We start from the raw sequence: 111,833 nt of genomic DNA, 5'->3' as shown, positions 1-111,833 counted from the left end.
ATGTGGATCACCAACTCGCCCATCGCCGACGTCTGCGTGGTCTGGGCCAAGGACGAGGAGGACGTCATCCGCGGCTTCCTGGTGGAGCGGGGCATGAAGGGGCTCTCCACCCCCAAGATCGAGGGCAAGTTCTCCCTGCGCACCTCCATCACGGGCGAGATCGTCCTCGACGACGTCTTCGTCCCGGAGGAGAACCTGCTGCCCAAAGTGACCGGGCTCAAGGGCCCCTTCGGCTGCCTCAACCGCGCCCGCTACGGCATCGCCTGGGGGGTCATGGGGGCGGCCGAGTTCTGCTGGCACGCGGCGCGCAACTACACCCTGGAGCGCATCCAGTTCGGGCGTCCGCTGGCCGCCAACCAGCTGGTGCAGAAGAAGCTTGCCGACATGCAGACCGAGATCACCCTGGGGCTTGCGGCCTGCCTGCGCCTCGGCCGGCTGTTCGACCAGGGCAAGGCCGCGCCGGAGGCGATCTCGCTGCTCAAGCGCAACAACTGCGGCAAGGCCCTGGAGATCGCGCGCACGGCCCGCGACATGCACGGGGGCAACGGCATCGTGGACGAGTTCCACGTCATCCGCCACGTCATGAACCTGGAGACCGTCAACACCTACGAGGGCACCCACGACATCCACGCCCTCATCCTCGGGCGCGCGCAGACGGGGATCCAGGCCTTCACCTGCTGAGGAGGCACGCCCATGGGCGGCAACGGCACGGGCACCCGGGAGCGGTTCGCCGGGCTCATCATGCAGGTCACCGACGCCATCGCCGGCCGGCCGGTGGAGCCGGCGCTGGCGGACTTTCTCGATGCGCGCTTCCCGGCCGGCGGGGCCACCTTCGAGGCCATCCGCGCCGCCTGCCACCAGGCCATCGAGGAGGGCTGGATGTGCAGCCGCGAGGCGGGCGGGATCCGCTTCGGCCGCGTCATCCCGGCGGGGGAGGACACCGCGGGGTTCAGCGTCGACGTGGTGCGCATGGAGGAGGTGGTGGGCCCCCACCACCGCCACCCGCGGGGCGAGATCGACATGATCATGCCCATCGACCCGGAGGCCCGCTTCGACGGCCGCGGCGCCGGCTGGCTCGTCTACGGGCCCGACAGCGCCCACCGGCCCACGGTCACCGGCGGTGCGGCCCTGATCCTCTACCTCCTGCCGGGGGGCGAGATCGAGTTCACGCGCTGAGGGATCCGCTCAGGGGAGGTGGACCCCGGCGGCGCCGAGCGCCGCATCCATGAGCGGGGCCCAGCCGCGGTTGGCCTGAGGGCTTGCGGGGCTCGGGTGGGGCGCGGCGGCGATCGCGGTCCCGAGCCCCCGCAGCGCCTCCCGGGCGCGGGCCTCGGCGAAGCGCCCGACGCCGAGGACGAGGCGCGGCGCGAGGGCGTGCACCGCCTCGCGCAGGGCGCGGTCGCAGGCGGCGAAGAGGGCGCGGCGCTCGTCGGCGCGCAGCCGGTCGGGGGTGCGGTTGGCCCCTGCGGCCTCGAAGAAGGCCAGCGGGCAGTAGTTGAGCACGAAGAAGCGGGCGAAGAAGCGGTCGGGGGTGCCGAAGCGGGCGCGGGCCCAGCCCCACAGCCGCCGCCCGCTGACCTCGCTGCGGCGGCAGGCGAAGCCGAGCACGGGACGCCTCGGGTGCGGACGCGGCGGGGCCCCCACCGGGGCCTCGATGCCCATCCAGTCGCGCACCGCCGCCACCTCGCCGAAGGGAATGCCGGTCTGCACCATCCCCCAGGGGCCCGGGTTCATGCCCACCAGCACCACCTCCTTGGGCCCGCCGCCGTAGCGGCGCAGGTAGGCCTCGTGGGGCGCCCAGGCGTAGGCGAGGGGGTTGTAGACGTGGGTCACGGGCGGGCCGAAGCGCAGGGCGTCCACCTCGCCGGCGAGGCGGCGGGCGGCGGCCACGAGGCGGTCCGCGGCGCCGCTCATACCCCCAGGTGGCGGCGGTGCAGCTCGGGGTCGGCGAGCAGCGCCTCCGAGCGTCCCTCCCAGACCACGCGGCCCTTCTCCAGGATCACGTTCCAGTCCGCCAGCTCCGCCAGCGCCTTGAGGTCCTTGTCCACGATCACGGCGGCGACGCCGGCGGCCTTGATGCGGGCGATGATGCCCCAGATCTCGCGCCGCATCAGGGGGGCGAGCCCCTCCGTGGCCTCGTCCAGGAGGATGAGGTCGGGATTGGTGAGGAGGGCGCGGGCGATGGTGAGCATCTGCTGCTCGCCGCCGGAGAGCTGGTGGCCCATGTTGGACAGCCGCTCGCGCAGGCGCGGGAAGAGCTCGAGCACGCCCTCGTAGTGCCAGTCGGTGCGGCCGTCGCGGCCGGGGCGGGCTGCCATGAGGAGATTCTCCCGCACCGAGAGGTTGGGGAAGATGCCGCGATCCTCCGGCACGTAGGCGATGCCGGCGCGGGCGACGCGGTGGGCCGGCCAGCCGGTGACGTCGGTGCCGCGGACGCGGACGCGGCCGCGCCGCGGCGGGGTCAGGCCCATGATGGAGCGCAGGGTGGTGGTCTTGCCCATGCCGTTGCGCCCCATGAGCGCCACCGCCTGCCCGGGCAGCACGCGCAGGGAGACGCCGTGCAGGATGTGGCTTGGGCCGTAGTAGGTGTGCAGCCCCTCGGCCTCGAGCAGCGGCATCGTGCTCACGCCACCTCCTCCCCGAGATAGGCTTCCTGGACCTCGCGGCTTGCGCGGATCTCCTCGGGGGTGCCGGTCTTGAGCACCTCGCCGTTGACCATCACGGTGATCCGCTCGGCGATGGAGAAGACCGCGTCCATGTCGTGCTCGACCAGGATCAGGGTGTGGTCGGCGGCGAGGCGCTCGAGCAGCGCCACGACCTGGCGCGACTCCTCGGGGCCCATGCCGGCGAGGGGCTCGTCGAGGAGGAGCAGCTCCGGTTCGGTGGCCAGCATCATGCCGATCTCGAGCTGGCGCTGCTCGCCGTAGCTCATGCGGGCGGCCACCGTGTCGGCGCGGTGCTCGAGCCCGCACAGGGCCAGCGCGCGGCGGGCCCGCTCGGCGACGGCGCGGTAGCGGTGGGCGGGGCGGAAGAAGCGCATGGCGCTCGGCAGGCGCGACTGCGCCGCCAGCCAGCAGTTCTCCCAGCAGGTGAAGGAGGGAAAGATGTTGGTCTTCTGGTAGCTGCGCCCGATCCCCAGGCGCGAGATCCGATACGCCGGCAGTCCGGTGATGTCGCGGCCGCGGAACCAGACGCGGCCGCCGCTCGGCGCCAGATCGCCGGAGAGGAGGTTGATGAGGGTGGACTTGCCGGCGCCGTTGGGTCCGATGACGGCGTGGACGCGGCCCGCCTCGAACGCCAGGGTCACGTTGTGCACCGCCACCAGGGCACCGAAGCTGCGGGCCAGGGACTCGGTGCGCAGGATGGGTTCAGCCATCGGCCGCCCTCCGCCGCGGCAGGCGCAGCCCGGCGAGCCCCTGCGGCAGGAACAGCACGACGGCGATGATGATGCCGCCGAGGGGCAGGCGCCAGTGCTCGCTGAGATCCGGCAGGTAGCTCTCCAGGAGCACCAGGGTCGCGGCCCCGAGCAGGGCGCCGTACAGGCGGCCCATACCGCCGAGGAGCACCATCATCAGGAGCAGGCCCGACTGGTGCCAGTTGAGATAGGCCGGGTTGACGAACTCGGTGTGGATCGCCTCCAGGAGGCCGGCGAGGCCCGCAAGGGTGCCGGCGAGGACGAAGGCCGCCAGCTTGTAGCGGGCGGTGGCGTAGCCCATGGCGCGCATGCGGTGCTCGTTCTCGCGGATGCCCTCGAGGACGCGGCCGAAGGGCGCCTGCAGCACCGTGTGCAGCAGGGCGTAGCCCGCGGCCACGATGCCCAGCACGAACCAGTAGAGGACGGCCTCGTCGGCGAGGTCGAAGAGGGGGCGCCCGCCCAGGGTCACCTCGGGGCGGGCGAAGATGAAGATCCCGTCGTCGCCGCCGAAGCGGGGCGATTCGAAGAGGAAGTAGTAGACCATCTGCGCGAAGGCGAGGGTCAGGAAGATGAAGTACACGCCGGAGGTGCGGATGCTGATCCAGCCGATCACCAGCGCCGCCGCCGCGGCCAGCCCCAGGGAGGCCGCCAGGGCCTGCCAGAGGGTGACCGGATCGCCGTCGCGGGCGAGCACGGCGAAGCCGTAGGCGCCGAGGCCGAAGAAGGCGGCGTGGCCGAGGCTCACCAGGCCGGTGAAGCCCACCAGCAGGTCCAGGCTCATGGCGAAGAGCCCGAGGATGAGGATCTTGGTGCCGAGCTGCAGGTAGTAGCGCTCGCCGGTGAGGGGGAGCAGCGCGGCCAGGGCCAGGACCACGAGCAGCCCGACGAGGACGCGGCGGGGCATCCGGTACATCATGGCCGCGCCCCGAACAGCCCCTGCGGCCGCCAGATCAGCACCACCGCCATGAGGGCGTAGATGACCACGCTCGCCGCCTCGGGGATCAGCACCTTGCCGAAGGTGTCGGCGATGCCGATGAGCATCGCGCCCACGAAGGCGCCCTTGATGGAGCCGATGCCGCCGATGACCACCACCACGAAGGAGATGATCAGCACCTGATCCCCGATGCCGGGATAGACCGAGCTCACCGGCGCCGCGATCATGCCGGCGAAGGCGGCGAGGGCCACGCCGAGGCCGAAGACGAGGGTGAAGAGGCGGTTGATGTCGATGCCGAGGGCCTGCGCCATCTCGCGGTTGCTGGCGCCGGCGCGGATGATCATGCCCAGGCGGGTGCGCTGGATCATGAGGTAGAGCGCGAGGGCGACGGCGGCGCAGGCGGCCGAGATGAACAGCCGGTAGACCGGGTAGGCCTGGGTCTCGGTCAGCGGGATCGAGCCCGCGAGCGGGGGCGGGATCGGCACGGCGTGGACGTCGTTGCCCCAGAGGATGCTGCGCAGCTCGTCGAAGACGAGGATCAGCCCGAAGGTGAGGAGCACCTGGTAGAGATGGTCGCGCCGGTAGAGGGGGGTGATGGCGAGCCGCTCCACGACGATGCCCACGAGGACCACCACCGGGATGCCCGCGGCGACGGCGAGGGCGAGGCTGCCGGTCTCGCGGGCGAGCCAGTAGGCCAGGTACGCCCCCAGCATGTAGAAGGCGCCGTGGGCGAGGTTGATGATGCCCATGATCCCGAACACCAGGGTCAGGCCGCTGGCGACGAGAAAGAGCAGAAAGCCGTACTGGATCCCGTTGAGAAGCTGGATCAGGTAGAAGCTCGGCTCCATCCCCCTGTCTCGGTGTCGGTCTCGGCACGGCGCCCGAAACGGCCCGCCCCGGCCGGGGCCGGGGCGGGCGGGGCCGGGGTCAGGTCATGCGACAGCCCTTCGCCGGGTCCTCCAGGCGGGGCGCGACGATGCGCAGGACGCGGTTCTCGCCGTTCTGCACCTCGCGCAGATAGATGTCCTGGATCGGGTTGTGGGCCTTGGAGAAGGTGAAGGGCCCGCGCGGGCTGTCGATGGTGGTCGACTCCATGGCGCGGATGAGCTCGGCGCGCGCCCCGGTGTCGCCCCCCACGGCGGCCATCCCCTGCACCAGCAGCGAGCCCGCGTCGTAGCCCTGGACCGCGTAGACGTCGGCGTCGCGCCCCGTGGCCTCGCGGAAGGCGCGCTTGAAGCGCCGGTTGGCGGGGTTGTCGAGGGTGTCGGCGTAGTGCAGGGTGGTGCGCACCCCCTCGGCCGCCGCCCCCTGCGCCTTCAGCACCCCCTCGGTGAGGAAGCCGGCGCCGTAGAGGGCGATGGCGTCCTTGAGGCCCGCCGCGGCGTAGTCCTTGACGTACTTCACCGCCCCGCCGCCGGCGTAGAAGGTGAAGACGGCATCGGGCCGGATGGCCGCAAGCTCCGTCAGGTAGGCCTGGAACTCCACCTCGGGGAACGGCGTCGGGATCTCCTTGACGATCTTGCCGCCCCGGGCGACGAAGGCCTCCTTGAAGGCGGCCGCGGCCTGCTTGCCGAAGCCGTAGTTCCAGTACATGAGCACCACCTCGCGGTGGCCGTCCTCGTAGACCGCCTTGCCGCAGGGGAAGCTGGTCTGGTAGGCGGAGAAGGAGGTGCGGAAGATGTTGGGGGCGCAGAGGCTGCCCGTGAGCTGGTCGGCGCCGGCGTTGGCGATCACGGTGATGGGGCCGTCGCCGCCCACGATCTTGGCCATGGCCATGCCCACCAGCGAGTGCACCGCGCCCACGATGAAGTCCACCTTCTCCTTGTGCACGAGGCGGTTGGTCAGCTCCGGGGCGAGCGGCGGCTTGGCCTGGCTGTCGATGTCGACGAACTCCACCTCGCGCCCCCCGAGGCGGCCGTCGTTCTGGCGGATGCGCAGCATGAGGGCGTCGCGGATGTTCTCGCCCAGCTTGGCGTAGACGCCGGTGTAGGGGAGCAGGATGCCCACCTTGACCTTGGCCGGGCGGGCGATGATGTAGCGGGTGGGGACGAACGTCGCGGCGGCGGTGGCGCCGCCGAGGACCGCCGCGTTCCTGAGGAACCTGCGTCGCGAGACACCGGGGTGTGCGGGCTTCTTCATCCTCCGTCTCCTCTGGGATCGGTGGTGGCCGGGTTGTTCTTGGGAGACCCCGCCGGCGCGGTCCGGGCCGCCCGCGCCGCGGGCGGATGCGGGGCCGGCGGGCCTCCGCCGCCCGGCCCCAACATCCTAGTGCCGGCAGGCCGCGGCGTACAGGGCGTGCGCGGTGCCCGCGCCCTGCCTCGCCGTGGTGCCCAGTGTGCGCGCATTTCTTCCTCCGCCTAGCGCCAGAAGCCCTCGGGGTCGAGCCGGCGCAGCGCCGCCAGCTCCGCCTCGGTGGGGGGCGGGGTCGGCCGCGCCTCCGGGTGCAGCCGCAGGTCCCAGCCGGTGGCATCGCGGACCTCGTCGGGGGTGGTGCCCGGGTGCCAGGAGGCCAGGTGCAGCTCCCGCTCCGGACCCCAGGGGCGGAGGATGGCCTTGTCGGTGATGACGGCGGCGGTGCCGCCCCGGCGCAGGCCGGCGCGGCGGCGCGATGCGCCGCCGTCGAGGTGGCCGACGGAGGTGACGTAGTCGACCCGCTCGACGAGGCGGCGCCGCTCGTGGTTGATGATCACGAGCAGGCGGTGGGCCATGGCGGCGATGTCGGCGGCGCCGCCCGATCCCGGCAGCTTCACCTTCGGCCGGCGGGGATCGCCGATGTAGGAGGTGTTGACGTTGCCGAAGCGGTCCACCTCGGCCCCGCCGATGAAGCCCACGTCCACGCGCCCGCCCTGCAGCAGCCCCAGGAGCTGCACCGTCCCCGTGGCCCAGGCCGCCCCCTCCTGGTTGGGCGGATCGCCCATGGTGTAGAGCATCCCCGACGCCGGCGTGTGGCGCACCAGCCCGCACTCGAACAGCCCCACGGCGTCCGGGGCGTGGGTGGCGCGGGCGACGCCGAAGGCCATGATGGGCAGGCGCATGCCCACGAAGACCACCTCGCGGTCGGCGATCTCGCGTGCCGCCGCGATGATCATGAGCTCCTGGGTGGAGTAGGCCATCGCTCAGTCCCCGGCGTAGTTGACGGGGGGCGAGAGGACGCGGCGGCGGATGCGCAGCGCCTCCAGCCGCGGCCCCAGCTTCGCCCGGTAGGCGGCGTGGTCCGGCACCGACAGCACCCACTCCTCCAGCCAGGCCTCGAAGCCCTCGCGGGTGCGCGAGCGGGCGTGGTAGTCCTGGAAGAAGGCGGTGTCGCGGCGCCAGACCCCGGTCATGGGCGAGGGGTGGACCGCCGCCGGCTCGTGCACCACCGCGGTGACCACGAAGCCGGGGAAGAGCACGCGGTTGGGGTCGGCGCCGATCACCTCCGGCTCCACGATCTCCTCGGCGAGCAGGATCACCTTGCGCGCCGCCAGCGCCGCCTCCTGCACCACCCCCTGGTTGCCCCAGTGGTGGGCGTTGCCGTAGGGGTCGGCGCGCTGGACCGGGATCACCGCCACGTCGGGGCACAGCGGCGGCACCAGCACCACCGGGTCGGGCTCGTCGGCGAGCGGGTTCTCGATCACCCGCAGCTCGGGGTTGCTGCGCAGGATGTCCGAGCCGAGGAGCGAGCGCACCGGGGCGAAGGGCATGCCGTAGGCCCCGGCCATGAGCGCCATGCCCAGCGAGAAGTTGGAGTGGTCGCGCACCTCGATCCGGTGCGGGATCCCCTCCTCGAAGGCGCGCCGGTAGTTGTGCCCGAGACCGCCCGAGACGTTGCCCACCCAGGCGCCGGTGACGCGTCGCACGCAGCCCGCACCGACGAGGATGTCGGTGGAGGCGTCGGAGATGGGGGCGATCACCTCCAGGTCGCGCCGTCCCTGGCGGATGAGCTCGTAGGTGGCGGCGAAGGGGATGTGCGGCTCGAGGCAGGCGCCGAGGACGATGCGGTCGCCGTCGCGGACGTGGGCGGCGAGGGCCTCGCGCAGGCTCGCGAGCTTGGGCTCCACGGGGCGGCCTCCCGCCTCAGGACTGCGGCTGCGGGCGCGCGCGCAGCTTGAAGCGCTGGATCTTGCCGGTGGCGGTCTTCGGCAGCTCGTCGACGAAGTGGATCCAGCGCGGGTACTTGTACGGGGCGAGCCCCTTCTTGCAGTGCTCGAGGAGCTCGGCGCGCAGCGCATCGCCCGCCTGCGCCGGATCCTTCAGCACGATCCAGGCCTCGGGCTTGACCAGGTTCTGCTCGTCGGGCCGCCCCACCACGGCCGCCTCGAGCACCGCCGGGTGCTCGATGAGGCGGGCCTCGATCTCGAACGGCGAGCACCAGATCCCGCCCACCTTCATCATGTCGTCGCTGCGGCCGCAGTAGTGGAAATAGCCCTCCTCGTCGCGGACGTAGGTGTCGCCGGTGTTGAGCCAGCCGCCCTCGAGCATGGTCTGGGCGGTCTTCTCGGGGTTGTTCCAGTAGGCGCGGGCGGTGGAGTCGCCGCGGATCAGGAGCCGCCCGGACTCGCCGGGCGGGACCTCGTTGCCGGCCTCGTCGACGATGCGCGCCTCGTAGCCCGGCACGAGCCGCCCGCTGGTGCCAAGGCGGACGTCGTCGATGCGGTTGGAGATGAAGATGTGCAGCGCCTCGGTGGAGCCGATCCCGTCCAGGATGGTGAGCCCCGTGCGCTCCTTCCAGCGCTGGAAGATCTCCGGCGGCAGCGCCTCCCCCGCCGAGACGCAGACCCGCACCGAGGACAGATCCGGCGCGAGCTCGTCGAGGGCGGCGAGCTGCGCCGCGTAGAGGGTCGGCACGCCGTAGTAGATGGTGGGGCGGAAGCGCTGGATCATCTCGAAGGTGCTCTGCGGCGTGGGGCGGCCGTCGTAGAGGACCGCGGTGGCCCCGACCCAGAGCGGGAAGGTCATGGCGTTGCCCAGCCCGTAGGCGAAGAAGAGCTTGGCGGCGGAGAAGCACACGTCCTCCTCACGCACCCCCAGGGTCTCGACGCCGTAGTACTGGCTCGTCACCACCATGTCGCGGTGGCGGTGGATCGCCCCCTTGGGGTTGCCCGTCGAGCCCGAGGAGTAGAGCCAGAAGCAGTCGTCGGTGGCGCTCGCGGGCACCGCCTCGAGCTCGGCGCCGGCCTCGGCCATGCGTGCGCGCAGGCTGTCGCCCTCGCCGGTGACCGGCAGCCGCACCGCCGGCGCCGGATCGGCCGCCGCCAGCGCCGGCTCCACCTCGGCGGCGAACTCGGGGGAATAGACCACGGCGGCGCAGCCCGAGTCCTCGATCATGAAGCGGTAGTCCTTGGCCCGCAGCAGCGTGTTGACGGGCACGGGGACGATGCCGGCCTTGATGGCGCCCCAGAAGAGGTAGAAGAACTCGGGGCAGTCCTTGACCATCATCAGGACCCGCTCGCCGCGGCCGATGCCGAGGGCGCGCAGGGCGTTGCCGGCGCGGTTGGCCTGCTCGGCGAGCTCGCGGTAGGTGACGGCCTCGCCGTGGTTGGTCCGGATCGCCACCTTGTCGGCCCGGCCCTCGGCGAGGTGGCGGTCGATGAAGGGCACGGCGACGTTAAAGACGGGCGCGAAGCGCAGCACGGTGCGGCCGTGCTCGCGCTCGACGGCGACGGTGTGGTCCCGCATGGCGGCTCCTCCTCCCCCCGGGGGCTCGCCGCCGTCCTGGCGGCGTCTGCCGCCCCTCGTTGACGTTTACGTAAGCGGCACCTCCGATGTTAGGGGGCCGGCGGGGCGGGCGCAACCCCTGCACCCGCCCCGCGCCCCGCCGGGGGCTTCGCCGCTCAGTCGAAGCGCACGTACTCGAAGTCGACGGGCCTGTCGTTGATGCCGCGGGCCGGCGGGGCGATCCAGTGCGCCATCTTGCCGGGCTCGCGCACCGCCTCGGGCATGAGGGAGGCGACGTAGGCGCGGTCCGCCTCGGTGGGCAGCCACTCGTGGTGGTGCTGGTCCCACTCCGCCTGGGTCAGCAGCCGCCCGTCCGGGGAGGCCTGGATCTCGGAGAAGGTGCCGATGCGCCGGTGGAAGGCGCGGTGCGGAAGCCGCAGCTCGAAGTCGATCCCGTGCTCGCGGATGATGCGGTTCCAGCGCTCCACGCCCTTGGCGCAGTCGGCGATGTACTGGTCGCGCAGCATCTCGTTGAGGGCGGTCAGCGCCGGGCGGCGGACCTTGCGCAGGCTGTCGCCGGCCACCTCCCAGATCTCGTACTCGGCGTCCTTGAGCTGATGGTCGTCCTCGAGCTTGGCCTCCTGGAAGCGCCCCTTGAGGCCGGCGGTGAAGTAATTGGCCGCATTGGTGGAGAGCTCCTGGCCGAAGAGGTCGAGGGAGACGCTGAAGTGGAAGTTGAGGTACTTCTGGATCGTGGGCAGGTCGATGACCCCGTGGCCGCGCACCTCGGCCGGATCGTCGATGCGATGCTCGCGCATCACCTCGCAGGTGCGCTGGATGATGCGGCCGACGCCGGTGATGCCCACGAACATGTGGTGGGCCTCCTCGGTGAGCATGAAGCGGCAGGTCCGCGACAGGGGGTCGAAGCCGGACTCGGCCAGCGAGGCGAGCTGGAACTTGCCGTCGCGGTCGGTGAAGAAGGTGAACATGAAGAAGGAGAGCCAGTCGGGCGTGGGCTCGTTGAAGGCCTGCAGGATGCGCGGCTTGTCGGGGTCGCCCGAGTGCCGCTCGAGCATGGCCTCGGCCTCCTCGCGCCCGTCGCGCCCGAAGTAGGCGTCCAGCAGGTAGACCATGGCCCAGAGGTGGCGCCCCTCCTCGACGTTGACCTGGAAGAGGTTGCGCAGGTCGTAGAGGGAGGGGCAGGTCTTGCCCAGGTGGCGCTGCTGCTCCACCGAGGCCGGCTCGGTGTCGCCCTGGGTCACGATGAGCCGGCGCAGCACCGAGCGGTACTCGCCCGGCACCTCCTGCCAGGCCGGCTCGCCCTTGTGCTCGCCGAAGGGGATCCGCCGGTCGGGCTCCGGCGGCGCCAGGAAGATGCCCCAGCGGTACTCCGGCATGCGCACGTAGTCGAAATGGGCCCAGCCGCCGGGGTCGACGCTGACCGCGGTGCGCAGGTAGACCTGCAGCCGCTCGCTGTCCACCGGGCCCATCTCGCGCCACCAGTCCAGGAACTTGGGCTGCCACGACTCCAGCGCCTTGAGCAGGCGCTTGTTCTCGCTGAGGTTGACGTTGTTGGGGATGCGGGCGTTGAGATCGACGGAGATGGCGCTCATGGTTCAGACCCTCGTGCGGTCGTAGTTGGGCTTGCGGCCGGTGCCGTAGAGGCGCAGGGCGCCCTCGGGACCGGCGGCGTTGGGACGCTGGAAGATCCAGTTCTGCCAGGCGGAGAGACGGCCGAAGATCTTGGTCTCCAGGGTCTCCGGGCCGGCGAAGCGCAGGTTGGCCTCCATGCCGGTGAGGGCGTCGGGGGAGAAGCTCGCCCGTTCCTCCACCGCGAGGCGGACCTCGTCCTCCCAGTCGATGTCGTCGGGGGCGAAGGTGACGAGGCCGGCCTCCAGCGCCGCAGCGGCGTCCAGCGGCTCGCCGATGCGCGAGCGCAGGGCCTCGACCCGCGCGGGATCGCCGAGGAAGCGGGTCTCGAGGCGGCTCAGGCCGTTGCCCATGGGCAGGGGACCGAAGTTCATCTCGCCGAGGACGACGGTGGGGGCCGGGGCCTCCACGTCCTCGAAGGTGCCGTCGAGCATGTAGCTGCGGTCGGCGGCCAGGGCCAGCTCGAGGAGGGTCCCGGCGAAGCAGCTGCCGGGCTCGATGAAGGCGAAGAGGCTGCGCGAGGTGACGTCGAGCCGCTTCAGCGTGCGCTTGAGGTAGAGGACGATCTCGCGCACCAGCCAGTGCCCGTGGTGGGCGAGGAGGACGGCGTCGGTCTCCAGCACCCGCGCCGCGTCCCCCTCGGTGCGCAGCACCCAGGTGCCGATCCGGTCCTCGTTGAGGCGCATGTGCAGGATGGCGTCGTCGAGCTCGCGCGCAAGCGCCAGGGGCCAGTAGCCGGCCCCCGCGGCGAGGATGCCCTCGGGGTCCTGCGGCTGCGGCCCCTGCGGGCCGCGCACGGTCCAGTAGGCGACGCGGTGGGCGCGGTCGATGCGCACCGAGACGTGGGGATAGTGCACGGCGTCGGTCTCGAACCGCCGCTCGAGGGGCGCAAGCTCCACCCCGCGGCCGTCGGCGGGGCGGTCGGAGCGGGCGGCGAAGGCCGCGGCGCGCTCGCGCGCCACCTCCATCAGGCGCGACTTCGGCGCCAGCTCGTCCACCAGGCCCCACTCCACCGCGCGCCGGCCCTTGATGCCCTCGGCGATGGTGCAGAAGACGTCGGCGAGGTCGCGGCGCACCTTGCGCTTGTCCACCAGCCGGGTGAGGCCGCCGGTGCCTGGCAGCACCGCCAGCAGCGGCACCTCCGGCAGGGAGACCGCGGTGCTGCCGTCGTCGGCCATGAGGATGTAGTCGGTGGCCAGCGCCAGCTCGTAGCCGCCGCCGGCGGCGACGCCGTTGACCACGGTCAGGTAGGTCTGGCCCGAGTGGGCGGTGGCGTCCTCGATCCCGAGGCGGGTCTCGTTGGTGAACTTGCAGAAGTTGACCTTGTGCTCGTGGCTGGACTGGCCGAGCATGCGGATGTTGGCGCCGGCGCAGAAGCACTCGCCCTTGCCCGAGGCGATGATCACGGCGCCCACCTCCGGGTGCTCGAAGCGCAGCCGCTGCACCGCGTCGTAGAGCTCGATGTCCACCCCGAGGTCGTAGGAATTGAGCTTGAGCTCGTAGCCGGGGCGCAGGCCGCCGTCCTCCTGGACGTCCATGGAGAGCAGGGCGATGCGCCCGTCGATCTCGAGCCGCCAGTGGCGGTAGCGGTCGGGGTGGGTCTGGAAGTCGACCCGGGGCGCCTGTGCGCCGGTGTCGAAGGCCTGTTCGCTCTGCGCCATGGCTGGGTCTCCCCTGCGGCCCGGCCGCGCGCGGCCGGGGTTGGTCACGATGCCGTGCCGTGAATGTAACGTTTACGTAAACGTCAGTTTTTGATCCAGGGCAAAAAACCTCGCGATTCGCTCGGGCGGATTGGTCACGTTGACGTCAACGTCGCTACAATCGCCGCCGGCGCGGGATGCGGGAGGAGGCATGGCCGAGGGGCTGCGCAGGGTCGATCACGGCGACTGGCTCGAGCTGCGCCTGGCGCGGCCGGCGCGGCGCAACGCGCTCGACCGCGCCACCATCGAGGCGCTGGCCGAGGCGGTGGAGGCGGCGGCGCGCCGGCCCGGGCTGCGGGCGCTGGTGCTGCGGGGCGACGGCGGCAGGTTCTGCGCCGGACAGGACCTCAACGAGCGCTACCGGCGTCCCGGTGAGCCGGCGCCGGACCTCGGCGCGGCGCTGCGCGGGGGCCTCAACCGGGTGGTGGCGGGGCTCGCGGCGCTGCCGGCGGTGGCGGTGGCGGTGGTGGAGGGCGTCGCCGCGGGGGCGGGGGCCGGTCTGGCGCTCGCCTGCGACCTCGCGCTGATGGCGGAGGAGGCGCGGCTGAGCCTGCCCTTCGCGCGGCTCGGGCTGGTCCCGGACACGGGCCTGACCTGGTATCTGCCGCGGCGGGCCGGGCGGGCGCGGGCGATGGGGCTCGCCCTGCTCGGGGGCGAGATCGGCGGCGCCGAGGCGGCGGCGTGGGGCCTCGTCTGGCAGGCGGTGCCGCAGGCGGGCCTCGACGAGGCGCTGGAGGCGCTGCTCGGGCGGCTGCGTGCGGTGCCGGCGGGGACGGTGCAGGCGGTCAAGCGGGCCCTGCGCGCGGCCGAGACGCAGGGCCTCGGGGCGCAGCTTCGCCTCGAGGCGGCGCTGCAGGCGGAGGCCGGGCGCAGCGCCTTCTACCGCGAGGCGGTGGCGGCCTTCATCGAGCGCCGGCGGGAGGAGAGGCGATGACGGCGATCGCGCGCGAGGCGACGGTGGCGGTGGTGGGGGCCGGGACCATGGGGCGGGGCATCGCCCAGGTGGCGGCGATGGCCGGGCACCCGGTGCGGCTGCACGACAACCGGCCGGGGGCGGCGGAGGCGGCCTGCGCCGAGATCGCGCAGGCGCTCGCCCGCCTCGTGGGGACGAGGCGGATGGAGGCGCAGGCGCGCGATGCGGTGCTGGCGCGGCTCGCCCCCGCCGAGTCGCTGGAGGACCTCGGGCATGCGGCCCTCGTGGTGGAGGCCATCGTCGAGGACCTGGAGGCCAAGCGCAGCCTCTTCGCCGAGCTGGAGCTGCTCCTCGACGACGAGGCCATCTTCGCCACCAACACCTCCTCCATCTCCGTCACCGCCATCGCCGCGGGGCTGCGCCGTCCCGGGCGCGTGGTGGGGATGCACTTCTTCAATCCGGCGCCGCTCATGCGCCTGGTGGAGGTGGTGGCGGGGCTGGAGACGGATCCGGCGGTGGTGGCGGCGGTGGAGGCCACGGCGCGGGCCTGGGGCAAGCACCCGGTGCGGGCGCGCTCGACGCCGGGGTTCATCGTCAACCGCGTGGCGCGGCCCTTCTACGGCGAGGCCCTGCTGCTGCTGGAGGAGGGTGCGGCGGATGCGGCGACGCTGGATGCGGTCTATCGCGACTGCGGCGGCTTCCGCATGGGGCCGCTGGAGCTGACCGACCTCATCGGCCAGGACGTCAACGCCGCGGTGACGCGGTCGGTGTTCGAGGCCTTCCACCACGACCCCCGCTACCGCCCCTCGTGGCTGCAGCGGGAGCTGGTGGCGGCGGGACGGCTCGGCCGAAAGAGCGGGCGCGGGTTCTACGACTACGCCGAGGGGGCGCAGCGGCCGGCGCCGGCCGCGCTGCCGCCCGGGCCGCCGCCGCGCAGGGTGCGCATCGAGGGGTGCCTGGGCTATGCGGAGGGGCTGCGCGGGCGCATCCGCGCCGCCGGGCTCGCGCTGGAGGAGGCGGAGGGGCCGGAGGGGCGGATCGTCCTCGACGGCGCGGTGATCCGGCCGAGCGACGGGCGGACCGCCACCGAGCGGGCGGCGGCCTCGGGCGAGCCGCTGCTGCTCGTGGACCTCGCCCTGGACTATGCGGAAACGAAGCGGCTGGTGTTCGCGGCCGCGGGGCAGGCCGGTCCCGGGGCGCTGGCGGCGGCGGCGGGGCTTGCCGCGGCGCTGGGCTGCGAGGCGACGGCGGTGGAGGACAGCCCGGGTCTGGTCCTCCTGCGCACGGTGGCGATGCTCGCCAACGAGGCCGCCGACGCGGTCCGCCTGGGGGTGTGCTCGGAGGCGGGGGTGGACGAGGCGATGCGGCTCGGCGTCAACTACCCGCTGGGGCCCCTGGCCTGGGCGCGTCGCATCGGCCTCGCCGCCGTGGTCTCGGTCCTCGACGGGCTCGCGGCGTGGTATCGCGATCCGCGCTACCGCTGCTCGCCCTGGCTGCGGCGCGCCGCCCTGACGGCGCACCCGGATTCCTGACGACGGGAGGGGAGAGGTGATGAGCGAGGCGTATGTGTGCGATGCGGTGCGGACCCCCATCGGCCGCTACGGCGGGGCGCTGGCGTCGGTGCGCACCGACGACCTCGCGGCGATCCCGATCCGCGAGCTGATCCGCCGCCATCCGGAGCTGGATCTCGCCGCGATCGAGGACGTGATCCTCGGCTGCGCCAACCAGGCGGGCGAGGACAACCGCAACGTCGGCCGCATGGCGGCGCTGCTCGCGGGGCTGCCGCCGGAGGTGCCGGGGCTGACGGTCAACCGCCTCTGCGGCTCCGGCATGGAGGCGGTGGCGGTGGCGGCGCGGGCCATCCGCGCCGGCGAGGCCGACCTCATGATCGCGGGCGGTGTCGAGAGCATGTCGCGGGCGCCGTTCGTGATCCCCAAGGCCGATGCGCCCTTCTCCCGGCGGGCCGAGATCCACGACACCACTATCGGCTGGCGCTTCGTCAACCCGGAGATGGAGCGCCTCTACGGCACCGACTCGATGCCGGAGACGGCGGAGAACGTGGCCGAGCTCTACGGCATCTCCCGGGCCGACCAGGACGCCTTCGCCCTGCGCAGCCAGCAGCGCTGCGCCCGCGCCCGCGAGGCCGGCGTCTTCGCCGAGGAGATCGTGCCGGTGGAGATCCCCCAGCGCCGGGGCGAGCCGCGGGTGGTGGCGGAGGACGAGCACCCGCGCCCCGACACCACGATGGAGAAGCTCGCGCGCCTGCCGGCGCCCTTCCGCGACGGGGGCACCGTCACCGCCGGCAACGCCTCCGGCGTCAACGACGGCGCCTGCGCGCTGCTCGTCGCCTCGGCGGCGGCGGCGCGGGCCCACGGGCTCGAGCCCATCGCCCGCGTGGTGGCCACCGCCGTGGCGGGGGTGGAGCCGCGGATCATGGGCATCGGGCCGGCGCCGGCCACGCGCAAGGTGCTGGAGAAGACGGGCCTGACCCTGGCGGAGATGGACGTCATCGAGCTCAACGAGGCCTTCGCCGCGCAGGCCCTCGCCGTGCTGCGGCTGCTGGGCCTGCCCGACGACGCCGAGCACGTCAATCCCAACGGCGGCGCCATCGCCCTCGGCCACCCCCTGGGCATGAGCGGGGCGCGGCTGGTGACCACGGCCGCCTACGAGCTGCGCCGCCGCGGCGGGCGCTACGCCCTCTGCACCATGTGCATCGGGGTGGGGCAGGGCATCGCCATGATCCTCGAGCGGGCTTGAACTATCTCGGCCACCTCTACCTGGTCCGCGACGCCGCCGACGAGGTCCTCGTGGGCACGCTCATGGGCGACTTCGTCAAGGGGCGGCTGCGGGGCGAGCGGCCGCCGGCGCTGGAGCGCGCCATCGCCCTGCACCGCCGGGTCGACGCCTTCACCGACGGCGACGAGGCCGCGCGGCGCAGCCGCCGGCGCGTGCCCGCGCCGGCGGGGCCCTACCGCGGCGTGCTCGTGGACGTCTTCTACGACCACTTCCTCGCCCGCGACTGGGAGGAGCTGACCGGCTGCGGGCTCGCCTCCTTCACGGCGCGGGTGTGCCGGGCGCTGGCGGCGGCGGAGCTGCCCGCGCCCATGGCGGCCTGGGCGCGGCGCCTGTGCGGCGAGGACTGGATCGGCGGCTACGCCCGCGTCGAGGGCATCGAGGCGGTGCTCGTCCGGCTCGCGCGGCGGGTGCGGCGCCCGCAGCGCCTGGCCGCGGGCATCGGCGCCCTGCGCGCCGACTACGCCGGCTTCGAGGCCGACTTTCGCGCCTTCCTGCCCCGGGTGGAGGCGATGACGCGGGCGTGGCTCGCGGCGCGGGGCGGGGCCTGACCGCGGCGCCGGGGGGCCTGGGGCGAGGGCCGGGCGGATAATGGCTGGCGGTGGAACGATCACGCGGAGGAGGTGCGAGATGATCGAGCTCAGCGACCCCGGGCTGCTTCGGGATCGGTGCTACATCGACGGGGCGTGGGTCGGCGCGGAGGCGACGATGCCCGTGAGCGATCCCGCGACCGGCGGGGTGATCGCGCAGGTGCCGCGCCTCGGCGCGGCGCAGACGCGGCAGGCGGTGGAGGCCGCGGCGCGGGCCTTCGAGGACTGGCGGAAGCGGACGGCCAAGGAACGGGCGGCGCTGCTCAAGCGCTGGCACGCCCTGATCCTGGCGCACCAGGAGGATCTCGCGCGGATCATGACCGCCGAGCAGGGCAAGCCGCTGGCGGAGGCGCGGGGCGAGGTCGCCTACGGGGCCTCGTTCGTGGAGTGGTTCGCCGAGGAGGCCAAGCGCGTCTACGGCGACGTCATCCCCGAGCACCTGCCGGGCCACCGCATCGTGGTCACCAAGGAGCCCGTGGGCGTGGTGGCGGCGATCACGCCGTGGAACTTCCCCAACGCCATGATCACGCGCAAGGTGGCGCCCGCGCTCGCCGCCGGCTGCACGGTGGTGGTCAAGCCGGCGAGCGCGACCCCGCTCTCGGCCCTCGCCCTGGCCGAGCTCGCCCACCGCGCGGGGATCCCGGCGGGGGTGCTCAACGTGGTGACGGGGCCGGCGGGGGAGATCGGCGGGGAGCTCACCGCCAACCCGACGGTGCGCAAGCTCTCCTTCACCGGCTCGACCGAGGTGGGCAAGCGGCTCATGGCGCAGTGCGCCGCCACCGTGAAGAAGATCAGCCTCGAGCTCGGCGGCAACGCCCCCTTCATCGTCTTCGACGATGCCGACCTGGAGGCGGCGGTGGAGGGAGCGCTCGCCTCCAAGTACCGCAACACCGGCCAGACCTGCGTCTGCGCCAACCGCATTCTGGTCCAGGACGGGGTCTACGAGGCCTTCGCCGAGCGGCTCGCCGAGCGCGTGCGGGCGATGCGCGTGGGCCCCGGGACCGAGGAGGGGGTGCAGCAGGGGCCGCTCATCAACGCCGACGCCCTCGCCAAGGTGGAGGCCCACGTCGCCGACGCCCTCGCCAAGGGCGCGCGGGTGCTCACCGGCGGGCGTCGCCATGCCCTCGGCGGCAACTTCTACGAGCCGACGGTGCTGGTGGACGTCACCCCGGAGATGCGGGTGGCGCGCGAGGAGACCTTCGGGCCGGTGGCGCCGCTGTTCCGCTTCCGCACCGAGGAGGAGGCGGTGCGCCTGGCCAACGACACCCCCTACGGGCTGGCCGCCTACTTCTACGCCCGTGACGTGGGGCGGGTCTGGCGCGTGGCGCGCGGGCTCGAGTACGGCATGGTGGGCATCAACGCCGGCATCCTCTCCAACGAGGTGGCCCCCTTCGGCGGCGTCAAGGAGTCGGGCATCGGCCGCGAGGGCTCCAAGTACGGCATCGAGGAGTTCGTCGAGATCAAGTACCTCTGCATGGGGGGGATCGATGGCTGAGGGCCCGCTCGCGGGGGTGCGCATCCTCGACCTCAGCCGCGTCCTCGCCGGCCCCTGGGCGACGCAGCTCCTGGCCGACCTCGGCGCCGAGGTGATCAAGGTGGAGCGGCCCGGGGGCGGCGACGAGACCCGCGGCTGGGGCCCGCCCTGGGCGGGCGACCCCGCCGCGGGTGCGCCCTCGGCCTACTTTCTCTGCGCCAACCGGGGCAAGCGCTCGGTGGCGGTGGATCTCGCCCGTCCGGAGGGGGCGGCGCTGGTGGCGCGGCTGGCCGAGCGCTGCGACGCGCTGGTGGAGAACTTCAAGGTCGGAGGGCTCGCGCGCTACGGCCTCGACTACGCCAGCCTCTCCGCCCGCAACCCGCGCCTCGTCTACTGCTCCATCACCGGCTTCGGGCAGGACGGGCCCTATGCCGCGCGCCCCGGCTACGACCTCCTCATCCAGGCCATGGGGGGGCTGATGAGCATCACCGGCGAGCCCGGCGGCGAGCCGCAGAAGGTGGGGGTGGCGCTCACCGACGTCCTCACGGGCCTCTACGCCGCGGTGGCGGTGCTCGCCGCCCTGCGCGAGCGCGACCGCACCGGCCGCGGCCGCCACATCGACCTCGCCCTCATGGACGTGGAGGTGGCCTGCCTCGCCAACCAGGCGCTCAACTACCTGGTCTCGGGCGAGCCGCCGCGCCGGCTCGGCAACGCCCATCCCAACATCGTGCCCTACCAGGCCTTCGAGGCCGCCGACGGCTGGTTCGTGGTGGCGGTGGGCAACGACGCGCAGTTCCGCCGCTTCTGCGACGTGCTGGGGCTTGCGGGGCTCGCCGACGAGCCGCGCTTCGCCACCAACGCCGCCCGCGTGCGCCACCGCGAGGCGCTGATCCCGCTGCTGGCCGCACGGCTGCGCGAGCGCCCGCGGGCCCATTGGGTGCAGGCGCTGGAGGCGGCGGCGGTGCCCGCCGGCCCCATCAACGACGTCGCCGACGTCTTCGCCGATCCCCAGGTCCGCCACCGCGGACTGGCGCGCCGGCTGACCCACCCGCGCTGGGGGGCGCTGCCCCAGGTGGCCTCGCCCATCCGTATGGACGGCGCGGCGCGGATGGCCGAGGCGGCACCGCCCGCCCTCGGCGAGCACACCGAGGACGTCCTGCGGGAGCTGGCCGGGGTCGAGGCGGGGGAGATCGCGCGGCTGCGCGAGGCCGGGATCATCGGCTGAGGCGCCGCGGCGGGGTGCGCGGGCACGGGACCTGCAGCGCCGGGACGCCGGTCGGGCCCAGGCTCACGACGAGGCCGGCACGCCGTCCGGCGCGGGCGCCGGGAGCAGGGCGCGCAGCGCCTCCGGCAGGGGCACGGACCGGCCCGCCCGGTGGTCGACCCAGACCACGCGGGCCTGGCCCTCGGCGCACAGGACCTCCGGCGCGTCGGTGCGGTGCAGCGCGTACCAGGTCTCGAAGCTGGAGCGCCCGGGCGGGCCGGCGTAGACCGCGACCTCGATCTCGCCGGGGTAGACCAGGGCGCGGTGGTAGGTGCAGCTCGCGTTGACGATGACGGCGCCGACGCCGTCTTGGACCAGCCCGAGCCCGGTGCGCTCCAGCCACTCCACGCGGGCCTGCTCGAAGTAGCGGAAATAGGCCGCGTTGTTGACGTGGCCGAGAGCGTCCATGTCGCCCCAGCGGATCGGCATCCGGGTGCGGTGGACCAGCCTGCGATGGGTCATGGGTGCCTCCGGTGGTCCTGGCGACGCTGCGCAGTATACCCGGGAGGTGGCGCCCCGGGGTTGCAAACATGGATGCGACGCATGATCGTTCGCATCATGTCCATCTGCATGTGCAAGGGCGTCACCGAGCGGGCGTTGCGGGAGGCGGCGGGCGAGGGCACCGCCGCCCTGCGGTGGCTGATCCGCACCACCGGGATGGGCAGCGACTGCGGCTGCTGCATGGAGGCGATGCGCGAGACCGTCGCGGCGGTGCACGCCGGGCGGTACGCGGCGTCGCAGGGCGGCGGCGAGGAGGCGGACTGAGGCGGGTCCGCCCTGCATCTGCGACGGCAGGTCGTTCTCCAGCCCCACCTTGTCGATGAGCTCGAGCTGGGTCTCGAGCCGGTCGATGTCATCCTCCTCCGCGGCGAGGATGTCGGCGAGGATCTCGCGCGAGACGTAGTCGCGCACGGATTCGCAGCAGGCGACGCCCTCCGGCACCGCGGGCCGGTGGTCGAGCTCGAGGGCGAGGTCGCAGGCCGGGATCTCGCGCACGTCCCTGCCCGCGCGCAGCTTCTCCAGGCGCTGCAGCTGACAGGGAGCAAAAACCGTGGACCGGAGGCGGCGAGCGGCAAGGTCGGGGCGGCCGATCCGGTCCCGATCGGGGTGCGGGCGGGCGTTCGCGCCCCCGCCTATACTCGCGGTGCCGCTGCGGCAGCGGCACGGACCCTGGAGGAGGAAGCCCATGATGCGCCGCACGGTCTTCGCGCTCGTGCTCCTCGCGGCGGGTGTCGCCCGCGGCGAGAACCCGACCCCCTATCCCGGCACGCGGGTCATCGACACCGGGCGTCCCTTCGCCGCCTACGTCGAGGCGTTGCAGCGGGCGGTCCGGGCCCACGGCCTCGGCGTGGTCGCCGTCGCCTGCGCCGACTGCGGGGCCCGCGCCATCGGTGAGACCCTGCCCGGCAACCGGGTGATCATGGTCTTCGCGCCGCGCTATGCCGTGCGCATGCTGCGCGCCAGCGTCGCCGCCGGCATCGAGGCGCCGCTGCGCCTCTACGTCACCGAGCGCCCGGACGGGACCGCGCGCCTCACCTACCGCCTCCCGAGCGCGGTGTTCGCCCCCTACGAGGTGGCGGAGCTGGATCGGATGGCGGCGGAGCTGGATGCCGTCCTCGCGGGCATCGTCGCCGACGCCGGGCGGTAGCCGTGCCGGTCAGCGTCTTCGACCTCTTCACCATCGGCATCGGTCCCTCCAGCTCCCACACCGTGGGGCCGATGCGGGCGGCGCGGCGCTTCGCCCGGCGGCTCCGGGACGAGGGGCTGATGGCGCGCACCGCGCAGGTGCGGGTGGAGCTCTACGGCTCGCTCGGGGCCACCGGCAAGGGCCACGGCACGGACAAGGCGGTGGTGCTGGGGCTCATGGGCGAGGAGCCGGAGAGGGTGGATCCGGAGGCGGGGGCGGAGGCGGCGCGGCAGGCCCTTGCCGCCGGGCGGCTGCGCCTGCTCGGCCGGCACGAGATCCCGTTCGTGGAAGGCGAGTCCCTCGTCTTCCACCGCCGCCGGCGCCTGCCCTTCCACCCCAACGGGATGCGCTTCGAGGCCAGGGACGCCGCCGGGGCGCGCCTCGCCGAGGCGGTCCTCTACTCGGTGGGCGGCGGCTTCGTGGTGGCGGAGGGGGAGCAGGGCGGGCCGGCGCAGGAGACCCGCCTGCCCTATCCCTTCACCAGCGCCGAGACGCTGCTCGGGCACTGCGCGCGGGAGGGGCTGGCGGTGTCGGACGTCATGTGGGCCAACGAACGGGTGTGGCGGACGGATGCCGAGATCCGTGCCGGTCTCCTGAGGATCTGGGAGGTGATGCAGGCCTGCGTGCGCCGCGGCTGCGAGCGTGACGGGGTCCTCCCGGGCGGGATGAAGGTGCGCCGGCGCGCGCCCGAGCTCCACCGCAAGCTCGTGGGGGCCGCGGAGGGGGCGCTGCGCGACCCCCTCAACGTGCTCGACTGGGTGGACCTCTACGCCCTCGCCGTGAGCGAGGAGAACGCCGCCGGCGGGCGCGTGGTGACCGCGCCCACCAACGGTGCCGCCGGGATCGTGCCGGCGGTGCTCCACTACGCCACCCGCTTCGGTCCCGACCGCGGCGAGGAGGGGGTGATCCGCTTCCTCCTCACCGCGGGGGCGATCGGCCTGCTCTACAAGCTCAACGCCTCCATCTCGGGGGCCGACGTGGGCTGCCAGGGCGAGGTGGGGGTGGCCTGCTCCATGGCCGCGGGCGCCCTCGCCGAGTACCTGGGCGGGACCCCGCAGCAGGTGGAGAACGCGGCGGAGATCGGCATGGAGCACAATCTGGGACTGACCTGCGACCCCGTGGGGGGGCTCGTCCAGGTCCCCTGCATCGAGCGCAACGCCATGGGGGCGGTCAAGGCCATCAACGCCGCGCGCCTCGCCCTGCGCGGCGACGGCCGCCACCACGTCTCCCTCGACCGCGTGATCCGCACCATGCGCGAGACCGGGGCCGACATGAGCGCCAAGTACAAGGAGACCGCCCGCGGCGGCCTCGCGGTCAACGTCATCGAGTGCTGAGCCCGGCGGCGCCGGCCCGCTCCGGGAAGCCGGAGAGCCCGAAGAGCGGGCGCAGGTGGATCCCCACCCAGACCCCGGGCAGGGCGGCGGCGATCCAGACCCACCCGTGGAGACTGAAGGAGGCGAGGCCCGAGAACAGGGCCCCGATGTTGCAGCCGAAGGCGATGCGGGCGCCGTAGCCCATGAGGACACCGCCCACCAGCGCCCCCAGCAGCGGCCGTGCCTTCGGCCAGCGCCCCTCCGGGAAGCGGCCCGCCAGCATCGCGCCCAGGGTCGCCCCGAGGATGATGCCGAGGTCCATGAGGGAGGTATCGTCGGCGAGGATGCTCCGACCCAGGGCGGCCTCGGTGTAGCCGCCGCGCCAGAAGGCGTGGGCGGTGAGGTCGAGGCCGAGGGCGGTGGCGATCTTGCCCGCCCACAGGGTGAGCCCCCAGGCGATGGTCCAGGCGTGGCCCGAGACCAGCAGCGTGGCGAGGTTGAGCAGGGCAAGGGCCGCCGCCCCGGCGGCGAGCGGCCAGGGGCCGCGCAGCCAGTGGGCCTGCAGCGGCTGCGGGCGGCGGCCGGCGTCGATGCGGACCAGCAGCCGATCGAGGAGCCCCAGCACACCGAGCTGCAGCGCCACCGCGGCGGGCCAGCCCAGGGTGCGGCCGAGGTCCACGGTGCCGAGGCTCGGCACGCCCCACCAGAAGGGGGCGTGGAAGGTGGCGAGGAGCGATCCGGCCAGGAAGCCGGCGAGGGTCAGCGCCATCTTGCGATTGCCGCTCCCCGCGGTGTAGAGGGTCCCCGAGGCGCAGCCGTCGCCGATCTGCATCCCGATCCCGAAGAGGAAGGCGCCCGCCGGCACCGACAGGCTGAGGGGGGCCAGCGCGCCGTAGAGCGGGTGACCGAAGGCCTGCCCCATGGCGAGGAAGGGGGCGAAGAGCACGGTGGCGAGGGCGATGAGGAGGATGTGGGCGCGCACGCCCTGCGTGCGCCGCTCCGTGAACAATGCCCGGTAAGCCCCGGAAAAGCTGAACGAGGCGTGGTGCAGGGCGAGGCCAAGGGCGAGGGCGATGGCGTAGAGGGCGGCGAGACGGGGGCCGTGACGCCAGAGCACGTGCAGCCCCAGCGCGGTGAGGGCGGCCGCGGCGGCGAAGGGCAGGGCGGAGCGGATCCGCCCTGTCGTCACGGAGGCTTTCCGGGTCACGGGCGCCATTGTAGCGGCGGGGGCGGCGTCAGTCCCCGCCGGGCGCGGCCGGCGGCGGCAGCGGGATCTGCCGGCGCAGGACGTCGAAGGGGGCGCGGCGGGTCTCGTCCAGGGCGAGGGCGATGAGCGTCTGCGGCTCGCCGTCGGGCATCTGCGGCAGAAGCGACTCGAAGAAGCGCCGGTAGAAGTGATCCGGGTCCACCGTGAGCCAGACCTGCAGGGCCGCGACGCCTGCCGGGCGCGGGGCGTCGTAGAGCGCGGCGAAGGCCTCGCCCGCGGGGATGCGCGTGTCGTAGACCTCGGCGGAGAGGTCCGGCGTGACCTCGCGGCCGATCACCGCCTCCTGCAGCGTCTCGCCGAGGGCGCGCCCCGCGGCGTCCACGAGGACGGCGCGGAGGAAGACCTTCGGCGTGACGTAGGTGGGGAAATGGTGGCCGGTGCCGGTGTTGCGCACGGTGATGGTCGCCCGTACGCGCCTGGCGGAGGCCTCTTGGAAATCGACGTCGACGGTCACCGCGCGGGCGACGGTGTCCGGGTCGTGGATCCCGCGCCAGAGATGCTCGCGCTCCGGCATGTGGCATCCCTGGCACTGAACGCCCTTGGCGGCCCAGTCACTCGTGCGCCATTCCTCCACCGTGTTCTCAAGAGGCTTGCCCTCGAGGGCGTAGCCGTCTGGGCCGAACTGGTGGCAGACGCTGCAGAAGGCGGACTGCTCGAAGGCGGGCGTGGCGACGAAGCCGCCGTGCGGGCCCGAGCTGCCCACGGGGCCGCGGGCGTCGGGGTCGCGCCGCGGGGGCGGGCCGTAGCGCACGTGGGCGCGCACGTGGCAGGCGGCGCAGACGAGACCCTGGCGCTGCAGGCGCTCGGCGGCGGGGCCGGCGGCGGGGTCCTGTTCCGCGAGCGGCGCGTGGCAGCGACGGCACGCCGCGGCCGCCTCTGGCGCGAAGGTGAGGAGCTGGCCCAGCACCCCGGGCCCCATGGCGCGGGCGTGCCGGCTTCCCTTCCACGCCTCCCACTGGGCGCGGTGGCAGGCGGCGCAGGCCTCGGGGTCGAGGCGGGCCTCGAGGGGGCTGTATCCGGGCGGCGGCTCGCCCTGCGGCGGCAGGGGATCGGCCCAGTGCCGGGCGAGGAAGGCGTCCAGGCCCGCGGCCTGGGCGGAGGCGCCGGCGAGGAGGAGCAACAGGACGGCGACGATCCGGTTCATGGCGGGCTCCCTGGGGTGTCGGCATGCATGCGCCCGACCCTCGTGCGGGCGAGTGGGGTGGCGGGGTCGGGCGAGGCCTGGGCTGCTGCCGGGGTCGGGGTGTGGGTCACGGCCGTGGGGTGGCGTCGGCGGCGCAGCGGAAGCCGATGAGGACGTGCTTGAGGCCGGCGGGGCGGCAGTGGCGGGCCGCCCCCCGCGTGACCCCGGGGAAGTCGTCCCAGGAGCCCCCCTTGACGATCCAGGCACCGTCGCGGTCCGGGCAGGGCGTCGCCGTCCATTCGAAGACCTGTCCGGCCATGTCCAGCACGCCCCAGGGGCTCGCCCCGGCGGGGCGGCTGCCCACCGGCTCGGTCTCGAAGGGGCCGGCGTCGCGGCTGTTGAGACGGACGGGGTCGAAGCGGTTCCCCCAGGGCCAGTAGCGGCCGTCGGTGCCCCGTGCGGCCTTCTCCCACTCGGCCTCGGTGGGCAGGCGCGCGCCGCGCCAGCGGCAGTAGGCGACCGCATCGGCGTGGGTGACGAGGACCACGGGGTGATCCGCCCGCCCGGGCGGAGGGCGGCCGTCACGCCAGACGAAACGGAGGGCGGTCGCATAGGGGTGGACGAGCCCGTAGCCTTGCCACTCGGCGGCCCGCACCGTCGGGACAGGGTGGCCGGTCGCGGCGACGAAGCGGGCGTAGTCGGCCTGGGTGACCGGGGTGCGGTCGATCCGGAAGGCGGCGAGGTGGACGCGGCGGCGGGTCTCGTTTTCGAACCAGGCGTAGTCGCGGGCGGCGGTGCTGCCGCGGGCGAGGTCGAGGGCATAGGCCAGGGCGCGCTCCTCCTGCGTGCTGCCCATCCAGAAGGCTCCCGCGGGGATCGTGACCATGGTCGCGAAGGCCGCCGCGGGACCCGTCGACCGTGCGAGGGTCCAGAGCCGTCCCAGCACGGCGGCGCACCGGGCCCGATGAGGGCCGGGCGGGCGCGTGGGCAGGGGGTGGGCCGGTGCCGCCGCGGCGCGGCGGCACCGGCACCCGTTCGGGCTCAGTAGCCGGCGGCGCACGGATTGCCCATGCGCTTCTTCATCCCGCAGGGATTGCCCCAGCCCTTGTTGGCGGCGCAGGGGTTCTTGGTCGCACACGGGTTGCCGGCGGCACAGGGATTGCCGCCCATGCCCTTCTTCATGGCGCAGGGGTTGCCCATGGCGCAGGGATTGCTGCCCATGCCCTTCTTCATGGCGCACGGGTTGCCTGCGGCGCAGGGGTTGCCGCCTGCCATCGCGGTCCGGATGAACTGCTTCTGCACCACGTCGGTGGTGTAGTAGGTCAGGGCCGCGAGCTCCTTGGAGTGCCACGGAAGCGGCTTGCCCTGCATGGGCACCACCAGGCAGATCTGGACCATCTCGTCGGCGTCGATGGTGGCCTTACCGGCCTGGGATGCGGCCATGGCGACGCGATGCGGGAACGGCTTGGTGAAGGTGGCCTTGTTGAAGAGCGCGCCGTTGGCATGGCAGCTGTTGCAGGACGTCCCGTTGGTGCTCAGGGAGGTGTCCTTCCACAGCCGGGCCCCGAGGCGCACCAGTTCGGCACGTGAGGCGCGGTCGAAGAGGTGCGTCCCGGCCGGGCGCGTGATCATGCGCGCGAGGCGCGGGTCACCCTTCGCCTTGGCCGCGCAGGGATTGCCCGCGGCACAGGGGTTGCCCATGGGCTTCTTCATGGCGCAGGGGTTGCCCATGGCGCACGGGTTGGCGCCCATGTCCTTCTTCATGGCGCAGGGGTTTCCCATGGCGCAGGGGTTGCCCATGCCCTTCTTCATGGCGCACGGGTTGCCCATGGCGCAGGGGTTTGCCGCCATCAGGGTCGCGGTCGCCGCGGCCGCCCGCGGCGGGGCGAGCCCGGCCAGGAGCAGCAGCGCGGCGACGGCGACGGCGGCGTGGAGAAACGAACGGCTTCGCGACATGATCTCGACTCCTTCCTCGTGGCTGGGTCCGGCCGGTGCCTTCCGGCCTTGTCAGGGCCACCCAAGTATGGCCGATCCGCGGACGGGCGGGGCCCGCACGTCCAATGGGAAAGACCGGGCCGCGCCGCCGAACCTTTCCGCATCCGCGGTGGGGAAGGTTCGGCGGCGTCTGCGGGTCCCGTATGGGCATGGAGAGGACGAGCGCGAGGCGGAACGCGGTGGCGCTGGCGGCGATGCTCGCCGCCACCGGCTGCAGCGGGCTGGTGCAGCGGGCGGGCGGCAGCCTGGCGGAAGGGGTCGCGGAGGCGGCCATGCGCCACGACGACCCGGAGCTGGTGGCGGCCGCGCTCCCCGGCTATCTGATCCTCGCCGATGCCGCGGTGCAGGCCGCGCCGAGGGACGGGGACGCCCTCGTGCGGGCGGCCCGCCTCTATGCGGCCTACGCCGGGGCGCTGGTACGGGATCCCGCCCGCCGCCGACGCCTGAGCGAGCGGGCCCTCGGCTATGCCCGGCGGGCGGCGTGCCTGCGCTCCGGCACGGGCTGCACCCTGCGCGGCGAGGGCTTGCGGGCGGTCCTCGCGGGGGCCACCGCGGAGGATGTCGAGCCCCTCTATGCCCTCGCCACCGCGTGGCTGGTCTGGATCGAGGCGCGCCGGGAGGACTGGGGCGCCCGCGCCGAGCTGGCCGAGGCGGAGCTGGTGCTTCGGCGGGTGGCGGCGCTGGCGCCGGATCACGACGACGGCGGGGTCCAGCTCCAGCTCGGCGTGCTCTCGGCCCTGGTGCCGCCCGCCCTCGGCGGGGACCCTGAGGCGGCGCGCCGGCACTTCGAGCGGGCGCTGCGTCTGAGCGGCGGGAAGCGGCTCATGGTGAAGGTCCTGATGGCCGAGCACCTGGCGCGGGCCGTGGGCGATCGGCGCCTCCACGACCGTCTGTTGCGCGAGGTGCTCGCGGCGGATCCCGAGGCCGGCCGTCACACCCTCGAGAACGTGCTGGCGAGGCGCCGTGCGCGGGCGCTCCTGGAGGAGGCGGACCGCGTCTTCGGGGACGGAGGCTGAGGACCCCGGAAGGGGACGAGAGGAGCGGGAGATGGGCACGAGACGGTGGAGGGAGGAAGGATGGCGGCGCCTGCGGGCCCTGGCGGCCGGGATGCTCCTGGGGCTTGCGGCGACCCCGGCGGCGGCCCTGGAGCTCAAGCTCGCGACGCTGGCCCCCGAGGGCTCATCCTGGATGGCCCGGCTCCGGCAGGCGGACGCGGAGATCCGCGAGGCCACCGGCGGCCGCGTGGGGCTGCGCCTCTTCGGTGGCGGGGTGATGGGGGACGACGTCAGCGTCCTGCGCAAGATGCGCATCGGTCAGCTCCACGGCGGCATCTTCACCGCGGGCTCGCTCGCCGCCCTCTCGCCGGAGCTGGAGCTCTACAGCCTGCCGTTCCTGTTCCGCTCCCACGCGGAGGTGGCGCGGGTGCGGGCCCGCTTCGACGGCGAGCTCCTGGGGGGCCTTGCCGCCCACGGGCTCGAGGGCATCGGCATCGCCGGCGGGGGCTTCGCCTACGTGATGTCGCGCGAGCCGGTGCGCGCGGTGGCCGACCTGGAGGGCCGCAAGGTCTGGATGCCGGCCGGTGATCCTCTCGCCGGGGCGGTGATGAAGGCGGTGCTTGCGGCCACCTCCGGCATCACGGTGGTCCCGCTGCCCCTCGGCGACGTCTACGCGGCGTTGCAGACGGGGCTGGTGGACACGGTGGCGACCTCGGCCATCGGCGCCATCGTGCTGCGATGGAACGCCGCGGTGCGCTATCTCACGGACGTGCCGCTGCTCTACGTCTATGCCGTCCTCGTGGTGGACCGCAAGGCCCTGGCGCGGATCGCCGCCGCGGACCGCGGGCGGGTGGTGGAGGCGCTGCGGCGCGCCTTCGCCGACATCGACCGCGGCAACGTCGAGGAAGAGGCGCGTGCCCGCGAGGCCCTGCGTGCGCAGGGGGTGAGCTTCGTCACGCCGGAACCGGAGGAGCTCCGCCGCTGGCGGGAGCTGGGGCGGACGGCGCGGGCGCTGCTGATCCGCACCGGGGGCGTCGACCCGGCACGGGTGGCCCACCTCGAGCAGGCGCTCGCCGAGCTGCGGGGGGAGGGGCGGTGAGCACCCGCGCGCCCTGCGCGCCGTGGTGGCCCGGCGCCCGCGAGGCCGGCGAGTCGCGCCTGCTCAGGGCGCTGGCGTGGGCGGAGGATGCCGTGCTGGTGCTCACCCTGGGGCTGCTCGTGGGTCTGGGGGCGGCGGCGATGGCGCTGCGCAACCTGGGTCTCGATGGCCTCGCCTGGGCCGAACCCGCCGCCCGCCAGGTGGTGCTGTGGCTGGTGTTCCTGGGCGCGGTGGTGGCCGCGCGGGAGGACCGGCACATCGCCATCGAGGTCCTCGCGCGCGCCTTGCCCGCGCGCTGGGAGGATGCCGGCGCCGGGTTTGCGCGCCTGTTCGCCGCCGCCGCCAGCGCGGCGGTGGCCTGGCACGCGGCGCGCCTGGGCTGGATGGAACGGGGCGCCGGGGGCGGGGGGGCGGTGCCGCTGGCGCTCCAGGACGGGGTGATGGTCGCGGCCTTCGCCCTCATCGCCTTCCACTACCTGCTGCACGCGCTGGGGCGGCTGCGCTGCCTGGTGCGGGGGCGGTCGCGATGAGCTGGGCGCTGCTGCCGGCGGTGCTCGTGGGGGCGCCGCTCTTCGCCCTCGTCGCGGTGGCCTCGATGGCGGGCTTCGCCGCCGAGGGCGTGGATCCGGCGGCGCTGGTGGTGGAGGTGCTGCGCCTGGGGCAGACGCCGGTGCTGGCGGCGGTGCCGATGTTCACCCTCGCCGGCTACGTCCTCAGCGAGGCCCGCACCGCCGACCGGCTGGTGGCGCTGAGCTGCGCCACCCTCGGCTGGATGCCGGGCGGTCTGGCGCTGGTCTCCCTGGTCGCCTGCGCCCTCTTCACCGCCTTCACGGGGGCCTCGGGGGTGACCATCATCGCCCTCGGGGCGCTGCTCTACCCGGCGCTGCGCAAGGCCGGCTACGGCGAGCGCTTCAGCCTCGGCCTCGTCACCAGCGCCGGCAGCCTCGGGCTGCTCTTCGCCCCCTCGCTGCCGCTCATCCTCTACGGGGTGGTGGTGCAGCAGATGGAGGGGGTGAGCGGGGTCACCATCGAGCGGCTCTTCCTCGCCGGCCTCGTCCCGGGGCTGCTGATGGTGGCGGCCATGAGCGCATGGGCGATCTGGGTCCAGCGCGGGCGGCGCGGCGGCTGCGCCCCCTTCTCGCGGCAGGAGCTCGCGCGGGCGCTGTGGGCCGCGCGCTGGGAGCTGCCGATCCCGCCGCTCGTCCTCGGGGGCATCTACGGCGGCTGGCTCGCGGTGTCGGAGGTGGCGGTGGCGGTGCTCCTCTACGTCATCCTGGTGGAGGTGGTGATCCTGCGCGAGGTCGGCCCGCGGCGCCTGCTCTGGGCGGTGCGCGAGTCCGCGGTGCTGGTGGGGGCGGTGTTCGTCATCGTCGGCACCGCGCTCGCCTTCACCAACCTCCTCGTGGAATGGGACCTGCCGGCGCGGCTGACGGCGGCGGTGCAGGCCCACCTGGCGTCGCGCTGGCAGTTCCTGCTCGCCCTCAACGTCTTCCTCCTGCTCCTCGGGGCGGTCCTGGACGTGTTCTCGGCGCTGGTGATCGTCGTGCCCCTGCTCGTGCCCCTGGCGCGGGCCTACGGGGTCGATCCCCTGCACCTGGGCGTCATCTTCCTCGCCAACATGCAGATCGGCTACTTCACGCCCCCGGTGGGGATGAACCTCTTCATCGCCAGCCACCGACTGGGCCGGCCGGTGCTCGCCCTGTACCGGGCCGCGGTGCCGTTCATGCTGCTCCTGATGGCGGTGGTGCTGGTGATCACCTTCGTGCCCTCGCTGAGCCTGGGGCTCGCCGGCGCGGGCTGAGGGCCGGTGGAGGCGGGGGGCGGGGGCGGGGCATAATGGCCCCATGGCGTCGTCGCAGCCGGTGCTGGTGGTGGCGATCTCCTCGCGGGCCCTCTTCGACCTGGAGGAGAGCCACCAGGTCTTCGTCGAGCAGGGCGTCGAGGCCTATGCCCGCTATCAGATCGCGCGCGAGGACGAGCCGCTGGCGCCCGGCGTGGCCTTCCCGCTGGTGCGCAAGCTCCTGGCCCTCAACGAGGGCGGGCGGCGCCGGGTGGAGGTCATCCTGCTGTCGCGCAACAGCGCCGACACCGGGCTGCGGGTGTTCAACTCGATCCGCCACCACGGGCTGGACATCAGCCGCGCGGCCTTCACCGGCGGACGCTCCCCGTACCGCTACGTGGCCCCGTTCGGGGCCCAGCTCTTCCTCTCCGCCGATGCCGACGACGTGCGTCGCGCCCTCGAGGCCGGCCTCGCCGCGGCGGTGATCCTGCCGGCGCGCAGCGGGGCCGCGGGGGACGGGGAGCTGCGCATCGCCTTCGACGGCGACGCCGTGCTCTTCTCCGACGAGGCCGAGCGGGTCTATCAGCGGGAGGGCCTGGAGGCCTTCCAGCGCACCGAGGCGGAATCGGCGCACGAGCCGCTCGCGGGCGGGCCGTTCAAGCCCTTCCTCGCGGCCCTGCACGCGATTCAGCGCGAGTTCCCCGCGGGTCGCTGCCCGGTCCGCACCGCGCTCGTGACCGCGCGCGCGGCGCCGGCGCACGAGCGGGTCATCCGCACCCTGCGCGCGTGGGAGATCCGCATCGACGAGGCCTTCTTCCTCGGCGGGCTGCCCAAGGGGGCGTTCCTGCGCGCCTTCGGCGCCGACATCTTCTTCGACGATCAGCGGCGCCACTGCGAGGACGCGGCCGCCCACGTGCCCGCCGGGCACGTGTCCCACGGCGTCGTGAACGAGCCCCTGCGCGAGGCGGGCGAGGGCTGATGGAGGCGGTGGACGCCATCGCCCTGGGGATGGGGGCGGCCTGGGCCTCGGGGATCAATCTCTACGCCGCGGTCTTCATGCTGGGGCTGCTGCAGCGCATGGGGCACATCGTCCTGCCGCCGGACCTGGCCTTCGTCGCCGACCCGCTGGTGATGGGGGCGGCGGGCCTCCTGTATCTCGCCGAGTTCTTCGCCGACAAGACCCCCGGCGTGGACACGGGATGGGACGCGCTGCACGCGTTCGTGCGCATCCCGGGCGGGGCGATCCTCGCCGCCGGCGCCCTCGGCGAGCTCAGCCCCGCAGCGGAGCTCGCGGGCTATCTGCTGGGTGGCGGGCTGGCCGCCGGCAGCTACACCCTCAAGGCCGGCGGGCGGGTGCTCATCAACACCTCCCCCGAGCCCTTCACCAACTGGGCCGCCTCGATCGCCGAGGACGTGGCCGTGATCGCGGGGCTCTGGACCGCGCTGCGCCACCCGTGGCTGTTCCTCGGGCTGCTGGTGCTCTTCCTCGTCGTCCTCGCCTGGCTGCTGCCGCGGCTCTGGCGCGGCATCCGGGCGCTGGCGGCGCGCATCGGGCGCCGGGGCGGCGGAGGCGGACGGCGGGCCGAGGAGGGATAGCCGACGCGCGTCCCGCTCAGGCCGGTCCCTGCCGTCCGGCCTCGATCTCGCGCCGGACCTGATCCATGTCGAGCTCCCGGATCTTGCGCAGAAGCTCCTCGAGCGCCTGCGCCGGGAGCAGCCCCGGCTGGGCGAAGACGATGATCTGCTCGCGAAAGGCCATCACCGTGGGGATGGAGCGGATCTGGAAGGCGGCGGCGAGCTCCTGCTCCTCCTCGGTGTTGACCTTGGCGAAGACCACGTCCGGATGCCGCTCCGAGACCTCCTCGTAGATGGGCGCGAAGCTCTTGCAGGGCCCGCACCACGGGGCCCAGAAGTCCACCAGCACGATGGGGTGGCGGTCGATGGTGTCCTTGAAGTTGTCCTTGGTGAGGGTGACGGTGGCCATGGCAGCGCTCCCGAGGATTGGTATATGATGAAATGCTAACAGAGAAGGCGGGCGAAGGCGAATGCCCGGGGCGGCCCCCCGCCGTCCCGGGCCGGTCTCAGGCCAAGGCCGAGAGGATGCGCTCGCGCACCTCGTCGAGGCCGCCGACGCCGGAGACGGCCACGTACCTCGGCGCCCGCGGGTCGCCGCTTTCGGCCCACGCCCTGTAGAAGTGGACCAGCGGCTCGGTCTGCTCGTGGTAGACCTTGAGGCGGGCCCGCACCGTCTCCTCCTTGTCGTCGTCGCGCTGCACCAACGGCTCGCCGGTGACGTCGTCCCTGCCTTCCACCTTGGGGGGGTTGAAGACCACGTGGTAGGTGCGGCCCGAGCCCGGGTGCACGCGCCGCCCGCTCATGCGCCGCACGATCTCCTCGTCGTCCACCTGGATCTCCACCACGTAGTCGATGTCGATCCCCTGGTCGCGCAGGGCCTCGGCCTGGGGGATGGTGCGGGGGAAGCCGTCGAGGAGGAAGCCGTTGCCGCAGTCGGGCTGCGCCAGCCGCTCCCGCACCAGCGCCAGGATCAGATCGTCCGGCACCAGCTGTCCCGCCTCCATGAGGGCCTTGGCCTTGCGGCCGAGCTCGGTGCCCGCCTTGACCGCGGCGCGCAGCATGTCGCCGGTGGAGATCTGCGGGATGCCGAAGCGCTCGCAGATGGCCTGGGCCTGGGTGCCTTTGCCCGCGCCGGGCGGGCCCAAGAGGATGATGCGCACGAGCTCTCCCTCCCTTGCTTGCCTTACGCGTGGATCCGAAGGGACCGGATCATGCCACGGCCCGCGCCGGGTGCGGAAATCGGCGGCGTTGATGGGGACCGAGATCGGGTTGATGGCGCGCGCGGGGGGTCAGCCCCGGCGGCGGCGCAGGGCGTGGGCGACGCGGGAGGCGGGCGCGCGCTCGAGCGCCGCGGCGATCCACCAGGCGGTGTCCACCACGGCGTCGAGATCGACGCCGGTCTCGATGCCGAGGCCGTGGAGCAGGTAGAGCACGTCCTCGGTGGCGACGTTGCCGGCCGCCCCCGGGGCGTAGGGACAGCCGCCGAGGCCGCCCACGGCGCTGTCGACCACCGAGACGCCGAGCTCGAGCACGGCGTAGATGTTGGCCAGGGCCTGGCCGTAGGTGTCGTGGAAGTGGACCGCGAGCTGCCCGACCGGGACTTCCCGGGCCACCGCCTTCACCAGGGCGCGGGCGCGGCCGGGGGTGCCGACGCCGATGGTGTCGCCGAGGGAGATCTCGTAGCAGCCCATGGCGTGGAGGGCCGCCGCCACGCGCACCACCGCCTCCGGCGCCACCGCGCCCTCGTAGGGGCAGCCGAGGACGCAGGAGACGTAACCGCGCACGGCGAGCCCCGCGGCGCGGGCGCGGGCCACCACCGGGGCGAAGCGGGCCAGGCTCTCGTCGACGGTGCAGTTGATGTTGCGGCGAGAGAAGGTCTCGGACGCGGCGGCGAAGACGGCGATCTCGCGCGCGCCCGCCGCCAGGGCCCGCTCGAGGCCCTTCTCGTTGGGCACCAGCACCGGGTAGCGCACCCCGGGGCGGGGAGGCAGGGCGGCGAGCACGGCCTCGGTGTCGGCCATCTGCGGCACCCACCGGGGGGAGACGAAGCTGCCGGCCTCCACCGCGGCGAGGCCGGCGTCGGCGAGCCGCCGCACGAGCTCGGCGCGGATCTGCACCGGGACGGTGCGGGGTTCATTTTGGAGGCCGTCGCGGGGGCCGACCTCGACGATGCGCACACGCGCCGGCAGGCTCACGCTGCGGCCTCCTCCGGCTCGATCACCACCAGCACCGTCCCCTCGCTCACCTGCTCGCCCTCGGCGCAGCGCACGGCGCTGACGCGCCCGGCCGCCGGCGCGGTGAGGGTGTGCTCCATCTTCATGGCCTCCAGCACCAGGAGGCGGGCGCCCTGCGCCACCGTGTCCCCCTCGCGCACGGCGACGGCGACGATGCGCCCCGGCATGGGCGCGGTGACGGTGCCGGTGACGCCGGCCCCGCCCTCGGCCCCGGCGGCGAGCCTCGGCAGCCGCAGCCGGTGCTGCCCGCCGTGCCAGCAGACCACGATCTCGCCCTCGGCCTCCAGCACGGTGGCGGTGAAGCGCACCCCGTCGAGGACGGCGGTGAGCTCGCCGTCGGCGCCGAGCTCGCCGCGCGCGGCGAGGCTGCGCCCGTCGAGCTCGATGACGTGGCCCTCGGGGCGGAAGTGGACCGTCACCGCGCGCTCCTCCTCCCCGTCCAGGAAGCGCAGCGCGTGGCGGCTCTCGGCGTTGAGCCGCCAGCCCGTGGTCAGGTGCCAGGGCGACCAGGGGTCGCCGGAGCGGGCGGCCCGTTCCGCCGCCTCGGCGGCGCGGCGGGCGAGGAGGTAGAGCGCGGCGAGGGCGAGCGCGGTGTCCGGGGCGCGCGCCTGCTCGGCGATCAGGGCGTGGCGGTGGCGCTCCACGAAGCCGGTGTCCACGGCGCCCTCGGCGAAGGCGGGATGGGCGGCGATGGCGCGCAGCATCTCGAGGTTGGTGGCGGGTCCGACCACGTGGCACCGGGCGAGGGCCTGGCGCAGGCGGCGCACGGCGGCGGGGCGGTCGCGGTCGGCGACGATGAGCTTGGCGATCATGGGGTCGTAGTGGACCGTGACCTCGTCGCCTGCGCGCACGCCAGTGTCCACCCGCACGTGCGGGTTCTCCTCCGGCAGCCGCAGCAGGCGCAGCCGCCCGGTGGAGGGCAGGAAGCCGCGCGCCGGGTCCTCGGCGTAGAGGCGCACCTCGATGGCGTGGCCGCTGCGCTCCACCTGGTTCTGGCCGAAGGGCAGGGCCTCGCCGGCGGCGATGCGCAGCTGCCACTCCACGAGGTCGAGGCCGGTGATCATCTCCGTCACCGGGTGCTCCACCTGCAGGCGCGTGTTCATCTCCATGAAGAAGAACTCGCCGCGCTCGGGGTCGTAGAGGAACTCCACGGTGCCGGCACCGACGTAGCCCACCGCGCGCGCCGCCTGCACCGCCGCCTCGCCCAGACGCACGCGCAGCGCCTCCGGCAGCCCCGGCGCCGGCGCCTCCTCGACGATCTTCTGGTGGCGGCGCTGAATCGAGCAGTCGCGCTCGAAGAGATGCAGCACCCGCCCGTGGGCGTCGGCGAGGATCTGCACCTCCACGTGCCGCGGCCGCTCGAGGTAGCGCTCGAGGAGCACGGTCTCGTCGCCGAAGGCGCCGCGGGCCTCGCGCCTCGCCGCGGCGAGGGCCTCGGCGAAGGTCGCCAGGTCGCGCACCACGCGCATGCCCTTGCCGCCGCCGCCGGCGGAGGGCTTGATGAGCAGCGGCGGGCCGATCCGCTCGGCGGCCGCGCGCAGGCCCGCCTCGTCCTGCGCCTCGCCGTGGTAGCCGGGCAGCAGCGGCACGCCGGCCTGCTCCATGAGGGCCTTGGCCGCGCGCTTCGAGCCCATGGCGCGGATCGCCTCCGCCGGCGGGCCGACGAAGACGATGCCGGCGGCGGCGCAGGCCTCGGCGAAGTCCGGGTTCTCGGCGAGGAAGCCGTAGCCCGGGTGGATGGCGTCGGCCCCGGCGGCGCGCGCCGCCGCGATCACGGCGTCCACGGCCAGGTAGCTCTCCGCCGGCGCCGGCGGCCCGATGCGCCGGGCCTCGTCGGCCATGGCCACGTGCAGGGCGTCGGCGTCGGCGTCGGAATAGACGGCGACGGTGCGCAGGCCGAGGCGGCGCGCGGTGCGGATGATGCGGCAGGCGATCTCGCCGCGGTTGGCGATGAGGAGGCGCTCGAACATGTCAGCCGTCCGGCCGCCGGCGCCAGGCGGGCTCGCGCTTCTCGAGGAAGGCGCCGATGCCTTCGCGCCCCTCGGCGGAGGCGCGCACGCGCGCGATCCACTCCGCCGTGCGCCGCATCAGGGCCTCGTCCACGGGGCGGTGGGCGACGGCGTCCACCAGCGCCTTGGCCTCCGCCAGCGCCTCCGGGCCGTTGCCGGCGAGCTGGCGCGCGAGCTCGAGGCCGCGCGCGCGCAGGCCCTCGGCCGGCACCACCTCGTGCACCAGCCCCAGGCGGCGGGCCTCCTCGGCGTCGAAGCGCTCGGCGGTGAGGATGTAGCGCCGCGCCGCCCGCATCCCCATGGCCTGCACCACGTAGGGGCTGATCACCGCAGGCAGGATGCCGAGACGGACCTCGGTGAGGGCGAAGCGGGCCTCGGGGGCGGCGAGGGCGATGTCGCAGCAGGCCACGAGCCCGACGCCGCCGCCGAAGGTGGCGCCGTGGACGAGGGCGATGGTGGGCCGGGGCAGGCGGTAGAGGGTCTCGAGCATGCGCGCCAGCCCCATCGCGTCCTCGACGTTCTCGGCCTCGGAGTAGCCGGCCATGCGCCGCATCCAGTTGAGGTCGGCGCCGGCGGAGAAGCTGCGCCCCTCGGCGGCGAGCAGGACCACGCGCACCCGCGGGTTCTCGGCGAGCCCGCGGAAGATGCCGGCGAGCCGCGCGATGAGCTCGTCGTCGAAGGCGTTGTGGAGCTCGGGGCGGTTGAGGGTGACGGTGGCGAAGCCCTCGTCGTCGATCTCGGTGCGTACCGGTTCGCTGCTCATGGTCACATCCGGAAGATGCCGTAGTCGGTCTCGGGGATCGGGGCGTTGAGGGCCGCCGACAGCCCCAGCCCCAGCACCATGCGGGTCTCGGCGGGGTCGATGATGCCGTCGTCCCACAGCCGCGCGGTGGCGTAGTAGGGGTGGCCCTGGGTCTCGTACTGGGCCCGGATGGGGGCCTTGAAGGCCTCCTCCTCCTCGGGGTCCCAGCGCTCGCCCCGCGCCTCCATGGCGTCGCGGCGGATCTGGGCGAGCACGTTGGCGGCCTGCTCGCCGCCCATCACCGAGATGCGAGCGTTGGGCCACGTCCAGAGGAAGCGCGGGTCGTAGGCGCGCCCGCACATGGCGTAGTTGCCGGCGCCGAAGCTGCCGCCGATGATCACGGTCAGGCGCGGCACGCGGGCGCAGGCCACCGCGGTCACCATCTTGGCCCCGTCCTTGGCGATGCCCCCGGCCTCGTACTTGCTGCCCACCATGAAGCCGGTGACGTTCTGCAGGAAGACCAGCGGGATGCCGCGCTGGGCGCAGAGCTGGACGAAGTGCGCCCCCTTCAGGGCCGACTCGGAGAAGAGGATGCCGTTGTTGGCGACGATGCCCACCGGGTAGCCCCAGATGCGGGCGAAGCCGCACACCAGCGTGGTGCCGTAGAGGGCCTTGAACTCGTCGAACTCGGAGCCGTCGACGATGCGGGCGATGACCTCGCGCACCTCGAAGGGCTTGCGCACGTCCTCGGGGATGAGGCCGTAGAGCTCCTCGGGGTCGTAGACGGGGGCGCGCGGCGGGGCCACATCCACCGGGACCTGCTTGCGGTGGTTGAGGTTGGCCACCACGCGGCGGGCGATCTCGAGGGCGTGGGCGTCGTCGAGGGCGTAGTGGTCGGTCACGCCCGAGGTGCGGCAGTGCACGTCGGCGCCGCCGAGGTCCTCGGCGCTCACCACCTCGCCCGTGGCCGCCTTCACCAGCGGCGGGCCGCCGAGGAAGATGGTGCCCTGGCGGCGCACGATGATGCTCTCGTCCGACATCGCCGGGATGTAGGCGCCGCCGGCGGTGCAGGAGCCGTGCACCACCGCGATCTGGGGGATGCCGCGCGCGGACAGGTTGGCCTGGTTGTAGAAGATGCGGCCGAAGTGCTCGCGGTCCGGGAAGACCTCGTCCTGGCGCGGCAGGTTGGCCCCGCCCGACTCCACCAGGTAGATGCAGGGCAGGTGATTGGCGGCCGCGATCTCCTGGGCGCGCACGTGCTTCTTGACCGTGATGGGGTAGTAGCTGCCGCCCTTCACCGTGGGGTCGTTGCACACGATCATGCACTCGCGCCCGGCGACCCGGCCGATGCCGGTGATGATGCCGCCGGCGGGGACGTCCTCGCCGTCGTAGAGGCGGTAGCCCGCAAGCTGCGACAGCTCCAGGAAGGGCGCGCCCACGTCCAGCAGCCGCTGGATGCGCTCGCGGGGCAGGAGCTTGCCCCGCTCCACGTGGCGGCGCCGGGCGCGCTCGCCGCCGCCGAGGGCGGCCTGGGCCACCTTCGCCCGCAGGTCGGCGACCAGCGCCTCGTTGCGGGCGTAGTTGCGCCGGTACGCCTCGGAGCGCCGGTCGATCTCGCTTCGCAGGATGCTCATGGCGCGCCGCTCCGCTGCATCGGCATGCTCGCGATCCCTACCATCCGCCGGTCTCCAGCCAGCGCTCCACCTGCCACAGCCGGTCGTTGCCCCAGAAGGGCTCGCCGTCGACGAAGAAGAACGGCGAGCCGCACACGCCGCGCGCCATGGCCTCGGCGGTGGCGGCCTTGACGCGCTCCTTGATCTCGGGGCGGGCCACGGCGGCGAGGAGCTCGTCCCGCTCGATCCCCAGGGGGGCGGCGAGCTCGGCCACCACCGCGGGGTCGGCGCCGTCGCGGTCCTCCACGAAGACGGCGCGGAAGACCGCCCGGGCGAGGGCCCGGGCCTTCGCCTCGTCGCGCTCGGCGAGCCAGTAGAAGGCCCGCGCCGGCGCCAGGCCGGCCTTGGGAAACGCGCTGGGGAGGCGGAAGGGGGCGCCGATGAGGCGGGCCGAGCGCGCGAAGTCGTGCCGCGCATAGTCGCCGAGCAGCGGGATCTCCACCAGGGGCGCGAGCCCCTGCCGCTGGAAGATCGGCCCCAGGAGGAAGGGCCGCCACACCGTCGCGCGGCCGTGGCGGGCGGCGATCTCGTCGATCTGCAGGCTCGCGAGATACCCGTAGGGGGAGTAGAAGTCGAACCAGAACTCCACCGGCGCGGCCATGGCTCAGCCCCTTGCGATCTCGCGCGCGATGATCATGCGCTGGATCTCGCTCGTGCCCTCGTAGATCTGGGCGATGCGCACGTCGCGGTAGATGCGCTCCACGGGGAAGTCGCGCGTGTAGCCGTAGCCGCCGTGGATCTGGATCGCGTCGGAGCAGACCCGCTCGGCCATCTCCGAGGCGAAGAGCTTGGCCATGCAGGCCTCCTTGAGGCAGGGCTCGCCGGCATCGCGCAGGGCCGCCGCGTGCAGCACCAGGCCGCGGGCGGCCTCGATCTGCGTGGCCATGTCGGCGAGCTTGAAGGCCACCGCCTGGTGCTCGAGGATGGGCCGGCCGAAGGTCTCGCGCTCGCGCGCATAGGCGAGCGCCGCCTCCCACGCCGCGCGCGCCATCCCCACCGACTGCGCGGCGATGCCGATGCGCCCGCCCTCGAGGTTGGAGAGCGCGATGCGGTAGCCCTCGCCCTCGGCCCCCAGCAGGTGCTCGGGCCCCAGGCGCAGGTCCTCGAACACGATCTGGGCGGTGTCCGATGCGTGCTGGCCGAGCTTCTCCTCGATCCGCGCCACCCGGTAGCCGGGGCTGTCGGTGGGGACGAGGAAGGCGCTGATGCCGCGGCGGCCGGCCTCGGGGTCGGTGACCGCGAAGACCAGGGCGAGGTCGGCGTTCTTCCCGGAGGTGATGAACTGCTTGACCCCGTTGAGGACCCAGCCGTCGCCGTCGCGCACCGCACGGGTGCGGATGGCGGCGGCGTCCGATCCGGCGTGGGGCTCGGTGAGGCAGAAGGTGCCGAGCATCTCGCCGCGCGCCAGGGGCCTGAGCCAGCGCGCCTTCTGCGCCTCGGTGCCGTAGCGCAGCAGCGGCATGCACACGAGGGAGTTGGTGACGCTGAGGATGGTGGAGCAGGCCCCGTCGGCGGCGGCGATCTCCTCGAGGATGAGGGCGAGGCTGACGTGGTCGGCGCCGACGCCGCCCCAGGCCTCGGGCACGAGGACGCCGAAGAAGCCCAGCTCGGCGGCCTGGGCGAGCTCCTCACGGGGGAAGCGGCCGGTGCGGTCGCGCTCGGCCGCCCCCGGGGCGAGCACGCCCTGGGCGAACTCCCGCGCCGCCTCGCGGATGAGCCGCTGCTCCTCGGTCAGCAGCATGGCGACGCCCTCCTGTGCCGGCGGCCCCGCGCCGCGGCGCGGGCCGAGGGGCCGCTCACAGCCGCTCCACCGCGATCGCGGTGGCCTCGCCGCCGCCGATGCAGAGGGAGGCCACACCGCGGCGCAGGTCGTACTTCTCCAGGGCGTTGAGGAGCGTGACGAGGATGCGCGCCCCGGAGGCACCGATGGGGTGGCCGAGGGCGCAGGCGCCGCCGTGGACGTTGACCTTCTCGTGGGGGATCTCCAGCTCCTTCATCGCCGCCATGGTGACCACCGCGAAGGCCTCGTTGACCTCGAAGAGATCCACGGCGCCGACGCCCCAGCCGAGGCGCTCGAGGAGCTTGCGCATGGCGCCCACCGGGGCGGTGGTGAACCACGCCGGCTCCTGGGCGTGGGTGGCGTGACCGTGGATCACCGCCAGCGGCCGCAGCCCCCGCCGCTCGGCCTCCGAGCGGCGCATGAGCACCAGCGCGGCGGCGCCGTCGGAGATGGAGCTGGCGTTGGCGGCGGTGACGGTGCCGTCCTTGCGGAAGGCCGGCCGCAGCTGCGGGATCTTGTCCGGGCGCGCGGTGCGCGGACCCTCGTCGGTGGCCACCTCCACCTCGCCCTTGCGCGTGGCCACCTTCACGGGGACGATCTCGCGCGCGAAGGTGCCGTCCTCGGTGGCCTTGCGGGCGCGCTCGAGGGAGGCGAGGGCGAAGGCGTCCTGCTGCTCGCGGGTGAAGGCGTAGCGGGCGGCGCAGTCCTCGGCGAAGGTGCCCATGAGGCGGCCCTTGTCGTAGGCGTCCTCGAGGCCGTCGTAGAACATGTGGTCGAGGACCTGGTGATGCCCCATGCGGTAGCCCTGCCGCGCCTTGGGCAGGAGATAGGGGGCGTTGCTCATGCTCTCCATGCCGCCCGCCACCATCACCGCGGCGCTGCCGGCAAGCAGCAGGTCGTGGGCGAGCATGGTCGCCTTCATCCCCGAGCCGCACATCTTGTTGACCGTGGTGCAGCCGGCGGACAGGGGCAGCCCGGCGCCGAGGGCGGCCTGGCGGGCGGGGGCCTGGCCCTGGCCGGCGGGCAGGACGCAGCCCATGATCACCTCCTCGACGTCCCCGGGGGCGACGCCGGCGCGCTCCACCGCGGCGCGGATCGCGGCGGCGCCGAGCTCGGGGGCGGCGAGCGGCGAGAGCTCGCCCTGGAAGGCGCCCATGGGGGTGCGGACGGCGGAGACGATGACGACGGGATCGTTGTGCATGGCGTTCACCTCACGGTGTGGATGCGGGGTCTCGCTGCGGCCGCAGCGCGGAGAGGTCGTAGCGCACGAGGCGGGTGCGGGCCCGGATCGGCTCCGGGAAGGGGCAGGCCCTGCGGGTGGCGGTGTCGAGATGCACGCCGGTGAGCTCGGCCACCGCCGCGATCTCGTCGCGCTCGGCGTGGCGCATCTCGTGCACGAAGCGGATCACCCGCTCGCGCAGCTCCAGCACCCCCGAGCGCACCACCACGGTGTCGCCGGCGAGGAGCTCTCGGCGGTAGGTGATGTTCTGCTGCACCGCGGCCATCCCGCGCCCGTGGGCGCGCAGGTACGAGGGCGTGATGCCGATGAGGGTGAACAGGTTCCACGTGGCCTCGTCGAACTTGCCCACGTACCACATGACGTTCATGTGCCCGACGTGGTCGCAGTGCCACGGGTAGACGGTGCCGCGGTAGGTCTCGGTGAGGTCGGCCACGGCGCGCGCCTCAGCGGGTTTCCTCGAAGAGCTCCCGGCCGATGAGCATGCGCCGGATCTCGCTGGTGCCGGCGCCGATCTCGTAGAGCTTGGCGTCGCGCAGCAGCCGCCCGGTGGGGTATTCGTTGATGTAGCCGTTGCCGCCGAGGCACTGGATCGCCTGCAGGGCCATCCAGGTGGCGCGCTCGGAGGCGTAGAGGATGGCCCCCGCGGCGTCCTTGCGCGTGGTCTCGCCGCGGTCGCAGGCCTTGGCGACGGCGTAGACGTAGGCCTTGCAGGCGTTGAGGGTGGTGTACATGTCGGCGAGCTTGCCCTGCATCAGCTCGAAGGTGCCGATGGGCTGGCCGAACTGCTCGCGCTCGTGCACGTAGGGCACCACCACGTCCATGCACGCCTGCATGATCCCGAGCGGCCCGCCCGAGAGGACGACGCGCTCGTAGTCGAGCCCGCTCATGAGCACGCGCACGCCGCCGTTGACCTCGCCGAGCACGTTCTCCTCGGGGACCTCGCAGTCCTCGAAGACCAGCTCGCCGGTGTTGGAGCCGCGCATGCCCAGCTTGTCCAGCTTCTGCGCCACCGAGAAGCCGGGGAAGGTGCGCTCGACGATGAAGGCGGTGATGCCGCGGGGGCCCGCCGCCGGGTCGGTCTTGGCGTAGACCACGATGACGTCGGCCTCGGGACCGTTGGTGATCCACATCTTGGTGCCGTTGAGGACGTAGCGGTCGCCGCGCTTCTCGGCGCGCAGGCGCATGGAGACCACGTCCGAGCCGGCGTTGGGCTCGCTCATGGCGAGCGCCCCCACGTGCTCGCCGCTGATGAGCCTGGGCAGGTAGCGGCGCTTCTGCGCCTCGGTGCCGTTGCGCCGGATCTGGTTGACGCAGAGGTTGGAGTGGGCGCCGTAGGACAGCCCCACCGAGGCCGAGGCGCGGCTGATCTCCTCCATCGCCACCACGTGCTCCAGGTAGCCCATGCCGGCGCCGCCGTACTCCTCCTCGACGGTGATGCCGAGCAGGCCCATGTCGCCGAGCTTGCGCCAGAGGTCGGCGGGGAAGTCGTTGTCGCGGTCGATGTCGGCCGCGCGCGGGGCGATCTCGCGGCTCGCGAAGTCGTGGACGGACTCGCGCAGCAGGTCCGCGGTCTCGCCCAGATCGAAGTTGAGGGACGGGAAGGTCTGGCTGCCCACGGCGTGCCTCCTCGATGCCTGCCCGGCGCGCGCCGAACGGTGCGTGACGATCATGGGCGGGCGCGGCCTGGGAGGGTACAGACGGGCCCCGGTGCCGGGGCCCGCACGCGTCGCACCCGGCCCCGATGCGCCGCGCCTGCCGCCTCTGCCGCGGCCCCGCGCCGCCTCCCGAAGGATCGGCCGCGGATGATACGGACGTTGACGTAAACGTCAACAGCGGGCTGCGCGGGCTCAGGCCTCCGCGGCGGCCTCGGCCGCCGGCGCCGCCGGCGCCTCGTCCTCCGCCACGCCCATCTCCGCGAGGCGCTGGCGGCACTGCTTCTCGATCGCGTCGAGCTCCGAGAGGACCACCTCGATGTCCTGGCGCTGCTGCAGCAGGATCGCCCGCCGCTCGCGGATCTTGCGCAGGAAGTAGCGCATCTGCGCCAGCTCCCCCGAGGGCGCCGAGTCGTAGAGGTCGAACAGCTCCCGCGTCTCCTGCAGGGTGAAGCCGAGGCGCTTGCCGCGCAGGATCAGCTTCAGCCGCACCCGGTCCCGCTTGCTGTAGACGCGGTTGCGCCCGCGCCGCTCCGGCTTGAGCAGGCCCTGGTCCTCGTAGAAGCGGATGGCGCGGGTGGTGACGTCGAACTCGCGCGCAAGCTCCGTGATGGTGTAGGTGGTCTTGGTCGCCTTCCTGACGTGCTTGGCCATGGCCCCTTGCGCCGCGCTAGACTTGCGCGCTCAAGATACCCCAATGTTGACGCGAACGTAAAGGGAAAGGCGGGCGGCCCGGGGCGCCCCGCGGAGGAGGGTGCGATGCTGCTGGATGCGCGACGATCGCTGCTGCTGGTGGTGGACGTGCAGGAGCGGCTGCTGCCGGCGATCCACGAGGGGGCGGCGGTGGAGGCGGCCTGCCGCTGGCTGGTGGGGCTCGCGGGCGAGCTCGCGGTGCCGGTGCTGGCCTCGGAGCAGTACCCGAAGGGGCTGGGGCGGACCGTGGCCTCGCTGCGGGCGTCGATCCCCGCCGAGGCCTTCATGGAGAAGGTGCACTTCTCCTGCGCCGCGGCCCCGCAGTGCGCCCCCCGGATCGAGGCCAGCGGCCGCGACCAGGTGGTCATCGCCGGCATCGAGGCCCATGTCTGCGTCCTCCAGACCGCCCTCGGGCTGCTGGGGCAGGGGCGCGAGGTCTACGTGGTGGCCGACGCCGTCGGCTCGCGCGCGGTGCAGAACCGCGACCTGGGGCTTGCGCGCATGCGCCAGGAGGGGGTCCGGGTGGTGAGCCGCGAGATGGTGGCCTTCGAATGGCTCCGGGAGGCCGGCACCGAGCGCTTCCGCCGCATCAGCCGGGAGTACCTGCGATGAGCGCGGAGGGGGATGCGGGGTTCGAGCCGCGCGGGGCGCTCACCCTGCGCACCATCGCCATGCCCGCCGACACCAACCCCAACGGCGACATCTTCGGCGGCTGGCTGATGGCGCAGATGGACCTCGCAGGCGGCAGCGCCGCGGTCAAGCGGGCCCGCGGCCGGGTGGTCACCGTCGCCGTGGACGCCATGAGCTTCCACCTCCCGGTCTACGTCGGCGACGAGGTGAGCTGCTACGCCGAGGTGGTGCGGGTCGGCAACACCTCCATCCGCATCCACGTGGAGACCTGGGTCTGCCGCGGCGTCGGCACCCGACACTTCAAGGTCACGGAGGGCACCTTCGTCTACGTCGCCGTCGACGAGCAGGGGCGGCCGCGGCCGGTACCGCCGGAGGCGCCCGAGGAGGCCTAGGGGCGCGGGCGCCTCCGGCGCTTAAACCCATGCTAATCTTGTGGCTGTACCCTTGGACACCGGACGCAGGCCACGGAGGGAAGATCCATGCGGACCGGTCCCGTCCTCGCCATGGCGCTGGCGGCAATCGCCGGTGCGGTGTGGGCAGGCTCCTGGGCGCCGCCGGGCTCGCCCGGTGACGGCGACTACACCCGAGCCAGCAACCGCGACAGCATCGTCAACACCCGCCACAACCTCACCTTCTCCTACATCGGCTCCGGCATCCAGTGGATGATGACGGGGTACAAGAACTTCTACGGCGAGGTCTGCGTCTACTGCCACACCCCCCACGGCGCCTCGAGCCGGCAGACCGCGCCGCTGTGGAACCGCACCCTCAACGACCCCGGGGCGTACACCGTCTACACCTCGCAGACGCTGATCTCCACCGACAACCCCGGCCCCGGCCCCAACTCGCTGCTCTGCCTGTCGTGCCACGACGGCACCATCGCCATCGATTCCATCATCAACATGCCGGGTCCGGGCGGCTACAGCGCGGCCCAGGAGGCCACCGTCAACGACGCCTTCCTCTCCACCTGGGACAACGGGCCCTCCTACATCCAGGCGGGCTTCATCTTCTGCGGCAACACCCCCTGCTTCCACGCCGAGCTCGGCAGCGAGGGCAACCCCGGCGAGGAGCCGGAGAAGTGCAAGGAGTGCCACTACGGCGGCAACGCCTTCGGGCTCCCGGACTTCACCGCCTTCGTCATCGGCACCAGCCTCGGCAACGACCATCCGGTGGGGGTGCGCTACCCGGACCCCGGGGTGTACGACTTCGCGCCCGGCATGGTGGCGCAGGGCGGGCTGCGCTTCTTCGACAAGGACGGCGACGGGCGCGCCGATCCCGACGAGATCCGCCTCTACGACAACGGCTCGGGGCCGCGTGTGGAGTGCGCGAGCTGCCATGATCCCCACGGCGTGGACGGCGGCGGCGGGGCCCTGATCCCGTCCTTCCTGCGGGTGCCGAGCGACGGCTCGCAGATCTGCCTCACCTGCCACACCAAGTGACGCCGTGACGCCGGCGCGCGTGCGCCGGCAGGATGCCGGTGCGGACCGCGGTTCGCCGCGGGCACGGATCCGTCGCCCGGGGCGGGCTTGCCTCCTCCTCCGCGAATCAGGAAAATGCGAATCGTTCGCATGCACGTTAGGGGGGCGCCATGGGCGCGAGGTTCCGCCGGGGACTGGCCGTGCTCCTGCTGGCATGGGGCGCCGCGATGGCGGCGGCGGGGCCGGGGCGGCTGCTGCACATGCTGGACTATCTCGCCGCCGACTATCCGGAGATGGTGCGCGACGGCAGGGTCCTGGACGAGGCCGAGTACGCCGAGCAGGTGGAGTTCGCCACCGAGGTGGTGCGGGGCATCGGGCGGCTTCCGCCCGATCCGCGGAGGGAGGCCCTGGCGGCGCAGGCGCAGGCGCTGCAGGCGGCGGTGCTGGCCAAGGCGCCGGGGGCGCGGGTGCAGGGGCTCGCCCGCAGCCTGCGCGAGGCGCTCGCGGAGGCCTACGGGGTGGTGACGGTGCCGCGCGCCGCACCGGATCCGGCGGCGGCCGCCCGGGTCTTCGGTGCGCGCTGTGTCGCCTGCCACGGTCCGGAGGGGCGGGGCGACGGCGTGCTGGCGGCCGGCCTCGAGCCCCGGCCCACCGACTTCACGGACCGCGACCGGGCCGCCGGGCGCTCGGTGGAGGGGCTCTACAACACCATCACCTTCGGCGTGCCGGGCACCGGGATGCCCGGCTTCTCCGAGCTCGACGAGGCGACCCGGTGGGCGCTGGCCTTCTGGGTGGCGGCGCGCTCGGCGACGCCGGCGGAGCTGGCGCGGGGACAGGCGCTCTGGGCCGCGGACGAGGCGCGCTGGCGCGGCGTCTTCGCCGACCTCGGGGCGCTGGTGCGGGCGGTGCCGGCGGCGGTCCGCGAGGCCCACGGGGCGGACGCGGAGGCGGTGCTGGCGTGGCTGCGGACGCAGCCGGCGCAGGTCGCGGGTGCCGCCGATCCCCTGGCGGTCACGCGCGCGTGGCTCGACCGGGCGTGGGCGCGGCTGCGCGAGGGGGATCGCGAGGGGGCCTATGAGGCCGCGCTCGCCGCCTATCTCGAGGGCTTCGAGCTGGTGGAGCCGCGGCTGCAGGGCCACGGCGCCGAGCGCCGCGCGGTGGAGGAGGCCATGACCGCGCTGCGCGAGGGGCTGCGCCGGGGCGCCGCGGAGGACGAGGTGGAGGCGGCCATGAGGCGGGTGCGCGAGGCCCTCGACGCCGCGGAGGCGGTCCTCGCCGGGGGCGAGGCGCTGGGGCCCGGCACCGCCTTCGTGGCGAGCCTGGTGATCCTCCTGCGCGAGGGGCTGGAGGCGATCCTGATCGTGGCCGTCATCGCCGCGACCCTGGTCCAGGCGGGGCGGCGGGATGCCATGCGCTGGGTCCATCTGGGCTGGATCGGGGCGCTCGCCGCCGGGGGGGCGACCTGGTGGCTGTCGACGAACGTGCTGCGCATCAGCGGCGCAAGCCGCGAGGTGACCGAGGGCGTCACGGCGTTGCTGGCGGTGGCGGTGCTGCTCTACGTGGGCTTCTGGCTGCACAGCCGCACCCATGCGGACCGCTGGCAGCGCTTCCTCAAGGAGCGGGTGCACGACGCCCTCCGCGGGGGCGCCCTCTGGGCCCTGGCGGGCAGCGTCTTCCTCGCCGTCTACCGCGAGGTGTTCGAGACCATCCTCTTCTATCAGGCGCTCTGGAGCCAGGGGGCGTCGGAGGCCGCCTGGGCCCTGTGGGCGGGCCTCGGGGCGGCGGCGGCCGCGCTGGTGGTGATCGCGGCGCTCATCCTGCGCTTCAGCGTGCGGCTGCCGCTGCGGGTCTTCTTCAACGTCAACGCCGCGATCCTGTTCGTGCTCGCCCTCGTCTTCACCGGGCACGGGGTGGCGGCGCTGCAGGAGGCGGGGTGGCTGCCGGTGGACCTGCTGCCGCTGCCGCGGATCGAGCTGCTGGGCCTCTATCCCACGCTGGAGACGCTCGCGGCGCAGGGGCTGGTGCTGGCGCTGGGGGCGGGGCTGCTGTGGCACGAGGCGCGCCGGGGCGCCTCGGCCTGAGACGGCCGCCTCAGGCGGGCACCACCTTGCCGGGATTCATGATCCCGTGCGGGTCGAGGGCCCGCTTGATGGCGGCCATGGCGGGCAGGAGATCGCCGTGCTCGGCGCGCAGGGCCTCGAGCTTGCCGTGGCCGATGCCGTGCTCGCCGGTGCAGGTGCCCTCCATGGCCAGGGCGCGGGCGACGAGGCGCTCGTTGACGGCCTTGACCTGCGCCAGTTCGGCGGGGTCGTCGGGATCCACGATGAAGGCGAGATGGAAGTTGCCGTCGCCCACGTGCCCCAGCAGCCCCACCGGCATAGGCAGCCCTTCGAGGTCGCGCCGGGTCTCCTCGATGCACTCGGCGAGCCGCGAGATGGGGACGCAGACGTCGGTGGCCCAGCCGGTGCCCCCGGGACGCAGGGCCTTGAGCGCGTAGTAGGCGTCGTGCCGGGCGCGCCAGAGGCGGTTGCGCTCCTCGCTGCGGGTGGCCCAGCGGAAGGCGCCGGCGCCGAGCTCGGCGGCGATCTCGCCCACCCGCCGCGCCTGCTCCTCCACCTCCACGGGGCTGCCGTGGAACTCGAAGAACAGCGTCGGCGCCACGGCGTGGTCGAGCCGGGCGTAGCGGTTGACCGCCTCCATGCTGGTCTCGTCCATGAGCTCGATGCGGGCCACGGGGATCCCGCTCTGGATGGTCAGGATCACGGTGTCCACCGCCGCGCGCACCGACGGGTAGGGGCAGACCGCGGCGGAGACGGCCTCCGGGATGCCGTGCAGGCGCAGGGTGAGCTCGGTGATGACACCGAGGGTGCCCTCGGAGCCCACCATCAGCCGCGTCAGGTCGTAGCCGGCGGCGGACTTGCGGGCCCGGGTGCCGGTGCGCACCACCGACCCGTCGGGGAGGACCACCGTGAGGGCGAGCACGTTCTCGCGCATGGTGCCGTAGCGCACCGCGTTGGTGCCGGAGGCGGCGGTGGCCGCCATCCCGCCGAGGGTGGCGTCGGCGCCCGGGTCCACCGGGAAGAAGAGCCCGGTGTCGCGCAGGTGCTCGTTGAGGCGCCGGCGTGTGACCCCGGCCTCGACCACGGCGTCGAGGTCCTCGGCGTGCACCGCGAGGATGCGGTCGAGGCCCGCGAGATCGAGGCAGATCCCCCCGTGGAGCGCGGCCACGTGGCCCTCCAGCGAGGTGCCCGCCCCGAAGGGGATGAGCGGCACGCGGTGCTCGGCGCAGGCGGCCACCACCGCCGCCACCTCCTCGGTGGAGCGGGCGAAGACCACGGCGTCGGGCGGTGCCGGCGGGTGCCAGGATTCGTCGCGGCCGTGCTGCTCGCGCACGGCGGCGGCGGTGCTGAGGCGGCGGCCGAAGCGGTCGCGCAACCGCTCGATCACCCGGTCCACGGCGCGCACGGGGGCTCTCCTCCGGGGCTCCTCCGCAGCGCAGTGTAGCAGCGCCGCCGCGGGGCGGCCTGCCCGCGGCGGCCCGGTCCGCGCTACCATGGGCGGACACGGGTCCAGCGCGGGAGGAGGCCGAGATGGGTCACGAGAACGAAGCCGCCGCCGCGGAGCCGATCCTGCTCCGCGAGGTGCGTGACGGGGTCGCCACCCTGACCCTCAACCGGCCGCGGGCGCGCAACGCGCTCTCGACCGCCCTCATGGCGGCGCTGCAGGAGGCGGTGGACGCCTGCGCCGCCGACGAGGCGGTGCGGGTGGTGGTCATCGCCGCCAACGGACCCGCCTTCTGCGCCGGGCACGACCTGCGCGAGATGCGGGCGCGGCCCGAGCGGGCCTTCTACGAGGCCCTCTTCGCCCAGTGCAGCCGCCTGATGACGAGCCTCGTGCGCCTGCCCAAGCCGGTGATCGCCCGCGTCCACGGCATCGCCACCGCGGCGGGCTGCCAGCTGGTGGCGAGCTGCGACCTCGCGGTGGCCTCCACCGAGGCCCGCTTCGCCACCCCGGGGGTGCACATCGGACTCTTCTGCTCGACGCCGATGGTGGCGCTGTCGCGCAACGTCGGGCGCAAGCAGGCCATGGAGATGCTGCTCACGGGCGAGATGGTGGATGCGGAACGGGCGCGGCAGATGGGCCTGGTCAACCGGGTCGTGGCGCCCGAGCGCCTGGACGAGGCGGTGGCGGAGCTTGCGGCGACGCTCTGCGCCAAGTCCCCGCTGACCCTGCGCATCGGCAAGGAGGCCTTCTACCGCCAGCTGGAGATGCCCCTGGAGGAGGCCTATGCCTACGCCGGGCGCGTGATGACCGAGAACATGCTGGCCCGCGACGCCGCTGAGGGGATCGACGCCTTCCTCGAGAAGCGTCGTCCGGTCTGGCAGGGACGCTGAGGGAACGCGTTGCAGGAGAGCCAGGACGCGGAGGCGTGCGGCTGGGAGGCCGAGCGCCTCCGGCTGCTCTACGACACGCTGGCGCTCACGCCGGCGGTGACGGTGGCCGTGGCGGCGGTCACGGCGGCCATGCTGTGGCCGGTGGCCGGGCCGCGGATGCTGGTCTGGCTGGCGGCGGTGGCCGCGGTGGGCGCGGCGCGGACGCTGGTGCGGGCGCGCTGGATCGGGCGCGGACGTCCCGCGGACGGGCGCTGGCACCGGACCTTCGTCGCCGGGGCGGCGGCCTCCGGCGTGGTCTGGGGCTCGGCCTCGCTCCTCATCGACACCGGCTCGCCCCACTGGCCGGTCCTCGGGCTCGTCGTCGTGGGGATGGCCGCGGGCGGGGTGCCGGTGCTCGCCCCCTCGGGGGCGGCGACCCTCGCCTACGTCGCGCCCGTGCTCGCCCCGATGCTCCTGCGGCTCGCCCTGGAGCGCGGCGCCGTCGGCTTCGGTCTCGCCCTCCTGGGTCTGGTCTACCTCGGCGTCCTGCTGGAGGCGGGGCGGCGCATCCGGGGGCATCTGCGCGAGAACGTGCGCCTTCGGCTCGAGGTGGAGCGGCGCGAGCAGGCCCTGCGGGCGCGCCACGAGGAGCTCGAGGCGGTGCTCGCCCACAGCCGGCACGCCCTCGCCCTGCTCGATGCGGACGGTGCGGTGATGCGGTGGAACGGGGCCGGCGAGGCCCTCGGCGGGCGGCGGGCGCCGCTGTGGGAGGCGCTGCCGTGGGCGGCGGCGGACCGCGAGACGGTGGCCGAGCTCGTGGCCTGGGCCGCGGCGGGCGTGCGCGGCGAGCGCGAGGTGGCGCTCGACGGCGAGGCGGGGCGGCGCGTCCTCAGCCTCGCGGTGACGCCCGTTCGGGACGGGCACGGGGCGGTGGCCCTGATGGTGGCCGAGGGCGAGGACGTGACCTCGGTGCGGCGGGCCGCGGACGAGGCCGCCGCGCTCAACCGGCTCCTCGCTGAGGCGCTCTCGGACCACCCCATGGAGGCCTATCTCCGCAACGCCCTCGAGGCCCTGTGTCAGGTGCCGTGGCTGGCGCTGATGCGCAAGGGGGCGGTCTTCCTCGCCGAGGACGGCGGCCGGCTGAGGATGGCGGCGGACTGGGGTCTCGAGCCCGCGCTGCAGGCCCTCTGCGCCGAGGTTCCGTTCGGGTGCTGCCTGTGCGGGCGCGCCGCGGCGGAGCGCAGGCCCGTCTACGCTGCCTGCGTCGACGCGCGCCACGAGCGGCGCCACGACGCCATGGAGCCGCACGGGCACTACGTGGTGCCCATCCTCGCCCGCGGCGGGACCGCGGGTGTGCTCCTGCTCTACCTCCCGGAGGGGCACCGGCGCGACGCCGCCGACGAGGGCTTCCTGCGCCGGGTGGCGGGGGCGCTCGCCCTCGGTATCGAGCGGCGGCGCACGGTGGAGGCGCTCGCCGCCTCGCGCCAGCGCCTCGCCCTGCACGTGGAGCAGACGCCCCTCGGCGCCATCGAGTGGGACACGGCGCTTCGCGTGCGCAGCTGGAATCCCGCCGCGGAGCGCATCTTCGGCTACACGGCGGAGGAGGCGGTGGGACGCAGCGCCTTCGAGCTCATCGTGCCCGAGCGGGTCCGGCCCGAGGTGGAGCGCATCCGGCGCGAGCTGGTGGAGGGGCGGGGCGGGGCGCGCTCGCGCAACGTCAACGCCACCCGCGACGGGCGCGAGATCCTCTGCGACTGGTTCAACACCCCGCTCGTGGCCGAGGACGGCACCGTCCTCGGCATCGCCTCCCTGGTCATGGACGTCACCGAGCAGGTGCGCATGGAGCGCGCGCTGCGCGAGAGCGAGCGCCGCTTCCGCAACCTGGTGGAGCGCTCGCTGGCCGGGGTCTACATCGTGCGGGCGGGCCGCTTCGCCTACGTCAATCCCCGCCTCGCCGAGATCTTCGGCTACACGCCGGAGGAGATCGTCGGGCGCGAGGTGGGCGAGCTGGTGGCCCCGGCCGACCGGGAGCTCGTGCGCGGGCGCGTGCGCGAGCGCCTGGAAGGGCGCGGCGACGTGGCCCACTACGGCTTCCGCGGCCTGCGCAAGGACGGCACCGAGATCCGGGTCGAGGTGCTCGGGTCGGCGGCCGAGATCGACGGCGAGCGCGTGCTGGTGGGGACGCTGCTGGACGTCACCGAGCAGCACCGCTACGAGGAACGCATCCGCCGTCTGGCCAACTACGATCCGCTCACGGAGCTGCCCAACCGGCGGATGCTGCGCGAGCGCTTCGTGGAGATGCTGGAGCAGGGGCGGCGGCTCGGGGTGCGGCTGGCCGTGCTCTATCTCGATCTCGACCGCTTCAAGGACGTCAACGACACCCTCGGCCACGAGGTGGGCGACCGGCTCCTCGCCCAGGCCGGGGAGCGGCTGCGCGGGGTGGTGCGCAACGGCGACCTGCTCGCGCGGCTCGGCGGCGACGAGTTCGCCGCCGTGCTGTGGAACGGCACCGAGGAGACGGCGCGTTCGGTGGCCGAGCGCGTGCAGGCGGTGCTGGAGGCCCCCTTCCGGCTCGGCGGGCGGGAGGTGCGGGTGGGGGCGAGCATCGGCATCGCGCGCTTCCCCGAGGACGGCGACGACGTGGACGTCCTGCTGCGGCGGGCCGACATCGCCATGTACCGCGCCAAGCGGGGCCGTCTCGGTCACGCCTTCTACCACCAGGGCGAGGAGGAGGCGGTGGCGCGCCGCCTCACCCTCGAGGAGGCGCTGCGGCGGGCGTTCGCCGCCGACGAGCTCGAGCTCCACTACCAGCCGCGGGTGGAGATGCCCGCGGGACGGATCCGGAGCCTCGAGGCGCTGGTGCGCTGGCGCCACCCCGAAAGGGGGCTGGTGCCGCCGGGGGAGTTCATCACCGCGGCCGAGGAGGGCGGCCTGATCGGGGAGCTGGACCGCTGGGTGCGCGAGGCCGCCTGCCGCCAGCTCGCGCGCTGGCAGGGGGAGGGCATCGCGGTGCCGGTGGCGGTCAACGTCTCGGCGGTGGAGCTTCGCAACGAGGGCCTCGCGGAAAGCATCGGCGAGGCCCTGCGCCGCCACGGGGTCGCTGGGCGGCTGCTGGAGGTGGAGATTACGGAGAGCGCGGCGATGGAGGATCCGGAGCGCAGCGTCACCGTGCTCGGGGCGATCAAGGCGGAGGGCGTGGCGGTGTCCATCGACGACTTCGGCACCGGTTACTCCTCGCTGAGCTACCTCAAGCGCCTTCCCGCCGATCACCTCAAGATCGACCGCTCCTTCGTCGCGGGGCTCGGCGGCGGCGGCGCCGACGAGGACATCGTCCGCGCGATCATCGCCGTGGCCGGCAGCCTGGGCCTCGAGGTCATCGCCGAGGGGGTCGAGACCGAGGCCCAGGAGCGTTTCCTGCTCGAGGCCGGCTGCCGTCTCGCCCAGGGCTACCGCTACGGCCGGCCGGTGCCCGCGGCCGAGATGGCGCGGCTGCTGCGCGCGGCGCGCGGCGCTGGCGGGGAAGGCTAGCGCGGTGCGACGGCCGTGGGCGCGCGGATCCCGCACCCCAGCGACGACTACGCGCGGCAGCCGCCGGATCAGACCCTTGCCGAGCTCGGGAGCGACCGCGCGCACGGCCTCGGGGAGGCGGAGGCCGCGGCAAGGCTTGCGCGCTTCGGCCACAACGAGATCGCCGAGCGCGAGGAGCCGGTCTGGCACCGGGTCCTGCGCCGGTTCTGGGGCCCGATCCCGTGGATGATCGAGGCCGCCGCCGTCCTCTCGGCGCTGGCGCGCAAGTGGGAGGACCTCGCCATCATCGGGGTCCTCCTCGGCGTCAACGCCGGCCTCGACTTCCTGCAGGAGCACCGGGCCCTCGACGCCCTGCGGGCGTTGCGCCGGGGCATGGCCCGCAGCGTGCTCGCCCTGCGCGCGGGGCGCTGGCGGCGGCTGCCGGCGCGGGAGCTGGTGCCGGGCGACATCGTGCGGCTGCGCATCGGCGACATCGTGCCCGCGGACTGCCAGCTCGTGGAGGGCGAGTATCTGCTGCTGGACCAGTCGATGCTCACCGGCGAGTCGCTGCCGGTCTCCAAGAAGGCGGGCGAGGTGGTCTACGCCCACACCGTGGTGAAGCAGGGCGAGATGCTCGCGGTGGTGGTGAACACCGGCGCCGCGACACGCTTCCAGTCGGTGGTCTCGCTGGTGGCCGAGGCGGGGCTGCACGAGCGCAGCCACTTCCAGCGCATGGTGATCCAGATCGGCAACTTCCTGATCCTGCTGACCCTCGCGCTGGTGTCGGTGGTGGTGCTGGTCGCGCTCTTCCGGCACGAGCCGCCCTTGGAGATCCTGCGCTTCGCGCTGGTCCTGACCGTCGCCTCCATCCCGGTGGCCCTGCCGGCGGTCCTCTCGGTGACCATGGCCGTGGGGGCGATGAACCTCGCCCGCCGCCGCGCCATCGTCTCGCGCCTGGTGGCCATCGAGGAGCTCGCCGGCGTCGACGTCTTCTGCTGCGACAAGACGGGGACCCTGACGCGCAACGAGATGCGGGTGGTGGAGCCGGTGGCCCTGGACGGCCACGACGAGCGCGAGGTCTTCCTGCTGGCGGCGCTGGCCTCGCGGCAGGAGAACCAGGACCCCATCGAGCTCGCCATCTTCCACCACATCGACGAGCACCTGCCGGATCTCGACTGGCGGGCCTGGCGGCAGCGCCGCTTCACCCCCTTCGATCCCGTGCGCAAGCGCACCGAGGCGGTGGCGGAGGGGGCGGGCGGGCGCCTCGTCGCCGTGAAGGGGGCGCCGCAGGTCCTCATGGAGCTGGCCCGGCTCGACGAGGAGCAGGCGCGGACGCTGGGGGAGCTGGTGGAGCAGCTCGCCGCCCGCGGCTACCGCACCCTGGCCGTGGGGCGGGCGGCGCAGGAGGGCGCCCCCTCGAGCTGGTGGGCCTGATCCCGCTCTTCGACCCGCCGCGGGAGGACTCGCGCGAGGTGATCGACACCATGCGCGAGCAGGGCGTGCGCATCAAGATGATCACGGGCGACAACGCCGCCATCGCCCGCGAGGTGGGGCGTCTGCTGGGGCTGCCGCCGCGGGTGGTGCGCGCCCGCCAGCTCACCGGCTCGGGCAGCCAGGAGATCCTCGCCCTCGTCGAGGCCCTCGCCGCCGCCCTCTACGCCCGGCTGCGCGGCGAGGTGGGCCGCGCCGAGGCGCGCCGCTTCGCCGCCGAGGTCATGGAGGAGGTGCGCGGGCTCTACGACACCACGCTCCTGGACCGCGAGTTCATCCACACCCACGAGTCGGCCATCATCGAGATGATCGAGGAGGTGGACGTCTTCGCGGAGGTGGTGCCCGAGGACAAGTACCGCATCGTCGACGCGCTGCAGAAGGGGGGGCACATCGTCGGCATGACCGGCGACGGCGTCAACGACGCCCCGGCGCTGCGCAAGGCCGACTGCGGCATCGCCGTCGCCGGGGCCACGGACGCGGCGCGCGCCGCCGCCGACATCGTGCTTACCCAGCCGGGTCTCGGCGTCATCGCCGAGGCCGTGCGCGAGGCCCGCACCACCTTCGGGCGGATGCGCAGCTACGCCACCTTCCGCATCGCCGAGACCATCCGCATCGTCTTCTTCGTCGCCCTCGCCATCCTCGCCTTCGACTTCTACCCCATCACGGCGCCCATGATCGTGCTCCTGGCGCTGCTCAACGACATCCCGATCCTCGCCATCGCCTACGACCGCACCCGCATGGATCCCGTGCCGGCGCGCTGGGAGACGGCGCGGCTGCTGACCGTGGCCACGGTGCTGGGGCTCACCGGGGTGGCGAGTTCGTTCCTGCTCTTCCATCTGCTGCAGGATCGGGGCCTTGCGCAGGAGACGATCCGCACCGTGCTCTTCCTGAAGCTCGTGATCTCGGGCCACATGACCCTCTACGTCACGCGCGCCGAGGGGTGGTTCTGGTCGCGCCCCTGGCCGGCACCGGTGCTGTTCTGGGCCACCCTGGGGACGGAGCTCGCAGGCACGGTGATCGCGGCCGAGGGCTGGCTCGTCGCCCCCATCGGCTGGGAGGCCGCCCTTTGGGTGTGGGCCTATGCGCTGGCCTGGTTCCTGGTCAACGACGCGGTGAAGGTGGGGGTGGTGCGGCTGCTGCGCCGCCACGCCGCCTAGGCGAGGATTCTCGCGAGGTCGGTCACGGGCCGGCGCCGGGTGCGGATGGCGTGCGCCATCCGATGCCGCCGTGGGGTCGATGCCCATGGGCGTGAAGCGGCCACCTGGGCAGGCGGGCGGCGCGCTCTCGGCGCTCGGCCTGGCCGTCGGTCCGTGGCGTGCAGAGGCGGGTGTCGATGGGGCGAGGCCCGAGCCTTCGGCACAGGCGGCGGAAGCGGCGCGCGCGGTCGCAGGAGCCGTCGTCGGTCTGCGGGTGCCGAGCCCGCGGTCGTGGCGCAGGGCCCGGATCAGGAAGCGACAAGAACTGTGTGCCGCCTTATCGGGCGCGATGGGGGCGAAGCCGATGCGCGTACCGTCGTCGAGGGCGACGTGGACATGCGCCCAACGAGCGCCCGGGGGTTGTGGCGGCATGCGGCGGTGACGCGATGGCCCGGACGGCGGAGGCGCCCGGGCTTCTTGATGTCGAGGTGCGGGAGTAGGCCGGGGGGCGCAGACCGAACGCCTCGGGGGCGGTGTGGAGGAGCGATGGCTGAGGCGACGGAGGCCTGCGCGGGCGAGGACGCGTGCCTCGGTGATCCGGGAGAGGCCGAGTTCTGGGCGTGCCGAGAACCGAGGCGCTGGCGGCGAAGGGCGATGGCGCGGCGGATGAGGGCCGGATCGGTGGGGTGGGGGCAGCGCCGGGGGCGCAAGCTGCGGTGGACAAGTCCTGCGGGGCCTTCCTCGCGGAAGCCTCGCAGCCTCTTGCAGGGGGTTCGTGGGCCGACCCCGCAGGCTCCAGCGGTCACACGCCCGGGCCGACCCTCGTCGACGATGCGCTGTACCTAGATGGCTGGCTCGGCCGTGGGGGGGGGCGGCGTGCGTTCCTGTGGCCATTCATCCGGGGCTCTCCCTGGCCGACAGGCTGGTCTCACCCATCCGCTTCGGGCCGGAGGCCCGGATGAACGACCTGCGGACAGACCAGACCTAGGCGGGGTCGTCCCGGGCCGCGTCCGGGGAGGAGGTGCCGTCGAGGCCGTGCTGGGCCGCCCAGACCGCCGCCTCGGTGCGGCTTCGCAGGCCCAGCTTGCGCAGGATGCCCTTGACGTAGACCTTGACCGTGGCGTCGGAGATGCCCAGGCGCAGGGCGATGGTCTTGTTGCTGAGGCCGCGCGCGAGCAGGCGCAGGACCTCGCGCTCGCGGGCGGTGAGCCGGGCGGCCTCCGGCGCCGCGGGCTCCGGACCGCGGCGCAGCTGCCCCACCAGGATGCGGGTGACCTCGTCGCTCACCGCCATGTGGCCCTCGATCACGCGGTGCAGGTGCTCGAGGATCTCCTCGGGCTCGGCGTCCTTGAGGAGGTAGCCGTCGGCGCCGGCGCGCATGGCCTCGACGATGTCGCCCTCGTGGTCCGAGACGGTGAGGACGACGATGCGCGCACGCACCCCCTCGGCGCGCAGGGTGCGCAAGGTGGTGAGGCCGTCCATGCCCTTCATGTTGAGGTCGAGGAGGATGACGTCCGGGGCGAGGCTCCGGGCGAGGCGCACGCCCTCCTCGCCGCTGGAGGCCTCGCCCGCGAGCTCGAGCGCGGACGACATGGCGATGAGCTCCGCCGCCCCCTTGCGGAAGAGGGGGTGGTCGTCCACCACCAGGACGCGATGGCGCGGCGCGCTCATGCCGTGGCCTGCGTCGCCTGGGCTGCGCGGGGCACGAAGCGCAGCTCCACCAGGGTGCCGCCCTCGGCGCTGGCGCGGGCAAGGCGCAGCCGCCCGCCCAGCTCCCCGGCCCGCTCGCGCATGATGGCGAGACCGTGGTGGTCGCCCTCGGGGGCCTCGTCCGGCAGGCCGCTCCCGTCGTCCTCCACCCGCACCACCACCTGCGCGCCGGCGTGGTCGAGGGAGATGCGCGCGCGGCGCGCCCCGCTGTGGCGGGCCACGTTGGCGATGGCCTCGCGGACGATGTGGAGCACGTGCACCTCCTCGTGGGCGTCGAGGGCGCCGGCCGGGAGGCGGTACTCCAGGGCCATGTCGATGCCGCTCAGCCGCGCCTGTTCGGCCACCGCCGTCGCCAGCGCCCCCTCGAGACCTCGCCCGTCGATGCGCAGGCGGAAGGTGTTGAGCAGCGAGCGCAGCTCGCTGTAGGCGTCGTTGAGGCCGGCGCGGATCTCCCCCACCAGCGCCGCCGCCGCGGGCTCCTGGTGGCGCGCGAGCTCGGTCTCCAGGCGGCGCGTCTTGATCTTGAGGTAGCTCAGGGACTGGGCGAGGGAGTCGTGCAGCTCGCGGGCGATGACGCTGCGTTCCTCGAGCAGGGCAAGCCGCCGCTCGGCGTCGTGGCGCGCCTGCATGCGCATGGCGATGCCCACGTGGTCGGCCACCGCCTCGGCGAGCTTGCGGGCCCAGGCCTCGGGGGAGGCGGCCTGCGCGAACTCCAGCAGCAGCACGCCGAAGCGCGTGTTCTGGTCGGCGATGGGCACGGAGAGGACGCGGTGGGGGACACCGGCGTCGTCGCGCAGCTCCAGCACGCGCACCCCGGCCTCGGCCCGGCAGTCGGCGCAGGAGCGGCACAGGCAGACGCGGCGGAGGCTCCCCGAGGGGTGGCTCTCGGCCAGCGCCCCGGGACGTGCGCCGAGGCAAATCAAACCGCCGCTCGCGCCCGTCGCCGCCGCCAGGTCGTCCAGCAGCGCGGGGAAGGTGCGCTGGGGTTCGGCGGTCTCGTTGAGCCGGCGCACCGTGCGGTAGAGGAGCTCCAGCGAGGCGGTGCGATGGCGCAGCTCGCGCGTCTTCTCCTCCACCCGCGCCTCGAGATCGCGGTAGAGGGCGCGCAGATCCTCCGAGAGGGCGTTGAGGGTGCGGCCGATGAGGGCGAACTCGTCGTTGCCGCGGGTCTCCGCGCGCAGGGCGAGATTGCCGCGTTGCAGCCCCTCGGCGCAGGAGAGCAGGCGGTGCAGCGGCGCCAGGAGCCGGCGGTACGAGAGGTAGAGGACCAGCAGCACGATGGCGAAGGTCAGGCCGAGGGGGATGGCCTCGAGCAGCCACAGCATGCGCACCCGTCGCTGGGCCTCGATCTCGAGGGCCTTGACCATGCCGTCGATCTGGTCCACGAAATCCGGCAGCAGGGCGAGGTAGCGTCCGGCGAGCTGGACCCCGTCCGGCGGCGGCGGCGTGAGGCCGGTCGCGGCGGGCGGCTCGAGCTGGCGGTCGAGGTCCGCGAGCAGGGGCCGGATCTCGGTCCGCCAGCGCCGCGCCACGGTCTCGTAGCGGGCGTGGCTGCCGGTGGCGGCGGCCCCGTGGATGGCCTCGCGCAGGGCCGGATGGGTTAGGCGCCGCTCGAACCCGGCCACGAGCTCCGCGAGCGGGGGACCGGCGGGGGCTGCGGGGGTCGCCGAGACGAGGGCGAGGAGGTGGGTGGCGATGCGGTAGGACTGCATCCGCAGCTGGCCCGCCACGTTGACCGCCTGCGCCTCGCCGTCGGCGCGGGCGGCGATGTAGAGGGCGCTCGTCATCCCCGCCCAGGCCAGGAGCACGATGGCGGAGAGGACGAAGCCCAGACGCATGATCACCGAGCGTCTGAGGAGCTCCCGGAGCATGACCACCCCTCCCCGGGGCGAGGAACTGCGCCCCGCCCCGGGGATCATAGCGCAACCGCCGGCCGGACGGCGGGTTCAGCCGCTTCCCGCAGGGATCGCCTGCAGGAGCGCGGCATCGAAGGCCACCCAGCGCGCCGTCAGGCGCGCAAGCGCCGCATAGGCCGAGTCCGCCCCGCGGTCCTCCACGCGTTCCCGGAAGGCCTCCGTCCAGCGCCCGAGGTGGTCGCGCAGGAACTTGACCTCGGCCTCCCGCGTCACCGCCCAGTGCTCGTCCTCGCCGCAGGCCGCCGCCTCCGCCTCCTTGCGCGCCAGCACGTGCATGAACTCGAGCTCGGTGGCGACGTGGTCGGGCCGGTCGGGATGGGCTTCGGAGGGCTCGAGCCCGAAGGCGCGGTAGAAGCCCGCGATGTCGGCGAGCTGCGCCGAGAGCAGGAGGTCGTGCTGCGGCGTCGGCCGCGTGTACTCGCCCTCGTAGGGCGGCGCGGCCATGCGGCCCTGGGGCTCGAAGAGGTGGTCGTAGAGGTCGCGCAGGGCCTCGGGGGCGGTGGCGCGCAGCCGCTCGCCCAGCTCGCGCAGCGGCTCGGTGAGGCCCACCGCGTCGTCGAGGGCGGCCGCCACCTCCGCCCACTGCGCCAGGTAGGGGCCGCGCAGGTGGGCCGCGTGCCCGCCGTCGGGGGGGACGAAACCGCAGGCGAGCAGCTCGTAGATGCGCGCCCGCACCAGCGCCGCGCCGGCGGCGGTCTCCATCGGCTCCATCGCGGCCACCTCAGCGCACCTCCACCGGGATCCACTGCAGGGAGACGGACTTGCGTCCGTTGACGTCCTCCTCGTGGCCGTTCCAGACGGCGACGTTGAGGACCGTGCGCGCGCCGGGGGCGAAGGCCGCGTCGGAGCCATCGGTGCGCTCGAGGTCGCGCACGAAGACCACGCTCCACCGCCCGTCGCGCCAGCGCCCGCCAGCATCGACGTCCTGCTGGGCCTGGCGGGTGAGGGTGCCCCAGCCCTCGGCGACGAACTCGAGGGCCACGGCGTCCGGCCGGGGCTTGCCCGGGTAGCGCGCCTTGAGGATCTCGTCCACCGGCGAGATCCAGAACCCCGCCGTGTGCGGCTGGCGGGCGGCGAGGCGGTCGGCGCCGTCGCGGTCGGCCTGCCAGTCGGCCCGCCACTGCCAGATGTTCACCGGCGCCCCCTTGTTGCCCATGAGGGGCGAGGTCTTGGTGGGATCGCGCGCATCGAGGGGAAAGAGCAGGGCGACGGCGTCGCGGAAGGTCTCGACGGCGTTCTCGGTGTCCGCGGTGGCGTCGTCCCAGCTCAGGCGGAAGGCGATGCGGCGTCCGTTGTGCAGGCCCTGGATGCGGATGCGGCTGACCGAGCCGCCGCCGTTGGGGATGGCGATGGTCTGGGGGACGAGGGCCACCACCGTCTCGGGGGCGTTGCGCCAGACGGCGGCGTCGGGGTCGGTGGTGAGGTCGCGGGCGGTGCGCCCCACCACCACCGCGCCGTCGGGGCCCTGGGCCGCCGCGGGGGCGGCGACCGCGAGGGCGGCGATGCCGGTCAGGAGCAGCTTGCGGCACATGGGGTGATCCTCCTTGCGCGCCATCAGGTGATGTCGAGGCGGTAGACGTCGAGCTTGCGGTCGTAGGGCTCGCGCAGGGCGAGGGGCTCGGTGATGGGCGCCTTGGCCACCACCTCGCCGTCGGCGTTGTAGCCGTAGGCCACGCCCTCGCGGACCTTGAACCGGGTCATGATCTGGGGCGAGCTCCCGAACATGACCAGCAGCCCCTGCAGCACCGGATCGCGCCGCACCTCCTCACGGTAGACGCGCACCGCCTCGGTCACGCGCGGGCCGAACATCTGGACGAGGAACGGCGTCGGCACGTGGATCGGCGGGATGTAGTAGACGTTGGGCTGGGTGCCGAACTGCGGGAAGAGCGGCAGGGCCAGCTTCTTGATGTGGACGATGTAGTCGATGGGGTTGTCCTCGCGGGCCTGGTCGGGCGGGCTGATCCAGCCCTGGAGGCGGATCTTGCCGATGCACTGCTCGATGCACTGGGTCTGGATGCCCTGCTCCACCTTCGGGTAGCAGCCGATGCACTTCTCGGACCGCCCCGTGGTGGCGTTGAACATCGCCTTCTTGTACGGGCAGCCGCGCACGCACTGGCGGTAGCCCTCGCAGCGGGACTGGTCGATGAGGACGATGCCGTCCTCGGGCCGCTTGTAGATGGCCTGGCGGGGGCAGTTGGCGAGGCAGCCGGGATAGGTGCAGTGGTTGCAGATGCGCGGGACGTAGAAGAACCACATGGGGTGGGGCAGGGCGTCGATGTGCATGCCGCCGTCGACGCGATCGCCCCAGATGTCGTCCTCGCCGGTGTTGGGGTAGGCCCAGTCCTCGAGCTCCGGAAGGAAGCCGGCGACGGTCTTCCGCTCCTCCTTGGCCTTCTCGAAGATGGTCTTGCCCCGGTAGACGCCGCCCTCCCAGGTGCCGCCGCCGAGGTGCTCGAGCAGGCGCACGTCCCAGGCGAGCGGGAAGCCGCCGTAGGGCTTGCTCTCGACGTTGTTCCAGAACATGTACTCCTGCCCGCGGCCCGACGTCCAGGTCATCTTGCAGGCGATGGTGCACGTCTGGCAGGCGATGCACTTGTTGGTGTCGAAGACGGCGGCGAACTGCCGCTTGGGCGGCGCGGGCTCGTAGGGGTAGTCCATCTCGCGCCCGAGCTGCCAGTTGTAGACCTTCGGCATGGCTCTCTCCCCGTCAGACGGTGTGGATGAACTGGCCCTTGAGGTAGCGGAGGATCGTGGGCGTCTCGTAGCCCGGACGCAGCCCGAGCCGGGCCACGCGCCAGAGCTTCTGCCCGTTGATGCCGCCGTCCTCGGCCTTCGTGATCTTGACGAAGGACTCGCGCGGCGCCCCGTTGGCGCAGTGCACGTCGGGGGCGAAGCCCTTGCCGATCACCTGACCCATGAGGTTCTTGCGCACGAGGCTGTCGGTGAGCAGGGTCGGGCGCAGCCAGGACCGCGTCCCGCTCTGGTGGCCGCCGCTGCGGTACATGGCCTGGTAGCGGGTCTCGCTGTTCTTGGCGAGGCCGTCGTCGCGGCTGGTCTGGCCGCGCACCGTCCCGTAGCTCGCCTGGGTGAAGTGGAACCAGGTGCGCAGCACCCCCGGCGGCGTGCCCGGGTAGTAGCGGGCGCGCAGCAGGCAGCGGGCGACCTTGTAGTCCTCGGGCCGCTGGCTCCAGCCGGTGAAGGGCTGGTCCTCGGGGTCGGCGTCGATCCAGACGTAGTCGCCGTCCTCGATCCCGAGCCGCTTGGCGTCCTCCGGGTTGATGTCCACGTAGGCCTCGCCCACCCACGGCTTGCGCTTGTCCCTGCGGTAGACGTCGCCGAAGGGGCCCCAGAGCGCCGCCGTGAGGTCGAGGTCGGCGAACATGGTGTGGACGCTGTGGCGGAACTTGGGGGTGATCCAGACGAAGCGGAACTGCTCGCGCTTGAGCGGGTGCTCGGTCTTGAGCAGCTCCTCCGGCGTGTAGACGACGTTGCGCACCTGGCGCGTCTCGCGCGAGAGGTCGTAGCGCGAGAAGCCGTAGTCGGTGGGCTGCTTCGGCCGGATCAGCGGATGGGGCGCCGCGACGATGACGTTGGGCTCGTACCAGGTGGAGTCGACGGCCTCGCGGTAGACCGGGAGGTTCTCGCCGTAGTCCTTGAACTCCGGCTCGTCGCGGTAGAACTCGAGCCGCCCCGTGCGGTTGTACCAGGGCTTCGACTCCTTGCTCTGCTCGTAGCCGATGTTCTTCGGGTAGCTGCGCCCCATCATCATCGCCGGGATGCCCTTCTCGGCGAGCTCGAGGAGCTTGTCGACGTCGTAGCCCTTCATCATGTTGGAGTGCGAGAGCACCCGCTGGATGTAGGGCTTGGCCCGGTCCTTGTCGTTGATGAAGGCCCAGTAGTCGATGAAGCGCCTGTCGCCGGTGAGCTCGGCGAGCTTGGCCGCGACCCCCTTGTAGGTCTCGGCGTCGGCGCGGGTGTCGTGGATGCGCTTGATCTTGGTGATGGGCATCACCTGCATGAAGGGGTTGGTGCAGGACTGGGTCATGTCGTGCTGGTGGTACTCGCCCCAGGAGTCGACGGCGAGGACGACGTCGGCGTACTCGCAGGAGGCGGTCCACCACCACTCGTTGACCACCAGCACGTCGATCATGCGCTTGTGGGCGCCGGGGTGGCGATGCGCCGGGTGGCGCAGCAGGTTCATCACCACCTCATAGTGGCCCTTGGCGTTGCCGAGGATCGAGTTCGACCCCGAGAACCAGAAGGCCTTGGTGGGCGTCGGCATGTGGGTCCGGCCGTTGAAGTAGTGGCCGTGGACCTTGAGCGGCTTGTCGCCGTGGGAATAGAAGTGCGCCGACTGGAAGGTGAGATAGGGCTTGACCTTCGCCGGCGCCTTCGGGTCGAGGGTGATGTCGAAGGGGTTCTCGGCGAGGTACTGCGGCATGCCGTTGAAGTAGGCGGCGCGGTAGTTGCCCGCGTAGCTGCCGACGTTGCCGCCGATGAAGCCGACGTTGCGGGTCAGGGCCGCCACCAGGAAGATGGCGCGGTCCTTGAGGTCGGCGTTGAACATCTGGTTCGGGCCCATGCCGGTGATGAACAGGGTCTTCTCCGGGTGGGCCGCGAACTGCCGCGCCAGGCTGTAGAGGGCCGACTTGGGGGCGCCGGTGACCTTGGACGTGTTGGTGGGGTTCCAGGTGTCGTCCAGGTGCTGGCGTACGAGGTCGAACACCGGGCGCACCTTCACCTTCTCGCCCCCGACCTCCACCTCGAACTCGCCCTCGAGCGCGGGGTCGATGCCGGTCTTGAGGAAGTGCTCGCCGATGTCGTCGCGGGAGACCGCGGCGGGGCGGCCCTTGCGCAGGTCCCAGACCACGAAGTCGCCCCACTCCTCGCGCATCTTGCGCGTGACCACCGGCTCGCCCACGTTGACGTGGAAGGGCTTGGGCAGGTCCTTGGGGTCGTCCACCACGCGGGTGAGCTTGAGCTCCTTGAGCCGGTAGCCGGGGATCACCTCGTGGGCCCGCAGCAGATCGCCGGTGTCCATGCGCACCAGCAGCGGCAGGTCGGTGTGGCCCTTGACGAACTCCTCGTCGTAGAGCTTTTCCTCGATGATGATCTGCGCCACGCCGAGGGCGAGGGCGGGGTCGGTGGCGGGGCGGATGAGGACGATCTCGTCCGCCTTGGAGCAGGTGGAGCTGTACTCGGTGCTGATGACGATGACCTTCTTGCCCTTGGCGCGGTTCTCCGTCAGCCAGTGCGCCTCCGGCATCTTGGTGGAGATCCAGTTCATCCCCCAGAGGACGATGCAGTCGGCGTACTCCACCGTGGCGAGGTCGAAGTCCACCGTCTGCTGGCCGGTGACCATGGGGTGGCCCGGCGGCAGGTCGGTGTGCCAGGAGTAGTTGTCGAGGCCGACGCCGCCCTTGGCCTTGTCGGGGCCGACGTTGCGGATGTGGGCGTCGAGCAGCGCCATGGAGTTGGCGGTGCGGTACTGGCCGAAGAGCTTGATGGAGCCGAGCACGGGCATGCCGCCGCGGAACTTCATGGCGCGGGTGCCGGCGCTCCCCATGCGCGCGATCATGGCCTCGTCGTAGTCCTGCCGCTTGAGCAGCGCCGCGCCCTGCTCGCCGGAATAGGTCTTGGCGGTCTCGTAGAGGGCCTTGGCCACGATCTCGTAGGCCTCGTCCCAGGAGACGCGCACGTAGCCGTCCTCGCCCCGGCGGAAGAGCTCGGCCGGCGGCAGGCCGTCCTCGTCGCGCGGGAAGCCGCGGCGCACCCACTCGAGGAAGCCCTTGCGCACCATCGGCGCCTTGACCCGGCGGTCGCCGTAGAAGCGGCGCGGCAGGAGGATGCCCTTGTTGCAGAGGCGCGGATCCCAGCGCTGGCTGGCGACGGTGCCGTAGACGTCGGTGGCCTTGTGGTAGTTCTGGGTCGGCCCCATGCGCACCACGACGCCGTTCTTGACGTAGGCGTTGAGGTAGCAGTTGTGGGTGCAGTTCGGGGTGCAGACGAGGACGTAGGAATCGTCCGGCTTGTAGATGTCGCGGTAGAGGCTCTCCCAGTCGCGGCTGGGATAGTGCTTGAGGGGGTTGTCGATCCCCACCGCCGGCTGCAGCGCCCGCAGGGCGAGGGCGGGGCGGCTGACGAGGCCTGCGGCGAGGCCGCCGGCGGTGGCCTTGAGGAAGCGACGGCGCGTCAGTTCGGCCATGATCTCCTCCTTCGCGTGCGTTGCCGGGTGCGGGTCCGCCGGCGCGCAGGCACCGGGCCGGGACCATGGCGCCGATTTCACGGAGGGTGGGGGAGGGGGTGCAATCCGACCGACGGGCGGGCGCACCGGTGCGCAGGGGGTAACCCGGGCGGGTTACCCCCGATGGGTCAGGGCTGCCCTTCGGCCAGGCGGCGGGCGCGTTCGCGGAGCACGAACTTCTGGATCTTGCCGGTGGAGGTCTTGGGCAGGGGGCCGAAGACCACCGTGCGCGGCACCTTGAAGCGGGCAAGGTGCTGGCGGCAGAAGGCGATGATCTCCTCCGCGCTGGCCTCGGCGCCCTCCTTCAGGGTGACGAAGGCGCAGGGTGTCTCCCCCCACTTGGGGTCGGGTTTGGCCACCACCGCCGCCTCGAGCACCGCCGGATGGCGGTAGAGCACCCCCTCCACCTCGATGGTGGAGATGTTCTCGCCGCCGGAGATGATGATGTCCTTGGACCGGTCCTTGAGCTCGATGTAGCCGTCCGGGTGCCAGACCGCGAGATCGCCGGTGTGGAACCAGCCGCCGCGGAAGGCCTCCTCGGTGGCCTTGGGGTTCTTGAGATAGCCCTTCATGACGATGTGGCCGCGCATGAAGACCTCGCCCAGGGTGGCGCCGTCGCGCGGCACCGGCCGCAGGGTCTCGGGGTCGGCCACCATCAGCCCCTCGAGGACGTGGTAACGCACGCCCTGGCGGGCCTTGATGCGGGCCTGCTCCTCCATGGGCAGCGCATCCCACTCCGCCTTCCAGTCGCAGACCACGGCCGGGCCGTAGACCTCGGTCAGGCCGTAGACGTGGGTGACGCGGAAGCCGAGCCGCTCCATCGCCTCCAGCACCGCGGCGGGCGGCGCGGAGGCCGCGGTCATGACCTCGACGCGATGGCCGAAGGGGCGCCGCTCCGCCTCCGAGGCGTGGATCACCATGCCGAGGACGACCGGGGCGCCGCAGAAGTGGGTCACGCCCTCCTCGGCGATGGCGCGGTAGATGGCGCCCGCCTCCACCTTGCGCAGGCAGACGCTGGTGCCCGCGAGCAGGGCCAGGGTCCACGGGAAGCACCAGCCGTTGCAGTGGAACATGGGCAGGGTCCAGAGGTAGACCGGGTGCGCGGTCATGTTCCAGGCGAGGACGTTGCCGATGGCGTTCAGATAGGCGCCGCGGTGGTGGTAGACGACGCCCTTGGGATTGCCGGTGGTGCCCGAGGTGTAGTTGAGGGCGATGGCGTCCCACTCGTCGGCGGGGGGATGCCACGCATGCCCCGGGTCGCCCTCGGCGAGGAAGTCCTCGTACTCCACGGCGCCCAGGCGCTCGCCGCCGGGGCCCTCGGGGTCGTCGATGTCGATGACCAGGATGTCGCGTCCGAGCCGCGCCAGGGCGTCGCGGATCACGGGCGCGAACTCGGTGTCGGTGATCAGCGCCCTCGCCTCTCCGTGCTCGAGGATGAAGGCGATGGTGGCGGCGTCCAGGCGGACGTTGAGGGCGTTGAGCACGGCGCCGGCCATGGGGACGCCGAAGTGGGCCTCGTACATGGCGGGCACGTTGGGGGCCATGATCGCCACCGTGTCGCCGCGGCCGATGCCGCGCCGCGCCAGGGCCGAGGCCAGTCTGCGGCAGCGGGCGTAGGTCTCGGCCCAGGTGCGGCGGATGCGCCCGTGGACGATGGCGGTGCGCTCGGGGTGCACCGAGGCGGCGCGCTCGATGAAGCTCAGGGGCGTGAGCGGTGCGTGGTTGGCGGCGTTGCGGTCGAGGCCGATGTCATAGGGGCTGCGGGTGCTCACGGCGCTTGCTCCTCCTTCCTCCTGCCGCGCGGACGCGAAGTCGCCAGGGCGATGCCGGCGGCCACGCCTAGCATTCCCAAGAGGTGGTAGCGGTGCAAGCGCTCGTGCAGGAAGAGCACGGCGAGGACGGTGCCGAAGACCGGCATGAGGTGCATGAAGAGCCCGCCGCGGGCGGCGCCGACGGCGCGGATGCCGTGGTTCCAGCACACGAAGGCGAGCACCGAGGCGAACAGGGCGACGTAGCCCACCACCGCGGCGCTCGCCCGGGTCAGGGGGAAGGCGCGGCCGCCCAGGTGCTCGGCGAGGTAGAGCGGGGCGAGCACGGCCACGCCGAGGGCGACGATGGCGAGGAGGAAGGCCAGGGGGTCGAGCCCCGGCGGCAGGCGCCGCAGCAGCAGCGAGTAGGCGGCCCAGCAGAAGGCGGCGAGCAGGATCCAGGCGTCGCCGGCGTGGACGTCGAGGCGCGCGAGCGCCGCCGGGTCGCCGCGCGCCATGATCCAGGCCACGCCGGCGAGGGAGACGAGGGCCCCGGCGAGCGGGCGCGGCCCGGGCCGCTCGATGCCGCTCAGCCAGGCGAGGGGGACGATCAGGACGGGCACGGTGGCGTTGATGAGCAGCGCGTTGACCGTGGTCGTGCTCTGCAGGCCCAGGTAGACGAATGTGTTGAAGCCCGCGACGCCGAGGAGGGCGAGGGCGGCGATGCGGCCGCGCGCCGCGCGCAGCGCGGGCCACGCCCGCCGCAGCCGCGGCAGCGCCAGCGGCGCCAGGATCGCCAGCGCCGCCGCCCAGCGCCAGAAGGCGAGCCCCACCGGCGGCAGCTCGGCGTGGAAGGCGCGGCCGAGGACGAAGTTGCCGGACCAGAAGAGGGCCGCCAGCGCCAGCAGCAGGTACGGCACCGGGCAGGTTCAGGCGGCGGCCTTGGCCAGGGCCTGGTCGATGTCCCAGAGGATGTCGTCGAGGCTCTCGAGCCCCACCGAGATGCGCACCATGTCCGGCGTCACCCCGGCCTTGCGCTGCTCCTCCTCGGTGAGCTGGCGGTGGGTGGTGGAGGCGGGGTGGATCACCAGCGTCCTGGCGTCGCCCACGTTGGCGAGATGGCTCAGGAACTGCACCGACTCGATGAACCGCACGCAGGCCTCGGCGCCGCCGCGGACGCCGAAGGTGAAGACCGCCCCCGCCCCCCGGGGGAGGTACTTCCGGGCCAGGGCGTGGTAGGGGTCGTCGGGCAGGCCCGGGTAGCGCACCCACGCCACGGCGGGGTGGGCGGCCAGGTGCTCGGCCACCCGCTGGGCGTTGGCGCAGTGGCGCTCCATGCGCAGGGGCAGGGTCTCCAGCCCCTGCAGGAAGAGCCAGGCGTTGAAGGGGCTCATGGCGGGGCCCAGGGTGCGCAGGGTCTCGACCCGACACTTCATGATGTAGCCGAAGTCGCCGAAGGTCTCGTAGAAGCGCACGCCGTGGTAGCCGGGGGACGGCTCCACCATCTCCGGGAAGTTGCCGTTGTCCCAGGGGAAGCGCCCGGAGTCGACGACGATGCCGCCGATGGAGGTGCCGTGGCCGCCGATGAACTTGGTGGCGGAGTGGACGACGATGTCGGCGCCCCACTCGATGGGCCGGCAGAGGTAGGGGGTGGCGAAGGTGTTGTCGACCACGAGGGGGAGCCCCGCCTCGTGGGCGATCGCGGCCACCGCCTCGATGTCCAGCACGTTGCTGTTCGGGTTGCCGAGGGTCTCGGCGTAGAGGACCTTGGTGTGGGGCGTGATGGCGCGGCGGAAGTTCTCGGGGTCGTCGGGATCGACGAAGGTGGTCTCGATGCCCATGCGGCGGAAGCTGTAGCCGAACTGCGAGTGGGTCCCGCCGTAGAGGGTGCGGGCGGCGACGATGTGGTCGCCCTCCCGGAGCAGCGTCAGCAGCGCCACCATCTGCGCCGACATCCCCGAGGCCACCGCGAGCGCCCCGCGCCCCCCCTCCAGCGCCGCCATCCGCTCCTCCAGGACGGCGTTGGTGGGGTTCATGATGCGGGTGTAGATGTTGCCGAAGGTCTGCAGGTTGAAGAGGCTCGCGGCGTGGTCGGTGCTGTCGAAGACGTAGGAGGTGGTCTGGTAGATGGGCACCGCGCGCGCCCCCGTGACCGGGTCCGGGAGCTGCCCGGCGTGCAGGCAGAGGGTCTCGAAGCCGAACTTGCGATCCGCCATGGCAGGGCTTCTCCGGTCAGTAGGGGAGGTGGCGGGGGCGGCGGGCGGAGATGACGCCGGTGTCGATGCCGACGAAGTTGAGCCCGCCGAACAAGCGCGCGTGCTCGATCTTCATGCAGCGGTCCATGACCACCGCGAGCCCGGCCTCGCGGGCGCGGCGGGCGGCCTCCTCGTGGACGACGCCGAGCTGCATCCAGAGCACCTTGGCGCCGATGGCGATCGCCTCCTCGGCGATCGCCGGCACCTCCTCGGGGCGGCGGAAGACGTCCACCACCTCCACCGGCTCCGGGATCGCGCGCAGGCTGGGATAGCAGCGCTCGCCCAGCACCTCGTTGTAGGCGGGGTTGACGGGGATGATGCGGTAGCCGTGATCCTTCAGGTACTTGGCGGCGAAGTAGCTCGGCCGGTACCACTTCGCCGACAGCCCCACCACCGCCACCGTCCGGTGCTCGGCGAGGATCCGCCGCAGGGTCTCGATGTCGTTGCCGTCGCCGCTCATCTCGCGCCCCCGTCGGGTTGGCGGCGCTAGGGTAGCAGGGTGGGGCGGCGGCCGGGAACCGGGGCGGTGTACCCCCCCGGTGACCGCCCTCAGGCGGTGGCGCCGAAGGCCGGGTCCTCGGCGCCGGGGGGCGGCTTGAGGCCGGCGAGGCGGCAGCCCTGGTTGACGGGTCCGCCGGGGAAGAGCTCGTAGAGGTAGCGCAGGCCGCCCTCGAGGTGGAAGTGCTCGTCGAGGGCGTCGTGGAGCTCGCGCAGGTGCACCGTCGGGTTGCGTGCGTAGTAGGCCTGCAGCGCCTGGATCACGGCCCAGTGGTCCTCGCCGAGGGTGAGCCCTTCCCGCGCCGCCGTCGCCAGGGCCTCCTCCGGGCTCCAGCCGACGGGGGCGTGGGGAAAGCCCGCCGGGGGCGCTTCCGCCGGGTTGAGCAGGTGGGTGATGGACTCGTGCTCGCGCATGGCACCTCCTCCCTGTGGAACCCGACCCTGCCGGTCGGATGTTCTCTGTCCCAAGCCTAGCCCGGCATGGCGGAGTGGCAAGCTGCGCGCAATCCGGCCTGCCGCCCGCGCGGGCCCGGCTCAGCCGCCCCGCCGGGCCCGCTCGCGCGCGCGCAGCTCGGTGCGCCGGACCTTGCCGGTGGTGGTCATGGGGAGGGCCTCGATGTACTCGATCTCGCGCGGGTACTCGTAGGCGGCCAGCCGCTCCCGCACGCTCGCCTGGATGTCGCGGGTCAGGGCCTCGCTGGGTTCGTGCCCGGGGGCGAGGACGATGAAGGCCTTGACGATCTCGCCGCGCAGGGGGTCGGGGACGCCGATCACCGCCGCCTGGGCCACCGCGGGGTGGCGGATCAGGCAGTCCTCGATCTCGCCGGGTCCGATGCGGTAGCCGGCGCTGGTGATGACGTCGTCCTTGCGCCCCACGAACCAGAGGTAGCCGTCCTCGTCGCGCCGCCCCACGTCGCCGGTGAGGAACCAGGGGCCGAGGAACTTGGCCCGGGTCGCCTCCTCGTTGTTCCAGTAGCCGAGGAACATCACCGGGTCGCCCTCGCGCCGGGCCGCGATCTCGCCCTCGACCCCCGGCGGGCAGGGCCGCCCCTCCTCGTCCACCACGTCCACCTCGTGGCCGGGATAGGGCCGGCCCATGGAGCCGGGGCGGACGGGGAGGATCTCCGAGCAGTTCCCCACCAGGTAGTTGAACTCGGTCTGGCCCCACATCTCGTTGACGGGCACGCCGAGCCGCTCCGCCGACCAGCGCAGGATCTCCGCGCCCACCTGCTCGCCCGCGGACATGATGGTGCGCAGGGCGAGCCGCGGCGGGCTCGGCACCTGCATCAGCATCTTCATGGCCGTGGGGGGGATGAAGGCGCTGCGCACCCCGTGGCGGGCCATGAGATGGAAGGCCCGGTCGGGGTCGAAGCGGCCCTCGCCCTCGTAGCCCAGCACCGGCTGGCCGTAGCAGAGGGCCGGAAGCAGGGCGTCCATGAGGCCGCCGGTCCAGGCCCAGTCCGCGGGCGTCCAGAACAGGCCCCCGTGGACGCCGTAGAAGTTGTGCGAGAGCTCGAAGCCCGGCAGGTTGCCGATGAGGGCCCGATGGGCGCAGAGGGCCCCCTTGGGCGGGCCCGTGGTGCCGGAGGTGTAGATGAGATAGGCGGGGTCGTCGGCCGCGGTCTCGTGGTCGGGGCGGCGGTCGGCGCCGCGGCGCAGCCGCTCCCAGAGGCTGCCGGTCTCGCCGGGCCCGCAGACGAGGACGTGCTCGAGCTGCGGCAGCGCCTCGCGCAGCCCCTCGATGCGCGCCGCCCGCGCCTCGTCGGCGATGGCGATGCGGGCGCCGCTGTCGGCGAGCCGGTAGGCCAGGGCCTCCGGCCCGAAGAGGATGGACAGGGGCAGGGCGACGGCGCCCAGCTTGTAGACGGCGAGATGGGCGATGGCGGTCTCGGGGCGCTGCGGCAGCAGGATGGCGACGCGGTCGCCGGGGCCGACGCCGAGGGCCGCGAGGGCGTTGGCGAGGCGGTTGGAGAGCTCGCGCAGGGCGCCGAAGGTGTAGGCGCGGTGCGCGCCGCGGGCGTCCTCGTGCAGGATCGCCACCTCGCGGGCGCGGTCGCGGTGGCGGTCGCAGCAGGCGTCGGCGATGTTGAAGCGGGCGGGCACCCGCCAGCGGAAGGTCCGGCGCAGCCGCTCGAAGTCCCGCTCGCGGCCGTCGAAGAGCGGACCGTCCACGCCTCAGCCCCCCCGCGGCCGCTTGGGCGGCATCACCACCGCCTCGCCGTCGAGGACGAGGGTGCCGTCCTGGTTGTAGCAGCGGGTGGCGAGGCGGCAGCGGTTGCGGGCCACGTCCACCTCAAGCACCTCCACCTCGGCGCGCACGGTGTCGCCGATGCGCACCGGGGCCTTGAAGCGCAGGTCCTGGCTGACGTAGATGGAGCCGGGCCCCGGCAGCTGCATCGCCAGCACCGCCGAGATCAGCCCGGCGGTGAGGATGCCGTGGGCGATGCGGCCCTTGAACACGGTCTGCGAGGCCTGCACCTCGTTGACGTGGGCGGGGTTGAGGTCGCCGGTGATGCCGGCGAAGAGGTAGACGTCGCTCTCGGAGATGGTCTTCTCGAAGGCGGCCTTCTGGCCCACCTCCAGCTCCTCCACCGTGCGTCCGATGATCATGCGGCTGTTCCTCCTTTCGTCCTGCGTGGGTCGGTCCGGCGGTCCCGGTGTCGGATCATGATACGGCCCCCGGGGCGGGGGGGCGGGTGCGCCGCGCGGTCCGCGTTTTGCACAGCAGCATGGCGCCACGCCGTCCGGCACGGCTGCGCCGCGCTCTTTGCGCCGTACATCCGAAGTCGATTGCAAGTCCTTGTTTTCACGTTCCTATTGGATCGGTCATCTTGTGACCAGCCTGACCGGTGCTACGGCGCGATGGGCGCTTGGCGGCCACGGCCCGGATTCGTCCACAGAGTTTTCCACAGCTTCTGTGGATGACGCCGGGCATTTCACGGGGCCGCGGCATCCGCCTCCGGGTGCCTGCCGAGCCGGGCGGAGAGCTCCCGCCCGGCGGCGATCACGCGGCCGCTCCATTCCGGGCGCAGCCGCTCCACCGGCGCCGAGACCGAGAGGGCGGCGACCACGACCCCGAGGCTGTCGCGCACGGGCACGGCGATGCAGCCGACGCCGGCCTCGGCCTCCTCGCGATCGGTGGCGTAGCCGCGGCGGCGCACCTCGGCCAGCTCCAGGGCGAGCTGCACCGGGTCGGTGATGGTGCGCGGGGTGAAGGGGCGAAGACCCGTCCGCTCCACATAGCCCGCCACCGCCGCCTCGTCCTCCTCCGCGAGGAAGACCTTGCCCACGGCGGTGACGTGCAGCGGCGCCCGCGTGCCGATCACCTGCTCGACCCGCACCGCGCGCCGCGAGGTGACCCGCTCGATGTAGATCACCTCGTCGCCCTCGCGCACCGTGAGGTTGACGGTCTCGCCCAGCTCGTCGCGCAGCGCCTCCATCACCGGGCGGGCCTCGCGGCGCAGGTCGAGGCGGGCGTGGACGCGGCTCGCCAACTGCAGCAGCTTCACGCCGAGGGCGTAGTGGCCGCGGCCGTCGCGCTGGACGAGGCCGAAGGCGGCAAGACAGGCGAGGATGCGCGAGGCGGTGGAGGGGGGGAGGCCGGTCTCGGCCGCGAGCACCTTGAGGGCGGTGGGCTCGGCGTGGCGGGCGAGGGCATCCAGGAGGGCGTTGGTGCGCTCGAGGACCTGGATGGAACAGCCAAGTTTCATAATACGGAACTCGCGTTGTATTGTGAAACGCCGCGCCCGGCGCTATGGTTGTCACCGAGGGGCAGGCCCCGCCCGCGCGGGCGGCGACGCACCTATTATGGTCGAGGCGGGCGCGACGGGAGGGTTCGCGGTGGACGGCGGAGCGGACCGGACGGCAAGGCGGCGGGCGCGGGCGGTGGCCGAGACGCTTGCGCGCAGGCTCGGCGGCGGGTGCGTGCTCACGGATCCCGAGGCGCTGCGTCCCTACGAGTGCGACGGCCTGTCCGCCTACCGCGCCCTGCCCGCGGCGGTGGTCCTGCCGCGCAGCCGCGAGGAGGTGCGGGAGGTGGTGCGCGCCTGCGCCGAGGCCGGGGTGCCGCTGGTGCCGCGCGGGGCCGGCACCAGCCTATCCGGCGGCGCGGTGCCGCACCCGGAGGGGATCGTCCTCAGCCTCGCCCGCATGAACCGCGTCCTCGAGGTGGACGTGCGAAACCGCGTCGCCCGCGTCGAGCCGGGGGTGCGCAACCTCGCCGTCACCGAGGCCGCGGCCCCCTACGGGCTCTACTACGCCCCGGACCCGTCCTCGCAGGTCACCTGCACCATCGGCGGCAACGTGGCCGAGAACGCCGGCGGGGTCCACTGCCTCAAGTACGGCCTCACCGTCCACAACGTGGTGGGGGTCGAGATGGTGACGGTGGAGGGCGAGTTCGTGCGCCTCGGCGGGGTCGCGCCCGATGCGCCGGGCTACGACCTGCTGGCGCTGCTCATCGGCTCGGAGGGGATGCTGGGGGTGGTGACCGAGGCCACGGTGCGGCTGCTGCCGCGGCCGGTGTGCGCGCGGGTGCTGCTGGCCGCCTTCGACGACATCCCCACCGCGGGGGAGGCGGTCAGCCGCATCATCGCCGCGGGGATCATCCCGGGCGGCCTGGAGATGATGGACGGGCCCGCCATCCGCGCCGCCGAGGACTTCGTCCACGCCGGCTACCCGGTGGACGCCGCGGCGATCCTGCTCTGCGAGCTGGACGGTACGCCGGAGGAGGTGGAGGAGGACATCGGCCGGGTGCGCGCGATCCTCGAGGACTGCGGCGCGCGCGAGGTGCGCCTTGCGCGCGACGAGCGCGAGCGGGCGCTCTTCTGGTCCGGGCGCAAGAACGCCTTCCCGGCGGTGGGCAGGATCTCGCCCGACTACTACTGCATGGACGGCACGATCCCGCGGCGCGCCCTCGCCCGGGTGCTGGAGGGCATCGCCCGCCTTTCGGAGGCGTACGGGCTGGCGGTGGTCAACGTCTTCCACGCCGGCGACGGCAACCTCCATCCGCTGATCCTCTACGACGCCAACCGCCCGGGCGAGCTCGAGCGCACCGAGGAGCTGGGGCTGCGCATCCTCGAGCTCTGCGTCGAGGCGGGCGGCACCATCACGGGCGAGCACGGGGTGGGGCTGGAGAAGCTGCCGGCCATGTGCGTGCAGTTCACGCGCGAGGAGATCGCGCAGTTCCACGCCGTCAAGGAGGCCTTCGACCCCGGGCGCATCCTCAATCCGGACAAGGCCATCCCGACCCTGGCGCGCTGCGCCGAGCTCGGCGGCATGCACGTGCGCGGCGGGCGACTGCCGTTCCCCGATCTGGAGCGGTTCTGATGGCGGCGGACCGCAGCGCCGAGATCGCCGAGCGGGTGCGCGAGGCCGCCGCCCGGGGCACGCCCCTGATCCCGCAGGGGGGCGGCACCAAGGCCTTCCTCGGCGAGGCGGTGGCGGGCGAGCCGCTCCCGCTCGCGGGCCACGAGGGCATCGTCGGCTACGAGCCCACCGAGCTCGTGATCACGGCGCGCGCGGGCACGCCGCTCGCCGAGGTGGAGGCGGCGCTGGCGGCGCAGGGGCAGATGCTGGGCTTCGAGCCGCCCCGGCTGGGGGCGGCGTCGACCCTCGGCGGGGTGGTGGCGGCGGGGCTGTCGGGGCCGCGCCGCCCGTGGGCGGGGGCGCTGCGGGACTTCGTCCTCGGGGTGCGCCTGGTCAACGGCCGCGGCGAGGTGCTGCGCTTCGGCGGCCAGGTGATGAAGAACGTCGCCGGCTACGACCTCTCGCGGCTGATGGCGGGGGCGCAGGGGACCCTCGGGGTGCTGTTGGAGGTCTCGTTGCGGGTGGTGCCGCGCCCGGTGCGGGAGCAGACCCGGGTCCTCGCGCTCGACGCCGCGGGTGCCCTGGAGCGGCTCGCCGGGCTTGCGCGGCGCCCGCTGCCGCTGGCCGGGGCCTGCCATGTGGCGGGGCGGCTCCATCTGCGCCTGGCCGGGGCCGCCGCGGGGGTCGAGGCCGCCGCCGCCGAGGTGGGCGGGGAGGTCATGGGGGAGGCGGAGGCGGCGGCCTTCTGGGACGGCGTCCGCGACCTCGCCCATCCCTTCTTCCGCGACGGCGAGGGCGCGCTCTGGCGGATCGCGCTGCCGCCCGCGGCGCCGCCTTTGCCGCTTGCGGGCGAGTGGCTCCTGGACTGGGGCGGCGGGCAGCGCTTCCTGCGCAGCGCCGAGCCCGCGGGGCGGATCCGCGAGGTGGCGGCGGCGGCCGGTGGGCACGCCACCCGCCTCTCGGGGCCGGCGGCCGGGGTGACCGTCTTCCATCCCCTGCCGGAGCCGATCCTGCGCCTGCACCGCCGGCTCAAGGCGGCGCTGGACCCGCACGGGATCCTCAATCCCGGCCGGCTCTATCCGGGGCTCTGAGGATGCAGACGCGGCTTGCCGAACGCTTCCGCGGCACGGCCCTGGGCGAGGAGGCCGACGCCATCCTGCGCGCCTGCGTCCACTGCGGCTTCTGTCTCGCCACCTGTCCCACCTACCAGCTCCTCGGCGACGAGGACGACAGCCCCCGCGGGCGCATCTACCTGCTCAAGCAGCTCTTCGAGGGCGAGGCGGTGGGCGAGCGCACCCGCCTGCATCTGGACCGCTGCCTGCTCTGCCGAAGCTGCGAGACCACCTGCCCCTCGGGGGTGCGCTATCACCGCCTGCTCGATCTCGGGCGCGAGGTGCTCGAGCGCGAGCGGCCGCGTCCGCTCCGCCAGCGCGCGCTGCGGGCGCTGCTGCGGGCGGTGCTGCCCCACCGCACCCGCTTCGCCGCCGCCCTGGCGCTGGGGCGGGCGCTGCGGCCGCTGCTCCCCGGGGTGCTGCGGGAGAAGGTGCCGCCCGCCGCGGCGGCGGCGCCGTGGCCGCGGGTGCAGGCCGCGCGGCGCGTGCTGCTGCTCGAGGGCTGCGTGCAGCCGGTGCTGCGCCCGGCCGTCGACGCCGCCCTCGCCCGGGTCCTGGCCGACCTCGGGGTGGAGGTGGTGCGGGCGGCGCAGGCGGGCTGCTGCGGCGCCATCAGCCACCACCTCGGCGCGGCCGAGGCGGCCCGCGACCTGGCCCGGCGCAACATCGACGCCTGGTGGCCCCACCTGGAGGCGGGTGCGGAGGCGGTGGTGGCGAGCGCCAGCGGCTGCGGCCTCATGCTGCGCGAGTACGGCGAGCTGCTGGGCGCCGATCCGGCCTACGCCGAGCGCGCCCGGCGGCTGGCCGAGCGCGTGCGCGACCCGGCCGAGCTGGTGGCCGCCCTGGACTGGCGCCGGCTCGGCCGGCCGGGCGCCGGGCGGCGCGTCGCCTTCCACGTCCCCTGCACGCTGCGGCACGGCCTGCGCGCCGCGGAGCAGGCCGAGGCCCTGCTGCGGGGCCTCGGCTTCGAGCTGCTCCCGGTGGCCGATGCCCATCTCTGCTGCGGCTCGGCCGGCACCTATTCGCTGCTCGAGCCGACGCTGGCGGGGGCGCTGCGGGCGCGGCGCCTGGCCGCCCTCACCGCCGGCGGGCCGCAGGAGATCCTCACCGCCAACATCGGCTGCCTGGCGCACCTGGCGGCGGCGTCCCCGGTGTCGGTGCGGCACTGGCTGGAGGCGGTGGCGGAGGGGCTGGAGGGCGCGGGCGCGGCCCGCGCGTGACACACACCACGAGAACCGGAGGAGGCAGCGATGAACAGCGAGCGGATCGTCGAGGGCGTCGAGATCCGGGGCGAGATCCGCCCCGCGTGGCGCGAGATCCTCACCCCCGACGCGGTGGCCTTCGTCGCCGGGCTGCACCGCGACTTCAACGGCCGTCGCCACGAGCTGCTGGCGCGGCGCGTGCGCGTGCAGGCGGAGATCGAGGCCGGGCGGCTGCCCGACTTCCTCGAGGAGACCCGCGCCGTGCGCGAGTCGGCGTGGCGGGTGGCGCCGGCGCCGGCGGACCTCGAGGACCGGCGCGTGGAGATCACGGGGCCGGTGGAGCGGCGGATGATGATCAACGCCCTCAACTCGGGGGCCAAGGTCTTCATGGCCGACTTCGAGGATGCGCTCTCGCCCACCTGGGCCAACGTCATGGACGGGCAGGTGAACCTGCGCGACGCGGTGCGCCGCACCATCCGCCTCGAGACGGCGCAGAAGGTCTACGAGCTCAAGGACGAGACCGCCACCCTGGTGGTGCGCCCGCGCGGCTGGCACCTGCCCGAGAAGCACGTCCTCGTCGACGGCGAGCCCGTCAGCGCCTCGCTCTTCGACTTCGGTCTCTACTTCTTCCACAACGCCCGCGAGCTCGTGGCGCGGGGCAGCGGCCCCTACTTCTACCTGCCCAAGCTGGAGAACCACCTCGAGGCGCGGCTCTGGAACGACGTCTTCGACGCCGCCCAGGACCGCCTCGGCCTTCCCCGCGGCACGATCCGCGCCACGGTCCTCATCGAGACCATCCTCGCCGCCTTCGAGATGGAGGAGATCCTCTACGAGCTGCGCCACCACGCGGCCGGTCTCAATGCCGGGCGCTGGGACTACATCTTCAGCATGATCAAGAAGTTCCGCACGCGCCCCGACTTCGTCCTGCCGGACCGCGCGCAGGTGACCATGACCGTGCCCTTCATGCGCGCCTACACCGAGCTGCTGGTGCGCACCTGCCACCGGCGCGGCGCCCACGCCATCGGCGGCATGGCCGCCTTCATCCCCAGCCGCAAGGACCCCAAGGTCAACGAGGTGGCGATCCCCAAGGTGCGCGAGGACAAGGAGCGCGAGTCCGCCGACGGCTTCGACGGCACCTGGGTGGCGCACCCGGACCTGGTGCCGGTGGCGAAGGAGGTCTTCGACCGCGTCCTGGGCGAGCGGCCGCACCAGAAGGACCGACTGCGCGAGGACGTGCAGGTCTCGGCCCGCGACCTGCTCGACGACCACGTCCCGGGCGGCACCATCACCGAGGGCGGGATCCGCAACAACATCTCCGTCGCCCTGCAGTACATCGCCAACTGGCTCGACGGCCTCGGCGCCGTGGCCATCTTCAACCTCATGGAGGATGCGGCCACCGCCGAGATCGCCCGCGCCCAGCTCTGGCAGTGGATCCGCAACGGCGCCCGCACCGACGACGGCCGGGAGATCACCGCGGCCCTCTACGAGCGGCTGCGCGACGAGGAGCTGGCCCGGCTCGCCGGGTCCGACCTCCCCCTGGAGGAGGCGCGCGCGCTCCTCGACGGCCTCGTCCTCTCCGAGGGCTTCGAGGATTTCCTGACCCTGCCCGCCTACGAGCGGCTCCTGGCACGCGGGGGCTGAGGGCCCGGCGGGGCCCTTGCGCCGCGCCCCGCGCGCGGCTATGATCCCCTCCGCTGACCGATCGGTCGGTCAGCGGAGGGGGCGAGCATGCAGGACGGCGACACCCGCGCGGCGGGGGCGCAGGCGGTGCTGGACGCGGCCGAGGCGCTCTTCGCCGAGCGCGGCTTCGACGGGATCTCCATGGCGGCCATCGCGCGGCGCGCGGGGGTCAGCAAGGCCACGGTCTTCCACCACTTCGGCACCAAGGAGGCGCTCTACCTCGCGGTGGTGCGGCGGGCCTGCCGGCGCACCAGCGAGCTCATCCGCAGCCTCGACGAGGGCGGCGAGCCCCTGGAGACGGGGCTCGGGCGGCTCGCGCAGACGCATCTCGCCAGCCTCCTGGAGCAGGGGGCGGTGGCGCGGCTCATCCTGCGCGAGCTCCTCACCGGGCGGCAGGAGCGGGCGCGGACCCTCGCCGAGGAGGTCTTCGGCGACGATCACGCCCGCATCGTCGCCTACCTGGAGCGGGCGCAGGCGCGGGGCGAGCTGGCCGCGGACGTGGAGCCGGGGCTGCTGGTGACGGTGCTCTTCGGCGCCGAGGTGCTCTTCTTCCTGGCCCGGGACGTGCTGCGCCACCTGCCGGCGACGCGGGCCCTGGCCGAGGATCCGGCGCGCTTCGCGGCCGGGCTCGCGCGGCTGTTGCTGCGGGGCGCGGCGCCGCGGGAGGCGGGGCGGTGAGGCGGCTCGTGGCGCTCGCCCTCGCGGCGCTGGCCGCGGGCTGCAGCGGAGAGGCGGCGGAGGAGGCGGCGCCGGCGGAGGTGCGGCGCACGCCGGTGACGGTGGCGAGCCCGGTGCGGCGCGATCTCGAGGTGGTGGAGCGCAGCGTGGGGACGCTGGAGCCCAAGCACGCCCCCTGGGTCGCGGCGGAGGTGGCCGGACGCATCGCCGAGGCGGCGGCGGAGGAGGGCGATGCGGTGGCCGCGGGCGCGGTGCTCGCACGCATCGACGAGACGGACCTGCGCCTGGCCCTGGATGCGGCGGTGGCCGACGAGGCCCGCATCGCCGCCCTCATCCGCGCCCAGGAGAAGCAGGTGGCGCGGCTGCGCTCGCTGCTGCCCCAGGGGCATGTGAACCAGTCCCTGGTGGACGAGGCCGAGGCCCAGCTCGACGCCCTGCGCGAGCAGCTCACGGCGGCGCGGGCGCGCGTCGCCGAGCGCCGCCACGCCCTCGCCAAGGCCGCGATCCGCGCCCCCGTGGCCGGGCGCATCGAGGCCCGCCGGGTCTCCGCGGGCGACTTCGTCCAGGTGGGCCAGCCGCTCTTCCGCATCGTCGACGAGGGCCGCCTGCGCGCGGTGGCGCCGCTGCCCGAGGCGCTGGCGCCGAGTCTGCGGCCGGGGCTGGAGGTGCGCCTGGCAAGCCCCACGGCGCCGGGGCGGACGGTGCGCGCGCGCATCGACGAGATCCGTCCCATGGTCAGCCGCAGCGCACGGGCCCTCTACGTCATCGCCGAGCTGGACAACCCCGGCGGCTGGCGCGCGGGGGCGAGCGTCGACATGACGGTGGTGCTGGCGCGGCGCGCGGGCGCGGTCACGGTGCCGGCGCCGGCGGTGGTGCGCCGGCCGGCGGGCGAGGTGGTCTACGTCCTCGCCGACGGTGGCCGGGTCGCGGCGCGGCCGGTGGAGACGGGGCTGCACGGCGACGGCTGGATCGAGATCCGCTCCGGGCTTGCCGGTGACGAGCGGGTGGTGGTGGACGGCGCCGGCTTCCTCACCGACGGGGCCGCGGTGGCGGTGCGCGGGGAGCCCGGGGCATGACCCTGCCCGAGATCGCCATCCGCCGCCACGTCCTCGCCTGGATGCTCTCGGGCGTGCTGGTGCTGTTCGGGCTCGTGAGCTTCCAGCGCCTCGGCGTCGACCGCTTCCCCAGCGTCGAGTTCCCCATGATCTCGGTCACCACGGTGATGACCGGCGCCTCGCCCGAGGTGGTGGACTCGAGCCTGACCAGCGTGGTGGAGGAGGCGGTCAACACCGTGCCCGGGATCGAGCACATCATCTCCAGCTCCTCGCCCGGGGTCTCGCTGGTCCTGGTCCGCTTCAACCTGTTCAAGGACATCGACGTCGCCTTCAACGAGGTCCAGGCCAAGATCAACCAGATCGTCGCCGACCTGCCGGACGAGGCCGAGGTGCCGGTGGTGGCCAAGGTGGAGGTGGGCGCGGCGCCGGTGATGTGGATCGTCCTCCAGGGCGACCGCACCCTGCAGCAGCTCAACCAGTACGCCCGCAACGTCGTCAAGAAGCGCCTCGAGACCGTGGACGGGGTGGGCGAGGTGCGCATCGGCGGTGAGCGCGAGCGCACCATCCGGGTCGAGCTGGACCCTGCCCGCATGGCCGCCCTCGGGGTCACCGTGCCCGAGGTGGTGGCGGCGCTGCGGCGCGAGCACGTCCGCCTGCCCGGCGGCTTCGTGGAGGGCGCGGGCCGCGAGGCGCTGCTCAAGCTCGACCTCGAGTTCCACGACGTGGCCGCCCTCGGCGGGCTGCTGGTGGCCTACCGCGACGGGGCGCCGGTGCACCTGCGCGACCTCGCCCGCATCGAGGACGGGCTCGCCGATGCGCGGCAGATCGCGCGTTTCGACGGCGAGCCCGCGGTGGGCCTCGGCGTCGTCAAGGTCAGCGGCGCCAACACCGTGGCCATCGTCGAGGAGGTCAGACGCAGGCTGCGCGAGGAGATCGTGCCGGCGCTGCCGCCGGGGCTGCGCCTGTCCATCGCCTCGGACGACAGCGCCTTCGTCCTCGAGATGGTGGCGGCGCTGGAGGAGCACCTGGCGCTGGGGACGCTGCTCGCGGCGCTGGTGGTGTGGCTCTTCCTCAAGAGCCTGCGCGCCACCCTGATCATCGCCGTTGCGATCCCGGTCTCGCTGCTCGGCGCGGTGGCGGTGATGTACGGCTTCGGCTTCAGCATCAACGTGCTCACCCTGCTCGCCCTGCTGCTGCTGGTGGGCATCGTGGTGGACGACGCCATCGTGGTCCTGGAGAACATCCACCGCCGTCGCGAGACCGTGGACCCGGACCCGGTGCGCGCCGCCGAGCACGGCACCCGCGAGGTGGTCTTCGCGGTGCTGGCCTCGACCCTCGCCCTGGTCTCGATCTTCGCGCCGGTGATCTTCCTCGGCGGCATCATCGGCCGCTTCTTCCGCTCCTTCGCGGTGGTGGTCACCTTCGGGGTGCTGGTCTCCTGGTTCGTCTCCATGACCCTGACGCCGATGCTGTGCTCGCGCTACCTGCAGGTGCGGCGCGAGCACGGCCGGATCTACCGCCTCCTCGAGAGCGGGTTCCGCGCCATGGAGGCGGGCTACCGGCGCCTGCTCGGCCTGGTGCTGCGCTGGCGCTGGACGGTGCTGGGGCTCGCCGCGGCGGCGTTGGCCGCCAGCGGCCTGCTCTTCGGCCAGGTGGGCAAGACCTTCGTCCCCGAGGACGACGAGGGCCGCTTCCTGGTGGTGTTCCGGACCCCGCTGGGCTCGTCCATCGACTACACCGCCGGGCGGCTCGCCGAGATCGAGGCGGCGCTGCGGGCCGAGCCCGGCATCGACCATTTCTTCGCCGCCATCGGCGGCGGCGACGGCGGCCAGGTCAACCGCGGCAGCGTCTTCGTGCGCCTCGCCCCGCGCGCCGAGCGCACACGCCACCAGAGCGAGATCGTGGAGGCGGTGCGCCGCCGGCTCGCGGCGATCCCGGGGGTGGAGGCCTTTGCCGGGCAGGTGCCGATCCTGAGCAGCGGGCGCGGCGAGCCGCTGCAGTTCATGCTCAAGGGGCCCGACCTGCAGCGGGTGGCCGCGCTTGCGCGGCACATGCACGAGCGGCTCTCGGCCCTGCCGGGCATGGGCCGGCTCGACCTCGACCTCCAGCTCGACCTGCCCCAGGTGGTGCCGGTGGTGGATCGCGAGCGCGCGGCGCAGCTCGGGATCCCGGCGCAGGATCTCGCCACCGCGCTCTTCGTCCTCGCCGGGGGGCTGGACGTGGCCAAGTACAACGACGTGCCCGGTGACGGGCGCCGCTACGACATCCGCCTGAAGGCCGCCGGGGGGGCGATCCGGGGGCCGGCGGACCTCGGCCGGGTCTACCTGCGGGGCGGTGCGGGCGAGCTCGTGCGGCTCGATACCGTGGCCCGCTTCGAGCGCACCCTGGGGCCGGCCGTGATCCCGCGCATCGACCTGCAGTACGGGGCGGCCTTCTACGGCACCCCTGAGATGCCGCTGGGGGCGGCGGTGGCGGCGGTGCGCGAGGCCGCGGCGGAGCTGCTGCCTGCCGGCTACGGCATCCAGTTCCTCGGCCAGGCCGAGGAGTTCGGCAACACCGCGCGCTACATGACCTTCGCCTTCACCATGGCCCTGATCCTGCTCTACATGGTGCTGGCGAGCCAGTTCGACTCCTTCCTCCAGCCGGTGGTCATCATGCTCGCGCAGCCGCTCGCCATCATCGGCGGGATCGCGGGGCTGTGGCTCGCGGGCCAGACCCTCAACATCTTCTCCATGATCGGCATGGTGCTGCTGCTCGGGCTGGTGGCCAAGAACTCGATCCTGCTGGTGGACCTCACCAACCAGCTGCGCGCGCGCGGCCACGGCATCGACGAGGCCCTGGCCGAGGCCTGCCCCCTGCGCATGCGACCGGTGCTCATGACGTCGCTGACGGTGATCCTGGCCATGCTGCCGGCGGCGCTCGGCCGCGGCGCCGGGGCCGACACCAACCAGCCCATGGCGGTGGCCATCATCGGGGGCATGGTGACCTCGACCCTGCTCACGCTGGTGGTGGTGCCGGCCGCCTATTCGCTCCTCAACCACGGCCTCGCGCGGCTGTGCGCCTGGCGCGCGCGGCCCGCCGCCGGCGCGGCCTGAGGCGCGGGCGGGAACCGCGCGCCGGCTCCGGGGCTCACAGGATCGGGATGCGCTTTGCCCTGCAATGGCTGGTGCGGCTCCTGGGCGTCCTCCTCGTGGGCCCGGCGCTTGCGCTCGTCACGGAAGGCGGGCGGGGCCCCTGGTGGGCGGCGTCGCGCGAGCCCGTGGGGCTTGCGCCGGATCCGGCCGCGACCCCGGAGGCCGTGGTCCAGGTCTACGGCGCGCGTGCCTGGGGCTGGCGCGGCGCCTTCGGCATCCATACCTGGATCGCGGTCAAGCCGCGCGGGGCCGCCGTCTGGACGGTGCACGAGGTGATCGGCTGGCGCCTCCACCACGGAGGCTCCGCCGTGGTGACGAGCCACCGCCCGCCCGATGCGCGCTGGTTCGGCGCGGCCCCCGAGGTGCTGGCCGAGCTGCGCGGGGAGGCGGCCGCGGCGGCGATCCCGGCCATCGAGGCCGCGGTGGCGGCCTACCCCTGGCCCGACCGCTACCGGCTCTGGCCGGGGCCGAACTCCAACACCTTCACCGCCTGGGTCGCCCGGCGCGTGCCGGCGCTGCGGCTGGACCTGCCCCCCACCGCGGTGGGGAAAGACTACCTAGGCGCCCGCGTGCTGGCGCCGGCGGTGAGCGGCACCGGCTGGCAGCTCTCCCTCGGCGGGCTTCTGGGCCTGACCCTGGCGCGGGAGGAGGGGGTGGAGATCAACCTCCTCGGGCTCGCCTTCGGCCTCGACCCCGCCGACCTCGCCCTGCGCCTGCCCGGGATCGGCCGCGTGGGCCCCTGACCGGCGCCGCCGCGGCGTGGCGCCGCCACGCCGGGCGGTGGTAACGTGGAGGGGAGTCACGAGGGACGATGCCGCGGCACCATGGGCGAGGACGCGCGCTACCGCCTGCTCTCCATGATCGACTCGCCGGCGGACCTGCGCCGCCTGCCGCGATCGCGCCTGCCTGCGGTGGCCGACGAGGTGCGCCGCTGCGTCATCGAGACCGTCGCCGCCGCCGGCGGCCACTTCGCCGCCAACCTGGGCGCGGTGGAGCTCGCCGTGGCGCTGCACTACGTCTACCGCACGCCCCACGACCTCGTGGTGTGGGACGTGGGGCACCAGGCCTACCCGCACAAGATCCTCACCGGGCGGCGCGAGGCCCTGCGCCGGGTGCGCCGCCGCGGCGGCCCGTCGGGCTTCCCGCGGCGCGAGGAGAGTCCGTACGACGCCTTCGGGGTGGGCCATGCGAGCACCGCCATCGGGGCCGGGCTGGGCATGGCGGTGGGGGCGGCGCTGCGCGGCGAGGACCGCCGTGTCGTCGCCGTGATCGGCGACGGCGGGCTCACCGGCGGCATGGCCTACGAGGCCCTCAACCACGCCGGCCATCTCGGCGCCGACCTGCTCGTGGTCCTCAACGACAACGAGATGTCCATCTCGCCCAACGTGGGGGCGCTGTCGCGCTCCCTGGCGCGGCTGTGGGCGAGCCCGCTCTACGGCGCCGTGCGCGCCGGCGGGGAGCGGGCGCTGGCCCGGATGGGCCCGGCCGGGACGCTGCTGCGGGAGGCGCGGCGCCAGGTCAAGGGGCTGCTGGGGCCCGCGGCCTTCTTCCAGGAGCTGGGCTTCGACTACCACGGCCCGGTCGACGGCCACGACGTGGAGACGCTGGTGGCGGTGCTCGCCCGCCTGCGCGAGCGGCGCGGGCCGCAGCTGCTCCACGTCGTGACCCGCAAGGGCAAGGGCTATCCCCCGGCGGAGGCCGATCCGGTGGCCTGGCACGCCACCGGGCCCTTCGACCCGGCGGCGGGCCGGGCCGTCTCCGGCGCCGGCGGAGCCACCTGGACCGAGGTCTTCGGGGCATGGATCTGCGAGGCGGCGGCGCGGGAGCCGCGGCTGGTGGCGATCACGCCGGCGATGCGCGAGGGCTCGGGGCTGGTGGCCTTCGCCGAGCGCTTCCCGCAGCGCTACTTCGACGTGGGCATCGCCGAGCAGCACGCGGTGACCTTCGCCGCGGGGCTCGCCTGCGCCGGCCTGCGCCCGGTGGTGGCCATCTACTCCACCTTCCTTCAGCGCGCCTACGACCAGCTCATCCACGACGTGGCGCTGCAGGGCCTGCCGGTGCTCTTCGCCATCGACCGCGCCGGGGTGGTGGGCCCGGACGGGCCCACCCACGCCGGCGCCTTCGACCTCACCTACCTGCGCTGCATCCCGGGGCTGACGGTGATGGCGCCGGCGGATGCCGCCGAGTGCCGGGCCATGCTGGAGCACGCCCTGGCCCTGGAGGGCCCGGCGGCGGTGCGGTGGCCGCGGGGGCCGGCGCCGGCCGGTCGGGAGGCGGCGCCGCTTGCGCACGGGCGCGGCGTGGTGGTGCGCCGGGGCGGTTCGGGGGTGGCGCTCCTCGTCTTCGGGGCCCTCCTGGAGGCGGCGCTCGCCGCCGCCGAGGCGCTGGATGCCACGGTGGCGGGCATGCGCTTCGTCAAGCCGCTGGACGAGACGCTGCTGCGCGAGCTGGCGGCGACGCACCGCGTCCTGGTGACGCTGGAGGACAACGTGGTCGCGGGCGGGGCCGGCGGCGCGGTGGCGGAAGCCCTCGCCGGCGCGGGGCCGCGGCTGCTGCACCTGGGGCTTCCCGACCGCTTCCAGGGGCACGGCAGCCGCGGGGAGCTGCTCGCCGAGGCCGGCCTCGATGCCGAGGGGATCGTGCGGGCGGTGCGGCGCGCCGCGGGCGGGGTGCGCCGGCGGCCGGCGCTGCGGGGGCTGCGCTGAGCCTTCGTGCGGGGCCGCGGTAAGACGCGCCGCGCCGGGGCGGTCTCCTCGGGCAGGCATGCGGCATGGGAGACGAGGCCGATGGCGAGGGCGCAGGGAGACGGAGAGGACCCGGTGCGGGTCATGGTCTACCGCTGGGCGGGGGCCTGGGGGCCGTTCCGGGTGCGGATCCCGTGCGGGGAGTGCGCGCTGACCCAGGACGTGATCCGCGATACCCTGGCCCACGAGCTTGCGGGCATCCCGGTGGCGGTGGAGGTGCGGGACTGGCTCAGCGAGTGGTGGCGGCCGCTGCGCGCGGGGGGCTGGCACGCGCCCATCGTCATGGTGGAGGGGCGGGTGGTGAGCCAGGGGCTTGCGCTCAACCGCGGCCTCTTCACCCAGGCCGTGATCGAGGCCCACGCCGCGCGCACCCCCCTCGAGGGCAGCCACCTCTTCGGCAAGGCCGGCTGCCCCCATTGCGAGCGGGCCAAGGCGATGCTGGCCGAGGCCGGCATCGACTACGCCTACCACGACGTGGTGCGCGATCCGCGCGCCCTCTACGAGATGCTGGCCCGGGTCAAGCCCCGGATCGGTCCCCGCACGCCGGTCACCGTGCCCCAGATCTGGCTCGACGGCGCGTACGTGGGCACCGCGGATGCGCTCGCGGCGCACCTCGGCGCGCAGCCGCCCGTGCGCCGAGCGGGCTGATCCCCCTCAGCGGCGCGCCGCGAGCAGGGGCCGCAGCGCCTCCAGCGGGCGCGTGTTGACCACGTCGCGGGCCTCCAGCCAGCCGCGGCGGGCCTGGTCGATGCCGTGGCGCAGGTGGTCCAGCTCCGCCGCCGCGTGGGCGTCGGAGGAGAGGGCGATGCGCGCGCCCTCGTCGCGGGCCATGCGGCAGTGCACGTCGTCGAGGTCGAGCCGCCAGGGATTGGCGTTGAGCTCGAGCCAGACGCCGTTGCGGGCGGCGCGGCGGATGACCGCGGCGAGATCCACCGCGTAGGGCGGACGCCGCCCCAGGAGCCGTCCGGTGGGGTGGGCGAGGACGTGCACCAGGGGGTGGTCCAGGGCGCGCAGGATGCGCCGGGTCTGGCGCCCGGCGTCGAGGCCGAAGGCGGAGTGGACCGCCGCCACCACCACCTCGCAGCGCTCCAGCACCCGGTCGGGCAGGTCCAGCCGCCCGTCCTCGAGGATGTCCACCTCCACCCCCTTGAGCAGCGTGATCCCCTCGAGGCGGGCGTTGAGCTCGTCGATGGCGGTGAAGTGGCGCAGCAGGCCGCGCTCGTCGAGGCCGCGGGCGATGCGGAGGCGGCGCGAGTGCTCCGTGATCGCGAGGTACTCGAGGCCGCGGGCCTGCGCCGCCCGGGCCATGGCCTCGAGGTCGTCGCGCCCGTCGCTGGCGGTGGTGTGGCAGTGCAGGTCGCCGCGCAGGTCGGCGCGCTCCACCAGCCGCGGCAGGGCGCCCTGGCGCGCCGCCTCCAGCTCGCCGCGGTCCTCGCGCAGCTCCGGCGGGATCCAGGGCAGCGCCACGGCGGCGTAGACCGAGGCCTCGTCGACGCCGGCGATGCGCTCGCCGCCGCGGAAGACCCCATACTCGTTGATCTTGAGGCCGCGGGCTTGGCCCATGCGGCGCACGGCGATGTTGTGCGCCTTGGCGCCGGTGAAGTAGTGCCAGGCGGCGCCGAAGCTCTCCAGCGGCACCACCCGCAGGTCCACCTGGATGCCGTCGCGGTGGACGATGCTCGCCCGCGTCGGGCCGCGGGAGAGGACCTCGGCGGTCTCCTCCCAGGCGGCGAGGCGGTCACCCACCGCGGCGCCGTCGGCGGCGACGGCGAGGACGTCGAGATCGCCCACCGTGTCGCGGCGGCGGCGGAAGCTGCCCGCCGGCTCCACCCGCGCCACCCCCGGGGTGTGGCGCAGGTAGGCCAGGAGCCGCGCCACCACGGGCTCGACCTTGTGCAGGGGGAAACGGCGGGCCTGGTCCAGGCGCGCCTGCAGGGCTTCGAGGATGCGGGCCTCGAGACGCTCGCCGAAGCCCGGCAGCGCGCGCAGGCGGCCGGCGCGGGCGGCCTCGGCGAGGGCCTCGGGGCTGTCGATGCCGAGGGCGCGGTGGAGGGTGCGCACCCGCACCGGACCGAGGCCGGGGACGTGCAGCAGCTCCACCAGCCCGTGCGGGACGCGCGCCCGTGCCCGCTCCAGCGCGGCGCAGGTCCCGGTGGCCACGATCTCGGCGATCTTGGCGGCGAGCTCGCGGCCGATGCCGGGCAGCCGGGTCAGGTCCTCCCCGGCCGCCAGCAGCTGCGCCGCCTCGCGGCCGAGCCCGCGCAGGGTGCGCGCGGCGTTGCGGTAGGCGCGCACGCGGAAGGGGTTGTCGCCCTCGATCTCGTGCAGGTCGGCGAGCTCGTCGAAGACCGCGGCGATGGTCTCGTTGTCGGCCGCCACCGTTCAGGCCCGGAAGTCGGCGAGGCGCACCGGCAGCCGCCGCGGACCCCAGGTGCCCGGACGGGGCTCGAAGACGCCGGCGCAGGGGGTGGCGCAGCGGCGGCAGCGCCCCTGCGCGTCCAGGCCCCAGTGGGTGATGCGGTACCAGTCCCGGCCGATGAGGCGCGCGCCGCAGGCGTGGCAGTAGGTGCTCTGCCCGGCCTCGTCGTGGACGTTGCCGGTGTAGGCGTAGCGGACGCCGTTGCGCAGGGCGATGGCGCGGGCGCGCGAGAGGGTCTCGGGCGGGGTCGGGGGCACGTCGCGCATCTTGTAGTCGGGGTGGAAGGCGGTGAAGTGCATGGGCACGTCGGGGCCGAGCCGCTCCACCACCCAGGCCGTCATGCGGTCCAGCTCCTCGTCGGAGTCGTTGTGACCGGGGATGAGCAGGGTCGTGATCTCGAGCCAGACCCCGGTCTCGCGGCGCAGGTACTCGAGGGTCTCGAGGACGGGCTGGAGGTGTCCGCCGGTGAGGCGGTGGTAGAAGTCCTCGTCGAAGGCCTTGAGATCGACGTTGGCGGCGTCCATGGCGGCGAAGAACTCGGCCCGCGGCTCCGGGCAGATGTAGCCTGCGGTCACCGCCACCGAGCGGATGCCGCGGGCGCGGCAGGCGGCGGCGACGTCGAGGGCGTACTCGAGGAAGATCACGGGGTCGTTGTAGGTGTAGGCGACGCTGCGGCAGCCCAGGGCCTCGGCGGCGCGGGCGATGGTCTCCGGATCGGCGCGGTCGGCCAGCGTGTCCATCTCCCGCGACTTGGAGATGTCCCAGTTCTGGCAGAACTTGCAGGCGAGGTTGCAGCCCGCGGTGCCGAAGGAGAGCACCGGCGTCCCCGGGAGGAAGTGGTTGAGGGGCTTCTTCTCGATGGGGTCGACGCAGAAGCCGCTGGAGCGCCCCCAGGTGGTGAGCACCATGCGCCCGCCCTCGCAGGCGCGCACGTAGCAGAGGCCGCGCTGCCCTTCGCGCAGCTTGCAGAAGCGCGGGCAGAGGTCGCACTGGATGCGCCCGTCGGGGAGGCGGTGCCAGTAGCGGGCGGGAGCGGCGTCGGCGGCGGCCATGGGCTTCTCCCGGCAGGGCCTGAGCCGATTGTGGGGGCGCCGGGGCGGGATTCAAGCGCCGCCGTTCAAGTCCAGGGCCGGGCGGCCGACAAGGAGGGTGAGCGACGGTGCGCTCATCGGCGATCCTCCTCCTCGTGGTGCGTGCTTCCCCCGCCTCTCCGGCGGGGGTCTTTCATGGGCCGCCCGCCACAGCACCAGCCAGCCGTCGCGGTAGGGCTGGACGAAGACGGGGCGCACCGCCCCTCCCTGCGGCGGGTTCTCCTCGCGCCGGACCACGTAGCCGTCCGGGTGCGCGCGCGCCCAGGCCGCGGTGCCGCCCCGGTCCACCTCGTCCAGCGGCCGCCGGATGCGGCCGGCGAAGTGGAGCTGGCCGTGGTAGCCGCCGACCCAGGCCACGGGGGTGCCTGCGGCGACGAGGGGTGCCACCCGGCGCGCCATGGGGGCGGGGTCGAAGAACGGCGCCAGCATCTGCAGGACCATGCCGGTGAGGGCGAGCGCCGTCACCTGGCCGCCCAGGGAGAGGGCGATCACGTTGGCGCGCGCCCCGCCCCGCACCGCCGTGCGCAGGATCAGGCCGCCCGCGGCGACGAGGAGGCTGCTCCAGAGGACCCAGCCGCCGTCCACCGGCCGGTGCAGCCAGCGTTCGGCGAGCAGCGGCAGCCCCGGCAGCACGGCCGCGGCGGCCGCCATGGGGACCACGGCCCCCAGCGCCCGCGCCCTGCCGCCGCGCCCGGCGGCGGACTCGGCGGCGAGCCTCGCCCCGGCGAGGGCCGCCCCGGGGAAGAGCGGCAGCAGGTAGTGCGCCTGCTTGCCGCTGGCGGCGCTCAGGACGAGCAGCGGCGGCACCACCCAGACGAGGGCCATGCGAAGCCCCGGCTCGGTGCTGCGCAGCCAGCGCCCGAGCCCGCGCCAGGCCGGCGGCCACAGGCTCCAGGGGAAGAGCAGCACCGGCAGGAGCGGCAAGTACCACCACCAGGGGCGGCGGTGGGCGAAGCTCTCCACCACCCGGTCCGCGGTCTGGCGCCAGAGGAGGTCGTCGGCGTAGCCGGGCCCCCCGGCCCAGGCCGCGGGCAGGGCCCAGGCGGCGAGGGCGGCCAGCCCGGCGAGCACGGCGAGGGCGAAGCCGCCGTACCAGCGGCGCGGGGCCCGCCGCACCTCCCCGCTCCACCAGGGCCCTGCGAGCGCCACCGAGGCCACCGGGAGCAGGGCCACCGGTCCCTTGAAGAGCAGCCCCGCGGCGAGCCCGCCGGCGGTGACGGCCCAGCCGCGGCGCGGGGCGCCGGTGGCGGCGAGGACGAGGCCGTAGATCGCCGTGGTCACGGCGGCGGTGAGCGGCAGGTCGAACAGGGTGGCCGGCATGTAGGCGGCCCAGAAGAGGCAGCCGAGCAGGACCCAGGGGGCGAGCAGGGCGGCCTCGCCGTCGGGCCACAGCCGCCCCGCGATGCGCCGGGTCACCCACAGGGCGGCGAGGGCGAGCAGGGGCGGCACCAGCCGCGGCCACCATGCGTTGACGCCGAACAGGGCCCAGCCGAGGTGGAAGAGCCAGAAGAGCAGCGGCGGCTTGTGGGCGTAGGGATGCCCGTTGAGATGGGGCACGAGGAAGTCGCCGCGCTGCCACATCTCCCAGGCCACGGCGAGATAGCGCGTCTCGTCGATGGGGACGGGCTGGCGCAGGACCAGCGTCGTCGCCACCAGCAGGGCCCAGCCCGCAAGCCAGCCGTGCGCCGCCCAGGGGTTTCGCCGGAGACCGGCGGCCGCCCGGGGCTGCCGCGGGTACGGCCGGGACTCGGCGGGCAGGTGGACTGGGCGATGGAGCATGGTGCCTGGGCGCCGGGGCGGTCTTGATCCGGATCAAGGATTGGGATGCGCGGACCGCGAACGATGTAGTGCACGGCCTCGCACGAGGCACGAAGCATACAGGGATAGGCTTGATGAGTGATTAATCCTTCCCGCGGCGGAAGAGGCGGGCGCAAGGCGGCCGGCCCGTGGGGGCGGAATCGCTCGGAATTGAATTGGGAGATGTGCATGGCAGGATACAGGGGAGAAGCTATATTGAGATGGAGGGATGCGCACCACGGGGGCAGGGGGCCAGGGTGGCGATGAGCGGTCGGGTGGGGCGCGGTGCCGGGCGGCGGGCCGGGGGAGCGGGTCTGCTCCTGCTGCTCCTGGTGCTGGTTGCGGCGCTGCTGCCCGGGCATGACGTCCGCGCCGAGGTGGCCCCGGAGATCCGCGGCTTCTTCCCCCAGGCGACCCGCGTCGGCGAGCGCGAGGGCGATCCGCCGGCGCAGCCCGTCTACGCCGGCGACGAGCTCCTCGGCTACGTCTTCGAGACCGTCGACATCGCCCCCATCCCGGCCTACTCGGGCAAGCCGGTGAATCTCCTCGTGGGCCTCGACCGCGAGGGCGTGATCCGCGGCGCGCTGGTCCTGGAGCACCACGAGCCCATCCTCCTCGTGGGCATCCCGGAGCAGCGCCTCTTCGACTTCGCCGCCCAGTATCGGGGCAAGAAGGTCACCGACCGCATCGCCGTGGGGAGCAAGGCGCCGCCCGGGTTCGACCGCGTCGACGCGGTCACGGGCGCCACCGTGACCGTGATGGTGGTCAACCAGACCATCATGCGCGCGGCGCGCAAGGTGGCCGCCAGCCGCGGCATCGCCGAGGTGGGCGTGGCGACGGCGGCGCGGGCGAAGGTCCGCATGGACGTCTTCGAGCCCCGGGGCTGGTCGGATCTGCTGGGCGCGGGCGCGGTGCGCCGTCTGCACCTCACCCGCGGCGAGGTGGACGACGCCTTTCGCGGCACCGCCGGGGAGGGCGTGGGCGACGCGCCCCCCGAGGCCCGCGACGAGACCTTCATCGACCTCTACTACGCCTATCTGAACCCGCCCACCGTGGGCCGCAACCTCCTCGGCGAGGAGCAGTACCGCTGGCTCATGGAGACGCTCGAGGAGGGTGAGCACGCCATTGCGGTGATGGCCAACGGCCTCTATTCCTTCAAGGGCTCGGGCTACGTGCGGGGCGGCATCTTCGACCGCGTGCAGCTGCGCCAGGACGGGCAGCTCATCACCTTCCACGATCTGGACTACTACCGCCTCGCCGACGTCTATGCCGACGGCATCCCGACCTTCCGCGAGATGGCGATCTTCGTCATCCGCAAGGGGTTCGAGTTCGACCCCGGCACGCCGTGGGAGCTGGAGCTGCTGGTGCGCCGGCAGGTGGGCCCGGTCAAGAGCGTCTTCACCAGCTTCACCGCCGGCTACGAGACGCCCGAGGCCTTCCTGGAGCGGCCGCAGCCGGCGGCGGAGGAGGCCGGCGAGGGCGAGCCCATGTGGGTCTCGGTCTGGCGCAACCGGCGCTTCGACGTCGCGGTGCTGCTCGCGGGGCTGGGGGCGCTGGTCCTGATCCTGGTCTTCCAGGAGCCGCTGGCGCGCCGGCCGCGCCTGCTGCGCAACGTCCGCCACCTCTACCTCGTCTACACCCTCTTCTTCATCGGCTGGTACGGGCTCGCGCAGCTCTCGGTGGTCAACGTCTTCACCTTCATCAACGCCGTGATCCATGAGTTCCGCTGGGAGCTCTTCCTCATGGATCCGATGATCTTCATCCTCTGGATCTTCGTCGCGGCGACGCTGCTCCTGCTGGGGCGGGGCATCTACTGCGGCTGGCTCTGCCCCTTCGGCGCCCTGCAGGAGCTCATCAACGAGATCGCCGTGCGCCTCGGGGTGCGCCAGATCCGCATCCCGTTTGCGGTGCACGAGCGCCTGTGGGCGCTGAAGTACGTCATCCTGCTCGTGCTCTTCGGCATCTCCCTGGAGTCCATGGCGACCGCGGAGCGCTACGCCGAGGTCGAGCCCTTCAAGACTGCGATCATGCTGCGCTTCCAGCGCGAGTGGCCGTTCGTGCTCTACGCCGCGGGGCTGCTGGTGGCGAGCGTGTTCAACCGCAAGTTCTACTGCCGCTACCTCTGTCCCCTGGGGGCGGCCCTGGTGGTCCCGGGGCGGCTGCATCTGTTCGAGTGGCTCAAGCGGCGCCGGGAGTGCGGCAGTCCCTGCCGGCTCTGCGGCAACGAGTGCGAGGTCCAGGCGATCCATCCGGACGGCCGGATCAATCTCAACGAGTGCCACTACTGCCTGGACTGCCAGGTGACCTACTTCGACGACCGGCGCTGCCCGCCGCTGGTGGCGAGGCGGCGGCGTGCCAAGCGCGGCGCCGGCAAGGGTTCTCCGCAAGGAGAAGAGGCGGCGGTGAGAACCGCCGACGTGGGGTGACATGTCACGAGGAGAAGAGGAGACGCGCCATGAAGAAGGGGAAGGAGAAGGAGACCCGGCGGCTTCCGAACCTGAGCCGTCGCGAGTTCATGCGCAACACCGCCGCGGTGGGTGCCCTGGGTGCCGGCATCGCGGCCACGGGGCTTGCGCCGGTGCGCGCGGCGAAGGCCTCCGCGATCGAGAAGACGGTGGTGCCGCCCGGGGAGCTGGACGAGTACTACGGCTTCTGGAGCGGCGGGCCCAGCGGCGAGGTCCGCATCCTGGGGATCCCGTCGATGCGGGAGCTGATGCGCATCCCCGTCTTCAACTACGACGGGGCCAGCGGGTACGGCCTGACCAACGAGAGCAAGCGCGTCCTGGGCCCGGATGCGCCGCCCAACGGCGATACCCACCACGTCCACATGAGCTACACGGACGGCACCTACGACGGGCGCTACCTGTTCGTCAACGACAAGGCCAACACGCGCATCGCGCGCATCCGCTGCGACGTGATGAAGACCGACAAGGTCATCGGGATCCCCAACGTGCAGGCGATCCACGGCCTGCGCCTGCAGAAGGTGCCGCGCACGGGCTACGTCTTCTGCAACGGCGAGTTCCGCATCCCGCACCCGAATGACGGCAGCATCCTCGACGAGCCCGAGAAGTACTACACCCTCTACACCGCCGTCGACGCCGACACCATGGAGATCAAGTGGCAGGTGATCGTCGACGGCAACCTCGACAACACCGACACCGACTACTCGGGCAAGTACGCCGCGGCCACCTGCTACAACGCGGAGGGTGCCGTGGATCTCGCCGGCATGATGGCCGCCGAGCGCGACTGGACGGTGATCTTCAACATCCCGCGCATCGAGCAGGCGGTGCGCGAGGGCAAGTACATCACCCTCGGCGACTCGAAGGTGCCGGTGGTGGACGGGCGCGGCAGGACCCCCTACACCCTGTACGTGCCCACCCCCAAGAGCCCGCACGGGGTCAACACCTCGCCGGACGGCAAGTACTTCATCGCCAACGGCAAGCTCTCGCCCACCTGCACCGTGATCTCCATCGAGCTGGTGGACAAGTGGTTCGCCGGCGAGCTGAAGGACCCGCGGGACGTGGTGGTGGCCGAGCCGGAGCTGGGTCTCGGGCCGCTGCACACCACCTTCGACGGGCGCGGCAACGCCTACACCACGCTGTTCATCGACAGCCAGGTGGTGAAGTGGAACATCGCCGACGCCATCCGCGCCTACAAGGGCGAGAAGGTGAACTACATCCGGCAGAAGATCGACGTCCATTACCAGCCCGGCCACCTCAAGGCGAGCATGGCCGAGACCAAGGAGGCCGACGGCAAGTGGCTGGTCTCGCTGTGCAAGTTCTCCAAGGACCGCTACCTCAACGTGGGCGTGCTGAAGCCCGAGAACGACCAGCTCATCGACATCTCGGGCGAGCGGATGGAGCTCGTGCACGACGGGCCCACCTTCCCGGAGCCGCACGACGCCATCATGGTCCACCGCAGCAAGCTCAAGACTGTGCGCAAGATCTGGGACCGCAAGGATCCCTACTTCGCGGAGACGGTGGAGATGGCGAAGCGGGACGGGGTGGTGCTGGAGCGGGACAACAAGGTCATCCGCGACGGCAATCGGGTCCGCGTCTACATGACCTCCAGCGCGCCGCGCTACGGGCTCAACGAGATCCGGGTCCGGCGCGGCGACGAGGTCACCATCACCATCACCAACATCGACAAGATCGAGGACCTCACGCACGGCTTCACCCTGTGCGACCACGGCATCGCCATAGAGATCGGTCCGCAGCAGACCTCGTCCGTGACCTTCAAGGCGGAGAAGGCGGGCGTCTACTGGTACTACTGCCAGTGGTTCTGCCACGCCCTGCACCTGGAGATGCGCGGCCGGCTCCTGGTGGAGCCGTAAGGCGCGGTCCGGCCCGGGGGCGCGGCGCCCCCGGGGCCGGGGCGGCCTCCGGCCGCCCCGGCCCTTCCCGGTGCGTGATGATGCTGCGGAGGCTCCTTCTGCTCTGGCTCCTCGCGGCAGCGGCACAGGCCGGCGTCGTGGCCGTGCCGGCAGGGGGTGCGGGGCTTGCGGAGGCGCTTGCCGAGGCCCGCGACGGCGACGTCCTGCGGCTCGCCCCGGGCGTGCACCGGGGCGGCGTGGTGGTGGGCCGCGCCGTGACCCTCGAGGGGCTCCCGGGTGCGGTGGTGGACGGCGGCGGGGCCGGGGACGTGATCCGGGTCCGGGCCGCGGGGGTCACGATCCGCAACCTCGAGATCCGCAACTCCGGCAAGAGCCTCACGAAGCAGCACGCGGGGATCTTCGCGGAGCGCTCGGCCGCGGGCCTTCGCGTGCTCGGCAACCGGTTCGAGAACAACCTGTTCGGGATCTGGGTCCACGCCGCGGCGGGGCCGGTCATCCGCGGCAACCGCATCCACGGCGCGGCGCGGCTTCGCTCGCAGGACCGCGGCAACGGCATCCACCTCTTCAACGTCACCGACGGCGTGGTGGAGGACAACGAGATCTGGGGCACCCGTGACGGGGTCTATCTGGACAACACCCGGGGCACGCGCATCGCGCGCAACCGCATGCACGACCTGCGCTTCGGGGTGCACTACATGTACTCGCAGCACAACCGGCTGGAGGGCAACCGCACGACGCGCACCCGCTGCGGCTACGCGCTGATGCAGTCCGACCATCTCACCGTGGTCGGCAACGTCTCCGAGGACGACGAGAACTACGGCATCCTCATGAACTACATCAACTACTCGGAGATCCGGGGCAACGTGGTGCGGCGGGTGCGGCGCGGCCGCGACCCCGGCGCCGGGGCGGCGGTGGCCGGCGCCGAGGGCAAGGCCCTGTTCATCTACAACTCGGTCTACAACCGCATCGTGGACAACGTCTTCGCCGACTCCGAGATCGGCGTCCACATCACCGCCGGGTCCGAGGACAACGTCTTCGCCGGCAACGTCTTCAGCGGCAACCGCCGCCAGGTCAAGTACGTGGCCACGCGCCCGCAGGAGTGGTCCGAGGGCGGGCGCGGCAACTACTGGAGCGACTACCTCGGCTGGGACCTCGACGGCGACGGCATCGGCGAGGTGCCCCACGAGCCCAACGACGGCGTCGACCTGATTCTGTGGCGATATCCGCTGGCGCGGGTGTTCATGCACAGCCCGGCGGTGGAGGTCCTGCGATGGGCGCAGCGGGTCTTTCCGGTGCTGCGGCCGCCCGGGGTGCGCGACAGCCACCCGCTGGTGCAGCCGCCGGCGCCGGCGCAGCCGTCATGACCGAGCCGGCGGGGGCCCGCCTCGAGGGGGTGGTGTGCCGCTTCGGGCGCGTGGTCGCCCTCGACGGGGTCAGCCTCGAGGTGGGCGCGGGCGAGGCGGTGGCGCTCCTCGGCCACAACGGCGCCGGCAAGACCACCGTCATGAAGCTGCTCCTCGGGCTGGTGGCGCCGGATGCGGGGCGGGTCCTGACCCTCGGCGCCGATCCCCGCGGCGAGGCGGGCTGGCGGGCGCGGGCCCGGGTGGGGTTCCTGCCCGAGAACGTGGCCTTCTACGACGCCCTCAGCGGGCGGGAGGTGCTGCACTACCTGGCGCGCCTGAAGGGGGTGCCCCGGCGCGAGGCGGATCGCATCCTCGAGCAGGTGGGGCTCGCGGAGGCGGCGGACCGCCGCGTCGGCGGCTATTCCAAGGGGATGCGCCAGCGGCTGGGGCTTGCGCAGGCGCTCATGGGGCGGCCGCGCCTGCTGCTGCTGGACGAGCCGACGGTGGGCCTCGACCCGGTGGCCACGGCCCAGTTCTACCGGCTGCTGGACGCGGTCCGCGAGGGCGGCTGCGCGGTGCTGGTGACCTCCCACGTGCTCGCGGGGCTCGAGCGGCGCATCGGCCGTGCCGTGGTGCTGCGCCGCGGCCGGGTGGTGGGCGCGGGCACGCCCCGCGAGCTGGGGCGCGCCCTCGGGCTGCCGGTGCGCATCCAGGTGGAGGGCGGCGACGGGGCCCGGCTCGAGACCCTGGCGCGCGCCCACGACGCACGCCTCGCCCGCGAGGGGGCGGGGTGGCGGCTGGAGGTGGCGGCGCAGGCCAAGATGGCGGTGCTGCGGGCGCTCGCCGGCGACGCCTCGGTGCGGGATCTCCACGTCCACGAGCCGACGCTGGAGGAGATCTACGCGCAGCTGTCGCGGCGCGCCGACGAGACCGAGGGGGCGGCGCCGTGAGGGTGGTGCTCGCGGTGGCCGTGAAGGAGCTTCGCGACGGCCTGCGCGACCGCTGGGTCCTGGCGCTGACGGCGGTCTTCCTCGTCTTCGCCGTCGGCATCGCCTTCCTCGGCGGGGCCGCCGCGGGGACGCTGGGCTTCCAGTCCCTCGCCGCCACCATGGCGAGCCTGGCGAGCCTCGGCATCTTCCTCATCCCGCTGGTGGCGCTGCTGCAGTCCTACGACGCCATCGTCGGCGAGGCCGAGCGCGGCACGCTGCTGCTGCTGCTGAGCTACCCGGTCAGCCGCACCGCCTTCGTCCTCGGCAAGTTCTGGGGCGCGGGGGCGGGGCTTGCCCTGGCGACGGTGGTGGGGTTCGGGCTCGCCGGTGCGGTGCTGGGGCTCGCGGGGGCGGCCCCGGCGGGGGAACTGGCCGCGGCCTTCGCCCGTTTCATCGCCTCGGCCCTGCTCCTGGGGGCGGCCTTCACGGCCATGGGGCTCCTCATCAGCGTGCGGGCGCGGGACAAGGGGCGGGCGGCGGCGATGGCGCTGGTGCTCTGGTTCGTCTTCGTCCTCGTGTTCGATCTCGCCCTGCTCGGGGCCCTGGTGGGGGGCGGCGGGCGGATGCCGGGCCGGCTCCTCGGCTATCTGCTGCTGCTCAATCCGGCCGACGTCTTCCGCGTGCTCAACCTCGCGGCCACCGAGGCGGGCGCCGCCTATGCGGGCGTGGCCTCGGTGGCGGTGCAGGCCGGCCTGCGGCCTGCGGTGCTCGCGGCGGCGCTGGTGGCGTGGACGGTGCTTCCGCTGGCGGGGGCGGTGTGGTCCTTTCGGCGGCGAAGGCTCTGAACGGGGAGGGGGGAAGGATGCGCTGGTGGGCGTGCGTGATGCTGGCGGCGGCGCTTGCGGGCTGCGGGGGCGGCACCGAGCAGCGGGTGGCGGGGCCCGAGCCCATCGCCGAGGGCGAGACCTGCCACCTCTGCGGGATGCTCATCCGCCGCTTCCCTGGGCCCAAGGGGGAGGCCGTGGACGCCGCCGGGCGGGTGCTGAAGTTCTGCTCGACGCGCGACCTCTTCGCCTGGGCGCTGGACCCGGAGCACCGCAGCCAGGTCCAGGCCCTCTACGTGCACGACATGGCGCAAAGCCCCTGGGAGGCGCCGGACGACCGCCATCTCGTGGACGGGCGCAAGGCCTGGTACGTGGTCGGCCATCCCCTCAAGGGGGCCATGGGCCACACCCTGGCCTCCTTCGCCCGGCGCGACGACGCCGAGGCCTTCGCCGCCCGGTATCCGGGGGCGCGGGTGCTGCGCTTCGAGGACCTCACGGTGGACCTCATCGCCCGCCTGCCGGGGCCTGCCGGGGGCTGAGGCGCCGCCGTCAGCGGCGGCTCCGGTGCAGGGGGTCGAGGGGCAGCGGCTGCAGGGCCGGCCGGTCGGGCTCGACCGCGGCCAGCGGCTCGGCGGGTCGCAGGGTGGCGAGGCTGCGACGGGTCAGGTGCTGGTACTCGGCGGTGGCGCCCCGCTTCCAGGCGCGCTCCTCCGCGGTGAGTTCCCGCACCACGCGGGCGGGCACCCCGGCGGCCAGATGCCCGGGCGGGATGCGCCGCCCCGCAGGCACCAGGGCCATGGCCGCGACGAAGGCCGATTCCCCCACCTCGGCCTCGTCCATGACCACCGCGTTCATGCCCACGAGCACGTTGGCGCCGAGGATGCAGCCGTGGATGACGGCGCCGTGGGCGATGTGGCTGTTCTCGCCGATCACCGTCTCGCCGCCGGGGAAGCCGTGGACGATGCATCCGTCCTGGATGTTGCTGCCGGCGCCGACGACGATGCGGCCCATGTCGCCGCGCAGGGAGGCATGGGGCCCGACGTAGCAGCCGGTGCGCAGGAGGACGTCGCCGATGATCACGGCGCTCGGGTGCACGAAGCTGCCCGGCTCGATCACCGGGACGACGCCGTCGATGGCGTAGACCTGGGGGCGGTGTGGATGCGCGGCCATGGGAGCCTCCGGGACAAACGTTGGGGTGGCGGACAGTATAGGGGGGGCCGTTCAGACGTGCTGAAGGGTGCGTGCGAAACCTTTTCACCCGCACCGGCGCGGCCGCGGCTAGACTGGATCCGGACGGAGGTCCGTTGCCACGAGGGAGGACAGCAAGCCATGAGCGAGGCGAAGATCGCGGCCAGGGAGCCGATGGTGATGACCCTGGATGCGGGCGAGTACTGGTGGTGCGCCTGCGGCCTCAGCGCCAACCAGCCCTTCTGCGACGGTTCCCACAAGACCACCGACATCCGGCCGGTGCAGTTCACCCTGGAGGCGCGGAAGGAGGTGGCGCTGTGCATGTGCAAGCGCACCGGGACGCCCCCCTTCTGCGACGGATCGCACAAGGCCCTCTGAGGCCGGCGCCGGCGAGGGGAAAGGCGAAGGGGCCCGCGGGCCCCTTCGCTTTTTCTCGCACCGCCTGCGGGGTGCCGCGGGACTACTGGCGCAGCGCCTCCACCGCGACCCGGATCCGGGCCGTGGTGGGCACGGGGATCTTGTTGTCGGCGAAGAAGGTGATGCCGAAGTCGGTGAGCCTGACCTCCGTCTCGGCCGAGAAGGCCCGGCGGAAGTTGCCCCACGGGTCCTTGCGCGCCGCCATCTCCTGGACCTTGAAGGTCACCGGCCGCGTGCGGCCCTTGATGGTCAGCTCGCCGTGGAGCAGGCCCTCGCCGCTGCCGGTGCGCTCGTAGCCGGTGCTGACGAAGCGCGCCTCCGGGAACGCGGCCACCTCGAACAGGCCGGGGCGCTCGCGCAGATGCTTGTCGCGCTCCGCGTGGAAGGTGGTCAGCGACGCGGTCTTCACCGTGAACTCGGCCCGGCTCGCGGACGGATCATCCGGGTCGAAGATGATGGAGCCCTCGAACTCCCGGAACACCCCGGGCATCCACGAGAAGCCGATGTGGCTCACCTCGAAGGTGATGAAGGTGTGCGCCGGATCGAGGGCGTAGCGCTCGGGTGCGGCCTGTGCCCCGGCGGCGGCCGCAAGGGCGGCGATGCCCACGAGGGTGTTGCGGATCGTCCTCTTCATGCCTGTTCCTCCCTATCATCCGTCGGTCGGTTCGCGTCGGCAGGGCCGGGCCGGAGCATGCGCACGAGGGTCCGGTCCCGGTCCAGGAAGTGGTGCTTGAGGGCGGCGAGGGTGTGCAGCGTCGCCACCCCCATGAGGGTCCAGGCCGCCCAGCGGTGCACGAGCCCGGCGAGGTCCTCCTGGCGGGCGGGCCGCCACGGCAGGGCCGGCACCTCCACGAGCCCGAACACCGCCACCGCCTTGCCGTCGGCGGTGGGGATCAGGTACCCCGAGAGCGTGACCACCAGCAGCAGCGCGTACATGGCGTAGTGGGCCGCGCGCGCCGCGAGCCGCTCCCAGGCCGGCATCCCCGGCTCGAAGGCGGGCACGGGGTTGGCGAGACGCCACCCGATCCGCACCAGGATCAGGGCGAGCAGCGTCATGCCCACGGAGACGTGCAGGGCGGGGGCGCGGTTGTACCAGGGATGGTAGTAGTCCAGGTCCACCATCCACACCCCCAGGGGGAAGAGCGCAAGCACCGCCGCCGCCGTCACCCAGTGCAGGGTGATGGCGACCCAGCCGAAGCACTGCCTTGTGTTGCGAATCTGCACCCGGCCTCCCTCCCTCACCGTGGCCAAGCCTAGCGGAGCGGCCCGCCGGAGGACAGCGAGCTTTGATGAGCGAGCCCTTCAGGGGTTTCGAACGGGGAGCGGGCGCAGGAGGGCGCCGACCGCCCGCAGGCCGAGCCAGAGCGCGGCGAGGGGCACCACCACGGTCTCCAGCAGCAGCACCGCGAGGGCGAGCACGGCCTGCTCGGCCAGCGTGTCGGCGAGGGCCTGGGCCTCGGCGAGCCAGCCGCGCACGGTCTCGCGGTCGGGGGTGGCGGCGGTGAGGTCGAAGCGGGCGAGCCGCGCCCGCGCCGCCTCCAGGGCCGCCGCCGCCGCCTCGGCGCGGTCCCGCACCGGCGGCGCCCGGTGCACGAGGTCGGTGGCGATGGGCGTGGCGAGGACGAAGAGCCACAGCGCCAGCACCGCTGCCAGCGGCCGCTGCACCGCGGCGGCGAGGCGCGCCCGTCCGGCCAGGGCGAGCCCCGCCGCCGCCCCACCCGCGACCCAGAGGGCGGCGACGAGGACGGGGTCGCCGAACAGCGCCAGCAGCAGGCGGAGGACGGCGAGGACGGCAGCCCCGGCGAGGGCGGCGAGGGAGAAGCGCTCGACGAGGTCGTTGACCGGATCCAGGGCCTGCCCGGGCTCGGTGGTGATGTTGATCCCGAGGCTGAGGCCGATCTCGGTCTCCTGGATCACGGAGATCGCCGCGTTGATGCCGCGCGCGACGGCGAAGGCCGCGAGCGCACGGTGGCTGCCCGCCTCCAGGCGCCCCTCCAGGGCCGTGCGGGCGGGCGGCAGCAGGGTCAGGAGGGTGAGCAGCGCGAGCAGGACGAGGAGCCAGGCGGCGGGCGCCGCAAGCACCCGCGCCCGCCGCAGGCCGCGGCCTTCAGCCGCCATCGTCCGCGGCCGGCTGCCCGACGCGCGCGGTGAGGCGCTGGCGCTCGGCGGCATGGCGGCCGGTGAGGGCGAAGCCCTGCAGGGTGCCGTCGGCGGCCACCCAGAGCATGCGCACGCCGCCGTCCTCGTCGGTCAGGCGCCACGCGCCCTCGCCGGGCGGGGGCGGGAGCACCGCCACCGGGTGCGCCGGGGTCTTGATCACCACCGGCATGGGCGGATAGGTCGCCGGCGTGGGCTCGCCCGCCAGGGTGCGGGCGAGGGCGCGCGCCCCGTGCATGATGGGCATCACGAAGGGCAGCACCCGGCCCTCCACCTCGGCGCAGTCGCCGAGGGCGTAGACGTGGGGCGCCGAGGTGCGCAGGAAGCGGTCGACCCGGATGCCCCGCCCCACCTCGAGGCCCGCCGCCTCGGCCAGGCGCGTGTCCGGGCGCAGCCCCACCGCCGAGAGGACGAGGTCGGCCTCCACCCCGCCGCCGTCGTCGAGCTGCAGGCGCAGGCCGCCGTCGGCGCGCTCCACCCGCGGCACGGTCCGCCCGAGCAGCAGCCGCACGCCGGCCGCCTCGAGGCCGCGAGCGAGGGCGCGCCCGGCGGCTTCGGGCAGCAGGGTCGAGATCGGCCAGGGGTCGGGTCCGATCACCGTGGGCGCGCGGCCCGCGGCGAGAAGGTCGTTGGCGAACTCGCACCCGATGAGGCCGGGCCCGATGATGGCGACCCGGCGGGCGCCCTCGAGACGGGTCCGGAAGCGGGCGTAGTCCTGCCGGTTGTTGACGGAGAGGACCTCCCCGGCGCCCTCGCCCGCCATCGGCGGGCGGATGGGCACGGCGCCCACCGCCAGCACCAGGTCCCGGTAGCGCAGCGGCCCGGCGGCGGTGTGCACCGTGCGCGCCGCGGGGTCGAGTCGCTCCACCGGCGTCCCGGTGAGGATGCGCGCCCCGAGCTTGGCCGCCATCCCCTCGGCGGTGTCGAGGACGAGGGCGTCGGCGTCCTTGCCCTCGGCGAGGGCGTTGGACAGCATCGGCTTGGAGTAGAAGGCCCCGTCGTCGGCGGTGACCAGCACCAGCGGGGTCTCGGCATCGAGCTTGCGCAGCTCCCGCGCCAGGGTGTAGCCGGCAAGCCCCGTGCCGACGATGACGACGGGATCGGTCGCGCCCGCGGCCACGGCTCAGCCCGAGGCCTCGTCGAGGGCCACCATCTCGAAGTCGGACTTGGCGGCCCCGCACTCCGGGCAGGTCCAGTCGTCCGGGATGTCCTCCCAGCGGGTTCCGGGGGCGATGCCCTCCTCGGGCAGTCCCGCCGCCTCGTCGTAGATGAAGCCGCAGACGATGCAGCGCCATTTCCTCATGGACGTCTCCTTGCGTTGCTGCGATACCGGGGGCAAGGGTAGCGCGCCCGGGCCCGGCCTGCCTCCCCGCGGGTGTCGAGGAATTTGACAGTCGAGCGGGCGCCGCCGAGACCGGCCGGCCGCACGATATCACAAACGACCTCAGGTATCGTTCATAACATGCGGAAACAAGAGGTTTCCATGACCGGAGACGGCGTGGGTCGGCCCTGATCTTGCACAGCCCATGGATCGGGTCCTGTCGGAGGGAGATCGGATCATGGCCCGGAGGATGGTCTGCGGCTGGCTCGGTGTGCTCCTGCTCCTCGGTGCCGGAACGGCGGCGGCGCTGCCCTACACCGGGATGGTGGTGCTGGGGGACAGCCTCTCGGACGGCGGCAACGCCCTCATCCTGAGCGGCGGAGCGAGCGCGTCGCCCCCCTTCGATCCGGTGCCCTCGCTCCCCTATGGGTCGGGCCGGTTCTCCGACGGTGCGGTGGCGGCGGAGCAGGTGGCCTCGGCCCTGGGGCTGCCGCTGGCGCCGAGCCTCGCCGGCGGCACCAACTACGCCCTCGGCGGCGCCCGCACCGGGCCGGCGAGCGGCACGGGCCTGCCCCTGACCCTGGCCGACCAGGCCGCCCTCTACCTCGCGGACGTCGGCGGCGTCGTCCCGGGGAATCCCCTGTTCTGGATCTGGGGCGGCGCCAACGACCTGCGCGATGCCGCCGCCCTGCCGGACCCCACGGCGGCCGTCGCCGCCGCCGCGGGGCGGATCGCCACCCTCATCGGTGACCTCGCCGCGGCCGGGGCGCGGCACTTCGTGGTCCTCGGCGCGCCGGACCTGGGCATGACCCCCGAGGCGGCGGCGGCCGGGGTGGCGGCCCAGGCGAGCGCGCTCGCCGCCGGCTTCAACGCCGCCCTCGCCGCCGGGCTGGATCTGCTGGAGGCCACCATCCCGGGGCTGGACCTGACGCGGGTGGATGTCTTCGGGACCATGCGGGCGGTGGCCGCCGATCCCGCCGCGTTCGGCCTCGCCGACGTCACCACACCCTGCCTGCGCTTCGGGGAGCCGGATCCTGCGCTCGCGGTGTGTGCGGACCCCGGCGCCCATCTCTTCTGGGACGCCATCCATCCCACCGCGGCGGGACATCGCATCGCCGCCGAGACGGTGCTGCGGGCGCTGCCCGAGCCGCCTCTGGCCTGGCTGCTCCTGCCCGGCCTGCTCCTGCTCGCCCCGCGCCTTGCGCGGGGGCGGGGCGCGGTCACGACCCGCCGGCCGCGGCGGTGAGCGCCCGCGCGATGGCGTCGGGTGCCCCGGAGATCTTCATGAAGGTGCCGAGGCCGAGGTCGGGAAAGCTGAGGGCGATGCGGAACTTGCCATGGAGGGCGTAGGCCTTGCCGCCGGTGACGAGGATCTCGTAGGGCAGGTGCGGCGTGTGCCGCAGGGGGGCGCGGTCGCACACCGCCATCACACGCGCATCGGCGCCGTCGCCCTCGCGCAGGGCGACCCCGAACAAGGTGGCGCGGCCGCCGGGGAGGTCGACCCGGTAGACCTTGGCGGTGCCGCCGGCCCCGGCGGCAAGCCCGGCCTCCACCGCCTGCACGGCGGCCTCCTGGCTGCCGTGGTCGGCGAGCAGGACCGGGTCCGTGAAGTAGGGCATGGCCACCATGTAGTGGTACTTGCGCAGCTTCTCGACCGTGAGCCCCTTCCTGGAGCCGAACGGACGCTCCGCGCCGAGGGCCTCGGCGAGGGCGGCCTGGCGCACGGACGCCAGGACGTAGGGCTGCAGCCGCTCGGCGGCTCCTGCCGAGGCGCCGACGGCGAGGAGCAGGATGGAGGCCAGGAAGCGAACGATTCTTGCGGTCACGGTGTCCCCCCTGTCCTGTGCGTCGTCGGGCGGCGGCGCGCGGCCGCCTGGCCCTACTGTGCCGCAAGGATCGCGCGCCCGCTGCGGTCCGGATGGGGTATCCCGGGCGGGGGGGCAGGAGCGAGGGGTAGGCGCGGGGCGGCGCCCCGCGGTGGGGATGGTGGGCGGTGCTGGGATCGAACCAGCGACCCCTGCCGTGTGAAGGCAGTGCTCTCCCGCTGAGCTAACCGCCCGCCGCGAAGGCCGCAAAGTGTAGTGCCCGCGCCGGCGGCGGTCAACGCCTGCCGGGCGCGGCTCAGCCGCGTTCGAGCAGGAACTGCGCCACGAGGACCACCGCAAGGACGGCGAGGAGCCGCCGCAGGAGCGTGCGGTAGGTCTCGACGGCGATGCGCTCGCGCAGCCGCATCCCCACGAGCAGCGCGGCAGCAGCGACCAGGGCGAGCGGCGCCGCCGCGCCCAGCAGCGCGGGGGTGAGGGCGCCGAGGGTGGCGAAGGTCCCGATCTGGGTCAGCTTCCCCGTGAGGAAGCACAGGTTGAACACCTGCACCATGACCCGCGGCGGCATCTCCAGCTCCAGACCGAGGATCACCAGCAGCGGCACCATGACGTTGACGGTGCCGGCGAGGAAGCCCGCGGCGAGGCCGAAGAGGCCGTAGGCGGCGAGACGGTGGCGGCGGACCCAGGCGAAGGCGGGATGGCGCTCGCGCCGGTTGAGAAGATAGAGGCCGATCACGGCCGCGAGGAGGAGCCGGAAGGGGGCCGGATCGACCCGCGCCAGCAGGGCCGTGCCCAGGACGGTGCCGGCGGGGATGAGGACCGCCAGCGGCCAGTGGCGGCCGAGGCTCTCGGACCAGCGCCCGCCGCGGGCGATGCTGAGGACGTTGACCACCACCGTCGGCAGCAGCGTCAGGAGGATGGCGGCGCGCACGTCGGTGAACACGGCCAGCAGCGGGGTCGCGGTGAGGGGGAAGCCGACACCGAGGGTGCCGTGGACGAGGCCGGCCAGGGCGAGGATGGCGGCGGCCAGGGGCCAGGGCGTTTCCGGGAGGAGCGGGGGCATGGGCCGATCTTAGCGGCGGCGCTGGACCGCCGTCATCGGCGGCGGCATCATCCCGACCGGTCACGAGGAGGGAGGAGCGACCGATGGCACGGGTTCACCTTGGCGACCTGCTCCGCCACGCGCGGGGGGCGGGCTATGCGGTGGGGGTCTTCGACGTGCGCGGGCTCGCCTCCCTGGAGGGCGTCATGGCGGGCGCCGAGGAGGCCGCCGCGCCGGTGATCCTGGGTCTGGCGGAGCCGGATGCCGAGCTCGTGGACCCGGCGTTGCTGCTGCCGGCGATGGTGGCGGCGGCGCGGCGGGCCTCGGTGCCGGTGGCGATCCGCTGGCGCCGCGCAAGCGGCGTCGAGGCCGCCCGGCGTGCCGTGGCCCTCGGCTGCGGCGGCATCGCGCTCGACGCCGCGGCGCCGGCCCCGGCGGGGGACCGCGCCCGCGTCCGCGAGGTGGTGGCGCTGGCGCGGGCCACCGGCGTCGCGGTGGAGGGCGCCTGGCCCGCCGGGACGGCCGATCCCGAGGCGGCGGCCCGCTTCGTGGCCGAGACCGGGGTCGACGCCCTGGTGCTCGCCCCGGCGCCAGGGCGCGTCCCGGATCCGGCCTCGCTGGAGGCGGTCGCCGCGGCGGTGCCGGTGCCGCTGGTGGTGGAGGTCGAGGACCCGCCCGGCGCCGACGTGCTGCGTGCCCTCGTCGCGGGCGGTGCGGCCGCGGTGGCGGGCGGCGCCGCCCTCGACGAGGCCGCGGCGCTTGCGGCCGGGCGCGCCGCCGTGGCCGCGGAGGTGCGCCGCCGCTGCGAGGCCCTGGGGGCCGCGGGGCGGGCGGCGGACGCGCGCGCCGCCTGCCGCCCCTGGCGCGAGGTGGAGCACCTCATCGTCTACAACGTCGAGGGCATCGACGAGGCGGAGGCGCTGGCGCGCATGGCCGAAGGCCGGCGGGTGCTGGGGTCGATCCCGGGCGTGCGGCGCGTGGTCACGGGACGCGCCCTGCGCGCGGATGCCCGCTACCGCTACTGTTGGCTGGTGCGCTTCGCCGGCGAGCCCGTGATCACCACCTATCGCGACCACCCCGAGCACGTGCGCTACGCCGACGAGCGCTTCCGGCCGGTGGCCGGCGACCGCATCAGCATCGACTACGAGCTCATCGACGACGCATAGGCCGCGAGCACGCGGCAGGTGGCGGCGGTGAGGGTGGCGAGATCGTCGTCCGCGATCACGTAGGGCGGCATCATGTAGACCAGCCGCCCGAAGGGACGGAGCCACACCCCCGCCTCCACCAGCCGCGCCTGCAGGGCGGGCACGTCCACCGGCTCCACCATCTCCACGACCCCGATGGCGCCGAGCACGCGCACGTCCGCCACCCCCGGGATCTCCCGCGCCGGGGCGAGGCCCTCGCGCAGCCCCGTCTCAATGGCGGCGATGCGCCCGCGCCAGTCCTGGCCCAGCAGCAGGTCGATGCTGGCGCGGGCGACGGCGCAGGCGAGGGGATTGGCCATGAAGGTGGGGCCGTGCATGAGGCAGCCGGCCTCGCCGGCCGAGGTCCCACGCGCCACCTCGTCGGTGGCGAGCACCGCGGCGAGGGTCATGTAGCCGCCGGTGAGGGCCTTGCCGAGGCAGAGGATGTCGGGGCTGACGCCGGCGTGCTCGCAGGCGAAGAGCCGCCCGGTGCGGCCGAAGCCGGTGGCGATCTCGTCGGCGATGAGGAGCACGCCGTGCTCGTCGCACAGCCGCCGCACCGCCCGCAGATAGGCCGGGTGGTAGAACCACATCCCGCCCGCCCCCTGCACCACGGGCTCGAGGATCAAGGCGGCGATCTCCCCGCCGTGGCGCGCCAGCAGTTCGGCCAGGGGCGCGACGTCCGCCTCGTCCCAGGGGCCGTCGAAGCGCGAGCGCGGCCGGGGGGCGAAGAGCTGCTGCGGGAGCACGCCGCGGAAGAGGTGATGCATGCCGGTGACGGGATCGCACACGGACATGGCGGCGAAGGTGTCGCCGTGGTAGCCGCCGCGGATGGTGAGGAGGCGGCGCCGGCGCGGCTCGCCCCGCCCGATCCAGTACTGCAGCGCCATCTTGATCGCCACCTCC

General features: G+C 73.7%; 100 protein-coding genes, 1 tRNA gene and 2 pseudogenes (2 of these 103 only partly in view). 44 read left to right on the top strand and 59 right to left on the bottom strand.

Annotated features, from left to right (window positions below; translation table 11 throughout):
- A protein-coding gene (locus tag EDC57_RS08330; RefSeq protein WP_123401411.1) for an acyl-CoA dehydrogenase crosses the window boundary here: on the top strand, positions 1 to 681 show its 3' portion. It extends 504 nt beyond the left edge of the window; 681 of the gene's 1,185 nt are visible here — the last part of the coding sequence; its start codon lies off the left edge, out of view; its stop codon occupies positions 679 to 681.
- A 12-nt stretch (positions 682 to 693) separates the two neighbouring features.
- On the top strand, positions 694 to 1,176 hold the full coding sequence (locus tag EDC57_RS08325) for a 4-hydroxylaminobenzoate lyase (protein WP_123401410.1): 483 nt from the start codon (positions 694 to 696) through the stop codon (positions 1,174 to 1,176).
- Positions 1,177 to 1,185: 9 nt separating this feature from the next.
- On the opposite strand, the gene EDC57_RS08320 is transcribed toward EDC57_RS08325, so the two are convergent.
- From EDC57_RS08320 to boxC, 11 genes are all read right to left on the bottom strand, one after another.
- The gene (locus EDC57_RS08320; protein ID WP_123401409.1) at positions 1,186 to 1,914 is read right to left on the bottom strand and encodes a uracil-DNA glycosylase family protein; all 729 of its coding nucleotides are present in this window, start codon (positions 1,912 to 1,914) and stop codon (positions 1,186 to 1,188) included.
- Entirely contained in the window at positions 1,911 to 2,618 is a 708-nt protein-coding gene (locus EDC57_RS08315) for an ABC transporter ATP-binding protein (RefSeq protein ID WP_123401859.1), read from the bottom strand. The genes EDC57_RS08320 and EDC57_RS08315 overlap by 4 nt, the downstream gene beginning before the upstream one ends.
- Positions 2,619 to 2,623: 5 nt before the next feature.
- Positions 2,624 to 3,376 (bottom strand): ABC transporter ATP-binding protein, encoded by a 753-nt coding sequence (locus EDC57_RS08310; RefSeq protein ID WP_123401408.1) that lies wholly within the window; start codon positions 3,374 to 3,376, stop codon positions 2,624 to 2,626.
- Positions 3,369 to 4,319, bottom strand: a complete 951-nt coding sequence (locus EDC57_RS08305; RefSeq protein WP_123401407.1) for a branched-chain amino acid ABC transporter permease — start codon at positions 4,317 to 4,319, stop codon at positions 3,369 to 3,371. Before EDC57_RS08305 ends, EDC57_RS08310 begins: the two co-directional genes overlap by 8 nt.
- Before the next feature lie 8 nt (positions 4,320 to 4,327).
- Positions 4,328 to 5,197 carry a branched-chain amino acid ABC transporter permease gene (locus tag EDC57_RS08300; protein WP_123401406.1) on the bottom strand — a complete coding sequence of 290 codons (870 nt, stop codon included), beginning with the start codon at positions 5,195 to 5,197 and terminating at the stop codon, positions 4,328 to 4,330.
- 79 nt (positions 5,198 to 5,276) lie between these two features.
- Positions 5,277 to 6,488 carry an ABC transporter substrate-binding protein gene (locus EDC57_RS08295; RefSeq protein WP_123401405.1) on the bottom strand — a complete coding sequence of 404 codons (1,212 nt, stop codon included), beginning with the start codon at positions 6,486 to 6,488 and terminating at the stop codon, positions 5,277 to 5,279.
- Between the two features lie 218 nt (positions 6,489 to 6,706).
- Complete coding sequence (locus tag EDC57_RS08290; protein ID WP_123401404.1) at positions 6,707 to 7,462, bottom strand: CoA-transferase subunit beta; 756 nt, start codon at positions 7,460 to 7,462, stop codon at positions 6,707 to 6,709.
- Between the two features lie 3 nt (positions 7,463 to 7,465).
- Complete coding sequence (locus EDC57_RS08285; protein WP_123401403.1) at positions 7,466 to 8,389, bottom strand: CoA transferase subunit A; 924 nt, start codon at positions 8,387 to 8,389, stop codon at positions 7,466 to 7,468.
- A gap of 16 nt (positions 8,390 to 8,405) precedes the next feature.
- Positions 8,406 to 10,007 (bottom strand): benzoate-CoA ligase family protein, encoded by a 1,602-nt coding sequence (locus tag EDC57_RS08280; RefSeq protein ID WP_123401402.1) that lies wholly within the window; start codon positions 10,005 to 10,007, stop codon positions 8,406 to 8,408.
- Between the two features lie 155 nt (positions 10,008 to 10,162).
- Complete coding sequence (gene boxB / locus EDC57_RS08275) at positions 10,163 to 11,599, bottom strand: benzoyl-CoA 2,3-epoxidase subunit BoxB (protein ID WP_123401401.1); 1,437 nt, start codon at positions 11,597 to 11,599, stop codon at positions 10,163 to 10,165.
- A gap of 3 nt (positions 11,600 to 11,602) precedes the next feature.
- Positions 11,603 to 13,297 (bottom strand): 2,3-epoxybenzoyl-CoA dihydrolase, encoded by a 1,695-nt coding sequence (gene boxC, locus EDC57_RS08270; protein WP_123401400.1) that lies wholly within the window; start codon positions 13,295 to 13,297, stop codon positions 11,603 to 11,605.
- A 190-nt stretch (positions 13,298 to 13,487) separates the two neighbouring features.
- Here boxC and EDC57_RS08265 point away from each other — a divergent pair, with 190 nt between their 5' ends.
- The 6 genes from EDC57_RS08265 (at position 13,488) to EDC57_RS08240 (ending at position 20,331) form a co-directional block, all read left to right on the top strand.
- Positions 13,488 to 14,270 carry an enoyl-CoA hydratase-related protein gene (locus tag EDC57_RS08265; RefSeq protein ID WP_123401399.1) on the top strand — a complete coding sequence of 261 codons (783 nt, stop codon included), beginning with the start codon at positions 13,488 to 13,490 and terminating at the stop codon, positions 14,268 to 14,270.
- Positions 14,267 to 15,781: a 3-hydroxyacyl-CoA dehydrogenase gene (locus EDC57_RS08260; RefSeq protein ID WP_123401398.1), complete on the top strand. Its 1,515-nt coding sequence runs from the start codon at positions 14,267 to 14,269 to the stop codon at positions 15,779 to 15,781. Before EDC57_RS08265 ends, EDC57_RS08260 begins: the two co-directional genes overlap by 4 nt.
- 19 nt (positions 15,782 to 15,800) lie before the next feature.
- Positions 15,801 to 17,006 (top strand): 3-oxoadipyl-CoA thiolase, encoded by a 1,206-nt coding sequence (pcaF, locus tag EDC57_RS08255; protein ID WP_123401397.1) that lies wholly within the window; start codon positions 15,801 to 15,803, stop codon positions 17,004 to 17,006.
- The gene (locus EDC57_RS08250) at positions 17,003 to 17,593 is read left to right on the top strand and encodes an acyl carrier protein phosphodiesterase (RefSeq protein ID WP_123401396.1); all 591 of its coding nucleotides are present in this window, start codon (positions 17,003 to 17,005) and stop codon (positions 17,591 to 17,593) included. The genes pcaF and EDC57_RS08250 overlap by 4 nt, the downstream gene beginning before the upstream one ends.
- Before the next feature lie 79 nt (positions 17,594 to 17,672).
- Positions 17,673 to 19,127 (top strand): NAD-dependent succinate-semialdehyde dehydrogenase, encoded by a 1,455-nt coding sequence (locus tag EDC57_RS08245; protein WP_123401395.1) that lies wholly within the window; start codon positions 17,673 to 17,675, stop codon positions 19,125 to 19,127.
- Positions 19,120 to 20,331, top strand: a complete 1,212-nt coding sequence (locus tag EDC57_RS08240; RefSeq protein WP_123401394.1) for a CaiB/BaiF CoA transferase family protein — start codon at positions 19,120 to 19,122, stop codon at positions 20,329 to 20,331. Before EDC57_RS08245 ends, EDC57_RS08240 begins: the two co-directional genes overlap by 8 nt.
- 63 nt (positions 20,332 to 20,394) lie before the next feature.
- Here EDC57_RS08240 and EDC57_RS13150 read toward each other — a convergent pair whose 3' ends face one another.
- Positions 20,395 to 20,832, bottom strand: coding sequence for an acyl-CoA thioesterase (locus EDC57_RS13150; RefSeq protein WP_170165117.1), 438 nt, complete (start codon positions 20,830 to 20,832; stop codon positions 20,395 to 20,397).
- Positions 20,833 to 20,913: 81 nt separating this feature from the next.
- Between EDC57_RS13150 and EDC57_RS13145 the strand changes: the two genes are divergently transcribed.
- The gene (locus tag EDC57_RS13145) at positions 20,914 to 21,135 is read left to right on the top strand and encodes a (2Fe-2S)-binding protein (RefSeq protein ID WP_245995187.1); all 222 of its coding nucleotides are present in this window, start codon (positions 20,914 to 20,916) and stop codon (positions 21,133 to 21,135) included.
- Between the two features lie 60 nt (positions 21,136 to 21,195).
- Here the strand turns inward: EDC57_RS13145 and EDC57_RS13395 are convergent.
- Positions 21,196 to 21,558 (bottom strand): annotated as a pseudogene (locus EDC57_RS13395) (ferritin-like domain-containing protein); the annotation flags it as partial.
- Between EDC57_RS13395 and EDC57_RS08230 the strand changes: the two are divergent.
- Complete coding sequence (locus EDC57_RS08230; RefSeq protein WP_211331935.1) at positions 21,557 to 22,018, top strand: DUF302 domain-containing protein; 462 nt, start codon at positions 21,557 to 21,559, stop codon at positions 22,016 to 22,018. The pseudogene EDC57_RS13395 and the gene EDC57_RS08230 sit on opposite strands and share 2 nt — an antisense overlap.
- Before the next feature lie 2 nt (positions 22,019 to 22,020).
- Positions 22,021 to 23,391 (top strand): L-serine ammonia-lyase, encoded by a 1,371-nt coding sequence (locus EDC57_RS08225; RefSeq protein ID WP_123401391.1) that lies wholly within the window; start codon positions 22,021 to 22,023, stop codon positions 23,389 to 23,391.
- Here the strand turns inward: EDC57_RS08225 and EDC57_RS08220 are convergent.
- The 4 genes from EDC57_RS08220 to EDC57_RS08205 all read right to left on the bottom strand — a co-directional run bounded on the left by EDC57_RS08220 (position 23,378) and on the right by EDC57_RS08205 (position 27,716).
- Positions 23,378 to 24,559, bottom strand: a complete 1,182-nt coding sequence (locus tag EDC57_RS08220; protein WP_211331934.1) for a YeeE/YedE family protein — start codon at positions 24,557 to 24,559, stop codon at positions 23,378 to 23,380. The genes EDC57_RS08225 and EDC57_RS08220 overlap by 14 nt on opposite strands.
- Positions 24,560 to 24,605: 46 nt before the next feature.
- Positions 24,606 to 25,781 carry a multiheme c-type cytochrome gene (locus EDC57_RS08215; protein WP_123401389.1) on the bottom strand — a complete coding sequence of 392 codons (1,176 nt, stop codon included), beginning with the start codon at positions 25,779 to 25,781 and terminating at the stop codon, positions 24,606 to 24,608.
- Positions 25,782 to 25,887: 106 nt separating this feature from the next.
- Positions 25,888 to 26,646: a formylglycine-generating enzyme family protein gene (locus tag EDC57_RS08210; protein WP_123401388.1), complete on the bottom strand. Its 759-nt coding sequence runs from the start codon at positions 26,644 to 26,646 to the stop codon at positions 25,888 to 25,890.
- Between the two features lie 155 nt (positions 26,647 to 26,801).
- Positions 26,802 to 27,716: a cytochrome c peroxidase gene (locus tag EDC57_RS08205; RefSeq protein ID WP_211331933.1), complete on the bottom strand. Its 915-nt coding sequence runs from the start codon at positions 27,714 to 27,716 to the stop codon at positions 26,802 to 26,804.
- Between the two features lie 188 nt (positions 27,717 to 27,904).
- Between EDC57_RS08205 and EDC57_RS08200 the strand changes: the two genes are divergently transcribed.
- The 6 genes from EDC57_RS08200 to EDC57_RS08175 are packed head-to-tail and all read left to right on the top strand — an operon-like array spanning position 27,905 to position 33,225.
- The gene (locus EDC57_RS08200; RefSeq protein WP_170165078.1) at positions 27,905 to 28,771 is read left to right on the top strand and encodes a TRAP transporter TatT component family protein; all 867 of its coding nucleotides are present in this window, start codon (positions 27,905 to 27,907) and stop codon (positions 28,769 to 28,771) included.
- Positions 28,772 to 28,802: 31 nt separating this feature from the next.
- On the top strand, positions 28,803 to 29,849 hold the full coding sequence (gene dctP, locus EDC57_RS08195) for a TRAP transporter substrate-binding protein DctP (protein ID WP_123401386.1): 1,047 nt from the start codon (positions 28,803 to 28,805) through the stop codon (positions 29,847 to 29,849).
- On the top strand, positions 29,846 to 30,379 hold the full coding sequence (locus tag EDC57_RS08190; protein WP_123401385.1) for a TRAP transporter small permease: 534 nt from the start codon (positions 29,846 to 29,848) through the stop codon (positions 30,377 to 30,379). The genes dctP and EDC57_RS08190 overlap by 4 nt, the downstream gene beginning before the upstream one ends.
- Positions 30,376 to 31,650 (top strand): TRAP transporter large permease, encoded by a 1,275-nt coding sequence (locus EDC57_RS08185; protein ID WP_123401384.1) that lies wholly within the window; start codon positions 30,376 to 30,378, stop codon positions 31,648 to 31,650. The genes EDC57_RS08190 and EDC57_RS08185 overlap by 4 nt, the downstream gene beginning before the upstream one ends.
- A 43-nt stretch (positions 31,651 to 31,693) precedes the next feature.
- Positions 31,694 to 32,608 (top strand): 5'-nucleotidase, encoded by a 915-nt coding sequence (locus tag EDC57_RS08180; RefSeq protein ID WP_123401383.1) that lies wholly within the window; start codon positions 31,694 to 31,696, stop codon positions 32,606 to 32,608.
- A complete protein-coding gene (locus EDC57_RS08175) occupies positions 32,608 to 33,225 on the top strand; it encodes a DUF4126 domain-containing protein (RefSeq protein ID WP_123401382.1) in 618 nt (205 codons plus the stop codon). The genes EDC57_RS08180 and EDC57_RS08175 overlap by 1 nt, the downstream gene beginning before the upstream one ends.
- 16 nt (positions 33,226 to 33,241) lie before the next feature.
- Here the strand turns inward: EDC57_RS08175 and trxA are convergent, their stop codons facing one another.
- From trxA to EDC57_RS08115, 13 genes and pseudogenes are all read right to left on the bottom strand, one after another.
- Positions 33,242 to 33,613 carry a thioredoxin gene (gene trxA, locus EDC57_RS08170; protein WP_123401381.1) on the bottom strand — a complete coding sequence of 124 codons (372 nt, stop codon included), beginning with the start codon at positions 33,611 to 33,613 and terminating at the stop codon, positions 33,242 to 33,244.
- Between the two features lie 97 nt (positions 33,614 to 33,710).
- Complete coding sequence (adk, locus tag EDC57_RS08165) at positions 33,711 to 34,364, bottom strand: adenylate kinase (RefSeq protein WP_123401380.1); 654 nt, start codon at positions 34,362 to 34,364, stop codon at positions 33,711 to 33,713.
- A 129-nt stretch (positions 34,365 to 34,493) separates the two neighbouring features.
- Positions 34,494 to 35,399, bottom strand: coding sequence for a hydroxymethylglutaryl-CoA lyase (locus EDC57_RS08160; RefSeq protein ID WP_123401379.1), 906 nt, complete (start codon positions 35,397 to 35,399; stop codon positions 34,494 to 34,496).
- Entirely contained in the window at positions 35,396 to 35,704 is a 309-nt protein-coding gene (locus tag EDC57_RS13390; RefSeq protein ID WP_425454798.1) for an acyl-CoA carboxylase biotin carboxyl carrier protein subunit, read from the bottom strand. The genes EDC57_RS08160 and EDC57_RS13390 overlap by 4 nt, the downstream gene beginning before the upstream one ends.
- A pseudogene (locus EDC57_RS08155) lies at positions 35,681 to 37,408 on the bottom strand (acetyl-CoA carboxylase biotin carboxylase subunit); the annotation flags it as partial. The pseudogene EDC57_RS08155 and the gene EDC57_RS13390, both read right to left, overlap by 24 nt.
- Before the next feature lies 1 nt (position 37,409).
- Entirely contained in the window at positions 37,410 to 38,210 is an 801-nt protein-coding gene (locus EDC57_RS08150; protein WP_123401377.1) for an enoyl-CoA hydratase/isomerase family protein, read from the bottom strand.
- Between the two features lie 2 nt (positions 38,211 to 38,212).
- Entirely contained in the window at positions 38,213 to 39,823 is a 1,611-nt protein-coding gene (locus EDC57_RS08145; RefSeq protein ID WP_123401376.1) for a carboxyl transferase domain-containing protein, read from the bottom strand.
- A 37-nt stretch (positions 39,824 to 39,860) separates the two neighbouring features.
- Entirely contained in the window at positions 39,861 to 40,463 is a 603-nt protein-coding gene (locus tag EDC57_RS08140) for a 2-hydroxychromene-2-carboxylate isomerase (protein ID WP_123401375.1), read from the bottom strand.
- Between the two features lie 3 nt (positions 40,464 to 40,466).
- Entirely contained in the window at positions 40,467 to 41,603 is a 1,137-nt protein-coding gene (locus EDC57_RS08135; RefSeq protein ID WP_123401374.1) for an acyl-CoA dehydrogenase family protein, read from the bottom strand.
- Between the two features lie 55 nt (positions 41,604 to 41,658).
- Positions 41,659 to 42,843, bottom strand: coding sequence for an acetyl-CoA C-acetyltransferase (locus EDC57_RS08130; protein WP_123401373.1), 1,185 nt, complete (start codon positions 42,841 to 42,843; stop codon positions 41,659 to 41,661).
- A 10-nt stretch (positions 42,844 to 42,853) separates the two neighbouring features.
- On the bottom strand, positions 42,854 to 43,315 hold the full coding sequence (locus tag EDC57_RS08125) for an acyl-CoA thioesterase (RefSeq protein ID WP_123401372.1): 462 nt from the start codon (positions 43,313 to 43,315) through the stop codon (positions 42,854 to 42,856).
- 10 nt (positions 43,316 to 43,325) lie between these two features.
- Positions 43,326 to 44,498, bottom strand: a complete 1,173-nt coding sequence (locus tag EDC57_RS08120; RefSeq protein ID WP_245995185.1) for an isovaleryl-CoA dehydrogenase — start codon at positions 44,496 to 44,498, stop codon at positions 43,326 to 43,328.
- A gap of 231 nt (positions 44,499 to 44,729) precedes the next feature.
- The gene (locus EDC57_RS08115) at positions 44,730 to 45,188 is read right to left on the bottom strand and encodes a MerR family transcriptional regulator (protein WP_123401370.1); all 459 of its coding nucleotides are present in this window, start codon (positions 45,186 to 45,188) and stop codon (positions 44,730 to 44,732) included.
- 105 nt (positions 45,189 to 45,293) lie between these two features.
- Here EDC57_RS08115 and EDC57_RS08110 point away from each other — a divergent pair, with 105 nt between their 5' ends.
- The 4 genes from EDC57_RS08110 to EDC57_RS08095 all read left to right on the top strand — a co-directional run bounded on the left by EDC57_RS08110 (position 45,294) and on the right by EDC57_RS08095 (position 49,353).
- A complete protein-coding gene (locus EDC57_RS08110; protein WP_123401369.1) occupies positions 45,294 to 45,839 on the top strand; it encodes a hydrolase in 546 nt (181 codons plus the stop codon).
- Positions 45,836 to 46,249 carry an acyl-CoA thioesterase gene (locus EDC57_RS08105; RefSeq protein ID WP_123401368.1) on the top strand — a complete coding sequence of 138 codons (414 nt, stop codon included), beginning with the start codon at positions 45,836 to 45,838 and terminating at the stop codon, positions 46,247 to 46,249. The genes EDC57_RS08110 and EDC57_RS08105 overlap by 4 nt, the downstream gene beginning before the upstream one ends.
- Before the next feature lie 87 nt (positions 46,250 to 46,336).
- Entirely contained in the window at positions 46,337 to 47,293 is a 957-nt protein-coding gene (locus EDC57_RS08100) for a cytochrome c3 family protein (RefSeq protein ID WP_123401367.1), read from the top strand.
- A 149-nt stretch (positions 47,294 to 47,442) separates the two neighbouring features.
- Positions 47,443 to 49,353, top strand: a complete 1,911-nt coding sequence (locus tag EDC57_RS08095) for a cytochrome c/FTR1 family iron permease (RefSeq protein ID WP_123401366.1) — start codon at positions 47,443 to 47,445, stop codon at positions 49,351 to 49,353.
- A 10-nt stretch (positions 49,354 to 49,363) separates the two neighbouring features.
- Here EDC57_RS08095 and EDC57_RS08090 read toward each other — a convergent pair whose 3' ends face one another.
- Complete coding sequence (locus tag EDC57_RS08090; protein WP_245995183.1) at positions 49,364 to 50,737, bottom strand: FAD-binding oxidoreductase; 1,374 nt, start codon at positions 50,735 to 50,737, stop codon at positions 49,364 to 49,366.
- A 125-nt stretch (positions 50,738 to 50,862) separates the two neighbouring features.
- On the opposite strand from EDC57_RS08090, the gene EDC57_RS08085 reads away from it, so the two are divergent.
- Genes EDC57_RS08085 through EDC57_RS12640 form a run of 4 tightly spaced genes read left to right on the top strand, consistent with a single transcriptional unit; the run spans position 50,863 to position 57,800 of the window.
- Positions 50,863 to 51,666: an enoyl-CoA hydratase gene (locus tag EDC57_RS08085; protein WP_123401364.1), complete on the top strand. Its 804-nt coding sequence runs from the start codon at positions 50,863 to 50,865 to the stop codon at positions 51,664 to 51,666.
- Positions 51,667 to 51,675: 9 nt separating this feature from the next.
- Positions 51,676 to 55,173 (top strand): bifunctional diguanylate cyclase/phosphodiesterase, encoded by a 3,498-nt coding sequence (locus EDC57_RS08080; RefSeq protein WP_123401363.1) that lies wholly within the window; start codon positions 51,676 to 51,678, stop codon positions 55,171 to 55,173.
- Positions 55,174 to 55,188: 15 nt separating this feature from the next.
- Positions 55,189 to 56,586 (top strand): HAD-IC family P-type ATPase, encoded by a 1,398-nt coding sequence (locus EDC57_RS12645; protein ID WP_148051442.1) that lies wholly within the window; start codon positions 55,189 to 55,191, stop codon positions 56,584 to 56,586.
- Positions 56,577 to 57,800, top strand: coding sequence for an HAD-IC family P-type ATPase (locus EDC57_RS12640; RefSeq protein ID WP_211331932.1), 1,224 nt, complete (start codon positions 56,577 to 56,579; stop codon positions 57,798 to 57,800). Before EDC57_RS12645 ends, EDC57_RS12640 begins: the two co-directional genes overlap by 10 nt.
- A 287-nt stretch (positions 57,801 to 58,087) precedes the next feature.
- Here the strand turns inward: EDC57_RS12640 and EDC57_RS13385 are convergent, their stop codons facing one another.
- From EDC57_RS13385 to EDC57_RS08000, 15 genes are all read right to left on the bottom strand, one after another.
- A complete protein-coding gene (locus tag EDC57_RS13385; RefSeq protein WP_123401362.1) occupies positions 58,088 to 58,612 on the bottom strand; it encodes a leucine zipper domain-containing protein in 525 nt (174 codons plus the stop codon).
- Positions 58,613 to 58,763: 151 nt separating this feature from the next.
- Positions 58,764 to 59,450, bottom strand: coding sequence for a two-component system response regulator NarL (gene narL / locus EDC57_RS08065; protein ID WP_123401361.1), 687 nt, complete (start codon positions 59,448 to 59,450; stop codon positions 58,764 to 58,766).
- Entirely contained in the window at positions 59,447 to 61,360 is a 1,914-nt protein-coding gene (locus tag EDC57_RS08060; RefSeq protein WP_170165076.1) for a type IV pili methyl-accepting chemotaxis transducer N-terminal domain-containing protein, read from the bottom strand. Before EDC57_RS08060 ends, narL begins: the two co-directional genes overlap by 4 nt.
- Positions 61,361 to 61,435: 75 nt before the next feature.
- Positions 61,436 to 62,116 carry a TorD/DmsD family molecular chaperone gene (locus EDC57_RS08055; protein WP_148051441.1) on the bottom strand — a complete coding sequence of 227 codons (681 nt, stop codon included), beginning with the start codon at positions 62,114 to 62,116 and terminating at the stop codon, positions 61,436 to 61,438.
- 10 nt (positions 62,117 to 62,126) lie between these two features.
- Entirely contained in the window at positions 62,127 to 62,936 is an 810-nt protein-coding gene (locus EDC57_RS08050) for an ethylbenzene dehydrogenase-related protein (protein WP_170165075.1), read from the bottom strand.
- A 23-nt stretch (positions 62,937 to 62,959) separates the two neighbouring features.
- Positions 62,960 to 64,099, bottom strand: a complete 1,140-nt coding sequence (locus EDC57_RS08045; RefSeq protein ID WP_123401357.1) for a 4Fe-4S dicluster domain-containing protein — start codon at positions 64,097 to 64,099, stop codon at positions 62,960 to 62,962.
- A gap of 13 nt (positions 64,100 to 64,112) precedes the next feature.
- The gene (locus EDC57_RS08040; protein ID WP_123401356.1) at positions 64,113 to 67,610 is read right to left on the bottom strand and encodes a molybdopterin-containing oxidoreductase family protein; all 3,498 of its coding nucleotides are present in this window, start codon (positions 67,608 to 67,610) and stop codon (positions 64,113 to 64,115) included.
- A 167-nt stretch (positions 67,611 to 67,777) separates the two neighbouring features.
- Positions 67,778 to 69,421, bottom strand: a complete 1,644-nt coding sequence (locus EDC57_RS08035) for an acyl-CoA synthetase (RefSeq protein WP_123401355.1) — start codon at positions 69,419 to 69,421, stop codon at positions 67,778 to 67,780.
- The gene (locus EDC57_RS08030; RefSeq protein ID WP_123401354.1) at positions 69,418 to 70,317 is read right to left on the bottom strand and encodes a DMT family transporter; all 900 of its coding nucleotides are present in this window, start codon (positions 70,315 to 70,317) and stop codon (positions 69,418 to 69,420) included. The genes EDC57_RS08035 and EDC57_RS08030 overlap by 4 nt, the downstream gene beginning before the upstream one ends.
- Before the next feature lie 9 nt (positions 70,318 to 70,326).
- Complete coding sequence (locus tag EDC57_RS08025; RefSeq protein WP_123401353.1) at positions 70,327 to 71,613, bottom strand: O-acetylhomoserine aminocarboxypropyltransferase/cysteine synthase family protein; 1,287 nt, start codon at positions 71,611 to 71,613, stop codon at positions 70,327 to 70,329.
- A gap of 16 nt (positions 71,614 to 71,629) precedes the next feature.
- Complete coding sequence (locus EDC57_RS08020; protein ID WP_123401352.1) at positions 71,630 to 72,112, bottom strand: CoA-binding protein; 483 nt, start codon at positions 72,110 to 72,112, stop codon at positions 71,630 to 71,632.
- Positions 72,113 to 72,201: 89 nt separating this feature from the next.
- Positions 72,202 to 72,564: a TusE/DsrC/DsvC family sulfur relay protein gene (locus EDC57_RS08015; protein ID WP_123401351.1), complete on the bottom strand. Its 363-nt coding sequence runs from the start codon at positions 72,562 to 72,564 to the stop codon at positions 72,202 to 72,204.
- A gap of 120 nt (positions 72,565 to 72,684) precedes the next feature.
- The gene (locus EDC57_RS08010; RefSeq protein ID WP_123401350.1) at positions 72,685 to 74,322 is read right to left on the bottom strand and encodes an acetate--CoA ligase; all 1,638 of its coding nucleotides are present in this window, start codon (positions 74,320 to 74,322) and stop codon (positions 72,685 to 72,687) included.
- A 3-nt stretch (positions 74,323 to 74,325) separates the two neighbouring features.
- On the bottom strand, positions 74,326 to 74,760 hold the full coding sequence (locus EDC57_RS08005; RefSeq protein WP_211331931.1) for a MaoC family dehydratase: 435 nt from the start codon (positions 74,758 to 74,760) through the stop codon (positions 74,326 to 74,328).
- Positions 74,761 to 75,086: 326 nt separating this feature from the next.
- Positions 75,087 to 75,860 (bottom strand): IclR family transcriptional regulator, encoded by a 774-nt coding sequence (locus tag EDC57_RS08000; RefSeq protein ID WP_123401349.1) that lies wholly within the window; start codon positions 75,858 to 75,860, stop codon positions 75,087 to 75,089.
- 130 nt (positions 75,861 to 75,990) lie between these two features.
- On the opposite strand from EDC57_RS08000, the gene EDC57_RS07995 reads away from it, so the two are divergent.
- The 10 genes from EDC57_RS07995 to EDC57_RS07950 all read left to right on the top strand — a co-directional run bounded on the left by EDC57_RS07995 (position 75,991) and on the right by EDC57_RS07950 (position 89,707).
- Positions 75,991 to 77,475, top strand: coding sequence for an FAD-linked oxidase C-terminal domain-containing protein (locus EDC57_RS07995; protein WP_425454795.1), 1,485 nt, complete (start codon positions 75,991 to 75,993; stop codon positions 77,473 to 77,475).
- Positions 77,475 to 78,545 carry a glycolate oxidase subunit GlcE gene (glcE, locus tag EDC57_RS07990; RefSeq protein WP_123401347.1) on the top strand — a complete coding sequence of 357 codons (1,071 nt, stop codon included), beginning with the start codon at positions 77,475 to 77,477 and terminating at the stop codon, positions 78,543 to 78,545. Before EDC57_RS07995 ends, glcE begins: the two co-directional genes overlap by 1 nt.
- 2 nt (positions 78,546 to 78,547) lie before the next feature.
- Positions 78,548 to 79,786 carry a glycolate oxidase subunit GlcF gene (gene glcF, locus EDC57_RS07985; protein WP_123401346.1) on the top strand — a complete coding sequence of 413 codons (1,239 nt, stop codon included), beginning with the start codon at positions 78,548 to 78,550 and terminating at the stop codon, positions 79,784 to 79,786.
- A gap of 30 nt (positions 79,787 to 79,816) precedes the next feature.
- A complete protein-coding gene (gene aceB / locus EDC57_RS07980; protein WP_123401345.1) occupies positions 79,817 to 81,409 on the top strand; it encodes a malate synthase A in 1,593 nt (530 codons plus the stop codon).
- A gap of 87 nt (positions 81,410 to 81,496) precedes the next feature.
- A complete protein-coding gene (locus tag EDC57_RS07975) occupies positions 81,497 to 82,126 on the top strand; it encodes a TetR/AcrR family transcriptional regulator (protein ID WP_123401344.1) in 630 nt (209 codons plus the stop codon).
- Positions 82,123 to 83,202, top strand: a complete 1,080-nt coding sequence (locus EDC57_RS07970; protein WP_123401343.1) for an efflux RND transporter periplasmic adaptor subunit — start codon at positions 82,123 to 82,125, stop codon at positions 83,200 to 83,202. Before EDC57_RS07975 ends, EDC57_RS07970 begins: the two co-directional genes overlap by 4 nt.
- Positions 83,199 to 86,276: an efflux RND transporter permease subunit gene (locus EDC57_RS07965; RefSeq protein WP_123401342.1), complete on the top strand. Its 3,078-nt coding sequence runs from the start codon at positions 83,199 to 83,201 to the stop codon at positions 86,274 to 86,276. The genes EDC57_RS07970 and EDC57_RS07965 overlap by 4 nt, the downstream gene beginning before the upstream one ends.
- A 47-nt stretch (positions 86,277 to 86,323) precedes the next feature.
- Positions 86,324 to 87,058 (top strand): DUF3750 domain-containing protein, encoded by a 735-nt coding sequence (locus tag EDC57_RS07960; RefSeq protein ID WP_123401856.1) that lies wholly within the window; start codon positions 86,324 to 86,326, stop codon positions 87,056 to 87,058.
- Between the two features lie 81 nt (positions 87,059 to 87,139).
- On the top strand, positions 87,140 to 89,020 hold the full coding sequence (gene dxs, locus EDC57_RS07955) for a 1-deoxy-D-xylulose-5-phosphate synthase (protein ID WP_123401341.1): 1,881 nt from the start codon (positions 87,140 to 87,142) through the stop codon (positions 89,018 to 89,020).
- 81 nt (positions 89,021 to 89,101) lie between these two features.
- Positions 89,102 to 89,707 (top strand): glutaredoxin family protein, encoded by a 606-nt coding sequence (locus EDC57_RS07950; protein WP_123401340.1) that lies wholly within the window; start codon positions 89,102 to 89,104, stop codon positions 89,705 to 89,707.
- A 6-nt stretch (positions 89,708 to 89,713) separates the two neighbouring features.
- Here the strand turns inward: EDC57_RS07950 and polX are convergent, their stop codons facing one another.
- From polX to EDC57_RS07935, 3 genes are read right to left on the bottom strand one after another with little or no spacing between them, the layout of a single operon-like run.
- Positions 89,714 to 91,438, bottom strand: coding sequence for a DNA polymerase/3'-5' exonuclease PolX (gene polX, locus EDC57_RS07945; protein WP_123401339.1), 1,725 nt, complete (start codon positions 91,436 to 91,438; stop codon positions 89,714 to 89,716).
- A 3-nt stretch (positions 91,439 to 91,441) separates the two neighbouring features.
- Positions 91,442 to 92,530: an AmmeMemoRadiSam system radical SAM enzyme gene (amrS, locus tag EDC57_RS07940; protein ID WP_123401338.1), complete on the bottom strand. Its 1,089-nt coding sequence runs from the start codon at positions 92,528 to 92,530 to the stop codon at positions 91,442 to 91,444.
- 51 nt (positions 92,531 to 92,581) lie between these two features.
- Positions 92,582 to 94,348, bottom strand: coding sequence for a glycosyltransferase family 39 protein (locus tag EDC57_RS07935; RefSeq protein ID WP_123401337.1), 1,767 nt, complete (start codon positions 94,346 to 94,348; stop codon positions 92,582 to 92,584).
- Between the two features lie 281 nt (positions 94,349 to 94,629).
- On the opposite strand from EDC57_RS07935, the gene nosR reads away from it, so the two are divergent.
- From nosR to EDC57_RS07905, 6 genes are all read left to right on the top strand, one after another.
- Positions 94,630 to 96,792, top strand: a complete 2,163-nt coding sequence (nosR, locus tag EDC57_RS07930; protein WP_123401336.1) for a transcriptional regulator NosR — start codon at positions 94,630 to 94,632, stop codon at positions 96,790 to 96,792.
- A gap of 29 nt (positions 96,793 to 96,821) precedes the next feature.
- Entirely contained in the window at positions 96,822 to 98,699 is a 1,878-nt protein-coding gene (gene nosZ, locus EDC57_RS07925; protein WP_123401335.1) for a TAT-dependent nitrous-oxide reductase, read from the top strand.
- Positions 98,700 to 98,779: 80 nt separating this feature from the next.
- Entirely contained in the window at positions 98,780 to 100,063 is a 1,284-nt protein-coding gene (locus EDC57_RS07920) for a nitrous oxide reductase family maturation protein NosD (RefSeq protein WP_123401855.1), read from the top strand.
- Positions 100,060 to 100,992 (top strand): ABC transporter ATP-binding protein, encoded by a 933-nt coding sequence (locus EDC57_RS07915; RefSeq protein WP_123401334.1) that lies wholly within the window; start codon positions 100,060 to 100,062, stop codon positions 100,990 to 100,992. Before EDC57_RS07920 ends, EDC57_RS07915 begins: the two co-directional genes overlap by 4 nt.
- Complete coding sequence (locus tag EDC57_RS07910) at positions 100,989 to 101,816, top strand: ABC transporter permease (protein WP_123401333.1); 828 nt, start codon at positions 100,989 to 100,991, stop codon at positions 101,814 to 101,816. The genes EDC57_RS07915 and EDC57_RS07910 overlap by 4 nt, the downstream gene beginning before the upstream one ends.
- A 17-nt stretch (positions 101,817 to 101,833) precedes the next feature.
- Positions 101,834 to 102,334 (top strand): nitrous oxide reductase accessory protein NosL, encoded by a 501-nt coding sequence (locus tag EDC57_RS07905; protein WP_123401332.1) that lies wholly within the window; start codon positions 101,834 to 101,836, stop codon positions 102,332 to 102,334.
- A gap of 10 nt (positions 102,335 to 102,344) precedes the next feature.
- On the opposite strand, the gene EDC57_RS07900 is transcribed toward EDC57_RS07905, so the two are convergent.
- Positions 102,345 to 102,965, bottom strand: a complete 621-nt coding sequence (locus tag EDC57_RS07900; protein ID WP_123401331.1) for a gamma carbonic anhydrase family protein — start codon at positions 102,963 to 102,965, stop codon at positions 102,345 to 102,347.
- Between the two features lie 159 nt (positions 102,966 to 103,124).
- On the opposite strand from EDC57_RS07900, the gene EDC57_RS07895 reads away from it, so the two are divergent.
- A complete protein-coding gene (locus EDC57_RS07895) occupies positions 103,125 to 103,361 on the top strand; it encodes a CDGSH iron-sulfur domain-containing protein (RefSeq protein WP_123401330.1) in 237 nt (78 codons plus the stop codon).
- 82 nt (positions 103,362 to 103,443) lie between these two features.
- Here the strand turns inward: EDC57_RS07895 and EDC57_RS07890 are convergent, their stop codons facing one another.
- From EDC57_RS07890 to EDC57_RS07870, 5 genes are all read right to left on the bottom strand, one after another.
- Positions 103,444 to 104,034 (bottom strand): YceI family protein, encoded by a 591-nt coding sequence (locus EDC57_RS07890; RefSeq protein WP_123401329.1) that lies wholly within the window; start codon positions 104,032 to 104,034, stop codon positions 103,444 to 103,446.
- Positions 104,031 to 104,624: a cytochrome b gene (locus EDC57_RS07885; protein WP_123401328.1), complete on the bottom strand. Its 594-nt coding sequence runs from the start codon at positions 104,622 to 104,624 to the stop codon at positions 104,031 to 104,033. The genes EDC57_RS07890 and EDC57_RS07885 overlap by 4 nt, the downstream gene beginning before the upstream one ends.
- A 78-nt stretch (positions 104,625 to 104,702) precedes the next feature.
- Complete coding sequence (locus tag EDC57_RS07880) at positions 104,703 to 105,518, bottom strand: hypothetical protein (protein WP_123401327.1); 816 nt, start codon at positions 105,516 to 105,518, stop codon at positions 104,703 to 104,705.
- Entirely contained in the window at positions 105,508 to 106,677 is a 1,170-nt protein-coding gene (locus tag EDC57_RS07875; protein WP_123401326.1) for an NAD(P)/FAD-dependent oxidoreductase, read from the bottom strand. Before EDC57_RS07875 ends, EDC57_RS07880 begins: the two co-directional genes overlap by 11 nt.
- A gap of 3 nt (positions 106,678 to 106,680) precedes the next feature.
- Complete coding sequence (locus tag EDC57_RS07870; protein ID WP_123401325.1) at positions 106,681 to 106,860, bottom strand: rubredoxin; 180 nt, start codon at positions 106,858 to 106,860, stop codon at positions 106,681 to 106,683.
- 256 nt (positions 106,861 to 107,116) lie between these two features.
- Between EDC57_RS07870 and EDC57_RS07865 the strand changes: the two genes are divergently transcribed.
- The gene (locus EDC57_RS07865) at positions 107,117 to 108,124 is read left to right on the top strand and encodes an SGNH/GDSL hydrolase family protein (RefSeq protein ID WP_170165074.1); all 1,008 of its coding nucleotides are present in this window, start codon (positions 107,117 to 107,119) and stop codon (positions 108,122 to 108,124) included.
- Here EDC57_RS07865 and EDC57_RS07860 read toward each other — a convergent pair.
- The 3 genes from EDC57_RS07860 to EDC57_RS07850 all read right to left on the bottom strand — a co-directional run bounded on the left by EDC57_RS07860 (position 108,099) and on the right by EDC57_RS07850 (position 109,764).
- A complete protein-coding gene (locus EDC57_RS07860; protein WP_123401323.1) occupies positions 108,099 to 108,704 on the bottom strand; it encodes a hypothetical protein in 606 nt (201 codons plus the stop codon). The two genes, EDC57_RS07865 and EDC57_RS07860, sit on opposite strands and share 26 nt — an antisense overlap.
- Positions 108,705 to 108,862: 158 nt before the next feature.
- Positions 108,863 to 108,937: transfer RNA gene (locus tag EDC57_RS07855), tRNA-Val, on the bottom strand.
- A gap of 62 nt (positions 108,938 to 108,999) precedes the next feature.
- Complete coding sequence (locus tag EDC57_RS07850; protein ID WP_123401322.1) at positions 109,000 to 109,764, bottom strand: sulfite exporter TauE/SafE family protein; 765 nt, start codon at positions 109,762 to 109,764, stop codon at positions 109,000 to 109,002.
- Between the two features lie 83 nt (positions 109,765 to 109,847).
- Between EDC57_RS07850 and EDC57_RS07845 the strand changes: the two genes are divergently transcribed.
- Positions 109,848 to 110,909 carry a class II fructose-bisphosphate aldolase gene (locus EDC57_RS07845; protein ID WP_123401321.1) on the top strand — a complete coding sequence of 354 codons (1,062 nt, stop codon included), beginning with the start codon at positions 109,848 to 109,850 and terminating at the stop codon, positions 110,907 to 110,909.
- On the opposite strand, the gene bioA is transcribed toward EDC57_RS07845, so the two are convergent.
- Positions 110,885 to 111,833, bottom strand: the 3' portion of a protein-coding gene (gene bioA / locus EDC57_RS07840; RefSeq protein WP_123401320.1) for an adenosylmethionine--8-amino-7-oxononanoate transaminase. The gene runs 347 nt beyond the window's last position; the window shows 949 of its 1,296 coding nt (coding positions 348–1,296); its start codon lies beyond the right edge, outside the window — the gene reads right to left on this strand; its stop codon occupies positions 110,885 to 110,887. The genes EDC57_RS07845 and bioA overlap by 25 nt on opposite strands.

Source organism: Inmirania thermothiophila (assembly GCF_003751635.1).
Lineage (GTDB): Bacteria > Pseudomonadota > Gammaproteobacteria > DSM-100275 > DSM-100275 > Inmirania > Inmirania thermothiophila.
Note: the sequence above shows the minus strand (reverse complement) of the source record. Positions and strands in the feature narration are given on the sequence as shown.

What these genes read in the sequence shown, in the direction of transcription:
- EDC57_RS08325 (WP_123401410.1), top strand. Translation starts at nt 694, where the DNA reads ATGGGCGGCAACGGCACGGGCACCCGGGAGCGGTTCGCCGGGCTCATC.
- EDC57_RS08320 (WP_123401409.1), bottom strand. Translation starts at nt 1,914, where the DNA reads ATGAGCGGCGCCGCGGACCGCCTCGTGGCCGCCGCCCGCCGCCTCGCC.
- EDC57_RS08315 (WP_123401859.1), bottom strand. Translation starts at nt 2,618, where the DNA reads ATGCCGCTGCTCGAGGCCGAGGGGCTGCACACCTACTACGGCCCAAGC.
- EDC57_RS08310 (WP_123401408.1), bottom strand. Translation starts at nt 3,376, where the DNA reads ATGGCTGAACCCATCCTGCGCACCGAGTCCCTGGCCCGCAGCTTCGGT.
- EDC57_RS08305 (WP_123401407.1), bottom strand. Translation starts at nt 4,319, where the DNA reads ATGCCCCGCCGCGTCCTCGTCGGGCTGCTCGTGGTCCTGGCCCTGGCC.
- EDC57_RS08300 (WP_123401406.1), bottom strand. Translation starts at nt 5,197, where the DNA reads ATGGAGCCGAGCTTCTACCTGATCCAGCTTCTCAACGGGATCCAGTAC.
- EDC57_RS08295 (WP_123401405.1), bottom strand. Translation starts at nt 6,488, where the DNA reads ATGAAGAAGCCCGCACACCCCGGTGTCTCGCGACGCAGGTTCCTCAGG.
- EDC57_RS08290 (WP_123401404.1), bottom strand. Translation starts at nt 7,462, where the DNA reads ATGGCCTACTCCACCCAGGAGCTCATGATCATCGCGGCGGCACGCGAG.
- EDC57_RS08280 (WP_123401402.1), bottom strand. Translation starts at nt 10,007, where the DNA reads ATGCGGGACCACACCGTCGCCGTCGAGCGCGAGCACGGCCGCACCGTG.
- boxB (WP_123401401.1), bottom strand. Translation starts at nt 11,599, where the DNA reads ATGAGCGCCATCTCCGTCGATCTCAACGCCCGCATCCCCAACAACGTC.
- boxC (WP_123401400.1), bottom strand. Translation starts at nt 13,297, where the DNA reads ATGGCGCAGAGCGAACAGGCCTTCGACACCGGCGCACAGGCGCCCCGG.
- EDC57_RS08265 (WP_123401399.1), top strand. Translation starts at nt 13,488, where the DNA reads ATGGCCGAGGGGCTGCGCAGGGTCGATCACGGCGACTGGCTCGAGCTG.
- EDC57_RS08260 (WP_123401398.1), top strand. Translation starts at nt 14,267, where the DNA reads ATGACGGCGATCGCGCGCGAGGCGACGGTGGCGGTGGTGGGGGCCGGG.
- pcaF (WP_123401397.1), top strand. Translation starts at nt 15,801, where the DNA reads ATGAGCGAGGCGTATGTGTGCGATGCGGTGCGGACCCCCATCGGCCGC.
- EDC57_RS08245 (WP_123401395.1), top strand. Translation starts at nt 17,673, where the DNA reads ATGATCGAGCTCAGCGACCCCGGGCTGCTTCGGGATCGGTGCTACATC.
- EDC57_RS08240 (WP_123401394.1), top strand. Translation starts at nt 19,120, where the DNA reads ATGGCTGAGGGCCCGCTCGCGGGGGTGCGCATCCTCGACCTCAGCCGC.
- EDC57_RS13150 (WP_170165117.1), bottom strand. Translation starts at nt 20,832, where the DNA reads ATGACCCATCGCAGGCTGGTCCACCGCACCCGGATGCCGATCCGCTGG.
- EDC57_RS13145 (WP_245995187.1), top strand. Translation starts at nt 20,914, where the DNA reads ATGATCGTTCGCATCATGTCCATCTGCATGTGCAAGGGCGTCACCGAG.
- EDC57_RS08230 (WP_211331935.1), top strand. Translation starts at nt 21,557, where the DNA reads ATGATGCGCCGCACGGTCTTCGCGCTCGTGCTCCTCGCGGCGGGTGTC.
- EDC57_RS08215 (WP_123401389.1), bottom strand. Translation starts at nt 25,781, where the DNA reads ATGAACCGGATCGTCGCCGTCCTGTTGCTCCTCCTCGCCGGCGCCTCC.
- EDC57_RS08210 (WP_123401388.1), bottom strand. Translation starts at nt 26,646, where the DNA reads ATGGTCACGATCCCCGCGGGAGCCTTCTGGATGGGCAGCACGCAGGAG.
- EDC57_RS08205 (WP_211331933.1), bottom strand. Translation starts at nt 27,716, where the DNA reads ATGTCGCGAAGCCGTTCGTTTCTCCACGCCGCCGTCGCCGTCGCCGCG.
- EDC57_RS08200 (WP_170165078.1), top strand. Translation starts at nt 27,905, where the DNA reads ATGGAGAGGACGAGCGCGAGGCGGAACGCGGTGGCGCTGGCGGCGATG.
- dctP (WP_123401386.1), top strand. Translation starts at nt 28,803, where the DNA reads ATGGGCACGAGACGGTGGAGGGAGGAAGGATGGCGGCGCCTGCGGGCC.
- EDC57_RS08185 (WP_123401384.1), top strand. Translation starts at nt 30,376, where the DNA reads ATGAGCTGGGCGCTGCTGCCGGCGGTGCTCGTGGGGGCGCCGCTCTTC.
- EDC57_RS08180 (WP_123401383.1), top strand. Translation starts at nt 31,694, where the DNA reads ATGGCGTCGTCGCAGCCGGTGCTGGTGGTGGCGATCTCCTCGCGGGCC.
- EDC57_RS08175 (WP_123401382.1), top strand. Translation starts at nt 32,608, where the DNA reads ATGGAGGCGGTGGACGCCATCGCCCTGGGGATGGGGGCGGCCTGGGCC.
- trxA (WP_123401381.1), bottom strand. Translation starts at nt 33,613, where the DNA reads ATGGCCACCGTCACCCTCACCAAGGACAACTTCAAGGACACCATCGAC.
- EDC57_RS08150 (WP_123401377.1), bottom strand. Translation starts at nt 38,210, where the DNA reads ATGAGCAGCGAACCGGTACGCACCGAGATCGACGACGAGGGCTTCGCC.
- EDC57_RS08145 (WP_123401376.1), bottom strand. Translation starts at nt 39,823, where the DNA reads ATGAGCATCCTGCGAAGCGAGATCGACCGGCGCTCCGAGGCGTACCGG.
- EDC57_RS08140 (WP_123401375.1), bottom strand. Translation starts at nt 40,463, where the DNA reads ATGGCCGCGCCGGTGGAGTTCTGGTTCGACTTCTACTCCCCCTACGGG.
- EDC57_RS08135 (WP_123401374.1), bottom strand. Translation starts at nt 41,603, where the DNA reads ATGCTGCTGACCGAGGAGCAGCGGCTCATCCGCGAGGCGGCGCGGGAG.
- EDC57_RS08130 (WP_123401373.1), bottom strand. Translation starts at nt 42,843, where the DNA reads ATGCACAACGATCCCGTCGTCATCGTCTCCGCCGTCCGCACCCCCATG.
- EDC57_RS08115 (WP_123401370.1), bottom strand. Translation starts at nt 45,188, where the DNA reads ATGGCCAAGCACGTCAGGAAGGCGACCAAGACCACCTACACCATCACG.
- EDC57_RS08110 (WP_123401369.1), top strand. Translation starts at nt 45,294, where the DNA reads ATGCTGCTGGATGCGCGACGATCGCTGCTGCTGGTGGTGGACGTGCAG.
- EDC57_RS08105 (WP_123401368.1), top strand. Translation starts at nt 45,836, where the DNA reads ATGAGCGCGGAGGGGGATGCGGGGTTCGAGCCGCGCGGGGCGCTCACC.
- EDC57_RS08100 (WP_123401367.1), top strand. Translation starts at nt 46,337, where the DNA reads ATGCGGACCGGTCCCGTCCTCGCCATGGCGCTGGCGGCAATCGCCGGT.
- EDC57_RS08095 (WP_123401366.1), top strand. Translation starts at nt 47,443, where the DNA reads ATGGGCGCGAGGTTCCGCCGGGGACTGGCCGTGCTCCTGCTGGCATGG.
- EDC57_RS08085 (WP_123401364.1), top strand. Translation starts at nt 50,863, where the DNA reads ATGGGTCACGAGAACGAAGCCGCCGCCGCGGAGCCGATCCTGCTCCGC.
- narL (WP_123401361.1), bottom strand. Translation starts at nt 59,450, where the DNA reads ATGAGCGCGCCGCGCCATCGCGTCCTGGTGGTGGACGACCACCCCCTC.
- EDC57_RS08060 (WP_170165076.1), bottom strand. Translation starts at nt 61,360, where the DNA reads ATGCTCCGGGAGCTCCTCAGACGCTCGGTGATCATGCGTCTGGGCTTC.
- EDC57_RS08055 (WP_148051441.1), bottom strand. Translation starts at nt 62,116, where the DNA reads ATGGAGCCGATGGAGACCGCCGCCGGCGCGGCGCTGGTGCGGGCGCGC.
- EDC57_RS08050 (WP_170165075.1), bottom strand. Translation starts at nt 62,936, where the DNA reads ATGTGCCGCAAGCTGCTCCTGACCGGCATCGCCGCCCTCGCGGTCGCC.
- EDC57_RS08045 (WP_123401357.1), bottom strand. Translation starts at nt 64,099, where the DNA reads ATGCCGAAGGTCTACAACTGGCAGCTCGGGCGCGAGATGGACTACCCC.
- EDC57_RS08040 (WP_123401356.1), bottom strand. Translation starts at nt 67,610, where the DNA reads ATGGCCGAACTGACGCGCCGTCGCTTCCTCAAGGCCACCGCCGGCGGC.
- EDC57_RS08025 (WP_123401353.1), bottom strand. Translation starts at nt 71,613, where the DNA reads ATGGCGGATCGCAAGTTCGGCTTCGAGACCCTCTGCCTGCACGCCGGG.
- EDC57_RS08020 (WP_123401352.1), bottom strand. Translation starts at nt 72,112, where the DNA reads ATGAGCGGCGACGGCAACGACATCGAGACCCTGCGGCGGATCCTCGCC.
- EDC57_RS08015 (WP_123401351.1), bottom strand. Translation starts at nt 72,564, where the DNA reads ATGCGCGAGCACGAGTCCATCACCCACCTGCTCAACCCGGCGGAAGCG.
- EDC57_RS08005 (WP_211331931.1), bottom strand. Translation starts at nt 74,760, where the DNA reads ATGATCATCGGACGCACGGTGGAGGAGCTGGAGGTGGGCCAGAAGGCC.
- EDC57_RS08000 (WP_123401349.1), bottom strand. Translation starts at nt 75,860, where the DNA reads ATGAAACTTGGCTGTTCCATCCAGGTCCTCGAGCGCACCAACGCCCTC.
- glcE (WP_123401347.1), top strand. Translation starts at nt 77,475, where the DNA reads ATGGCGGCGGACCGCAGCGCCGAGATCGCCGAGCGGGTGCGCGAGGCC.
- glcF (WP_123401346.1), top strand. Translation starts at nt 78,548, where the DNA reads ATGCAGACGCGGCTTGCCGAACGCTTCCGCGGCACGGCCCTGGGCGAG.
- aceB (WP_123401345.1), top strand. Translation starts at nt 79,817, where the DNA reads ATGAACAGCGAGCGGATCGTCGAGGGCGTCGAGATCCGGGGCGAGATC.
- EDC57_RS07975 (WP_123401344.1), top strand. Translation starts at nt 81,497, where the DNA reads ATGCAGGACGGCGACACCCGCGCGGCGGGGGCGCAGGCGGTGCTGGAC.
- EDC57_RS07965 (WP_123401342.1), top strand. Translation starts at nt 83,199, where the DNA reads ATGACCCTGCCCGAGATCGCCATCCGCCGCCACGTCCTCGCCTGGATG.
- EDC57_RS07960 (WP_123401856.1), top strand. Translation starts at nt 86,324, where the DNA reads ATGCGCTTTGCCCTGCAATGGCTGGTGCGGCTCCTGGGCGTCCTCCTC.
- dxs (WP_123401341.1), top strand. Translation starts at nt 87,140, where the DNA reads ATGGGCGAGGACGCGCGCTACCGCCTGCTCTCCATGATCGACTCGCCG.
- EDC57_RS07950 (WP_123401340.1), top strand. Translation starts at nt 89,102, where the DNA reads ATGGCGAGGGCGCAGGGAGACGGAGAGGACCCGGTGCGGGTCATGGTC.
- amrS (WP_123401338.1), bottom strand. Translation starts at nt 92,530, where the DNA reads ATGGCCGCCGCCGACGCCGCTCCCGCCCGCTACTGGCACCGCCTCCCC.
- EDC57_RS07935 (WP_123401337.1), bottom strand. Translation starts at nt 94,348, where the DNA reads ATGCTCCATCGCCCAGTCCACCTGCCCGCCGAGTCCCGGCCGTACCCG.
- nosR (WP_123401336.1), top strand. Translation starts at nt 94,630, where the DNA reads ATGAGCGGTCGGGTGGGGCGCGGTGCCGGGCGGCGGGCCGGGGGAGCG.
- nosZ (WP_123401335.1), top strand. Translation starts at nt 96,822, where the DNA reads ATGAAGAAGGGGAAGGAGAAGGAGACCCGGCGGCTTCCGAACCTGAGC.
- EDC57_RS07920 (WP_123401855.1), top strand. Translation starts at nt 98,780, where the DNA reads ATGCTGCGGAGGCTCCTTCTGCTCTGGCTCCTCGCGGCAGCGGCACAG.
- EDC57_RS07915 (WP_123401334.1), top strand. Translation starts at nt 100,060, where the DNA reads ATGACCGAGCCGGCGGGGGCCCGCCTCGAGGGGGTGGTGTGCCGCTTC.
- EDC57_RS07905 (WP_123401332.1), top strand. Translation starts at nt 101,834, where the DNA reads ATGCGCTGGTGGGCGTGCGTGATGCTGGCGGCGGCGCTTGCGGGCTGC.
- EDC57_RS07900 (WP_123401331.1), bottom strand. Translation starts at nt 102,965, where the DNA reads ATGGCCGCGCATCCACACCGCCCCCAGGTCTACGCCATCGACGGCGTC.
- EDC57_RS07895 (WP_123401330.1), top strand. Translation starts at nt 103,125, where the DNA reads ATGAGCGAGGCGAAGATCGCGGCCAGGGAGCCGATGGTGATGACCCTG.
- EDC57_RS07890 (WP_123401329.1), bottom strand. Translation starts at nt 104,034, where the DNA reads ATGAAGAGGACGATCCGCAACACCCTCGTGGGCATCGCCGCCCTTGCG.
- EDC57_RS07880 (WP_123401327.1), bottom strand. Translation starts at nt 105,518, where the DNA reads ATGGCGGCTGAAGGCCGCGGCCTGCGGCGGGCGCGGGTGCTTGCGGCG.
- EDC57_RS07870 (WP_123401325.1), bottom strand. Translation starts at nt 106,860, where the DNA reads ATGAGGAAATGGCGCTGCATCGTCTGCGGCTTCATCTACGACGAGGCG.
- EDC57_RS07865 (WP_170165074.1), top strand. Translation starts at nt 107,117, where the DNA reads ATGGCCCGGAGGATGGTCTGCGGCTGGCTCGGTGTGCTCCTGCTCCTC.
- EDC57_RS07850 (WP_123401322.1), bottom strand. Translation starts at nt 109,764, where the DNA reads ATGCCCCCGCTCCTCCCGGAAACGCCCTGGCCCCTGGCCGCCGCCATC.
- EDC57_RS07845 (WP_123401321.1), top strand. Translation starts at nt 109,848, where the DNA reads ATGGCACGGGTTCACCTTGGCGACCTGCTCCGCCACGCGCGGGGGGCG.